This is a genomic window from Microbacterium sp. OVT16B, from assembly GCF_019969705.1.
GTDB lineage: Bacteria > Actinomycetota > Actinomycetes > Actinomycetales > Microbacteriaceae > Microbacterium > Microbacterium natoriense.
Map to the genome: position 1 here is coordinate 113,945 of NZ_JAHXZA010000001.1, position 111,450 is coordinate 225,394.

115 protein-coding genes (2 of these 115 only partly in view) are annotated in these 111,450 nt (G+C 69.6%); 68 read left to right on the top strand and 47 right to left on the bottom strand.

What is annotated here, in order from left to right:
• A protein-coding gene (locus LC438_RS00515) for a collagen binding domain-containing protein (RefSeq protein WP_223585488.1) crosses the window boundary here: on the top strand, positions 1-236 show its final stretch. 1,693 nt of this gene lie to the left of the window's left edge; only the last 236 of its 1,929 coding nucleotides appear in the window; the start codon falls outside the window, past its left edge; the stop codon is at positions 234-236.
• Between the two features lie 50 nt (positions 237-286).
• On the opposite strand, the gene LC438_RS00520 is transcribed toward LC438_RS00515, so the two are convergent.
• The 5 genes from LC438_RS00520 to LC438_RS00540 all read right to left on the bottom strand — a co-directional run bounded on the left by LC438_RS00520 (position 287) and on the right by LC438_RS00540 (position 6,149).
• Positions 287-646, bottom strand: coding sequence for a hypothetical protein (locus LC438_RS00520; protein ID WP_223585489.1), 360 nt, complete (start codon positions 644-646; stop codon positions 287-289).
• A 117-nt stretch (positions 647-763) separates the two neighbouring features.
• On the bottom strand, positions 764-1,207 hold the full coding sequence (locus LC438_RS00525) for a hypothetical protein (protein WP_105677195.1): 444 nt from the start codon (positions 1,205-1,207) through the stop codon (positions 764-766).
• Positions 1,208-1,257: 50 nt separating this feature from the next.
• The gene (locus tag LC438_RS00530) at positions 1,258-1,752 is read right to left on the bottom strand and encodes a GNAT family N-acetyltransferase (protein ID WP_223585490.1); all 495 of its coding nucleotides are present in this window, start codon (positions 1,750-1,752) and stop codon (positions 1,258-1,260) included.
• Positions 1,749-3,500, bottom strand: coding sequence for an alkaline phosphatase family protein (locus LC438_RS00535; protein ID WP_223585491.1), 1,752 nt, complete (start codon positions 3,498-3,500; stop codon positions 1,749-1,751). The genes LC438_RS00530 and LC438_RS00535 overlap by 4 nt, the downstream gene beginning before the upstream one ends.
• Positions 3,501-3,602: 102 nt before the next feature.
• Positions 3,603-6,149, bottom strand: coding sequence for a fibronectin type III domain-containing protein (locus LC438_RS00540; RefSeq protein ID WP_223585492.1), 2,547 nt, complete (start codon positions 6,147-6,149; stop codon positions 3,603-3,605).
• Between the two features lie 142 nt (positions 6,150-6,291).
• Between LC438_RS00540 and LC438_RS00545 the strand changes: the two genes are divergently transcribed.
• The 5 genes from LC438_RS00545 to LC438_RS00565 all read left to right on the top strand — a co-directional run bounded on the left by LC438_RS00545 (position 6,292) and on the right by LC438_RS00565 (position 12,096).
• Complete coding sequence (locus LC438_RS00545) at positions 6,292-6,585, top strand: hypothetical protein (RefSeq protein ID WP_223585493.1); 294 nt, start codon at positions 6,292-6,294, stop codon at positions 6,583-6,585.
• A gap of 210 nt (positions 6,586-6,795) precedes the next feature.
• On the top strand, positions 6,796-8,223 hold the full coding sequence (locus LC438_RS00550) for a CCA tRNA nucleotidyltransferase (protein ID WP_223585494.1): 1,428 nt from the start codon (positions 6,796-6,798) through the stop codon (positions 8,221-8,223).
• Between the two features lie 444 nt (positions 8,224-8,667).
• Complete coding sequence (locus LC438_RS00555; protein WP_105676737.1) at positions 8,668-9,999, top strand: GAF domain-containing protein; 1,332 nt, start codon at positions 8,668-8,670, stop codon at positions 9,997-9,999.
• A gap of 148 nt (positions 10,000-10,147) precedes the next feature.
• Entirely contained in the window at positions 10,148-11,698 is a 1,551-nt protein-coding gene (locus LC438_RS00560) for an aldehyde dehydrogenase family protein (RefSeq protein ID WP_223585495.1), read from the top strand.
• Positions 11,698-12,096, top strand: coding sequence for a DUF779 domain-containing protein (locus LC438_RS00565; RefSeq protein ID WP_223585496.1), 399 nt, complete (start codon positions 11,698-11,700; stop codon positions 12,094-12,096). The genes LC438_RS00560 and LC438_RS00565 overlap by 1 nt, the downstream gene beginning before the upstream one ends.
• A 22-nt stretch (positions 12,097-12,118) precedes the next feature.
• Here LC438_RS00565 and LC438_RS00570 read toward each other — a convergent pair whose 3' ends face one another.
• The 3 genes from LC438_RS00570 to LC438_RS00580 all read right to left on the bottom strand — a co-directional run bounded on the left by LC438_RS00570 (position 12,119) and on the right by LC438_RS00580 (position 15,304).
• Positions 12,119-12,892, bottom strand: a complete 774-nt coding sequence (locus LC438_RS00570; protein WP_223587494.1) for a hypothetical protein — start codon at positions 12,890-12,892, stop codon at positions 12,119-12,121.
• A 334-nt stretch (positions 12,893-13,226) separates the two neighbouring features.
• Entirely contained in the window at positions 13,227-14,339 is a 1,113-nt protein-coding gene (locus LC438_RS00575; RefSeq protein ID WP_223585497.1) for a hypothetical protein, read from the bottom strand.
• Positions 14,336-15,304: a hypothetical protein gene (locus LC438_RS00580; RefSeq protein ID WP_223585498.1), complete on the bottom strand. Its 969-nt coding sequence runs from the start codon at positions 15,302-15,304 to the stop codon at positions 14,336-14,338. The genes LC438_RS00575 and LC438_RS00580 overlap by 4 nt, the downstream gene beginning before the upstream one ends.
• Positions 15,305-15,368: 64 nt before the next feature.
• Here LC438_RS00580 and LC438_RS00585 point away from each other — a divergent pair, with 64 nt between their 5' ends.
• Genes LC438_RS00585 through LC438_RS00595 form a run of 3 tightly spaced genes read left to right on the top strand, consistent with a single transcriptional unit; the run spans position 15,369 to position 17,307 of the window.
• A complete protein-coding gene (locus tag LC438_RS00585) occupies positions 15,369-16,379 on the top strand; it encodes a hypothetical protein (RefSeq protein WP_223585499.1) in 1,011 nt (336 codons plus the stop codon).
• A 2-nt stretch (positions 16,380-16,381) separates the two neighbouring features.
• Positions 16,382-16,951 carry a GNAT family N-acetyltransferase gene (locus LC438_RS00590; RefSeq protein WP_223587432.1) on the top strand — a complete coding sequence of 190 codons (570 nt, stop codon included), beginning with the start codon at positions 16,382-16,384 and terminating at the stop codon, positions 16,949-16,951.
• 8 nt (positions 16,952-16,959) lie between these two features.
• Positions 16,960-17,307: a hypothetical protein gene (locus LC438_RS00595; RefSeq protein WP_223585500.1), complete on the top strand. Its 348-nt coding sequence runs from the start codon at positions 16,960-16,962 to the stop codon at positions 17,305-17,307.
• Positions 17,308-17,429: 122 nt separating this feature from the next.
• Here LC438_RS00595 and LC438_RS00600 read toward each other — a convergent pair whose 3' ends face one another.
• Positions 17,430-17,969: an Lrp/AsnC family transcriptional regulator gene (locus LC438_RS00600; RefSeq protein WP_105676746.1), complete on the bottom strand. Its 540-nt coding sequence runs from the start codon at positions 17,967-17,969 to the stop codon at positions 17,430-17,432.
• A gap of 196 nt (positions 17,970-18,165) precedes the next feature.
• Between LC438_RS00600 and LC438_RS00605 the strand changes: the two genes are divergently transcribed.
• From LC438_RS00605 to LC438_RS00640, 8 genes are all read left to right on the top strand, one after another.
• Positions 18,166-19,752, top strand: a complete 1,587-nt coding sequence (locus LC438_RS00605; RefSeq protein ID WP_105676747.1) for an ABC transporter substrate-binding protein — start codon at positions 18,166-18,168, stop codon at positions 19,750-19,752.
• A 7-nt stretch (positions 19,753-19,759) separates the two neighbouring features.
• Positions 19,760-20,821, top strand: coding sequence for an ABC transporter permease (locus tag LC438_RS00610; protein WP_105676749.1), 1,062 nt, complete (start codon positions 19,760-19,762; stop codon positions 20,819-20,821).
• Positions 20,818-21,729: an ABC transporter permease gene (locus LC438_RS00615; protein WP_105676750.1), complete on the top strand. Its 912-nt coding sequence runs from the start codon at positions 20,818-20,820 to the stop codon at positions 21,727-21,729. The genes LC438_RS00610 and LC438_RS00615 overlap by 4 nt, the downstream gene beginning before the upstream one ends.
• Complete coding sequence (locus LC438_RS00620; RefSeq protein ID WP_223585501.1) at positions 21,726-22,565, top strand: ABC transporter ATP-binding protein; 840 nt, start codon at positions 21,726-21,728, stop codon at positions 22,563-22,565. Before LC438_RS00615 ends, LC438_RS00620 begins: the two co-directional genes overlap by 4 nt.
• Positions 22,558-23,397, top strand: coding sequence for an ABC transporter ATP-binding protein (locus LC438_RS00625; protein ID WP_105676752.1), 840 nt, complete (start codon positions 22,558-22,560; stop codon positions 23,395-23,397). The genes LC438_RS00620 and LC438_RS00625 overlap by 8 nt, the downstream gene beginning before the upstream one ends.
• Before the next feature lie 313 nt (positions 23,398-23,710).
• On the top strand, positions 23,711-24,751 hold the full coding sequence (locus LC438_RS00630) for an iron-siderophore ABC transporter substrate-binding protein (RefSeq protein WP_223585502.1): 1,041 nt from the start codon (positions 23,711-23,713) through the stop codon (positions 24,749-24,751).
• Positions 24,748-25,782: an iron ABC transporter permease gene (locus tag LC438_RS00635; protein ID WP_223585503.1), complete on the top strand. Its 1,035-nt coding sequence runs from the start codon at positions 24,748-24,750 to the stop codon at positions 25,780-25,782. Before LC438_RS00630 ends, LC438_RS00635 begins: the two co-directional genes overlap by 4 nt.
• Positions 25,783-25,787: 5 nt before the next feature.
• On the top strand, positions 25,788-26,792 hold the full coding sequence (locus LC438_RS00640) for an iron chelate uptake ABC transporter family permease subunit (RefSeq protein WP_223587433.1): 1,005 nt from the start codon (positions 25,788-25,790) through the stop codon (positions 26,790-26,792).
• Positions 26,793-26,855: 63 nt separating this feature from the next.
• Here the strand turns inward: LC438_RS00640 and LC438_RS00645 are convergent, their stop codons facing one another.
• Together LC438_RS00645 and LC438_RS00650 are read right to left on the bottom strand one after the other, a co-directional pair.
• Positions 26,856-27,473, bottom strand: coding sequence for a hypothetical protein (locus LC438_RS00645; RefSeq protein WP_223585504.1), 618 nt, complete (start codon positions 27,471-27,473; stop codon positions 26,856-26,858).
• A complete protein-coding gene (locus LC438_RS00650; RefSeq protein ID WP_223585505.1) occupies positions 27,467-27,940 on the bottom strand; it encodes a hypothetical protein in 474 nt (157 codons plus the stop codon). The genes LC438_RS00645 and LC438_RS00650 overlap by 7 nt, the downstream gene beginning before the upstream one ends.
• A gap of 200 nt (positions 27,941-28,140) precedes the next feature.
• On the opposite strand from LC438_RS00650, the gene LC438_RS00655 reads away from it, so the two are divergent.
• The 11 genes from LC438_RS00655 (at position 28,141) to LC438_RS00705 (ending at position 40,257) form a co-directional block, all read left to right on the top strand.
• Positions 28,141-29,358 (top strand): CaiB/BaiF CoA-transferase family protein, encoded by a 1,218-nt coding sequence (locus tag LC438_RS00655; protein WP_223585506.1) that lies wholly within the window; start codon positions 28,141-28,143, stop codon positions 29,356-29,358.
• Positions 29,358-30,209 (top strand): CoA ester lyase, encoded by an 852-nt coding sequence (locus tag LC438_RS00660; RefSeq protein ID WP_223585507.1) that lies wholly within the window; start codon positions 29,358-29,360, stop codon positions 30,207-30,209. The genes LC438_RS00655 and LC438_RS00660 overlap by 1 nt, the downstream gene beginning before the upstream one ends.
• Positions 30,210-30,468: 259 nt before the next feature.
• Positions 30,469-31,491 (top strand): LacI family DNA-binding transcriptional regulator, encoded by a 1,023-nt coding sequence (locus LC438_RS00665; RefSeq protein WP_219844634.1) that lies wholly within the window; start codon positions 30,469-30,471, stop codon positions 31,489-31,491.
• Positions 31,488-32,429, top strand: a complete 942-nt coding sequence (locus LC438_RS00670) for a carbohydrate ABC transporter permease (protein WP_105676765.1) — start codon at positions 31,488-31,490, stop codon at positions 32,427-32,429. Before LC438_RS00665 ends, LC438_RS00670 begins: the two co-directional genes overlap by 4 nt.
• Entirely contained in the window at positions 32,426-33,334 is a 909-nt protein-coding gene (locus tag LC438_RS00675; RefSeq protein WP_223585508.1) for a carbohydrate ABC transporter permease, read from the top strand. Before LC438_RS00670 ends, LC438_RS00675 begins: the two co-directional genes overlap by 4 nt.
• 50 nt (positions 33,335-33,384) lie before the next feature.
• Positions 33,385-34,680, top strand: coding sequence for an ABC transporter substrate-binding protein (locus LC438_RS00680; RefSeq protein WP_105676766.1), 1,296 nt, complete (start codon positions 33,385-33,387; stop codon positions 34,678-34,680).
• 53 nt (positions 34,681-34,733) lie between these two features.
• The gene (locus LC438_RS00685; protein ID WP_223585509.1) at positions 34,734-35,882 is read left to right on the top strand and encodes an ADP-ribosylglycohydrolase family protein; all 1,149 of its coding nucleotides are present in this window, start codon (positions 34,734-34,736) and stop codon (positions 35,880-35,882) included.
• Complete coding sequence (locus LC438_RS00690; RefSeq protein ID WP_223585510.1) at positions 35,879-37,225, top strand: ADP-ribosylglycohydrolase family protein; 1,347 nt, start codon at positions 35,879-35,881, stop codon at positions 37,223-37,225. Before LC438_RS00685 ends, LC438_RS00690 begins: the two co-directional genes overlap by 4 nt.
• Positions 37,226-37,251: 26 nt before the next feature.
• The gene (locus LC438_RS00695; RefSeq protein ID WP_223585511.1) at positions 37,252-38,247 is read left to right on the top strand and encodes an ADP-ribosylglycohydrolase family protein; all 996 of its coding nucleotides are present in this window, start codon (positions 37,252-37,254) and stop codon (positions 38,245-38,247) included.
• On the top strand, positions 38,244-39,239 hold the full coding sequence (locus LC438_RS00700) for an ADP-ribosylglycohydrolase family protein (protein WP_223585512.1): 996 nt from the start codon (positions 38,244-38,246) through the stop codon (positions 39,237-39,239). Before LC438_RS00695 ends, LC438_RS00700 begins: the two co-directional genes overlap by 4 nt.
• Before the next feature lie 4 nt (positions 39,240-39,243).
• Positions 39,244-40,257 (top strand): ribokinase, encoded by a 1,014-nt coding sequence (locus tag LC438_RS00705; RefSeq protein WP_223585513.1) that lies wholly within the window; start codon positions 39,244-39,246, stop codon positions 40,255-40,257.
• Positions 40,258-40,509: 252 nt separating this feature from the next.
• Here LC438_RS00705 and LC438_RS00710 read toward each other — a convergent pair whose 3' ends face one another.
• Complete coding sequence (locus LC438_RS00710) at positions 40,510-41,214, bottom strand: hypothetical protein (protein ID WP_105676798.1); 705 nt, start codon at positions 41,212-41,214, stop codon at positions 40,510-40,512.
• A 223-nt stretch (positions 41,215-41,437) separates the two neighbouring features.
• Between LC438_RS00710 and rpsF the strand changes: the two genes are divergently transcribed.
• The 4 genes from rpsF to rplI are packed head-to-tail and all read left to right on the top strand — an operon-like array spanning position 41,438 to position 43,096.
• Positions 41,438-41,806: a 30S ribosomal protein S6 gene (rpsF, locus tag LC438_RS00715; protein WP_105676772.1), complete on the top strand. Its 369-nt coding sequence runs from the start codon at positions 41,438-41,440 to the stop codon at positions 41,804-41,806.
• A 5-nt stretch (positions 41,807-41,811) separates the two neighbouring features.
• Positions 41,812-42,327, top strand: a complete 516-nt coding sequence (locus LC438_RS00720) for a single-stranded DNA-binding protein (RefSeq protein ID WP_105676774.1) — start codon at positions 41,812-41,814, stop codon at positions 42,325-42,327.
• A gap of 50 nt (positions 42,328-42,377) precedes the next feature.
• Entirely contained in the window at positions 42,378-42,632 is a 255-nt protein-coding gene (gene rpsR / locus LC438_RS00725; protein WP_045257356.1) for a 30S ribosomal protein S18, read from the top strand.
• A gap of 11 nt (positions 42,633-42,643) precedes the next feature.
• Entirely contained in the window at positions 42,644-43,096 is a 453-nt protein-coding gene (rplI, locus tag LC438_RS00730) for a 50S ribosomal protein L9 (RefSeq protein WP_105676775.1), read from the top strand.
• Positions 43,097-43,379: 283 nt separating this feature from the next.
• On the opposite strand, the gene LC438_RS00735 is transcribed toward rplI, so the two are convergent.
• Positions 43,380-44,843 carry a chaplin family protein gene (locus tag LC438_RS00735; protein WP_223585514.1) on the bottom strand — a complete coding sequence of 488 codons (1,464 nt, stop codon included), beginning with the start codon at positions 44,841-44,843 and terminating at the stop codon, positions 43,380-43,382.
• A gap of 113 nt (positions 44,844-44,956) precedes the next feature.
• Entirely contained in the window at positions 44,957-45,979 is a 1,023-nt protein-coding gene (locus LC438_RS00740; RefSeq protein ID WP_223585515.1) for a hypothetical protein, read from the bottom strand.
• A 530-nt stretch (positions 45,980-46,509) separates the two neighbouring features.
• On the opposite strand from LC438_RS00740, the gene dnaB reads away from it, so the two are divergent.
• The 5 genes from dnaB to LC438_RS00765 all read left to right on the top strand — a co-directional run bounded on the left by dnaB (position 46,510) and on the right by LC438_RS00765 (position 50,126).
• Positions 46,510-47,883 carry a replicative DNA helicase gene (gene dnaB, locus LC438_RS00745; protein ID WP_105676779.1) on the top strand — a complete coding sequence of 458 codons (1,374 nt, stop codon included), beginning with the start codon at positions 46,510-46,512 and terminating at the stop codon, positions 47,881-47,883.
• Between the two features lie 14 nt (positions 47,884-47,897).
• Positions 47,898-48,248: a hypothetical protein gene (locus LC438_RS00750; protein ID WP_105676780.1), complete on the top strand. Its 351-nt coding sequence runs from the start codon at positions 47,898-47,900 to the stop codon at positions 48,246-48,248.
• Positions 48,249-48,366: 118 nt separating this feature from the next.
• Positions 48,367-48,849 carry a hypothetical protein gene (locus LC438_RS00755; RefSeq protein ID WP_105676781.1) on the top strand — a complete coding sequence of 161 codons (483 nt, stop codon included), beginning with the start codon at positions 48,367-48,369 and terminating at the stop codon, positions 48,847-48,849.
• 140 nt (positions 48,850-48,989) lie between these two features.
• Entirely contained in the window at positions 48,990-49,469 is a 480-nt protein-coding gene (locus LC438_RS00760; protein ID WP_146114363.1) for a hypothetical protein, read from the top strand.
• Positions 49,470-49,589: 120 nt separating this feature from the next.
• Positions 49,590-50,126: a putative immunity protein gene (locus LC438_RS00765; protein ID WP_105676784.1), complete on the top strand. Its 537-nt coding sequence runs from the start codon at positions 49,590-49,592 to the stop codon at positions 50,124-50,126.
• Between the two features lie 146 nt (positions 50,127-50,272).
• On the opposite strand, the gene LC438_RS00770 is transcribed toward LC438_RS00765, so the two are convergent.
• Both LC438_RS00770 and LC438_RS00775 read right to left on the bottom strand, forming a co-directional pair.
• Positions 50,273-50,920, bottom strand: a complete 648-nt coding sequence (locus tag LC438_RS00770) for a GntR family transcriptional regulator (RefSeq protein WP_105676785.1) — start codon at positions 50,918-50,920, stop codon at positions 50,273-50,275.
• A 133-nt stretch (positions 50,921-51,053) separates the two neighbouring features.
• The gene (locus LC438_RS00775) at positions 51,054-52,103 is read right to left on the bottom strand and encodes an SDR family oxidoreductase (protein ID WP_308116167.1); all 1,050 of its coding nucleotides are present in this window, start codon (positions 52,101-52,103) and stop codon (positions 51,054-51,056) included.
• Positions 52,104-52,186: 83 nt separating this feature from the next.
• On the opposite strand from LC438_RS00775, the gene LC438_RS00780 reads away from it, so the two are divergent.
• The 3 genes from LC438_RS00780 to LC438_RS00790 all read left to right on the top strand — a co-directional run bounded on the left by LC438_RS00780 (position 52,187) and on the right by LC438_RS00790 (position 54,524).
• Positions 52,187-52,504, top strand: coding sequence for a helix-turn-helix transcriptional regulator (locus LC438_RS00780; protein ID WP_105676788.1), 318 nt, complete (start codon positions 52,187-52,189; stop codon positions 52,502-52,504).
• 148 nt (positions 52,505-52,652) lie between these two features.
• A complete protein-coding gene (locus LC438_RS00785; protein ID WP_223585516.1) occupies positions 52,653-53,834 on the top strand; it encodes a serine hydrolase in 1,182 nt (393 codons plus the stop codon).
• A 231-nt stretch (positions 53,835-54,065) separates the two neighbouring features.
• Positions 54,066-54,524 (top strand): hypothetical protein, encoded by a 459-nt coding sequence (locus LC438_RS00790; protein ID WP_223585517.1) that lies wholly within the window; start codon positions 54,066-54,068, stop codon positions 54,522-54,524.
• Between the two features lie 13 nt (positions 54,525-54,537).
• On the opposite strand, the gene LC438_RS00795 is transcribed toward LC438_RS00790, so the two are convergent.
• Complete coding sequence (locus tag LC438_RS00795; RefSeq protein WP_223585518.1) at positions 54,538-55,164, bottom strand: RNA polymerase sigma factor; 627 nt, start codon at positions 55,162-55,164, stop codon at positions 54,538-54,540.
• A gap of 283 nt (positions 55,165-55,447) precedes the next feature.
• Here LC438_RS00795 and LC438_RS00800 point away from each other — a divergent pair, with 283 nt between their 5' ends.
• On the top strand, positions 55,448-56,848 hold the full coding sequence (locus LC438_RS00800) for an InlB B-repeat-containing protein (RefSeq protein WP_105675838.1): 1,401 nt from the start codon (positions 55,448-55,450) through the stop codon (positions 56,846-56,848).
• Positions 56,849-56,964: 116 nt separating this feature from the next.
• Here LC438_RS00800 and LC438_RS00805 read toward each other — a convergent pair whose 3' ends face one another.
• From LC438_RS00805 to LC438_RS00825, 5 genes are all read right to left on the bottom strand, one after another.
• On the bottom strand, positions 56,965-57,969 hold the full coding sequence (locus LC438_RS00805) for a hypothetical protein (RefSeq protein WP_223585519.1): 1,005 nt from the start codon (positions 57,967-57,969) through the stop codon (positions 56,965-56,967).
• Between the two features lie 86 nt (positions 57,970-58,055).
• A complete protein-coding gene (locus tag LC438_RS00810) occupies positions 58,056-59,834 on the bottom strand; it encodes an RNA polymerase sigma factor (protein ID WP_223585520.1) in 1,779 nt (592 codons plus the stop codon).
• Between the two features lie 79 nt (positions 59,835-59,913).
• Entirely contained in the window at positions 59,914-60,279 is a 366-nt protein-coding gene (locus LC438_RS00815; RefSeq protein WP_223585521.1) for a DUF3592 domain-containing protein, read from the bottom strand.
• A gap of 56 nt (positions 60,280-60,335) precedes the next feature.
• Positions 60,336-61,184, bottom strand: a complete 849-nt coding sequence (locus LC438_RS00820; protein ID WP_223585522.1) for a trypsin-like serine protease — start codon at positions 61,182-61,184, stop codon at positions 60,336-60,338.
• Between the two features lie 149 nt (positions 61,185-61,333).
• A complete protein-coding gene (locus LC438_RS00825) occupies positions 61,334-62,119 on the bottom strand; it encodes a DNA/RNA non-specific endonuclease (protein WP_223585523.1) in 786 nt (261 codons plus the stop codon).
• 174 nt (positions 62,120-62,293) lie between these two features.
• On the opposite strand from LC438_RS00825, the gene LC438_RS00830 reads away from it, so the two are divergent.
• Complete coding sequence (locus tag LC438_RS00830; protein WP_223585524.1) at positions 62,294-63,079, top strand: hypothetical protein; 786 nt, start codon at positions 62,294-62,296, stop codon at positions 63,077-63,079.
• A gap of 21 nt (positions 63,080-63,100) precedes the next feature.
• Here the strand turns inward: LC438_RS00830 and LC438_RS00835 are convergent, their stop codons facing one another.
• Both LC438_RS00835 and LC438_RS00840 read right to left on the bottom strand, forming a co-directional pair.
• Positions 63,101-63,757, bottom strand: coding sequence for a histidine phosphatase family protein (locus LC438_RS00835; protein WP_223585525.1), 657 nt, complete (start codon positions 63,755-63,757; stop codon positions 63,101-63,103).
• 65 nt (positions 63,758-63,822) lie between these two features.
• Positions 63,823-64,266: a MarR family winged helix-turn-helix transcriptional regulator gene (locus tag LC438_RS00840; protein ID WP_223585526.1), complete on the bottom strand. Its 444-nt coding sequence runs from the start codon at positions 64,264-64,266 to the stop codon at positions 63,823-63,825.
• 75 nt (positions 64,267-64,341) lie between these two features.
• Between LC438_RS00840 and LC438_RS00845 the strand changes: the two genes are divergently transcribed.
• The gene (locus LC438_RS00845) at positions 64,342-65,301 is read left to right on the top strand and encodes a zinc-binding alcohol dehydrogenase family protein (RefSeq protein WP_223585527.1); all 960 of its coding nucleotides are present in this window, start codon (positions 64,342-64,344) and stop codon (positions 65,299-65,301) included.
• Positions 65,302-65,384: 83 nt separating this feature from the next.
• Entirely contained in the window at positions 65,385-65,906 is a 522-nt protein-coding gene (locus LC438_RS00850) for a hypothetical protein (protein ID WP_181155933.1), read from the top strand.
• Positions 65,907-65,969: 63 nt separating this feature from the next.
• Here LC438_RS00850 and LC438_RS18710 read toward each other — a convergent pair whose 3' ends face one another.
• The 3 genes from LC438_RS18710 to LC438_RS00865 form a co-directional block, all read right to left on the bottom strand.
• Positions 65,970-67,739 carry an ATP-binding protein gene (locus tag LC438_RS18710; RefSeq protein WP_223585528.1) on the bottom strand — a complete coding sequence of 590 codons (1,770 nt, stop codon included), beginning with the start codon at positions 67,737-67,739 and terminating at the stop codon, positions 65,970-65,972.
• A gap of 138 nt (positions 67,740-67,877) precedes the next feature.
• Positions 67,878-68,099, bottom strand: coding sequence for an RNA-binding S4 domain-containing protein (locus LC438_RS00860; protein ID WP_105675951.1), 222 nt, complete (start codon positions 68,097-68,099; stop codon positions 67,878-67,880).
• A 23-nt stretch (positions 68,100-68,122) separates the two neighbouring features.
• Positions 68,123-68,329 carry a hypothetical protein gene (locus LC438_RS00865; protein WP_223585529.1) on the bottom strand — a complete coding sequence of 69 codons (207 nt, stop codon included), beginning with the start codon at positions 68,327-68,329 and terminating at the stop codon, positions 68,123-68,125.
• Between the two features lie 130 nt (positions 68,330-68,459).
• Here LC438_RS00865 and LC438_RS00870 point away from each other — a divergent pair, with 130 nt between their 5' ends.
• Genes LC438_RS00870 through LC438_RS00895 form a run of 6 tightly spaced genes read left to right on the top strand, consistent with a single transcriptional unit; the run spans position 68,460 to position 74,130 of the window.
• Complete coding sequence (locus tag LC438_RS00870) at positions 68,460-69,881, top strand: adenosylhomocysteinase (RefSeq protein WP_223585530.1); 1,422 nt, start codon at positions 68,460-68,462, stop codon at positions 69,879-69,881.
• Positions 69,878-71,224 carry an amidohydrolase family protein gene (locus tag LC438_RS00875; protein ID WP_223585531.1) on the top strand — a complete coding sequence of 449 codons (1,347 nt, stop codon included), beginning with the start codon at positions 69,878-69,880 and terminating at the stop codon, positions 71,222-71,224. Before LC438_RS00870 ends, LC438_RS00875 begins: the two co-directional genes overlap by 4 nt.
• Positions 71,221-71,679, top strand: coding sequence for a cupin domain-containing protein (locus tag LC438_RS00880; RefSeq protein ID WP_223585532.1), 459 nt, complete (start codon positions 71,221-71,223; stop codon positions 71,677-71,679). The genes LC438_RS00875 and LC438_RS00880 overlap by 4 nt, the downstream gene beginning before the upstream one ends.
• A gap of 2 nt (positions 71,680-71,681) precedes the next feature.
• The gene (locus LC438_RS00885; RefSeq protein WP_223585533.1) at positions 71,682-72,533 is read left to right on the top strand and encodes an ABC transporter substrate-binding protein; all 852 of its coding nucleotides are present in this window, start codon (positions 71,682-71,684) and stop codon (positions 72,531-72,533) included.
• On the top strand, positions 72,530-73,396 hold the full coding sequence (locus LC438_RS00890) for an amino acid ABC transporter permease (RefSeq protein ID WP_223585534.1): 867 nt from the start codon (positions 72,530-72,532) through the stop codon (positions 73,394-73,396). The genes LC438_RS00885 and LC438_RS00890 overlap by 4 nt, the downstream gene beginning before the upstream one ends.
• Positions 73,393-74,130 carry an amino acid ABC transporter ATP-binding protein gene (locus LC438_RS00895; protein ID WP_105675864.1) on the top strand — a complete coding sequence of 246 codons (738 nt, stop codon included), beginning with the start codon at positions 73,393-73,395 and terminating at the stop codon, positions 74,128-74,130. The genes LC438_RS00890 and LC438_RS00895 overlap by 4 nt, the downstream gene beginning before the upstream one ends.
• 12 nt (positions 74,131-74,142) lie before the next feature.
• On the opposite strand, the gene pnuC is transcribed toward LC438_RS00895, so the two are convergent.
• Together pnuC and LC438_RS00905 are read right to left on the bottom strand one after the other, a co-directional pair.
• Entirely contained in the window at positions 74,143-74,856 is a 714-nt protein-coding gene (gene pnuC, locus LC438_RS00900; RefSeq protein ID WP_223585535.1) for a nicotinamide riboside transporter PnuC, read from the bottom strand.
• Positions 74,853-75,365 carry a GNAT family N-acetyltransferase gene (locus LC438_RS00905; protein WP_223585536.1) on the bottom strand — a complete coding sequence of 171 codons (513 nt, stop codon included), beginning with the start codon at positions 75,363-75,365 and terminating at the stop codon, positions 74,853-74,855. The genes pnuC and LC438_RS00905 overlap by 4 nt, the downstream gene beginning before the upstream one ends.
• 285 nt (positions 75,366-75,650) lie before the next feature.
• Here LC438_RS00905 and LC438_RS00910 point away from each other — a divergent pair, with 285 nt between their 5' ends.
• From LC438_RS00910 to LC438_RS00920, 3 genes are read left to right on the top strand one after another with little or no spacing between them, the layout of a single operon-like run.
• Positions 75,651-75,860, top strand: a complete 210-nt coding sequence (locus LC438_RS00910; protein ID WP_105675871.1) for an antitoxin MazE-like protein — start codon at positions 75,651-75,653, stop codon at positions 75,858-75,860.
• Positions 75,842-76,183, top strand: coding sequence for a type II toxin-antitoxin system PemK/MazF family toxin (locus LC438_RS00915; protein WP_223585537.1), 342 nt, complete (start codon positions 75,842-75,844; stop codon positions 76,181-76,183). The genes LC438_RS00910 and LC438_RS00915 overlap by 19 nt, the downstream gene beginning before the upstream one ends.
• Positions 76,180-77,061: a serine hydrolase gene (locus LC438_RS00920; RefSeq protein WP_105675875.1), complete on the top strand. Its 882-nt coding sequence runs from the start codon at positions 76,180-76,182 to the stop codon at positions 77,059-77,061. The genes LC438_RS00915 and LC438_RS00920 overlap by 4 nt, the downstream gene beginning before the upstream one ends.
• A gap of 13 nt (positions 77,062-77,074) precedes the next feature.
• Here LC438_RS00920 and LC438_RS00925 read toward each other — a convergent pair whose 3' ends face one another.
• Both LC438_RS00925 and LC438_RS00930 read right to left on the bottom strand, forming a co-directional pair.
• Positions 77,075-77,686: a LysE family translocator gene (locus tag LC438_RS00925; RefSeq protein WP_223585538.1), complete on the bottom strand. Its 612-nt coding sequence runs from the start codon at positions 77,684-77,686 to the stop codon at positions 77,075-77,077.
• Positions 77,683-78,924: a hypothetical protein gene (locus tag LC438_RS00930; RefSeq protein WP_146114348.1), complete on the bottom strand. Its 1,242-nt coding sequence runs from the start codon at positions 78,922-78,924 to the stop codon at positions 77,683-77,685. Before LC438_RS00930 ends, LC438_RS00925 begins: the two co-directional genes overlap by 4 nt.
• Before the next feature lie 203 nt (positions 78,925-79,127).
• Between LC438_RS00930 and LC438_RS00935 the strand changes: the two genes are divergently transcribed.
• A complete protein-coding gene (locus LC438_RS00935; RefSeq protein WP_223585539.1) occupies positions 79,128-80,111 on the top strand; it encodes a Gfo/Idh/MocA family protein in 984 nt (327 codons plus the stop codon).
• Between the two features lie 103 nt (positions 80,112-80,214).
• On the opposite strand, the gene LC438_RS00940 is transcribed toward LC438_RS00935, so the two are convergent.
• Positions 80,215-81,132, bottom strand: a complete 918-nt coding sequence (locus LC438_RS00940; RefSeq protein WP_105675883.1) for a DUF808 domain-containing protein — start codon at positions 81,130-81,132, stop codon at positions 80,215-80,217.
• A 148-nt stretch (positions 81,133-81,280) separates the two neighbouring features.
• Here LC438_RS00940 and msrB point away from each other — a divergent pair, with 148 nt between their 5' ends.
• Positions 81,281-81,754, top strand: a complete 474-nt coding sequence (gene msrB / locus LC438_RS00945) for a peptide-methionine (R)-S-oxide reductase MsrB (RefSeq protein WP_223585540.1) — start codon at positions 81,281-81,283, stop codon at positions 81,752-81,754.
• On the top strand, positions 81,751-82,296 hold the full coding sequence (gene msrA / locus LC438_RS00950; RefSeq protein ID WP_223585541.1) for a peptide-methionine (S)-S-oxide reductase MsrA: 546 nt from the start codon (positions 81,751-81,753) through the stop codon (positions 82,294-82,296). The genes msrB and msrA overlap by 4 nt, the downstream gene beginning before the upstream one ends.
• A 78-nt stretch (positions 82,297-82,374) precedes the next feature.
• On the opposite strand, the gene LC438_RS00955 is transcribed toward msrA, so the two are convergent.
• Complete coding sequence (locus LC438_RS00955; protein WP_181155934.1) at positions 82,375-83,175, bottom strand: alpha/beta fold hydrolase; 801 nt, start codon at positions 83,173-83,175, stop codon at positions 82,375-82,377.
• Between the two features lie 181 nt (positions 83,176-83,356).
• On the opposite strand from LC438_RS00955, the gene LC438_RS00960 reads away from it, so the two are divergent.
• Positions 83,357-84,814, top strand: a complete 1,458-nt coding sequence (locus LC438_RS00960; RefSeq protein ID WP_223585542.1) for an amino acid permease — start codon at positions 83,357-83,359, stop codon at positions 84,812-84,814.
• Positions 84,815-84,898: 84 nt separating this feature from the next.
• Here the strand turns inward: LC438_RS00960 and LC438_RS00965 are convergent, their stop codons facing one another.
• Positions 84,899-85,264 (bottom strand): DoxX family protein, encoded by a 366-nt coding sequence (locus tag LC438_RS00965; protein ID WP_105675891.1) that lies wholly within the window; start codon positions 85,262-85,264, stop codon positions 84,899-84,901.
• 55 nt (positions 85,265-85,319) lie between these two features.
• On the opposite strand from LC438_RS00965, the gene LC438_RS00970 reads away from it, so the two are divergent.
• Positions 85,320-85,757 (top strand): helix-turn-helix domain-containing protein, encoded by a 438-nt coding sequence (locus LC438_RS00970; RefSeq protein ID WP_105675893.1) that lies wholly within the window; start codon positions 85,320-85,322, stop codon positions 85,755-85,757.
• A 194-nt stretch (positions 85,758-85,951) separates the two neighbouring features.
• Here the strand turns inward: LC438_RS00970 and LC438_RS00975 are convergent, their stop codons facing one another.
• Both LC438_RS00975 and LC438_RS00980 read right to left on the bottom strand, forming a co-directional pair.
• Positions 85,952-87,406 carry a catalase gene (locus LC438_RS00975; RefSeq protein WP_223587435.1) on the bottom strand — a complete coding sequence of 485 codons (1,455 nt, stop codon included), beginning with the start codon at positions 87,404-87,406 and terminating at the stop codon, positions 85,952-85,954.
• A gap of 142 nt (positions 87,407-87,548) precedes the next feature.
• Positions 87,549-87,971, bottom strand: coding sequence for a Fur family transcriptional regulator (locus tag LC438_RS00980; RefSeq protein WP_223585543.1), 423 nt, complete (start codon positions 87,969-87,971; stop codon positions 87,549-87,551).
• A 450-nt stretch (positions 87,972-88,421) separates the two neighbouring features.
• On the opposite strand from LC438_RS00980, the gene LC438_RS00985 reads away from it, so the two are divergent.
• Positions 88,422-88,862, top strand: a complete 441-nt coding sequence (locus LC438_RS00985) for a hypothetical protein (protein WP_223585544.1) — start codon at positions 88,422-88,424, stop codon at positions 88,860-88,862.
• Here the strand turns inward: LC438_RS00985 and LC438_RS00990 are convergent.
• From LC438_RS00990 to LC438_RS01030, 9 genes are all read right to left on the bottom strand, one after another.
• Positions 88,849-90,879, bottom strand: a complete 2,031-nt coding sequence (locus LC438_RS00990) for a hypothetical protein (RefSeq protein WP_223585545.1) — start codon at positions 90,877-90,879, stop codon at positions 88,849-88,851. The genes LC438_RS00985 and LC438_RS00990 overlap by 14 nt on opposite strands.
• Before the next feature lie 48 nt (positions 90,880-90,927).
• Positions 90,928-91,917 carry a glycoside hydrolase family 130 protein gene (locus LC438_RS00995; RefSeq protein WP_105675901.1) on the bottom strand — a complete coding sequence of 330 codons (990 nt, stop codon included), beginning with the start codon at positions 91,915-91,917 and terminating at the stop codon, positions 90,928-90,930.
• Positions 91,918-91,932: 15 nt separating this feature from the next.
• Positions 91,933-92,775 carry a carbohydrate ABC transporter permease gene (locus LC438_RS01000; protein ID WP_105675903.1) on the bottom strand — a complete coding sequence of 281 codons (843 nt, stop codon included), beginning with the start codon at positions 92,773-92,775 and terminating at the stop codon, positions 91,933-91,935.
• Complete coding sequence (locus tag LC438_RS01005) at positions 92,772-93,668, bottom strand: carbohydrate ABC transporter permease (RefSeq protein ID WP_223585546.1); 897 nt, start codon at positions 93,666-93,668, stop codon at positions 92,772-92,774. The genes LC438_RS01000 and LC438_RS01005 overlap by 4 nt, the downstream gene beginning before the upstream one ends.
• A 4-nt stretch (positions 93,669-93,672) precedes the next feature.
• Positions 93,673-94,947, bottom strand: a complete 1,275-nt coding sequence (locus LC438_RS01010) for a sugar ABC transporter substrate-binding protein (RefSeq protein ID WP_223585547.1) — start codon at positions 94,945-94,947, stop codon at positions 93,673-93,675.
• A complete protein-coding gene (locus LC438_RS01015; protein WP_105675909.1) occupies positions 94,944-95,975 on the bottom strand; it encodes a LacI family DNA-binding transcriptional regulator in 1,032 nt (343 codons plus the stop codon). The genes LC438_RS01010 and LC438_RS01015 overlap by 4 nt, the downstream gene beginning before the upstream one ends.
• A gap of 145 nt (positions 95,976-96,120) precedes the next feature.
• Positions 96,121-97,035: a J domain-containing protein gene (locus LC438_RS01020; protein WP_223585548.1), complete on the bottom strand. Its 915-nt coding sequence runs from the start codon at positions 97,033-97,035 to the stop codon at positions 96,121-96,123.
• Between the two features lie 372 nt (positions 97,036-97,407).
• Complete coding sequence (locus LC438_RS01025) at positions 97,408-98,061, bottom strand: YigZ family protein (RefSeq protein WP_223585549.1); 654 nt, start codon at positions 98,059-98,061, stop codon at positions 97,408-97,410.
• 231 nt (positions 98,062-98,292) lie between these two features.
• On the bottom strand, positions 98,293-99,273 hold the full coding sequence (locus LC438_RS01030) for an aldo/keto reductase (RefSeq protein WP_105675916.1): 981 nt from the start codon (positions 99,271-99,273) through the stop codon (positions 98,293-98,295).
• Between the two features lie 260 nt (positions 99,274-99,533).
• Between LC438_RS01030 and LC438_RS01035 the strand changes: the two genes are divergently transcribed.
• The 3 genes from LC438_RS01035 (at position 99,534) to LC438_RS01045 (ending at position 102,080) form a co-directional block, all read left to right on the top strand.
• Positions 99,534-100,784 carry a sensor histidine kinase gene (locus LC438_RS01035; protein WP_223585550.1) on the top strand — a complete coding sequence of 417 codons (1,251 nt, stop codon included), beginning with the start codon at positions 99,534-99,536 and terminating at the stop codon, positions 100,782-100,784.
• Positions 100,781-101,404, top strand: coding sequence for a response regulator transcription factor (locus LC438_RS01040; protein ID WP_223585551.1), 624 nt, complete (start codon positions 100,781-100,783; stop codon positions 101,402-101,404). The genes LC438_RS01035 and LC438_RS01040 overlap by 4 nt, the downstream gene beginning before the upstream one ends.
• 244 nt (positions 101,405-101,648) lie before the next feature.
• Positions 101,649-102,080: a DUF2871 domain-containing protein gene (locus LC438_RS01045; RefSeq protein WP_223585552.1), complete on the top strand. Its 432-nt coding sequence runs from the start codon at positions 101,649-101,651 to the stop codon at positions 102,078-102,080.
• Positions 102,081-102,237: 157 nt separating this feature from the next.
• On the opposite strand, the gene cycA is transcribed toward LC438_RS01045, so the two are convergent.
• Together cycA and LC438_RS01055 are read right to left on the bottom strand one after the other, a co-directional pair.
• Complete coding sequence (gene cycA, locus LC438_RS01050) at positions 102,238-103,686, bottom strand: D-serine/D-alanine/glycine transporter (protein WP_223585553.1); 1,449 nt, start codon at positions 103,684-103,686, stop codon at positions 102,238-102,240.
• 256 nt (positions 103,687-103,942) lie between these two features.
• A complete protein-coding gene (locus tag LC438_RS01055) occupies positions 103,943-104,704 on the bottom strand; it encodes a GntR family transcriptional regulator (protein ID WP_105675959.1) in 762 nt (253 codons plus the stop codon).
• Positions 104,705-104,865: 161 nt separating this feature from the next.
• Between LC438_RS01055 and iolC the strand changes: the two genes are divergently transcribed.
• The 6 genes in view from iolC to LC438_RS01085 are tightly spaced (at most 9 nt apart) and all read left to right on the top strand, a layout consistent with a single transcriptional unit that may run on beyond the window.
• Positions 104,866-105,837 (top strand): 5-dehydro-2-deoxygluconokinase, encoded by a 972-nt coding sequence (gene iolC, locus LC438_RS01060; RefSeq protein WP_223587436.1) that lies wholly within the window; start codon positions 104,866-104,868, stop codon positions 105,835-105,837.
• Positions 105,825-106,721 carry a class I fructose-bisphosphate aldolase gene (locus LC438_RS01065; RefSeq protein ID WP_181155935.1) on the top strand — a complete coding sequence of 299 codons (897 nt, stop codon included), beginning with the start codon at positions 105,825-105,827 and terminating at the stop codon, positions 106,719-106,721. The genes iolC and LC438_RS01065 overlap by 13 nt, the downstream gene beginning before the upstream one ends.
• A gap of 9 nt (positions 106,722-106,730) precedes the next feature.
• Complete coding sequence (locus LC438_RS01070) at positions 106,731-108,269, top strand: CoA-acylating methylmalonate-semialdehyde dehydrogenase (protein WP_105675927.1); 1,539 nt, start codon at positions 106,731-106,733, stop codon at positions 108,267-108,269.
• Positions 108,270-108,276: 7 nt separating this feature from the next.
• Entirely contained in the window at positions 108,277-109,215 is a 939-nt protein-coding gene (iolB, locus tag LC438_RS01075; RefSeq protein ID WP_223585554.1) for a 5-deoxy-glucuronate isomerase, read from the top strand.
• The gene (gene iolD, locus LC438_RS01080; RefSeq protein ID WP_223585555.1) at positions 109,212-111,137 is read left to right on the top strand and encodes a 3D-(3,5/4)-trihydroxycyclohexane-1,2-dione acylhydrolase (decyclizing); all 1,926 of its coding nucleotides are present in this window, start codon (positions 109,212-109,214) and stop codon (positions 111,135-111,137) included. The genes iolB and iolD overlap by 4 nt, the downstream gene beginning before the upstream one ends.
• Positions 111,134-111,450, top strand: partial view of a sugar phosphate isomerase/epimerase gene (locus tag LC438_RS01085; protein ID WP_223585556.1) — the beginning only. The gene runs 601 nt beyond the window's last position; 317 of the gene's 918 nt are visible here — the first part of the coding sequence; it begins with the start codon at positions 111,134-111,136; its stop codon lies off the right edge, out of view. The genes iolD and LC438_RS01085 overlap by 4 nt, the downstream gene beginning before the upstream one ends.

Below are 111,450 nucleotides of genomic sequence, written 5' to 3' on the forward strand. Positions count from 1 at the left end.
CCCGGACCGTCGTCATCACCGACGCCGGAGAGGTCGTCGTCGACCAGGACTTCACCGTCGCCGCCGCAGTCGTCACCCCGACCTCGACCCCGAGCGTCCCGTCGACCGGAGGCAACCGTCTGCCCGCGACCGGACTCGGCCCCGAGACGTTCGTGTGGGCCGGCATCGGCGCCGCGGTGCTCATCCTCGGCGGTGTGCTCGTGGTGCTCTCGCGTCGACGCTCGAAGGGCGACTGACGAGGCATCGCATCGGCGCGCCGACGACGCCAGTCCGGTGTCGGGTCGGTTCAGTCTGCGGGTGACAGCACTTCGATGCTGTCCGCCGCGCTTATGTGGATCGTGATGACCACGTCACTGGGCCAGCTGCGTGTCCCGGCCTCCACGTCCGACCTCAGCGCGGTGAGGCGCACGTCCTCCGGTGAATAGACGTCGGCCGTCGTGACCTCGATCACGCACCACGGCGTCATTCCTCCATCACCCCAGGTGCTGTCGATCGTCGGGGCGGATCCGAGGGACTCCTCGATGACCGGTGACAGTTCGCCGGCGAGATCATCGCACTCACCTGAGGCGAAGTAGTCACCCAGGCACCCCGTGAGAAGCGGCGTCAGCAGAAGCAGGACCGCAGATCCGACGAGTGCACGCTTCATGTGTCGAGAGTAGCTGTCCGAGGATTCTGCAGGCTGCGGACCGCGCCATCGCGATCGCTGACGCAGGACCGATCAGCGCATCGGCGCGCCGACGAAGGTCGCGACGGATCCTGACGCTCAGGCTGCCGGGGAGTCGGCGTCAGCGGCATCCGTCCGCAGGAGGAGTCGCACGCCGGCGCGGGCGAGGAGGAGCGCGAGGATCAGTCCCGTGACCGACCAGAAGCCGCCGAGGCTCACGCTGCTGCCGAACACGAGGGCGATCAGCTCGAGCACGACGAACTTGCTTCCGACGAGCACGAGCCACAGCGTTCCGCCGGCGAGCACCTTGCCGCCGGTCGTCGTCGCGGCCGCGAATCGGCGCTTGAGACGGTTCTTCGCCGCCAGCACGATCTCCAGGACCACCTTGAGGAGGACGGCCGTGAGGAGCGACATCGTGAACGTCTCCGTGATGACCGCCGGCACGTACTCGACGGCGAGGTTGAGCACCACCACGTACACGAACACATCGACGACGTGCTCGGGTGCGAGCAGGCGTCTGCCCGTGCTGTCGGAGTCGGCCATGCGCCTACGCTAGCGTTCCGCGGAGCGTGCCGTCAGGCGGAGGGCGCCGTTCAGAGCTCCCGCATCGTCATCAGCGAGCGCCCCCGCTCGGGGTCGATCCGGTGGGGACCGGTCTCGGCGAAGCCCAGCCGCCCCAGCACCCGGCGTGACGCGGTGTTCCACTCCCACACCGAAGCGCGAAGCCGGGGTATCCCCGCGGCGCGGGCGCCCTCCACGATCGCCTCCGCGCTCTCGGTCGCGTAGCCGCGCCCCCAGTGCCTGCGCAGGAACTCGTAGGCGATCTCGGGGTCGGGCTCGCCCTCGATCAGCCCGCAGTAGCCCAGCCGCTCGCCCGATTCGCGCAGCTCGACGACCAGGGTGCCGATCGGGCCCTCATGCGGCGAGCGGCGGATCCGCTCGGCGAGTTCCTCGACCGTCGGGTGGCCGTCGGCGTCGATCCTGCGATGCGGAGGTACCCGCGGATCGCGTTCCAGCCACAGCTCGCGGTGGAACCCGGCATCCGCCATCGTCCAGGGCCGCAGCGTCAGCCGCTCGGTGACGATCATGCGCCGTCATCCGGCGGGCCGAAGAGCTCCTCGCCGTGCTCGTGCAGCAGGCGGTAGGCGTCGGCGAACGTCTCGGGTTCGGGTTCGTCCGGGCGGCCGTATCGTGCGATGAGGAGTCCGAGGAGTCCGCGAGCCGGCGGGGTGAGAGGGCGGTCGTGGTCGGCCGCTGCGGGTGGGGCCTGCTCGGGATTCGGCGGCGTGTAGGCGGGAACCGTCACCGGCCAGTCGGACGGATGCCGCGGACGGTCGAGATTCACCACGTTCTGCAGCGTGCGGGCCGAGGCGTCGCGCTCGTTCAGGGGCTTCAGGCCGTGCAGCCGGGAGAGCGTCGCGGTGACGGATCCGTGGTGCATCTCGTCGTGGATGACGGTGCCGCGCTTCGTGTAGGCCGACACGGCGATCGCGGGCACGCGGCATCCGAGGCGGTCGAAGGTGAACCCCATCTCCCCTGGACCGCTGTCGGGCGTGGGCTTCGTGGCCGCGGGCGGGGGCACGTGGTCGTAGCATCCGCCGTGCTCGTCGAAGGTGATCAGCAGCAGAGTGTTGACCGCGTTCGAGCCCTCGGGCGACGCGCTGGTGCGCACGGCCTCGTAGACGTCGTGCACGAGCCGGTCGCCTGCGCGCACATCGGAGATCGCACTGTCGAGCACCGGGTCGCCGTCGACCTCCCCCTCCCGCAGCACGCCGAACGGCGGGTGGAAGTCGTTGTGGTCGTAGACCATGCGCGGCTCGATGAACGCGTATGCGGGGAGGGTGCCGTTCTTCGCGTCCGCGTAGAAGTCCTCCATCGTGCCGAAGCGATCGGTGCGCCAGTACTTCTCGAGGGCCGCGGCGTGCAGCATCCCCGTGAACGACACCAGCTGCAGCTTGTCGATGTAGACCTTCCAGCGCACACCGGCGTCTTCCAAGCGGTTGAAGACCGTCGGCGCCTCCGGAGCATCCAGCCACTTCCGGTACCCGCCGCCGGCGACGTTCGTGACGAAGCCGTGCGAGGTCGACGCGTGGAAGAACGAACGGTTGCAGAAGGTCTGCGACGGCACCGCCGCGTACCAGTGGTCGAAGACGGCGAACTCCGTCGCGAGCGTCGACAGCACCGGCAGCATCTCCGGTGAGAACGAGCCCATGATGTGCCTGGCCTCGTCGATGCCCGGTTCGACACCGCGGCGTAGTCGGCGGACGTTCACGAAGTAGTCCTTCAGAAACCCCGACATGTCGGCCTTCTCGCCGTGGGTCGGGGCGTTGAACGGGGCGCTCATCCCGTCGACGAAGAGGTCGGCGTTGCCCGGAGGGTCGATCGTGCCGAAGAGCTGGGTGTTGACGTGCGGGTACTCCTCGCCGGGATCCGGGTCGGGGAGGCTCATGATCCGGTCGGTGGGCCCCTGGTAGACGTGCGCCTCGACCACCGTGCCGTCCGGAGCCGTGTTGCTGTGCGTGCCGAAGGCGAGTCCGTCGAAGGTCTCTCCGGCCGGGACGCTCTCCGGCGTGTAGAGGTAGCCCAGCAGGTTGTCGAACGATCGGTTCTCGCCCATCAGGACGACGATGTGGTCGAAACCGGGCTCGCTGCGCGGACGAAGGGCCGAGAGCGGGTCGGGATCCGAGACGAATCCGTCGTCGCCTCCGCCGCCCGCGAGCGAGGCGCCGATCGCCGCGCCGCCCGCACCGCCGATCACGGCGCCCGCCAGCGCCGCACCGCCGATCTTGAGGAAGCCTCGCCGGTCGGTGCCCGCAGAGGAATCGTCTTGTGCCACGAGCCGATCCTACGACCGTGATGCCCGACGCCGGCCGAGCTGCACGCAGAGGGCGCCGCCGGGGCCGAAGCCCCGACGGCGCCCTCCGGCGTGCGCGGCGGACTACTCCGCGGACTCCGCCTGCGTCAGGCGACGACGGCGCAGCGCCACAAGGCCGAGGCCCAGAGCGAGCAGCACGACCGCCGTGACGATGTACGGCGTGCTGTCGGCGCCGGTCGTGGCGAGGTCGCCCTTCGCGGCGCCGCCGGTCGCGCCGCCGGGCGTGACGACCTCTCCGGTCGACGCGGCGGTGACGGTGATCGGTGCGGTGACCTCGGTGCCGTCGGGCAGCACGGCGACGAGCGCGTGGGCGCCCGCCGGGGTGCTCGCCGGGATCGTCACGGTGCGGGTGAACGCCCCGTTCGCATCGGCCTCGACCGTGCCCAGAGACACCGGGTCGGAGTGCAGCTCGAGCGCCAGCTTCGCATCGGCGGCGAACCCGGTGCCGGTGACCGAGACGGTGCCGCCGGCGACGACGGATGCCGCGCTCAGCTCGACCTTCGCGGGGTCCTCCGGCTCCGGCGTCACCGGGGGAGTGACACCCTTCTCGGTGACCCACTTCTCACCGGCATCCGACTTGGTCACCGTGAAGGTGTCGTAGACGGCGCCGACGGGGAGGTCGGTCGTGGAGCTCGCGGTCTTCTCGGCGACATAGGAGCGGTAGACGAGCTGGTTCTTCGACACGTCGATCACCTGATACGTCGTGACGCCCTGACCGCGCAGCACCTGCGTGGCGCCGTTGTTGGTCCAGACGTTCTTCTCCGGGGTCTCGAGGTCGTAGTACTTCGCACCCGAGTTCGACACCACGTACACCGGGCCGGTGGTGAGACCGGGGGTGTCTGTGGCATCGGCGTTCACGTAGCCGCGGGCGTAGACGTGGTCGTGGCCCATGAGCACGAGGTCGATGTCGTTGCGCTGGAAGATCGGCAGCCAGTCGGCGCGCAGCACCGGCTCGTCGCGACCCTCTGACGCCGAGAACACCGGCTGGTGGAACGTGACGACGTTCCACTTCGACGGGCTGTTCTGCAGCAGCAGGTCGACCCAGGCGCCCTGGAAGCGGGTCCATAGCACGTCGATCTGGTTCGCCGGGCACTCCGCACCGGTGCACGAAGGGAGTCCGGGCGGGGTGAGGAACGTCTTGTCGCGGGTCGCGTTCAGCGTGATGAAGCGCACGCCCTGGTAGTCCGTGTAGTACGCGGTCTCGGCGGCGAAGCTGCTCCAGTGGTCGAAGAACGCCCGGTACTGGCGCGCCACATCGGTGTCGCCCTGTGCGAGGTTCGCGAGCTCGCCGACCGAGCCGGTCGACGGGTTGTTGTGCGGGTACTCGAAGTTCGCCTTCCAGGCCGTGAGCAGCTTGTCGCCGGAGTACTCGTGGTTGCCGGGCGCGGCCATGACGTTGGTCCGCACGGCGGAGTCCTTCATGCCCTTGAACCAGTTGAGCCACTCGTTCTCGTTGCTGGACGTGTTGATGAGGTCGCCCGCGTGGACGGAGCCGATCGAGCGGGGAGCATTCGCCTCGGCCTGCTTCACGACGCTCGGCCAGGTGGTGTCGAGGCCGATCTGCGCGTCGCCGTAGTAGATGAACTGGAAGTCCGTCGCCTTCGGGTCGGCCGTCCGGAACTCGAACCAGTCGCTCCAGCTGCCGGGGAGTCCGACGCGGTAGCGGTACGAGGTCGCGGGGGTGAGCCCGGTGACGGTCGTGGAGAAGTGGTGGTTCGGATTGCCGTTCGCCACACCGGCGTCGTAGGCGTCGACCGTGCGGGTGGAGCCGCCGGATGCCGGTGCGATCTCGACCTGTCCCACGGCGTGGGAGGCGTCGCCGGCGAGCCAGGAGAACGCCTGCGAGACGTCGGGCTTCTCGGTCGGGGTGAGGATGACGCGGGTCGGCGGGGACACGACGGGCGTGCCGGGGTCGGCCTTGCCCGTCAGTGTTAGCGAGGACATGTCGAAGTAGATGTCCGAGCTCGACTCGCGGTCCTGATAGAGCGCGACCGCGATCGTGTTCGTGCCGTCGCGGAGGATGTCGCCTGCGGCGGCGAGGGTGCTGGTCGCCGGGTCGCCGGCGGAGGCGCCGGCGTACTCGAGGTTGGTGGTGTCGGTGATGCGGGCGTCGACGTAGCGGCCGACCTCGGTGCCGTTGACCCACACGACGATCGCGTCGTCGTAGGTGATCGTGCTGGAGAGGGAGGCGACCTTCTCGGCGACGCCGCTGCCGAGCTCGAAGGTCGTGCGGAAGAAGTAGGTCGGGACGGTCGGCTTCGCCTGACCGTCGATGTAGTGGTTGAGCAGGGTCTTCGGCGTGACCGGGCCGACCGGTGCGAGTGCGCCGTTCTTCGCGCCGAACGAGCCCGGCGCGGTCTTCCAGGCGGCGTCGTCGTACTCGGGGAGGGTCCAGGCGCGCAGTGCCGCGGGCTTCGGCGACGGATCGGTGCCGTCGTCGAGATAGTGCCAGGTGGTGTCGGCGGTGATCAGTGAACCGGTGGGGACGGTCGGTGCTGCGGTCGCGGCGGTCGCCGCGGGGGCGACGACGGCGCCGCCGAACAGCGCGAGGAGCGCCACGGACGCGAGCCCGTGTCGCCGCCGCCGCACCGCGGGGGTGGGGGAGGTCATGATCCAGTCCTTCGTGGGGAGGGTGGGGATTTCCGTGCTCGAGCCGCACGGGGCGTCCTCAGCCCATCGAACCCGGATGACCTCCGGCTGACCGCCAGGAGGCGCGCAGGTGAACTCGGCTGACGCGGCTACGGTTGACGGCATGAGCCCCGCTGACGACTCGTTCATCGCCGACCCCGTGGCCGCGGTGGAGAAGGACTACACCGCCCGTCTGGTCCGTACGTTCATCGTGTTCGCGGCGATCGAGGGTGGCCTTCTCGCTATCGTCGTTGTGCTCGTCTTGGTGTTCAAGATCGTCGACCGGGAATCCGGCAGAATCGTGCTCTTCAGCATTGTCCTCCTCGGCGGCTTCGCGCTCAGCATCATCCTCAACCGGCACATGCGCGCACGGACTCGCGCCGTCGCCCAGGCCCGCGCCGAGAATCCGCTGTTCTGACGGCATCCGGTTCTGACGGCATCCGCTTCTGACCGCCCGACGCACCGAGCACGGTTTCGGAGCTGTCGCACGACACGCCGCGGCCTACCGCCGCGGCGCGGCGTGTCGGAACCGGGATCCGAATCTGTGCTCGGCGGTGGACGATGACGGCGCCCGAAATCTGTGGCCGAGCCGAGGGATGCCGAACGCCCGCCCGGTACGCTGGAACCCATGCTCAACATGGCTGACGGCCTCACTCGTCTCGGTGCGCTCGCCGAGAATCCGGTCGTCCGCACCCTCGCCGAGGCGTTCGACGCCGCCGGCTTCGACCTCGCCGTCGTCGGCGGTCCGGTGCGCGACGCGCTGCTGGGGCGTGCGACGCACGACCTCGACTTCACCACGAACGCGCTGCCCGACGACATCCTCCGCATCGTGAAGCCGATCTCCACCGCGCACTGGGACATCGGCCGCGCGTTCGGGACGATCGGCGCGCGCGTGCAGGGCGAGCAGGTGGAGATCACGACCTACCGCGCCGACAGCTACGACGGCGTGACCCGCAAGCCCACGGTCGAGTTCGGCGACACCATCGACGGCGACCTGATCCGCCGCGATTTCACCGTGAACGCGATGGCCCTGCAGGTTCCCGCCGTGAAGCTCGTCGACCCGACGGGCGGTGTCGAAGACCTCGTCGCGGGTCTCCTCCGTACGCCGACCGACCCGCATGTCTCCTTCGGCGACGATCCGCTGCGGATGCTCCGCGGCGCGCGCTTCAGCGCACAGCTCGGCTTCCGCATCGAGGAGAAGACCACCGCGGCGATCACGGAGCTGCGCGAGACGCTGAAGATCGTCAGCCCCGAGCGCGTCCAGTCCGAGCTCGTTCGGCTCATGCAGACCGACGATCCGGTGCGCGGCATCCGGGTGCTCGTCGACACCGGGCTGATCGAGGAGTTCCTGCCCGAGGTGAGCGCGCTGCGCCTCGAAGCCGACGAGCACCACCACCACAAGGACGTCTACGAGCACTCCCTCACCGTGCTCACCCAGGCGATCGCGCTGGAGCACGCGCGTCACCCCGGCGCCGAGCCCGACGTCGCACTGCGCATCGCGGCGCTGCTGCACGACATCGGCAAGCCCCGCACGCGCAAGCTGGAGGACGGCGGCATCGTCACCTTCCACCACCACGACGTCGTCGGCTCTCGCATGGCGCGCAAGCGGCTGCAGGCGCTGCGGTTCGACACGGGGACGACGGATGCCGTCGCCACGCTGATCGAGCTGCACCTCCGCTTCTTCGGCTACTCCGAGGGCGCATGGACGGACTCCGCCGTGCGCCGCTACGTGCGTGACGCCGGCGACCTGCTGGAGCGCCTGCACATCCTCACCCGCGCCGACGTGACCACGCGCAACAAGCGCAAGGCCGCACGTCTCTCCGCCGCCTACGACGACATCGAGTCGCGCATCGCCGCTCTCCGCGAGCAGGAGGAGCTCGACAGCATCCGTCCGGAGATCGACGGCAACCGCATCCAGGAGATCCTCGGCATCGCCCCCGGGCGCGAGGTCGGCGAGGCCTACCGCTTCCTGCTCGACCTGCGCCTCGACGAGGGCGTCATCGGAACGGATGCCGCCGAGCAGCGCCTGCGCGACTGGTGGGCCGCGCGGGGCTGATCCTCAGTCAGCCGCTGCGCGAGTCGCCGCGCGGGGTCGGTCGCTGCGTGAGTCGTCGGGTTCGTCGGGTTCGTCGCGCTCTTCGGACGATGTCGCGGATATCGGACGATTCCCGGCATCCCGTCCGATATTCGTGCGATCGTCCGATACTCGCTGCTGCTTCAGCGCCGCGGTGATGAGGCTCTTCCGTGCCGAGGGGTCAAGAAACGCGGCATCGAGGCCACGGCATCCGACGCTTCGCGACCCCTCGACGGGATGGTCTGGCAGGACGGCGGGACGGCAGGGACGGCGGCAGCACGGCGGGATGCCGGCGCGGCGGGGCAGGACGGAAGTGCAGGGGGGATGCCGGGGCGACGGGGCACGCGGGAGCGGGGATGCTGTTCCCCCGGAGGCCTCCGGCTCGTACACTGAGAATCGCCCCGTTCACGATGATCGGAGACCGCAGTGGCAGCGTCATGGAACGCGTCACGCGACGCGCTTCCAGAGGCGTCACGTCTTCTGATCGAGCGTGCCCACGAGGAGCTCATCGCGGGCAATCTCGACGACCGCCGACTGCAGCAGGTGCGCCCGCTGGTGCGTGCGTCGTGGGAGCGGTCGTGGCGCGGCCGCGTCGGCCCCGAGGGGGCTCCGTCTCTGGAGCTCGCGGAGGAGGAGCTGGAGAGGTACCGCCTCTCGCACCCTCTCGCCTCCGCGATGGATCTGATCCGGGCGCTGCTGCTGCCCGGTGAGTCAGAGGACTCCGGTGTCATCATCGCGGTCGGCGATCAGGCCGGCCGTCTGCTCTGGGTCGAGGGCGACCGCCGCCTGAGGTCCCTCACCGGCGACATGGGCTTCGTCGCCGGCGCCAACTGGGCGGAGGATGCCGTCGGCACCGCGGCGCCCGGCACCGCGCTCGCACTGGGCGAGTCCGTGCAGATCCGCGGCGCGGAGCACTACAACCGCCTGGTGCATCCGTGGTCGTGCACGGCGGCGCCGGTGCGCGACCCGGAGACGCAGCGCGTGCTCGGCGTGATCGACATCACCGGCGGAGACGAGGTGGTCTCGCGTCAGGCGCGTCTGCTCGTCGACGCCACGGCCAGGGCCGTCGAGTCGGAGCTGATGGTGACACGGTTGCGCGAGCGCGCCGAGGCGCCGCGCCCTCCGGCGACGCCGACGAGGACGACCGGCTCCGAGACGGCGAGGGGCGTCCTGCACGTCCTCGGTCGGGACCGCGCACGCCTGGAGACCGAGACCGAGCTCGGCGAGCAGGTCATCGAGCTCAGTGCACGGCACGCGGCGATCATGCTCATGCTCGCAGTCCATCGGCACGGTCTCTCCGCCGAACGGCTGGCCGAGCTCGTCTACGGGGAGGGCGCGTCGCCCGACACGCTGCGGCCCGAGATGGTGCGGCTGCGCAAGGTGCTCGGCGGTGCGGCATCCGGGCTCATCCCCGAATCGCGGCCGTACCGGCTGCCGATGACGTTGGAGACGGATGCTCAGGACGTGCTGTCGCTCCTCGACCGCGGCGCTCACCGCGTCGCCCTCACGGCCTATCGAGGACCGGTGCTGCCGGAGTCGACGTCGCCGGGGGTGGAGGAGTTCCGCGACGCGGTCAGGGCGACTCTGCGCGAGGTGATGGTTTCGGAGGCCAGCCTCGACGTGCTGCTCGCGTACGCGGAGATCCCCGAGGGGCAGAACGACATCGAGGTGCTGCGTCTGGCGTTGGAGATGCTGCCCGCTCGTTCGCCGAAGCGGGCCGGTCTCGTCGCGCGCATCGAGCGGCTCGACGAGGGCTGAGGCCCCGCGCGCGGCTCTCGGGCACGGCCGCGTGGTGCCGGGTGCAACCGCACGCAACGGTGCGCAACCGGACCGCAACCCCGCGCGGCCTACCGTCGGAGCACAGCCGCCGAGCACCGACGCCGCGGCCCCGTCGAAGGAGACCACGATGACCATCGTCGAAGAAGACGTGTCCACCGCCTACGCCGCGCCCGGCCAGCCCGGAGCCGTCGCGAACTATCGTCACCGCTACGGCCACTACATCGGCGGGGAGTTCGTGGAACCGGCCAAGGGCCAGTACTTCGAGAACGTCAGCCCCGTCAACGGCAAGCCGTTCACGGAGGTCGGACGAGGCACCGCCGAGGACATCGACCGCGCGGTGGACGTCGCCTGGAAGGCGTTCGCCGGCTGGGGGAAGACGAGCCCGACCGAGCGCTCCGTGATCCTGAACCGGATCGCCGACCGCATGGAGCAGCACCTCGAGGAGATCGCGATCGCCGAGACCTGGGAGAACGGCAAGCCCGTGCGCGAGACGCTGGCGGCCGACATCCCCCTCGCGATCGACCACTTCCGCTACTTCGCCGGCGTGCTGCGGGCGCAGGAGGGCGGCATCAGCCAGCTCGACGAGAACACCGTGGCGTACCACTTCCACGAGCCGCTGGGTGTGGTCGGCCAGATCATCCCGTGGAACTTCCCGATCCTCATGGCGGTGTGGAAGCTGGCGCCCGCGCTCGCCGCGGGCAACTGCATCGTCATCAAGCCGGCCGAGCAGACACCGGCATCCCTCCTGTTCCTGTTCGAGATCATCGGGGACCTGCTGCCCGCGGGCGTCGTGAACATCGTGAACGGATTCGGGATCGAGGCCGGCGCCCCGCTCGCGCAGCACAAGCGCATCCGCAAGGTCGCCTTCACCGGAGAGACCACCACCGGCCGGCTGATCATGCAGTACGCCTCGCAGAACCTCATCCCCGTGACTCTCGAACTCGGAGGGAAGAGCCCGAACGTCTTCTTCGAGGATGTCGCCAGCTCCACCTCCGATCCCTTCTACGACAAGGCGCTCGAGGGCTTCACGATGTTCGCGCTGAACCAGGGCGAGGTCTGCACCTGCCCCTCGCGCGCCCTCATCCAGCGATCGATCTACGACGGCTTCCTCGCCGACGGCCTCGAGCGGGTCGGCAAGGTCATGCAGGGCAACCCGCTCGACCCCGCCACGATGATCGGCGCGCAGGCCTCGAACGACCAGCTGGAGAAGATCCTCAGCTACATCGACATCGGGAAGCAGGGCGGGGCTCGGCTGCTCGCGGGCGGTGAGCGGGTCGACCTCGGCGGCGACCTCAGCGGAGGCTTCTACGTCGCGCCGACCGTGTTCGAGGGCACGAACGACATGCGCATCTTCCAGGAGGAGATCTTCGGGCCCGTCCTGTCGGTGACCTCCTTCGACGATTTCGCCGACGCGATCTCGATCGCCAACGACACCCTCTACGGTCTCGGAGCCGGAGTCTGGAGCCGCAGCGGAGACACCGCCTACCGCGCGGGGCGGGCGATCGAGGCCGGCCGCGTCTGGACGAACACGTATCACCAGTACCCGGCGCACGCCGCGTTCGGCGGCTACAAGCAGTCGGGCGTCGGCCGCGAGAACCACAAGATGATGCTCGACCACTACCAGCAGACCAAGAACCTCCTGGTCTCGTACGCGGAAGGCCCGATGGGATTCTTCTGATGACCGTGTTCCGGCGGGTCGACGTGACGGATGCCGCGGCATCCCTCGTCCGCGACCTCACCGTGCAGCACGGACCGCTGATGTTCCATCAGTCGGGCGGATGCTGCGACGGCTCTGCACCCATGTGCTACCCGGTGGGGATGTTCATCACGGGGCCGGGGGACGTGCTGCTCGGCGCCCTCGACGTGGGGCTGGATGCTCCGGTCGAGGTGTTCATGTCGGCGTCGCAGTTCGAGTACTGGAAGTACACGCACCTGACGATCGACGTCGTGCCGGGCCGCGGCGCAGGGTTCAGCGTCGAGGGGCCGACGGGGATGCGGTTCCTCATCCGTTCGCGCATGCTCGACGCGGCGGAGCTGGAGCACTTCGGCCTCCGAGCAGCGGCAGAGGTCCGGTGATGGTCGCTGTGACGTCGGCGGGCTACGACGTCTGATCCGCACGTCGGGGGCGCCGCAGAGCGAGTGCGCTCCCGACGGCGGTCAGCAGGACCGCTCCGGCGATCAGCGGTGCGGGGATGTCGGCGCCCGTCGATGCCAGTTCGGACGCGGCGTGCCCGGTGGGGGTCGCGCTCGCCCCAGAAGCCGATACCGGCACCGTGGGAACTGCGGCCTGCGCAGCGGGAGTCGCCGGGTCGACCGGGGCGGCAGGCTCCACCGGCGCTTCGGGGACGACCGGCGTCTCGGGCTCGGTGGGCGTCTCCGGCGCCGCCGGGGTTCCGGGGTCCGCGGGAACCCCGGGGTCGACCGGCGTGACAGGGTCTACGGGCTCGGGCTCGGGCTCGGGAGCGACGACAGCACAGTCGCCGGCGAGTCCCGTGAACGACAGGCTCGCCAGGTGCCCCTCTTCGTCGCGGATGATCATCCCTCCCTCGATGGTGGCGCCGGGGATTCCCGTCACCGAGATCGTCGGGTCATCCCAGCGGAAGGCGACAGACGGCGTGATGTCGCCCCACTCGCCGCCGTCCGTGCCGTACGCCTCCTGCACGAAGAAGTCGTCGTTCAGCGGCTGCACCGCACCGCCCTGGACGGTGGGCGCCCAGGTGACCCACTGCGTGCCCGTCGTGGTGTCGCAGCCGGACGCGGTCACGGTGCTGTAGGCGGGTGCCGATGCGGACGCAGGCGCCGCGGTGCACACCCCTCCGATCACCAGCAGGCCCGTGGTCGCGGCGACGCCGCCGAATGCGCGCAGATTCATGTCTCTCCTCGATGGATCAGGTCCGTCGGGATACGATGCGCTGCCCGACGCGGGTGTGGTCATCGATGAGACGCGTCCCTACGCAGGATCTGACGTGCCTCTGCTGCAATCCCCTGGAACTAGGGGGCTGATCCGGCGATAACCGCAACCGGTTGCAACGTCGAACGGTATACCGTTAATGCATTCACGTGCAGTACGTCAGTCCCCAGCTGATCGCACGTGCGGACGGTCATGCCGTCCTGCGGAGGGAGAGTCGATCTTCTTCTGATCCCGAGGGGGGATGGGGTGGGCGGCTGGTCCCCAAACAGCACCCACCCCCACACCCGATGTCCGCTCAGCCGAGCGTTCGCATCCAGATCCAGGCGATGCCGATCACCACGGCGACCACGATCGGAACCCACGAGAACCGTCGCTTCAGCCGACGCCCCTCGTGCGCGACGCCCGGCGGCGGCGTGAGCATCCCGACCGGGGGAGCGAAGGGCAGCGCGACCGGAGTCGCAGCCTGCACCGCGCCGACGTTCTCCGCCAGCAGGCGCTCGTCCCGCCAGCGCGCCCACTGATCGAGCTTCGTGATCAGTGCGCCGACCGCGCCGAACAGCCACGCCCAGGTGGCGGGGTCGAGGGTCGACGCCTTGCGCTGCGTGTACAGGAACATCCAGTCGTCGACGATCTCCACGTCGAGCTGGGCCGCGTTGTCGATGAAGCGCGCCATGATGTCGGGCGTGAACAGGTACAGCGCGTCGCGCTCGTAGCCCTCGGGGCAGTACAGCGTGAAGTAGTCATCGAAGTCACCCTCGAGCGACAGCCGCTGCCTGCGCTCGAACACCGCGGGCAGGTTCGTGCCGAAGGCGTTGTTGCCCTTCGCGTCGAGCACGATGTTGGGCAGCGGCACGTCGAGCTTCACCGCGACGTAGCCCCAGTGGTACGTGGTCGAGTTCTTCCCCGATTGCACGGTGTACTGGTAGTTCCCGAACTCGACGAAGCGGGGAACGGAGCCTCGGACCAGATCGGTGGACATCCGCGACCGGCCGAGGCTGAAGATCATCCCCGGCAACGGAGGGTCGGCCACCCTCTCCTGGTAGCTCATGCCGTTCGCCTGCGCGAAGCGGTGCAGCCGGTAGGCGGAGACGCGCCGGTTGCGCCATCCGGCCCACGCCAGGACCGCGATCAGGATGCCGCCGCCTCCGAAGAGCACGAGCGGGAGCGCGGCGAGCAGAGATCCGTCTCCTCCCGAGAAGGCGAGGCCCGCGAAGGCCACGCCGATCATCGGGATCATGATGATGCCGGCCACCACGGCGATGACGGTGCCGATGATCGCCGAGGTCGAGCCGCCGCCTGTCGTGCGGCGGGCGCGCAGCTCGGCGGCGAAGGCCCGCACCGCCTGAGGATCGACCGGCTCCCACAGGGGGCGCGCATCGAAACCCGGCTGCGGTGCGGGCGTCGTCACCGGTTCTCCTCGTCGGCGTCCTCATGCAGGAGGGAGCCCTCGGGGATGGGGAACGCCTCGATCCGCTCGTCGGCGCAGATCGCCGCGATCAGCTCGACGGAGCCCGCGATCACGGTCGAGTCATAGTCGATCTCCGAGACCAGCACCCAGGCGCGGTCATCAGGCCACAGGATCTGCGGACTGATCGCGTTCGGAGGGAAGCCGTGCTCGTCGGCGGGCAGATCCCGCCACGGCGCGTGCAGCATCCAGTCCTGCTCCGCGAACTCGCGGGCGGATGCCGAGAACTGCACGTACGCGCGCTCGGGAAGCTCGAGCCGCGGCGCCTCGGAGATCTCCCGCGACAGGATGCCCTCCTGCCAGGTGGGCTTGCGGAACACGTTGTTGAACGGGTCGTGGGTGCTGCGATCGAGCATCGCCCGATGGTTCGGATCCTCGTCGACCGTGAAGAACAGACGGGACGGACTGTGGCCGAGGAAGCCGAGGAGACCCCCGCGTCCCTCCCAGAGCGCGGCGACACCGGCATCCGGTGTCGAGGTGCGCTCGGCGAGGTGACCGGCGACGGACGAGAGGAGCTCGGAGCTCAGCTGCCCGAGCGCCGGCCCCGAGAACTCGCGTCCGTCGGGGGCGATCCTGACGTTCCCGTCCTCACCAGGAGGCGTGCGCACGAGGTGCAGCCACTGCGCGAGCGGATGCAGGATGGTGCCGAACGCGTCGGCGGCGTCGCGCCATGTGGCGAGTTCGGTGATGAGCAGCTCCGACAGGCGCAGCCGCTCGCGATCCGGCATCCGCGTCCACTCCTCGGGCGTCGGCACCGCGCGGCCGGGCAGCGACTGCACGATCGTCGGGTGCAGCACGCGGGCGTAGGCGGGGTAGCCGCGCGGGACGACTCCGTGCATGCTGTCGAACGAGGCGTCGAGGCGGTCTCTCAACCAGGCTCCCGCGGTCGGATCGGCAATCCACTCCATGCGTCCACGGTACCCGTCGTCGTCGTGCCCGCATCGGGCGACGCCGGTGCGGCAGACTGGGCGCATGAGTCAGGTCTCCGTCGCGCCCGCAGAGCGCGTCTTCCGCCGGCATCCGCTCCGCACCGCCGGGGGATCGCTGCTCCTCACCGTCGTGTTCGCGGCCGCCGTGCTCTTCCTCCTGCCGAAGTTCCTGCCGCCGAACATGACGATCTCGACGCGCGGCACGATCGTGCTCGTCGTCGTGATCGCCATCACACTGGCCGTGTGGATCGGCGCGTTCTGGTTCCGCAACATCCGGGTGATCGTGCGGGCGGACTCCGTGGAGATCGGCCGTCCTGGCGGCACCGAGACCTACAGCCGTGCGACGACGGCCTTCCGCTCGAAGATCACCGAGCACCGCACGAACGGCTTCCGCACCGGCACCACCAGGGCCCTGATCGCCTGGACGGGCGGGCGCGAGACGGTGATCGAGCTGCCCGGCTTCACCCGGACCACCTTCAACGAGCTCATGGCGCAGCTCACGCCGATCAGCGCACCGCCCGCGGTCGACCCCGTCGAGGCGGCGCGCGCCAGGGCGAAGCTGCCGACGACGTTCACGGTCGACGCCTCGAAGGAGCGCAGCCTCGGCCGCGGCTTCCTCATCGCCGCGATCGTGTTCGCCGCGGCGACCATCGGGACGGTGCTGATGGCGTTCACGCCCGGCTTCCTGGAGGGCGAGCTGTCGGCGCTCATCCTGATCGCGCCGATGGCGGGTGTCGCCGCCATCGGATTCGGCATCGGCGCCGCACAGCGGTACCGCGTCGCCAGGACGACCCCGACCCAGATCTCCCTCAGCCACCACGGCATCCGGATCGGCGAGGTCGACCACCCGTACGCGCAGCTGACGCGCATCTGGCTGACGCCGCCCGCGTACCCGATCAGGAGGATCAGGATCGAGCGCGCGGCCGGCCGCACCATCACCCACGTGCTCGGGTCCACGCGGATCACGATGACCCCCGACTATGCAGCGTTCCTGGAGGCGGTGCGCGCTGAGACCGCGCCGTGGCCTGGGCTGCTCTCGCTGGATCTGGAGTGACGATGCTCGCACCGGAGTACCCGATCCGCACCGAGCGGCTGCTGCTGCGTCCGCTCCGTCCCTCCGACGCCGAGCAGATGGTCGTCTACAAGTCGGATGCCGACGCGGTGCGCTACGTGCCGTACGACCCGCTCACCCTCGCCGAGGTCGAGGAGCGGCTCGCGACGCGGTGGGCGACGAGCCGGTTCGAGAAGGTGGGCGACGCGATCTGCCTCGGCGTGGAGGAGCAGGAGACCGGACGCCTGGTGGGCGACATCGTGCTGTTCTGGCGCAACGAGGAGGACCGCGAGGGAGAGGTCGGCTACATCCTCGATCCGGCCTTCTCGGGGCGCGGCTATGCGACGGAGGCGGTGTCCGCCCTGCTCGATCTCGGCTTCGACGGACTCGGTCTGCACCGCATCGCTGCACGCATGGACGAGCGCAACACCGCGTCGGCCAGGGTCGCTGAACGACTGGGTCTCCGCAGGGAGGCGAGGTTCGTCGAGGGCTCCTGGTTCAAGGGCGAATGGACGACCCTGCTCGTCTACGGCATCCTCGACCGCGAATGGCGCACCCGCTCCGATCGTCCATAATCAGGAGCATGAGCATTCCCTCCCTCGACGGCCGGCGCTTCCGGATGATCTCCTCCACGACCTCTGCCGTGGACCCCGAGGCTCCGAGCGAGTTCGTGTACTGGGAGCGCGACGGCGCGATCTGGGGCGACTACTCCGGCGACACCGTGACCTTCGGACGCTTCGTCGGGACCCGCACGGGCGACACGATCTGGGTGTCGTTCGTGCACGTCCTCGTCGCCGACGGCACGGTCGTGACCGGAGACGGCGAGAGCGACCTCGAGCTCACCGACGACGGACTCATCCGCCTGGTGGAGCACTACGAGATGCACGGGGCCCCGCAGCTCAGCGTGTGCGAGGAGATCGCCGCCGCCTGAGCGGCGCCCGCCCACTGCGCGGGCATCGCGCGCTCGCTTCCGCCGAGGGGTCGTGAAGTGCGGGGTGCGGGGGTGCGGATGCCGCAGCTGTCGACCCCTCGCGCCCCCGCACGCGCGGAGCGTCAGCGCGGGGGGAGCGTGTCGCGGCCGGGGGATGCGGGAGTCCAGCGGGTCATGCCCAGGGGCACCTCGACGCTGCGTTCGGGCAGGTCGGACGGCAGCAGGTACGAGCGGCGGATCACCTCGTCGAGCACGACGACGCTGACGACCGTGCGGACCTCGGGGAGCTGCGCGATGACCCCGGTGGAGAACTCGTGCACGCCGCTGACGTCGACGGCGCGGATCAGCAGCATCGCATCGTGCTCGCCGGTCGTGATGGCGCACCACTCGACGTCGGGCATCTCCATGATCCGCTCCCGGAACGACGCCCACGCCTGGGGCATCACGGTCACGAACACGAGGGCGCCGATCGAGAGTCCGGCCTTCGCGGGGTCGACCCGTGCGCTGAACCCCGTGATGACGCCGTCGTGCACGAGCGACTCGACCCGGGTGTACGCGTTCGCCCTCGAGATGCCGACCTTTTCGGCGAGGGCGGCGATCGAGACGCGCCCGTTCTCGCGGAGCACGTCGAGAATTCTGTACGCGATGTCGTCGAGTGGCATGGCACTTCGTCCAGATTGCTTCAGGACTTCTGCGTCACTGCTGGACATATTGCACCTCTCGGCTAGGGCTGGCATCAGATTGAGCCAGCGTTACGCATTCTTGATAGACAGATCGTCGCACATCATGGGAATCTGAACACGGTCGTCCATATCGGGCGTCCTACCCGAAATGTACTCCTCGCCCTTGGAGGTCACCATGGTGTCGCGTCGCAGCACCTCACTCATCGCTCTGGGAGCCGTCGCGCTCCTCGCCCTCGCCGGATGCTCCGGCGGCAACTCCGCCAACGGCGGCGGCAACTCCGCCGGTGGCGACTCGCTCGTCATCGACACCGCCTTCTCGATCGAGACGGGCGACCCCGGTCACACCTACGACCCCACCGGCAACATGATCGCGAAGGCGCTCTACGAGACGCTGGTCGACTTCAAGGGATCCGACGTCTCGACGCCGATCCCCGGTCTCGCGTCGTGGGAGCAGAACGACACCGCCACCGAGTTCACGTTCACGCTCGAGGGCGACCGCGTCTTCTCCGACGGCACGCCGATCGAGGCCAAGGACGTCGTGTTCTCGCTGCAGCGCATCCAGGGCATGGCCGACGCCAAGCCCAACTTCCTGCTCGGCGGGCTCACCATCGCGGAGGTCGACGACAAAACCGTCACGATCACCTCCGAGACCCCGCTGCTCCAGCTCCCCGCGATCCTCGCGAACCCGGCCCTGGGCATCGTGAACTCCGACGTGGTCATCGAGAACGGCGGCTCGACCGACGGCTCCGACAGCGCGCAGAAGTTCCTCGACGGCGCATCGGCGGGCTCCGGTCCCTTCGTCCTCGATACCCTCGACCTCTCCTCGCAGGTCGTGCTGAAGAAGAACGACAAGTACAACGGCGACGAGAAGGCCGGCTACGACCGCGTCGTCGTGCGCAACGTCTCCGAGAGCGCGACGCAGCTCGCGAACCTCAAGGGCGGCGACTCGATGGTCGCGATGGACCTCAACGGCGACCAGGTCGCCGGTCTCGGCGACAGCCTGAAGGTCGAGTCGGTCCCGTCGGGTCAGACGATCTTCCTGCTGCTGAACCAGTCGCAGGCCGTCGCGGGCGACCTCGCGAACGTCAAGATCGCCGAGGCGATCCGCTACTCCCTCGATTACGACGCTCTGCTGGAGCTCGCCGGCGCCGGAGCGGTGCAGGCCACCGGTGTCATCCCGCCCGGATTCGAGGGCGCGCTCAAGACGGGTGTGAAGCCCGACAAGGCGAAGGCCGACGCCGCGCTCGCCGCCGCCGGCTACACGGGCCAGACGCTCAAGCTGCAGTTCCCGAACGACTACCCGGTCGGCGGTGTGGAGTTCACCCCGCTCGCCGAGCGCATCCAGTCGCAGCTGGCGGATGCCGGCATCACCGTGGAGCTCGCTCCGCAGCCCTTCGCGACCGAGCTCGACGCGTACGTCAACGGCACCGAGGGCTTCGGCCTGTGGTTCTGGGGCCCCGACTACGCGGACTCCGCGAACTTCCTCCCCTTCGCCCCCGGTCTGAAGGTCGGCCTGCGTGCCGGCTGGGCGGCCGACGCGAACCCGGAGATCGCGGGCATCGCCGCCGGTGCGGCCAGCGCCACGGATGCCGACACCCGTTCCGCCGCGTTCACCTCGTTCGCCGAGGCGATGCAGGAGGAGGGCCCGTTCGTGCCGCTGATCGTCCCCGGTCGCAACATCGCGACGGCGGATGCCGTCACCGGCGCCGTGTACAACTCCGTGTGGGAGATGGACATCGCCGAGATCACTCCCGCGGGCTGAGGCGCTCATGACGACAGTGGCGGTGCAGAGACAGGCGCAGCGGCGCAGGTCTCCGCTGATCGGCTACCTGCTGCGCCGGATCGGGACCTCCCTGCTCCTGCTGGTGGGAGTCACGATCGTGACCTTCGCGCTCACGAACCTGGTGCCGGGCGACCCCGTGTCGGCCGCGCTGGGTGAGGGCGCGTCGCAGAACCCGGCGACGCGAGAGGCGTTCATCCAGGCGCACGGGCTCGATCAGCCGCTGATCGTGCAGTACTTCATCTACATGGGGAATCTCCTCCGCGGAGACCTCGGCACGTCGCTGGTGACCGGACGCCCGGTCACCAGCGACCTCGCCACCGCGGTGCCCGCGACCATCGAGATCGCGATCGGCGCCATCATCCTCAGCCTCGCGGTGAGCATCGTGCTCGGCACGCTCGCCGCGTACCGCCGTGGGCTCGTCACCGACCAGGTGATCCGCGTGGTCACCCTGGTGGGGCTGAGCGTTCCGACGTTCTGGCTCGCGCTGGTCAGCTTCTACGTGTTCTTCCTGCAGCTGCACATCGCTCCCGGCTCCGGGCGCATCTCGCCGTCGATCCTGCCGCCGCCGAAGATCACCGGCATGTACACGATCGACTTCCTGCTGAACGGCGACGGCGTCGGCTACTTCGACGCGCTGGCGCATCTGGCGCTTCCGATCCTCGTGCTCTCGCTCGTGACGATCGGACTGCTCACCCGGTTCATCCGCACCTCGGTGCTGGAGGTGCTGGGCAGCGACTACGTGCGCGCGGCGAGGGCCAAGGGCCTGCCCGCGATGCGCGTGATCCTCGACTACGTGCTGCGCGGAGCATCCCTCCCCATCCTCACGGTCGTCGGCGTCGCGTTCGGCTCGCTGCTGTCGGGCACCGTGCTCGTCGAGTCGGTGTTCGCATGGCCGGGCCTCGGCACCTACGCCTACAACTCGGCCGCCAACCTCGACCTCCCCGGCATCATGGGCGTCGGTCTGGTCGTCGGCCTCATCTACCTCCTCATCAACTTCGTCGTCGACCTGCTCTACGGCGTCCTGGACCCGAGAGTGAGGATCGCATGAGCCGCATCGAAGAGGCCGGCGGGCGGTGGCGGTTCCGGTTCCGCTGGCCGCGCGCCTGGCGCACGCCGCTCGGCGTGATCGGCACGGTCATCGCACTGGCCTGGGTGATCATCGCCTTCACGGCGCAGTGGTGGGTGCCGTTCGACCCGAACGCGCAGAAGCTCCCCCGACTGCAGCCGCCGGGCATCGACACGCTCCTCGGCACCGACGGCAACGGCCGTGACATCTTCTCCCGTCTGATGACGGGCGCGACCGTGAGCCTTCCGCTCGCGCTCATGCTCGTGATCGCGGCCATGATCATCGGCACCGTGATCGGCGCCGTCGCCGGCTACTTCGGCGGCTGGGTCGACGAGACGCTGATGCGCATCACCGACCTGTTCATGGCGTTCCCGACGGTGATCCTCGCGATGGTGGTCGCGGCATCCCTCGGCCCGTCCCTGTTCAACGCGGTGATAGCGGCGATCGTGGTGTCGTGGCCGCAGTACTCGCGTGTCACCCGCAGCATCGTGCTGGGTCTCCGCGGGCAGAACTACGTGATCGCCGGGCGCCTGCTCGGCCACTCGCCGCTGCGCACCCTGTTCGTCGACATCCTGCCGAACATCGCGGGCCCCATGCTCGTGCTCGCGACGCTCGACATCGGCGCGGCGATCCTTCTGCTCTCCGGGCTCTCCTTCCTCGGTCTCGGCGCTCAGCCGCCGACCCCGGAGTGGGGGTCGATGATCTCCGCGGCGATGCAGAACTTCGACGCGTGGTGGCTCGGGGTGTTCCCTGGTCTCGCGATCCTCACGGTGGTGCTGGCGTTCAACTTCCTCGGCGACGCGATGCGCGACGTGCTCGACCCGACCGCCGAGATGGCGCACGAGAAGCAGGCCGAGCACAAGGCCGACGCGAAGGTGGTGACGGCATGACCGCGCTCAGCATCCGCGACCTCACGATCGACATCGGCCGTCCGCTGGTGCGCGGCATCTCCCTCGACCTCGAGGCGGGGCGCATCCAGGGTCTGGCCGGAGAGTCCGGTTCGGGCAAGACGCTGACCTCGCTGGCCGTGCTCGGACTCCTCCCGCGGCAGGCGCGCACGGGCGGCTCGATCACTCTCTCGGGCACCGAGCTCATCGGCATGCGACGGCGCCAGCTCAACCGGGTCCGCGGCAAGAGGGTCGCGATGGTGTTCCAGGACCCTTCGGCCTCCCTGCATCCGCAGCTGCCGGTGGGTCGCCAGCTCACCGACCACATGCGCGTGCACCTGAACCTCAAGAAGGATGCCGCGAAGGCGAGGGCGATCGAGCTGCTCGAGATCGTGCAGGTGCCGAACCCGGCCGAGGCGCTGAAGCGCTACCCGCATCAGTTCTCCGGCGGACAGCGTCAGCGCATCGCGATCGCCTGCGCGCTCGCGTGCGACCCCGAGGTGCTGTTGGCCGACGAGCCGACGACCGCACTCGACGTCACGGTGCAGGCCGGCATCCTGAGGCTGCTGCGCGACCTCGCGATCGAGCGCAACCTGGCCGTGCTCCTCGTCACGCACGACCTCGGCGTGATGAGCGCCATCGCCGACGACGTCGCGGTCATGAAGAACGGCGAGATCGTGGAGCGGGCCGACCGCGAGACGCTCTTCCTCTCGCCGCAGCACGAGTACACCCGCACGCTGCTCGCCGCGCTGCCCGGTTCGAAGATCGCCGAGGCGGATGCCGAGCACCAGGAGGTCGCGGTGGAGACACCGCGCGAGGAGGAGGCGACGAATGAGTGAGGTTGCTGTCCTCGATGCCCGCGATGTGGTGGTGCGGTACCCCGGCACCCCGCCGGTGATCGCCGTCAACGGCGTCTCGCTGAGCGTCGCCCCCGGCGAGACCGTCGCGCTGGTCGGCGAGTCCGGCAGCGGAAAGTCGAGCCTGGCCCGAGCCGCCGTGGGCATCGAGAAGCTCGCCGCGGGGACCGTGCGGTTCCGCGACGCTCCGGTGACCCCGCTCGGGATCCGCCGCCGGTCGACCGCGCTCACCGGCATCCAGATGGTGTTCCAGGATCCGTCCACCTCGCTGAACCCGCGGCGCCGCATCGGCGATCAGATCGCCGATGGCATCGCGACCGCCAAGGCGCGGGGAGCCGAGGGGTCGAGGGTCGAGGAGTGGCTGGAGAAGGTCGGCCTCCCCACCACGGTCACCTCGCGCTTCCCGCATCAGTTCTCCGGTGGCCAGAAGCAGCGCATCGCCATCGCGCGGGCGCTCGCCGCGCGGCCGTCGCTGCTCGTGGCCGATGAGCCGATCTCGGCGCTGGACGCCTCGACGCAGACCAGCGTCGCCGGTCTCATGCGCGACCTCGTCGCCGAGGCGGGGGCCGGGATGCTGTTCATCTCGCACGATCTCGCCGTGGTGCGCCGCATCGCCGACCGGACGTTCGTGCTCTACTCCGGCCGCGTGATGGAGTCGGGCCCCACGGACCGCGTGTGGTCGGACCCGCAGCATCCGTACACCCAGGCGCTGCTCGCCGCGATCCCGGAGCCGGACGGTGCAGGGCGCATTCCTGAGGCCCCCTCGACCGACGACCGCATCCTGTGGTCCGAGGTGCCGCCGGTCCTGGGCTGAGCGCCCGGAGTCGATCGACGAAGGCCCCTGCGGACGCATCCGCAGGGGCCTTTGCGCGTTCGGGCGGAGCCCACGCGCAGCTCGCAGCCTCGGCGGCGTGCGCCTCTCGGCGGCGTGCGTATCTCGGGCGTGCGCCTCTCGGGCGTGCGCCTCTTCGGGAGGAGTTCGCAGGCTCGGGCGGAGGATCTCGTCGAGATCATCCTCCCGAGCGCGCGATGTCCTCCCGAGCGTGCGACGGATGTCGTCATCGAACTCGACTCGCCCGCGGGGACCTAGGTAAGATAAGGCAACCCTAACTCGATGAAGGACTCTCATGCCCTCCACTCGCACTCGGGCGATCACCGCCCTCCTCGCCGCCGCCCTGGCTGCTGCCGCCCTCACAGCCTGCGCCCCGGCATCCGAATCCGGGGGAGCGGCGCCCGTGGGCGACCCCGACGCCTTCCCCGTCACGGTGGAGCACGCCTACGGCGAGACGACCGTGCCCGCGCAGCCGACGCGCATCGTCTCGGTCGGCATGACCGAGCAGGACACTCTGTGGGCGCTCGGTCTCGAGCCCGTCGGCGTGACCGAATGGTACGGCGGTCACGACTTCGCGTCCTGGCCGTGGGCCGACGACGCCAGGGGAGACTCCGAGCCCGAGGTGCTCACGACCAGCGACGGGCTCGACTTCGAGGCGATCGCCCTGCTCGACCCTGACCTCATCATCGGAACGAACGCCGGCCTCACGAAAGAGGACTACGAGCGACTGAGTGAGATCGCGCCCACCGTCGCCCACTCCGCCGACTACCCCATGTACTTCGAGCCGTGGGACGTGCAGACCCTGCAGATCGGCGAGGCCACCGGTCTGCTCGACGAGGCGCAGAAGCTCGTCGACGACATCGACCAGCAGTTCGCCGACGCGGCCGAGGCGCACCCGGAGTTCGCCGGCACGCCCGTCGTCTTCCTGCAGAACGCGATCTACGACGGAAGCGCCATCGCCTACCAGGACGGACTGAGCACCGACTTCCTCACCGGCCTCGGACTCGTCGTGCCGAGCGAGATCGACGCCTACGCCCCTGAGGACGAATCGGGCGGTCAGGCCTACATCCCCGTCGAGAACCTCGACGTGCTGAACGCCGCCGACGTGCTCATCTGGGGGACCGAGTCCGAAGACGACGTCTCGGCGCTGGAGGACACGGCCTTCGTGTCTGCGCTCACTCCGCAGAAGTCCGGCAAGGTGGTCTACACCGACGGGGTGACGGCCGGCGCCATCTACTTCTCGTCTCCGCTCAGCCTGCCGTACGTGCTCAAGACGCTCGTCCCCGCTCTGACCACGGCCGTCAGCGGTGGAGGCCCTGCGCGCACCGCGGAGTGACGAGCGCGACGCGGACGACGCGCGCCCCGACGGTCATCTCCGGCCGCCGGGTCGCGCTCGTCTTCGTACTCGCGGCCGCCGGACTCCTGCTGGCCGGGGTCATCGGCCTCACCGTCGGCACGCGGCTGATCGGTCTCGGCACGGTCGTCGACGCGGTCCTGCGATTCGACGGGGATGCTCTGCAGCTCGTCGTCCGCGAGTCGCGGATCCCGCGGACGGTCATCGGCATCGTGGTCGGGCTCGCGCTCGGCGCCGCGGGAGCCATCATGCAGGGGCTCACCCGCAACGCGCTCGCCGACCCCGGCATCCTCGGCGTGAACGCCGGCGCCTCGGTGGCCGTCGCGATCGCCGTGGCCGCGCTGGGACTGTCGTCGTTCCCCGTGCTGATGGCGTTCGCCCTCCTCGGTGCGCTCATCGCCACCGCGATCGTGGTGCTGCTCTCCGCCGCGGCCGGTGACGGCAGCCCGGTGACGCTCGTGCTCGCGGGCGTCGCCCTCGCCGCGGTGCTCGGCGGCGCGACGACCGCCCTCGTGCTCCTCAACCCGACGGCCTTCCTGCACATGCGCAGCTGGGAGTCCGGGGCCCTCGCCGGGCGCGACCTGTCGATCCTCGCGGTCGCCGGCCCGGTGATCGCCGTGGGTCTGGTGCTGGCGCTGCTCCTCACCAGAAGCCTCGACGTGCTCGCCCTCGGCGATGACACGGCGGCTTCGCTCGGCGTGCCGATGCGGCTCGTGCGCGCGGGTGCGGTCGTCGTCGTCACGCTCCTCGCCGGCACCGCCACGGCTGTCGCCGGACCGATCGCGTTCCTCGGACTCGCGGTGCCGCACATCGCCCGCGGGCTGGTCGGCGCCTCGCAGAAGGCGATCGTGCCGCTCTCGGCGCTGCTCGGCGCGATCGTCATCGTGCTGGGCGACGTCGTCGGACGCCTCGTCATCGCACCGCAGGAGGTGCCGGTGGGCATCGTCATGGCCTTCGTCGCGGCACCGTTCATGGTGTGGATCGGCCGTCGCAGAAGCCTGACGCAGCTGTGAGCGTCATGCATCCGGGGCGTCGGCGGCTGAGCGGGCACGCACGTCTGGGCATGTCCGCCCTCGTCGCGGTGGTCGTCGTCGCGTTCCTCGCGAGCCTGTGCATCGGCGACACCGCGATCGATCCCCTGCGTGTGCTGCAGTCTCTCTTCAGCGCCGACGGCGGCGTGCGCATGGTCGTCGTCGGATGGCGGATGCCGAGGGCTCTCGCCGCGATCGTGTTCGGCGCCGCCCTGGCGCTGGCCGGGGCGGTCTTCCAGGTGATCACGCGCAATCCGCTCGGCAGTCCCGACGTGATCGGCCTCACCACCGGCGCGTACACCGGCACCCTCGTCGTGATGACGGGAGGGCTGGCCGGCTCGGGAGCGCTGGTGACGCTCGGCGCCGTCATCGGCGGATTCGCCACCGCCGCCCTGGTCGGGGTGCTCGTCGCGGGAAGGGGAGCGCTCGGGTATCGCATCGTCATCGTGGGCATCGGCGTCGGCGCCGTCCTCGCCGCCGTGAACGCGTGGATGCTGCTGAGAGCCCGTCTCGAGGTGGCGATCTCCGCCGCGATCTGGGGCGCCGGGTCGCTCGGCGGCGTCACCTGGCAGCAGATCCGACTGCCCTTCGCTGTCATCGCCGTGCTGCTCGTCGCGCTCGCCTGCGCTCGCCGCGGGCTCTGGCTCGTGCAGCTCGGGGACGACATCGGCACCGGTCTCGGCGGCCGCATGGGGTGGAGCAAGATCGGCCTCGTGGCGATCGCCGTCGGCCTCACCGGGGTGGTCACGGCGATCGCCGGCCCCATCTCGTTCGTGGCGCTCGCGGCGCCGCACCTCGCGAAGTCCATCGTGAAGTCCGGGACGGCGCACCTCGTGGCGACGGCCCTGATGGGCGCTGCGCTGCTGTGCGTCTCCGACCTCATCGGACAGAACGTCATCCCGAAGCATGCGCTCCCCGTGGGCGTGGTCACCCTCGTGCTCGGCGGCGTGTACCTCATCTGGCTCGTGGTGCGCGGCAGCAGAAGAAGATAGTTGCGCCGCGGAGTGCCGTGAAGCGCAGCGCGGACGGGCGGGGCCGGATTCCGCGTCGACCGGTCAGGAGCTGCGCAGTGAAGGCTGCACTGCAGGTGCTCCCTCGAGTGCGTTCCCGTGCTCTCTGGCCTTCCTGTCTCGTGACGTGTACGCGAGAGACAGTCCAGCCACCGCAAGCCAGCATGCCGTCCACAACCCCTGTCCGGGGACGCCGTCGGCGCTGCCCCATTGGACCCAGGAGAACCCGGAATCTGCGATCGGGCACGCGAGGAGGACCGCAGCGATCGCTATCGCTCCCATCGGATTCAGCGGGACGACGCGTGCCACCACGAGCACGACAACGAGTGCGGCGAGGATGTACCACCACCCCAGGAGGGCCGTCATGTCGTACGACGACATCGCCTCAGAGCAGACCGCGTTCATGTTCTTCCCGGAGGCGCCGGCGCAAGGGGCCCAATACGACGAGGAATCCCATGTCACCCAGAGGGCGAACCCGATGAGGACGGCAGCGCACACCACGCGAACCGGTCCTTGGACACGTTGACGCAGCCCCATGTTCGACATGCTAGACCTGCCTGCTTCCATTGAGTAGTGATATCCATCCGCACCGAAGGTGGTGGCGGAGCCGAGCTTCTGCCAGAGCCCTGTGCGGGCCCCGGCAGAAGCGGCGAAGATCAGCACGGACGCAGCATCGTGACGTTCGCGCCGAGGTTGTTCACCTTGTACCAGACGCCGGTCGTGCCTGTGTTCCTGTAGGACGTCGGAGGTCCCAGGCCGGCGCCGACCTTCATGGCGAGACAGGACTTGGGGCCGACGTAGACGGCATCCCAGTCGTAGAAGCGGCCAGAGGAGTCCTTGAAGATGTTCGAGTTCTTGTACGAATCCAAGGTGGCGGTCACACCGGTCACGGTTCCCACGTTCGTGGTGCCCGAGAAGTTCGTACCGATCCGGATGCTCACCCCTGACGTGTTGTAGAAGATGCCACAGAGCACGCCGACCTGGTTGGCCGTGCAACGGTTGTCCGTCGCTTCTGCAGGGGCCGAGCCGAGCGCTGCGATCGTGCAGGCCACGAGCACGGCGCACACTGCGGTGAGGAGCTTCTTGACCGGTCCTCGTTGAACCCACGTGGTCGTTGTTGCATCAGACATTCCCATTCCTCCTTCTGCGCACCTCGGTGGTGCGTAGGACGAGGCAACAGCAGGGCACTTCGGTGCACCAGCGCACAGAATGCCTTGACAGGGGGCGCTCGACGCGGCATGCACATCGATCTCGAACGATGCTGTGTCGGCCCAGAATCGGCTTCGTCGAACGGACACACGGCCACCGGGCCTGTGGCTATCATGTCTCGGTGCCGGACCAGGAAGATCTGAGAACTGTTCCACCGCCGCCGCTGCAGGGGGTGCGCGTCCTCGACGTGTCCACGCTGTTCGCGGGGCCGCTGGCGGCGACCTTCCTCGGTGACTTCGGCGCCGACGTGATCAAGGTCGAGCATCCGACGAGGCCCGACGCCTCACGCGGCCACGGGCCGCAGAAGGACGGCGTCAACCTCTGGTGGAAGACGCTCGGGCGCAACAAGCGGACGGTCACGATCGACCTGAGCACGGATGCAGGAGCCGACGTGCTCCTGCGCCTGATCGCCGACGCCGACGTGATGATCGAGAACTTCCGGCCGGGGACGCTGGAGCGCTGGGGGCTCTCGCCCGAGCGTCTGCACGAGGCGAACCCGCGCCTGGTCCTGGCGAGGGTCACGGCCTTCGGCCAGTTCGGCCCGTACTCCTCGCGGCCGGGGTTCGGGAGTCTGGCCGAGGCGATGAGCGGGTTCGCCGCCCTCACCGGAGATCCGGACGGGCCTCCCACGCTGCCGCCGTTCGGCCTCGCCGACGGCATCGCGGCCCTGGCGACGTCGTACGCGGTCATGGCCGCGCTGCGCGGCGCCGAGCGCGACGGGCGGGGGCAGGTCGTCGACATGGCGATCATCGAGCCGATCCTGATGCTGCTCGGCGGGCAGATCACGGCGTGGGACCAGCTCGGCCTCGTGCAGCCCCGCACGGGAAACCGATCGGTGAACAACGCGCCCCGCAACGTGTACCGCTCGCGCGACGACGTCTGGCTCGCGGTCTCGACCAGCTCGCAGTCGATCGCGGAGAGGGTGATGCGGATCGTCGGCCGCGCGGAGCTCATCGACGAGGACTGGTTCACCTCAGGGCACGAGCGCGCACGGCATGCCGACGAGCTCGACGACGCGGTGCAGTCGTGGATCGGCGCGCACGACGCCGCCGAGGTGGTCGCGGCGTTCGAGGCGGCATCGGCCGCCGTCGCCCCGGTCTACGACGTCAGGGGAGTCGTCGACGATCCGCAGTACCGGGCGCTGGGGACGGTCGTGAGAGTGCCGGACGAGGAGCTCGGCGACATCGCGATGCAGAACGTGCTGTTCCGGATGTCGCGCACGCCCGGGTCGATCCGGTGGGCGGGCCGTCCGCACGGCGCCGACACCGACGAGGTGCTGGGCGAGGCCGGCTTCTCGGATGCCGACATCACGGCGCTGCGCGAGGCGGGTGCGGTGTGATGGACCTCTACCGGACGGGTCTTTACGTGCCGGGGGACCGCCCCGACCGCTTCGGCTCGGCGGAGTCCAGCGGCGCCGACCTCGTCGTCTTCGACCTCGAAGACGCTGTCGCGCCGGATCGCAAGGCTCTGGCTCGGGACGCGGTCGTCGACCATCTCGGTGGGCGGAAGACGAACGCCGGTGGCGTGCACGGCAGCAGGCCTGCGGCCGGTGCGCTCCGCGGTGATCCCGGAACGTCCATTGCTATCCAGGTGCGTGTGAATCCGCACGACGACGCCGATCTGCGTGCTGTTGCCGAGCTGCCGCGGCACGTCGGCATCCGTCTGCCCAAGGTCGAGAGTGTCGCCGAACTCGATCGCGCGGTCGCGCTCGCCCCCGGTCGTCCGGTGATCGCACTGCTGGAGTCGGCGCGAGGCGTGGTGAACGCGGCGGCTCTCGCCGAGCATCCCGCCGTCACCGCGCTGGCGCTCGGCGAGAGCGACCTGCGCAGCGAGGTCGGCGGAGAGCAGCCGGTGCTCGATCACGCCAGACTCACGGTGCTGTTCGCGGCACGTGCCGCAGGGCTGCCCGCTCCCATGGGCTCCGTCTATCCGGCGATCCGCGACCACGAGGGCCTGCGCGCCGACACCCTGCGGCTCGCGACCCTGGGTCTGTACGGGCGGATGGCGGTGCATCCGACCCAGTTGTCCGTGATCGGCGAGGTGTTCGCCCCGAGTGTTGCTGATGTCGCCTGGGCGGAGGAAGTGCTGGCCGCGCTCGCCACCGGTGGCGTGGCAACGCTGGCTTCGGGGGAGATGGTCGACCCCGCGATGCGCGGACGAGCGGAACGCATCCTGCACCTCCCGCGCTGAGGCCAGGCGGGGGTAGCGCGGCCTCCGCGCCCGCGTCGAGTGCACGTGATGTCGTCGAGTGCACGGCTTGCCGACGTCAGGATGCCGTTCACTCGTCGAGTGCACGTGATGTCGACGTCGGGTCACGCCCATGCCCCGCCGACGAACCCCTTGACACCGGCATCCGACAGCCCTAGATTCCCTGGAGCCCGACCAGCGCCGATTTGGAAACGTTTCCACATCGGGATGCTGGAAACGTTTCCACTCGAAGAGGAGCATCATGGGGACGAAGCCGACTCTGCACGAGGTCGCGGCCGCGGCCGGCGTCTCGCTGGCCTCGGCGTCTCGCGCTCTCACCGGCCGCTCGGCGAGCCCCGAGATGGTCCGCAAGGTCCGCACGGCGGCGAAGCGCATCGGCTACCTGCCCGACGCCACCGCGCGATCGCTGCGTCTCGGCGGTCACCGTCAGGTCGTGTTCGCGGTCGACGACATCGGCAACCCGAACTACGTGCAGATGCTGCGGGCGATCGAGGCCGAGCTGGGGGAGACCACCCGCATCAGCGTCTCGTCCACCGGCCGGCGCCCTGATCAGACCGTCGAGCTCGTCCGGATGCTGAGCATGGGAGCGGGCGACGGACTCATCATCTCGCCGCTGCGCGTGACCCCGGCGCTGCGCCAGGCGATCGCCGACACGGTCGTGCCGGTCGTCGTGATCGGCACCCTGCACTCCGACCTCGGCATCGACAACGTCTTCGTCGACTCCTCGGTCGCCGTCGGCATGGTCGTCGACCACCTCGTCGAGATCGGCCGCACGCACATCGCCGTCATCAACGGGCCGGGCAACACGAACCCCGGTGCGGCCCGTCGCGCGGGCTTCACCGCCGCCGTCGAGCGGCACGCGCTCCACCGCGCCGACGCGCTGCAGATCACCGCCGCCGACTTCACGGTGGGGGCGGGCGTCGAGGCGGCTGAGCGGCTGCTCGCGGCGACGCTCGACGACGGCATCCCCGTCGACGCGATCGTGTGCGCGAACGACCTCATCGCGATCGGCGCCATCAGCGCCGCCCGGCGCCGCGGGCTGCGCGTCCCCGAGGATCTCGCCGTCACCGGCATCGACGACACCGAGCTCGCCGCCCTCTACAGCCCGCCGCTCACCTCCGTGTCGCTGCAGTCCGAGCGTCGAGGGAGGATCGCGGCGCGGATGCTCAGCGAGAGGTTCGCCGATCCCTCCCGCCCGCCGCGGCGGGAGACCGTCGAGGCGACGCTCGTCATCAGGGCGTCGACGATCGGAGAAGCAGCATGAGCGTCGACTCCGGCATCCGGCGGCCCGCCGCCTCGCCCGCTCCGCGCACAGGCGGACTGGCCCGCTCGCGGCGCAACGAGGCGATCGGCCTGGTCATCCCCACGCTGATCCCGATCCTCGCCCTCAGCGTCGTCCCGCTCGTCATCGGCGTCGCGACGGCCTTCACCGACTCGCGTCTCGCCCGCAACCACGAGACGCAGTTCATCGGCTTCGAGAACTTCATCAAGCTCGGGTCCGACACGCAGTTCTGGCAGTCGTTCGGCATCGGCATGATCTGGGCCGTGACGGTGACCGCGCTGCAGCTGATCGGCGGGCTGTGCCTCGCGCTGCTGCTGAACACCGACCTGCGCTTCCGCGGCATCACCCGCGTGCTGGCGCTGATCCCGTGGGCCATGCCGCCCGTGGTGGTGGCGGTGATGTGGCAGATGATCTACTCGCCGACCAACGGTCCGCTGAACTGGCTCATCGAGTCGCTCGGAGGGCCCGCGAACATCAACTGGCTCGGCGACTTCGGCCTCGCCCTCCCCGCCGTGATCCTCGTGGGGGTCTGGGTCGGGATGCCGCAGAACACGGTCGTGCTGCTCGCCGGTCTGCAGCAGGTGCCGAGCGAGCTGCTCGAGGCCGCGGCGGTGGACGGCGCCGGCACCTGGCGGCGGTTCGTCAACGTCACGCTCCCCGCTCTGCGCCCCGTGATCTTCTCGATCGCCAGCCTGAGCTTCATCTGGAACTTCAACTCCTTCGGCATCGTCTACGTGATGACCGAGGGCGGCCCCGGCGGCCGAACAATGCTGCCGATGCTGTTCACCTACCTCGAGGCGTTCAAGACCCGCAACACCGGTGGGGCCGCGGCGATGGGCGACGTGATCGTCCTCTTCCTCATCGTGATCCTGGTGATCGCCCTGTGGCGCCAGTTCCGTCCTGAGAGGAGCGCACGATGAGCGACACGACCGCGACCAGGAGCATGGTCACCCAGAACGCGACGAAGACGCAGCGTCGTCGCGCCGACCGGCGCGCGAAGAAGCCGCTCGTGCGGATCCTGCAGTACCTCGCGCTCGCCGGATTCCTCGTCTTCCTCGGCTTCCCGCTGCTGTGGCTGATCTCGACCGCGTTCAAGTCCTCGGCGGAGATCAACTCCCTCGCCGTGAACCTGTTCCCGCTGCAGCCGACGATCGACAACTTCATGGTGGCGCTCGAACGCCAGGGGCTCGTCCGTGCGGCGGGCAACAGCCTCCTGGTGGCGGTCGCGACGACGATCATCGTGACCCTGCTCTCGATACCCGGCGCCTACGTGATGGCCAGGTACCAGGGCAAGCTCCGCTCGATCGGCGTCGGATACATCCTGGTGAGCCAGATCTTCCCGGTCATCCTCATCGTCATCCCGCTGTTCTTCATCCTGCGGTCGGTCGGCCTGGTCGACTCGCTGCTCGGTCTCGTCGCGGTGTACTCCGTCTACACGCTGCCCTTCTCGCTGTGGATGCTGCAGGGCTACGTGGCGGCGATCCCCTACGACGTCGAGGAGGCTGCCGCGATCGACGGCGCCAACAAGCTCCGCACCCTCCAGCGGGTCGTCTTCCCGCTGCTCATGCCGGGGCTCGTCGCGACGGCGATGTTCAGCTTCGTGTCGGCGTACAACGAGTTCTTCTTCGCGCTGGTGCTCCTGCAGTCGCCCGAGAACTACACGCTGCCGATCGCGCTGTCCACGTTCGTCGGCGGTGAGGGCAAGGTCGCGGTCGGACCCCTCGCTGCCGGCGCCCTGCTCTCCAGCATCCCCAGCATCGTGTTCTTCACCCTGCTCCAGAAGCGCCTGGCCACCGGTCTGCTGTCCGGCGCGGTCAAGGGCTAGAACCCGCAGTCTCCACGCAGTTCCCGAACACACAGAGAAAGAGGTATGAAGTGAAGAAGCTTCATCGCGCATCCATCGCGCTCGCCGCAGCGGCCGTCACGGCCCTGACCCTGGCGTCGTGCTCCCAGGGCGGAGGGGAGACGCCCGACGACTCCGGCGACGGCAAGCCGGTCTCGATCACGTTCCAGTCGTTCTCCGACCAGCCCGCCGCGATCCAGGCGACGAAGGAGATCGTCGACGCCTGGAACGAGGACAACCCCGACATCCAGGTCGAGATCGTGCAGGCCCCGACCGACAGCCTCGACGACAAGCTGACCACGCAGTTCGCCGGCGGCGTCGCCCCCGACATCATCCACTACGAGGTCCTCGGCATCGTGCCCTTCGCCCGAGACGGCTACGTCGCCGACCTGAGCGATCTGCTGAGCAAGAAGACCATCGACGACATCGACCCCGGCGTGCTGGAGTCGGTCACGGTCGACGACCAGATCATCGGCGCCCCCACGGAGCTGCAGACCTACGTCGTGTTCGCCAACAAGAAGCTGCTCGAGGCGGCGGGCGTCGAGATCCCGACCGGCGACTCGATGTCGTGGGACGAGCTGGCCGACATCGCCGCGGCCACCACGTCGGGCGACGTGCACGGCATCACGTGGGGCCTGAAGAGCCCGACGGCCGCGTTCATGAGCCTCGGCATGGGCTTCGGCTCGGAGTACTTCACCGGCAAGGGGGAGGACATGAAGGTCGCCGTCAAGGACGCCGACCTCGAGGTCCCGAACCGCGTGCGCGACATGATCGAGGCCGGCTCCGTCGACCCGATCGGCGTCACCCAGTCGGGCTCCGACGTGCTCGCCACGTTCTACGCCGGCAAGGCGGCGATGACCGTGCAGGGGTCGTACCAGGTCGCCAACATCGCCACGGATGCTCCGGCCGACATGGACTGGATCGTGCTGCCCCCGCTCGCCGGCTCCGAGGGGGCCGTCCAGGCGGCCAACCCGCAGACGCTCTCGATCAACATCGACTCGCCGCACCAGAAGCAGGCCGCGAAGTTCCTCGACTACTTCATGGAGACCGACAACCTCGTGAAGATGAACGTCGCCGACGGACTCATCCCGACCACGGTGTCGGCGCGCGAGGCGCTCGCGACGCAGACGGCCGATCAGAACGGCTGGCCCGAGATCGTGAAGTCGGCGGAGGGTCTGCAGGGGCCGGTGTTCCTGCAGGCGAACGGCTTCGTCCGCTGGAAGGACACGGTCGCGACCCCCGCGTTCCAGAAGTTCCTCGGCGGCGAGATCGACGACAAGGGCCTGGCGTCCGAGCTCGACGCCGGCTGGGCACAGGTCAACGGTTGACGACGAGCGGGGCGGATGCCGGGCATCCGCCCCGCTCCTATGAGAGGAATGGCATGAGCTGGATTCAGGAACGCACGGCGGCGGTTCTCGCAGGGTCGGCGATCGGAGACGCGCTGGGAGGAGCAGCCGAGGGCTTCAGCCCCGAGAAGATCAAGGAGCGCTACGGAGGGCGGATCGACGGGATCGTCCCGCCGTACCACCTGGACTGGCAGACCGCCCGGCCGGTGAGCCCGTACCACAAGGGCGACGGGCACATCACGGACGACACCCTCATGACGCAGGCGCTGATCCGCGTGTACGCGGAGCGCCGCGACCACATCGACGCGTTCGCCGTGGCGGAGCTGCTGGTGCCGCTGCTGCAGACCGAGATCCGCTGGATCCCCGAGCTGGAGCGGGAGTCGATCCTGCTGCAGCGCATCTTCCTCGCCGAGAAGTGGCTCGTCACCCGTCTGCAGTACGGCCATGTGGATCCGCGCGAGGCCGGCGTCGGCAACGTCGTCAACTGCGGGGCCGCGATGTACATGGCTCCGGTCGGCGTCGTCAACGCCGGCAACCCGCGGGCCGCGTACGCCGAGGCGATCGACATCGCCGGCGCCCACCAGTCCAGCTACGGCCGCGAGGCCGCGGGGGTCTTCGCGGCGGCGGTCGCGGCATCCGTCGCGGTGGGCGCGACCGTCGACTCGGTGATCGACGCCGCACTCGACGTGGCGCACGACGGCACGGCGGCGGCGATCCGCGCCGTGGTGGATGCTGCACGCTCGCTCTCCGCCGACGCCACGGATGACGAGATCGGCGCCGCGCTCCGCGACGCGATCCGCCCCTTCGACACGGTGGGCGACGCGTACCGTGAACCGCTCATGGACGCCAGAGTGCCCTCCCGCACGAAGTCGATCGAGGAGCTTCCCGTCGCCCTGGGCTTCCTCGTCGCCTACGACGGGGACTTCCTCCCCACGGTGCTCGGGGCGGTCAACTACGGTCGCGACTCCGACTCGATCGCCTCGATGGCGGGGAGCGTCGCGGCCGGCATCGGAGGGAACGCCGTCATCCCGGCCGACATGCTCGACACGATCGCGACGGCCAGCCGGGTCGACTTCGACGAGTACGCGACCCTGCTGTCGGACGTCGCGGTGGAGATCATGGAGAGGGACGTCGCTCGCGCCGAGGCCGATGTCCGCCGCGTCGCGGCACTGCGGGCGGCATGATGCGCCTGACCTGGGCTCAGCCCGAAGACCTCGTGCCGCACGAGCTGGTGCAGGCGCGCGCCGAGGGCTCGGCGGTCGACGCGATCGCCGAGCGCTGGCGCGCGGCGGGCGGCGCGCTCGACCCGGTCAGGGGAGGGGCGACCCCCGACGCGGCATCCGATGAGCTGCGCGCGCTCGCCCGCGAGCTGCTCGTGGAGCTCGACGCCCTCGTGGCGCCGGAGCCGAGCGCCTGGCCGGAGCTGCGTGCGCAGCTCGACGGCATCCCCGCGCCCATCCCGGCGCCCGACGCCGCCGTGCTCCTCGACAGGATCCACGGGGCGTGGGCGGGCAGATCGGCGGGGTGTTTGTGGGGCAAGCCCGTCGAGAAGATCCCGCGCCAGGGCATCGAGGAGATCCTGCGCTCCACCGGACGGTGGCCCCTCGTCGACTACTTCACCGCACAGGGCCTGCCGGACGAGGTCGCAGCCCGCTGGCCGTGGAACCGCCGCTCCGCCGTCAACTCCCTGGTCGAGAACATCGACGGGATGCCGGAGGACGACGACCTCAACTACCCGCTCCTCAACCTCCGGGTTCTGGAGACCGCCGGCCGGGGGTTCACGACAGACGACACCGCGCAGGCGTGGCTGGCCGACCTCCCCGCCGGACGCACCTTCACCGCCGAGCGGATCGCGTACCGCAACCTGCTCGACGGCTACCGCCCCGACGAGGCCGCGCGCGGGCGCAACCCGTTCCGCGAGTGGATCGGCGCGCTCATCCGCACCGACGTGTACGGCTGGATCAACCCGGGCGACCTCGCCGAGGCGGCGCGCATGGCCTGGACCGACGCCCGGCTCAGCCACACGCGCAACGGTCTGTGGGGGGCGATGTGGGCGGCGGCGCTCACGTCGGCATCCCTCGTCGTCTCCTCGGTCGACGAGGTCCTCGACCTGGCGGCGACCGTCGTGCCTGCAGGCTCCGACCTCGCGGAGGCCATCGCGCACGGTGCCGACCTCGGCCGGTCGGAGCTCGACGACGCCGCCGCGATCGACGCCCTGCACGCCGCCTACGGACACCTGCACTGGGTGCACACGATCAACAACGCCGCCACGATCGCCTTCGCCCTCGCCCGCAGCGGCGGCGACATCGCACGGGGCGTGCCGCTCGCGGTCGTCACCGGATGGGACACCGACTCGGCGGGGGCCACCGTCGGATCGGTCCTCGGCGGTCTCGCCGGATCCGCCCGCCTTCCCCGCCGCCTCATCGATCCTCTCCGCAACCGCATCGCGACGAGCCTCCCCGGGCTCGACGGGGTCGCGATCGACGACCTCGCCCGCCGCACCGCAGCGCTGATCCCCGCGCGCTGAGCACCCCCCAAGAGACAAGGACAGTCATGACCCCTCCCACGCCCACCCTGCAGGACCGCGCGCGCGGTTCGCTCGCCGGGCTCGCCATCGGCGATGCGATCGGGCGACCGGTCGAAGGCTTCTCCGCCGCGGAGATCCAGGCCGCCCACGGACGTGTGACCGGCTACCTCGACCCGGAGCCCGCCGGCAGCGACGACACCGAGTACGCCCTCCTCACGGCCAAGACCATCCAGCGCGTGGGCGTCACGGCGACAGCCGACGACTTCGCGCAGACCTGGATCGACGACGTGCTCCCGCAGGCCGACGACTTCAAGGGCGGCGGTTTCAGCGAGATGGCGGCGATCGACAACCTGCGCCGCGGCATCCGGCCTCCGCTCAGCGGCGACACCATGCACGGCTGGAGCGACGGACTCGCGATGCGGGTCAGCCCGCTCGGCATCGTCGCCGACGGGGATGCCGCGCTCGCGCAGCGCCTCGCCGAAGCGGACGGCGCCGTGAGCCACACCACCGAGGGCATCTGGGCGGGAGTGGTCGTCGCCGTCGCCGTGACCACCGCGCTCACGGGGGCCGACGCTGCCGCCTGCTACGAGGCCGGCCTCGCCGCGATCCCCGCCGACAGCTGGACGGCCCGCAACCTCCGAGACGCGCGTGACCTCGTGAACTCCGGTCTCGACGACGACGCGCTGGCCCTCGCCCTCCACGACCGCCTCGCCGTGGTCGACTACTTCTGGGCCGACCTCGCCCCGGAGGCCGTCGGCCTGGCGATGGCATCGGTCCTGCACGCCAGGGGGCGCGCAGCCGACAGCATCCTCTTCGCGGTCAACATGGGCCGCGACGCCGACACGACCGCGGCCATCGCCGGCTGCATCGGCGGGGCGATCTCCGGGATCGGCGATCTGCCCGACGAGTGGGTGGCGGGGCTCCGCCCTGTCGCCGGTTCGTGCATCCGCTCGATGGCGGGGATCCATCCGCTGGATGCCGCCGACACCCTGACCCGCATCGTCGAGGAGGCGCGCGCATGACCACCCCCCTGATCGACCTGTTCACCCGGGGCATCGTCGCCGGGGAGTCGGCGTCCTCCATGAACGCGGACTTCCGCGTCTACGCCCTTCCCCCCAAGCGCGTGAACCGCGTGCGGATCCTGGCGAAGCTGGGTGACGAGGATCGCACCACCACCGTGCCCCGTCCGTTCACCCACGCCGCCCCTCCGACCACGCTGCACCCCGGCGCGGGTGAGAACATCGAGTGGTTCGCGTTCTCCGCCCGTCAGCACGCCAGGGGTCTCGGCCTCACCGAGTGGCGGCATCTCGCCGAGATCGAGGAGGACCCCGCCTCCGGGTTCCGCGCTCGCATCGGCACGAAGCTCGCGCTGCAGAACCTCCGCCACGGAGCCGTTCCTCCGCAGTCCGGGCACGACAACGCGCACTACTTCGACGACATCGCCACCGTGCGCGCGCTCGCCGCGGTCGCCGTGCACCGCGGGAACGGTGCGGTCGACGCGGCGGAGGCGGATGCCGCCATCACGCACTCGCTCGACGGCGTCTGGTGCGCTCGCGCCTCCGCCGTCCTGTTCGAGTCGCTGCTCGACGGGGCCACGGCAGCGGATGCCGTCGCCCTCGCGGTTGCGGAGCTGCCCGCGGACACCTGGAGCCGGCGCATGGCCGAGACGTCGCTGCGCGTCGCGGGGGAGGCGAACGGTCCCCTCGATCGGGCGCGACGCCTGAGCACCGGGGTCGGCGACTGGGTCTACAGCTACCCGATCGCGGCGCCGGAGACCTTCGGCTTCCTGCTCGCCCACGTCGCGACCGCGACCGATGCCGACGACCTCCTGCTCGGCGCGCTCGCACAGCCGCGCAACGCCGCATCGCTCCCAGCACTGGCGGGAGCGGCGGCGGCCGTGCTGTTCGGCGAGGAGTGGATCCCCGCGGGGCTCGATGCCGACGACATCCGGCTCACGGGTCTGGGGATCCCCGACCTGGCGGGGCTCACCGTCGCGGAGGCCATCGCGCGATGACGCTGTGCTCGAGAGGATCGGGGGCGCCGACGTGGGAGTGATCGTGCTCGGCAGCGCCAACCACGACACGTCGGTGTCGATGCCGCGGATCCCCGCCCCTGGGGAGACGATCCTCGCCACCGGGGCGGCGAGCGGCCCCGGCGGCAAGGGGCTGAACCAGGCGGTCGCCGCCGCCCGCTCTGGAGCCTCGACCACGTTCGTCGGAGCCGTGGGCGACGACGAGGCCGGTGAGCGACTCCGCGGCGTTCTCATCGACGAGGGGGTGCGCGCGGGACTCGGCGTCTCCGAGCGACCAACGGGCACGGCGTTCGTCATGGTCGCCGACGACGGCGAGAACGCGATCGTGGTCGTCGCCGGGGCCAACGGCGACGGCGCCGCGATCACCGCGGAGGCGGCATCCGCTCTCGCGTCGGCGGGCTCGGGCGACCTCGTCCTCGCGCAGCTGGAGGTGCCGCTCGACGCCGTGCTGTCGGCGTTCCGCTCGGCGAAGGAGCGCGGGGCGACGACCGTTCTCAACGCCGCGCCCAGCAGGCCACTCTCAGAAGATCAGCTGGCGCTCGTGGATGTGCTGATCGTGAACCAGCACGAGTGCCTCGATCTCGCGGGCGCGCCGGTCGGCGGGGCCGCGGATGCCGCGGGGGCGCCGGTCGTAGGGGTGACTGATGACGCGGGGGCGCCGGTAGTAGGGGTGACTGATGATGCGGTCGCCGATGCCGCACGCTTCCTCGCCGCACGGGTCGGGACCGTCGTCGTGACACTCGGAGCGGCTGGCGCGCTCGTCCTCTCCGCGGGCGAGGAGACGCGGATCCCCGCGTTCTCGGTCACCGCCGTCGACACGACCGCCGCGGGCGACACGTTCTGCGGGGCGCTCGCCTCCCGCCTCGCGGCAGGAGACGCCCTCGCAGCGGCTGTGCCGTTCGCCTCGGCCGCCGCGGCCCTGTGCGTGCAGCGGCCCGGGGCCGCGGCATCCGCTCCCCGCCTCGACGAGATCACGGAACTGCTCGCGACCCGCGCCTGATGCGCCCGGCGCGGCGTTCACAACTCCTCAAGAATCGCGCGATTCCTGCTCGCTGGGGCCCGGATCGGCCCGGATCGGCCCGGATTTTGAGGAGTTGTGAACCGATGCCGCCGCCGCACGCGGCCCCGGACGATACTGCCGTCGCACGCGGCCCGAGACGCCGCCGCCGTCGCCCCAGGCCCGAGCCGCACCCGGCCCGAGACGCACGAAGGGCCGGAGCGTGCGCCCCGGCCCTTCGCTGTCGGCATCCGCTCAGAGCGGCGCGACGATGTCCTGCTTCACGTCCCACTCGGTGACGACGGTGACCGACTCGATCGACTGGCCGCTGACGTCGGCGGTGCCGGTGGTCGCCAGCGGGGCGAAGTCCTTCGTGAGCTCCAGCACGATCGACGAGGCGACGCCCTGCGTCTCGATCGTCCCGGAGACGAGGAACACCTTCTGACCCAGGCGCTCGCCCGTGCCCGTGACGGTGAAGTCGCCCGCGAGGAGCGTGGCGATGGCGGTGGGGCTCGATGCGGCGGCGGCCGTCGCGCCCATGCTGAGTCCGGCGATGATCGGGTCGCTGGACGTGGAGTCCGCGACCTGCCAGGCGCCGGTCGCCGACTTCACCCAGGCGTCGGAGCCGATCACGATGACCGAACCCATCGGCGTGGTCGACTCGAGCGCCTTCTCCGAGGGGTTGTACCTGCCGGTGGTCTCCATGCCCATGACCGTCGAGGTGGCGGCGTACCCCGCGATGGACGAGGTGGCGTCGGCGATGCAGCCGCCGAGCGCGGCGCCGTCGATCTTCGCGCCCTCCGTGAGCTCGGGGCAGCCGGTCGTCGGCGCCTCAGCCTCCTGCGAGGCGCTCGCCGACGGCTTCGCGTCGGCGGGCTTGTCCGTGGCCCCTGCGGAGCATCCGGTGAGCATGACGGCGGCGGCGAGAACCACGCCGACCCCCCACTTGTTGACGCGCATGGCGTCCCCCCTCTGGTCGCGGCCGGTGGCGTTCACCGGCACGCATCCAGCATGCCAAGTCGCCCGGAAGGGCTGTGGACGCGACTCCGAGCCGCATCAGGTAGACTGTGCAGGTTGTCTGCCCTCAGGCATCCATTCGGATGCACGGGCGGTCGACGTGCTACACACCCTCCTGCTTCCGGGAAAGTCCCGGAAGCCGTTCTAGTCCGAAGGAGGTGGGTAAGTGACGCACCAGTACGAACTCATGGTCATTCTGACCCCCGAGATCGATGAGCGCACGGTCGCCCCGACGCTCGACAAGTTCCTGAAGGTCATCACCAACGATGGTGGCTCGATTGAAAAGGTCGACATCTGGGGCAAGCGCCGTCTCGCTTACGAGATCCAGAAGAAGAACGAAGGCATCTACGCCGTCGTCAACTTCACCGCTACCAGCGAGGCCACGCAGGAGCTCGACCGTCAGCTCAAGCTGAACGAGTCGATCATGCGCACCAAGGTGCTGCGTGCCGAGGAAGCTCAGGCGATGATCGCTTCCGAGGCGAAGCTCACCGAGGAGAAGGCTGCTCGCAAGGCGGCCAAGGCTGCGAAGGCCTAAGTCTCATGGCCGGCGAAACAGTCATCACCGTGGTGGGCAACCTCACGGCCGACCCCGAGCTGCGGTACACGCAGAACGGACTGCCGGTGGCGAACTTCACCATCGCATCGACGCCTCGGAACTTCGACCGCGCCGCGAACGAGTGGAAGGACGGCGAAGCGCTGTTCCTCCGCGCGTCCGTGTGGCGTGAGTTCGCCGAGCACGTGGCGGGTTCTCTGACCAAGGGCATGCGGGTCATCGCGACCGGCCGTCTGCGTCAGCGCTCCTACCAGGACCGCGAGGGCAACCAGCGCACCGCGATCGAGCTGGAGGTCGACGAGATCGGCCCCTCGCTCCGTTACGCGACTGCGCAGGTCACCCGTGCGGCGTCGAACGGCGGCGGCCAGGGTGGCGGTCAGGGTGGCGGGCAGTCCCGCCCCGCGCAGCAGGTGTCGGAGGAGCCGTGGTCAACGCCCGGCTCGTCGACCAGCGCAGATGCGTGGAGCACCCCGGGCAGCTTCGGCGACGACACCCCGTTCTGATCAAGGATCTCCGGATGTTTCGGCATCCGTCTCATAACTAAGGAAAAACTATGGCTGGAAAGTCGAGCGGCGACCGCCGCAAGCCGCGGAAGGGTGGCAAGCCCACCGCTCCCGCGAAGTCGATCCGGGTCGGCGTCATTGACTACAAGGACGTCGCCACGCTTCGCAAGTTCATCTCGGAGCGTGGAAAGATCCGCGCCCGTCGTATCACCGGTGTCTCCGTGCAGGAGCAGCGTCTGATCGCTCGCGCGATCAAGAACGCTCGCGAGATGGCTCTCCTGCCCTACGCCGGCGCTGGCCGCTAAGGGGTACGGATATGGCAAAGCTGATTCTCACGAACGAGGTCGCCGGGCTCGGAAGCGCCGGTGACGTGGTCGAGGTCAAGAACGGGTACGCCCGCAACTACCTCATCCCCCAGGGCTTCGCTACGGCGTGGACCCGCGGTGGCGAAAAGCAGGTCGCTTCGATCCAGGCTGCTCGTCAGGCTCGCGCGATCCACGACCGCGACGAGGCCGTGGCCCTGAAGAACTCCCTCGAGGGCACCAAGGTCCGTCTCGCCGTCAAGGCGGGCGCCGAGGGTCGCCTCTTCGGTTCGGTCAAGACCGCCGATGTCGCAGACGCTGTCGCGGCTGCCGGTCTCGGTTCGATCGACAAGCGCAAGGTGCACATCACGTCGACCATCAAGTCGACCGGTGAGCACGAGGCCACGGTTCGTCTGCACGACGACGTGACCGCTGTCATCACGCTGCAGGTCGTCGCCGCCAAGTAAGGCGCGACGTCTGTCGAACGCCCCCTGTCCTCCGGGACAGGGGGCGTTCTGCGTACCGGGGAAGCCGCGCGACGGCGGGTGACGGATGCCGTCGGCATCCGTCCTGAGGGCATGGCGGATGCCCCGTGGTGAGGGCCACGGGGCATCCGCTGTATCGCGTGGGGCGCCGCAGGCTGCGGGCGAGTGAGGGGCTCCTATCCCGAAGGCTCTCGTCGGCGCACCCACGCTCCCGACGCGAGCGGCATCTCCTCCCCCGAGGATGACCGCTCCGCCGGGGGTATGGTCACGCCGTCGCGAGACGACGGCGTGAGAGTCCAGCGCCGAGGAGGAGCAGGAGAGCGGCGACCGCGGCGAGCCCGAGCGCTGGGGACCCTCCGGTGGTGGCGAGCGCGTCAGCGCCCGTCGCGGTCGCGGCGGCTCCGTGCCCGCTCGTCGCGGGGCTCGTGGCCGGAGTGGTGCCGGGGTTGGTGCCCGGGTTCGTTCCGGGGTTGGTGCCGGGGTTCGTCCCGGGGTTCGTTCCCGGGTTCGTTCCGGGGGTCGTGCCCGGGGTGGTCACCGTGCTCTCGCCGATCACGGCGATGGCGTTGCCGCCGATCGTGATCGGGAGACTGATCGGCAGCGCGAGCTGTGTCCCGCCGAGGATCGACCCCGCTCCGGTGGTCAGAACCCCGCCGAGGACCGGTGAGGTGGCGGGTGCGGGAGCGCCGGGGGTCCCGGTGACTCGGCTGGTGCCGAGGGCCGAGATGGCGTTGCCGAGCACCGACACCGGTGCGGTCACCGGGGCGACGACCTGGCTACCGCCGGCGATCGACTCGCTGCCACCGGTGGTGGGGCCGCTGCCCGCGGTGGAAGTGACGGGTGCGGGGGCGCCGGGGGTCCCGGTGACTCGGCTGGTGCCGAGGGCCGAGATGGCGTTGCCGAGCACCGACACCGGTGCGGTCACGGGGGCGACGACCTGGCTGCCGCCCAGGATCGACTCGTTGCCGGAGGTGCCGGCAGCGACGGCCGGTGCGGATGCCGCCGGCGCGGAGGCCGGTGCGCCCGTGACCGAGCTCGTGCCGAGCACGGACACCGCGTTGCCGAGCACCGACACGGGAGCGGTGACGGGTGCCACTGCTTGTGTGCCGCTGCCGAGCCCGTCGGAGCCGTTGGTGGATGCCGTGGCCGGTGCTGCGGGGGCCGGCGCCGGTGCTGCGGCGGAGGGACCCGTGACGCCGCTGGTGCCGAGCACCGAGATGGCGTTGCCCGACACGGTGATCGGGGCGTTGACCTGGAGCAGCGCTTGCGTGCCCGAGAGCACGCCGTCGTCGCCACTGGTCTGGACGGACGGCACCCCGGCCGTCGGCGGGGCCTGGGGAGCCCCTGTCTGGGGAACTGCGGCCGGGGTGCTGGTCGAGGACGTGCCGAGAACGCTGACGGCGTTGTTCTGCACGGTGACTGGGAGGTTCACGGTGACCACTGCCTGGCTGCCTGAGGCTGCGCCGGATGCGCCGCTCGTCTCCGCCGCAGGGGCGGGGGCTGGCGCAGGGGCCGCAGGGGCGGGTGCCTGGGTGGAGGAGGAACCGAGGAGGGAGATCGCGTTGCCCGCGACCGTGATCGGGGCCGAGATCGGCGCGACCACCTGGGTGCCGGAGAGGATGCCGTCGTCTCCGTCTGTCTCGGCCGCGTTGGCGACCGAGGCGCCGAGCAGGGTGATCCCGCCGGCGATCAGCGTGCCCCAGAGGGCGCGCTTCATGAATGTGCGCATGATTGAGCTCCTGACTGAGCTGGGTGTCGAAAGATGGGATGCGCGCGGGATTTGGGGTGCGCGCGCAGCACGTCATCTGCCGTCCTCACAGGGGAGGGCGGCTCGACACGGCGTCAGTCAGGGGAGACGTCGGTGTCGGCGACCGGAGACGCCGGCAGAGCGTCGTCGGGTGCGCCGGAATCCTGCTCCACAGCACGGAGCAGGGGGATGCCGTCGTCGCTGATGCGAGCGGCGGCAGCCGCTGAGCCTCCGCCGGAGCCGGCGGAGGAAGACGGGGAGACCGGCGCGCCGGGTGGCGCGGATGCCGGGTCGTTCGATGGCGACGGGGCGCCGTTCTGCGGGCCTGCGGGGGCGCCGGCCGACGAAGGGACGCCAGGGATGCCGCGGAGGCCTCCGCGGTCCTGTGCGGACGCGGGAGAGATGCCGGTCGCCGTGGCGAGGGCGGCGTCGACGGATGCCGCGGACTCACCGGGCTGGGCGGACGCACCGGCGTCCGTGCTGCCGGGGGTTCCCGGGGCACCGGGTTCGCCGGGGACCACGGGGGTCTGCGGCTCGAGAGCCTCGAGGACCGGCGGGATCGTCCCCTCGACGATCCCGCCGACGAGTCCGGTCGTGTCGTCGACGACACCCGCGACGTCATCCACGACCTGGGGCACGCCGAGGTCGTCGACCAGGTCGCCGACGATCGGAAGGCCGGTCACGGCATCCACGATCGGCTTCGTGATCGTGGAGACCGGAGCGCCCGTGAGAACGCCGGTGACGGGGGCGACGACCGCCTGCGCGGTATCGGTGACCGTCGTGACGACCGGTGCGGCGACGGGGCCGACGACCGGGACCTGAGCGACGGTCTGCGTCACGGTGCTGACCACCGCGGGGACCGCCTGCTGCACGGGGGCGACGACGGCGGTGACGACGGGGGCCACGACCTGCGTGACGACGGGAGCGACCGGGGCGGTCACGGTGCTCACCGTGTTGCTGACGAGTCCGGTGAGTCCGTCGAGCGGACCCCCGTCCTGCTCGTCGGCGTGGGCTGCGCTGCCACCGGTGAGGATCGTGAGGGCGGCCCACGCGAGCACACCGAATCCAGCCCAGATGACGCCGGCTGGTATGCCGCGTCGGGTGGCCCGAGCGTCCACGTTCCACCTCCCCCTCTGAAGGCAAACGCACCGTCGACGCGGTTGCGTCGATGCGCTGACGATACACCCGCTCCGCCCACGTGTCCACCGGCATTCCGGTGCACTGCCGGGGCCCGGCATCCTGCGACGCGCCCGAACCGCGGTCTGGCTTGACTTTCCCCAGGTTCTGCACATGTGAAGCTCTGTGACCTCAACCTTCAATGCCCGCTTGAACCCGATTCTCATCCACAGGGTGGGGAAACTGGGAATCCCAGGTCAAGGTCAAAAACTAGAGAGGGAATCTCGGTACTCCACCGGGTTATCCACATGCGTTCTGCACAGACACTCCGAGTTTCTCCGCATCCTTTCCACATAGTTATCCACAGGCTGTGTTGCACCCTGTTTCGGGCGTGAATAGCGTGGACGAGCGACCCGATGTCAGAGGGTCCTGGTTTGCTGTGCACCTGGCCCCACGGAGCCGGATCACACGTGGCACCGCCTGTCGAGACGGAGCAGCCGCACGCACGTTTCGTCGCATCGAAGGGAGCACTGTGTCGATCGCCGACATCTCGGAGGAGCGCCTCGGCGGAGGGCGTCCGCACGAGCGCACGCCCCCGCACGACCTCCTCGCCGAGCAGAGCGCGCTGGGCGGCATGCTGCTCTCGAAAGACGCCGTCGCCGATGTGATCGAGACGCTCAAGGGCGCCGACTTCTACGTGCCGAAGCACGAGCTGATCTTCGAGGCGATCCTCTCGCTCTACTCGCACGGCGAGCCGACCGACGTCGTCGCCGTCACCGACGAGCTCATCAAGACCGGTGAGCTCGGCCGCGCCGGCGGCGCCGACTACCTGCACACGCTCACCTCGATCGTGCCGACCGCGGCCAACGCCGGCTACTACGCCGGAATCGTCTCGGAGCGTGCGATCCTCCGCCGCCTCGTCGACGCGGGCACGCGCATCGTGCAGCTCGGCTACGCCGGAGAGGGCGATGCGACCGACATCGTCAACAACGCCCAGGCCGAGATCTACTCGATCACGGGCTCGGAGACGGCCGAAGACTACGTGCCGCTGCAGATCGCGGTCGACGCGGCGCTCGAGGAGATCGAGGCCGCGAGCGGTCGAGATGGATCGATGACCGGTGTGCCGACCGGGTTCAGGGAGCTCGACGAGCTCACGAACGGTCTGCACGGCGGCCAGATGATCGTCGTCGCGGCCCGACCCGCCATGGGTAAGTCGACGCTCGCGCTCGACTTCGCGCGCTCGGCATCCATCGGCCACAACCTGCCCTCCGTCTTCTTCTCCCTCGAGATGGGCAAGAGCGAGATCGCCATGCGTCTGCTCAGCGCCGAGGGGGCCATCCCGCTGCAGAACATGCGCAAGGGAAACCTCGACCCGCGCGACTGGACGACGGTCGCCGCAACCCGCGGTCGCATCAACGACGCGCCGCTCTACATCGACGACAGCCCCAACATGACCCTGGTCGAGATCCGAGCCAAGTGTCGTCGGCTCAAGCAGCGCGAGGGTCTGCGCATGGTCATCATCGACTATCTCCAGCTGATGACCTCGGGCAAGCGCGTCGAATCGCGCCAGCAGGAGGTCTCGGAGTTCTCCCGAAGCCTCAAGCTCATCGCCAAGGAGCTCCAGGTTCCCGTCATCGCCCTGTCGCAACTGAACCGTGGTCCCGAGCAGCGGCAGGACAAGAAGCCCGCCATCAGCGACCTGCGCGAGTCGGGATCGATCGAGCAGGATGCCGACATGGTGATCCTGCTGCACCGCGACTCCGTCTACGACAAGGACGTGCGCCCCGGCGAGGCCGACCTCATCGTCGCCAAGCACCGCAACGGCCCGACCGCGACGATCACCGTCGCCTTCCAGGGCCACTACTCGCGATTCGCCGACATGGCCCCCGGCGGGGACTTCAACTAGGAGATCGACGACCTATGGATCTCGCCGTCTGGGTCGTGCTCTTCGTCGTCGCCGCTGCGGCGCTGTTCGCCGTCGGGACGGTGGCGGCGCGACGAAACGAGCTCATCAGCACGGTGGCGATGCGGTGGACTCTCGGGTTCCTCATCGCCGGACCCGTTTCGGCCACCGTGGTCATCATGATCGGACTGGCCGTGGAGCAGAACGGATCGACGGTCGCCTTCGGCTTCGCCAGCCTCGGCGCTGCCGTCTCCTCGATCGTGGTGTGCGGGATCGCATCGGCGGTCATCATGCTCGTCGGACTCATCACTCAGAACGCCCGGCGACGTCGCGCGAGAAGGTCCCCTTTCAGCCTTCCGAATCGATGACTCGGGAGTGCGGACTGTGCCGGTGAGTCGGGTCGCATGCTGAGCACCTCACGCCTAGGGCGTGTCTGACGATTGGATCGATTGGTGCGCTGAGGCCGCGCTCAGCTACTGTGCTGCCATGAGCGATGCCGTGCTTCTGCATGTCGATGACGACGGATTCTTCTGCCTCGTCGCGCCCGATACGTATCGCGGCTTCGTCGATGAGGATTGGCAGCTTGAGCAGCTCCTGACCCACTTCGTCGGGCAGATGCGCGAGGGCTCCCTGTTCGTCGCCTATCCCGGCCCGGACGATGCTGACGAGGCGGTGAAGGTGGCCGACGATCGCCGTGACGCTCCGGTGTTGCGTGAAGCGGTGAGCACTGTCGATGTTGGAGCTGGCGGACTGTGGCTCACGGACTACACGCAGCTGACGATGGCCGCTCAGTTCGACGACGAAGGGCCGATAGCCTCGGGTGCGATCCGGCTTCCCGTGCAAGAAGGCACGCAACAAGTCATCCTCAGGCAGTTTGCTGACAGCCCGGGATACGTCCTCACCATCAGCCCGGTTGCGGACGACAACCACGAGCCGCTGAGCGCAGTTCCTTGGTTCTCTCTGGATTGAGCCAGCTACATGCCGTGTCCAGACGATGACCGAGGTCAACGCTGGAGACAGGCCGCGACAAGTGTCGGTTGGTTACGGTGGATATCGGGGCTTGGACCGCGGCTTCCGCGAGATGCTCCGACGAACTGATGGAGGTCATCGTGCCTGAGCCCACCGAACAGACCCGGACCACATCGATTCGGCGCCGTCGCCGGATCATCGGCGTATCGGTTGGTGCTGCGGTGCTCTTGGTCCTCCTCTTGGGCTGGCTCAGACTGACTCTCGGGCCGCCGCCCGGGTACTCCACCAACGTGTCGATCGCCCTGCGATACGTCGCGGACGACGGCCGTACCTACTCCTGCACGTACGACTACAGCACGCCTGACGACATCCCCATGCCCGCATCCGTCGCCCGGCAGATGAACGAGAAGGACTGGTCAGAGACCGGCCAACTCATGTACGAGTGGACCAGGGCCCATCCCACTGATTCCGCACAGCGTGAACTCGCGCCCGATGACCCTCGCGCGGATCCAGTGGCGTCATGGTCGGCCGCCATGGACACATTCATCGTGTTCCCTCCCTTGCCAGTGCTCAGATCCGAAGCGCGCGACGGCAGCAACTGCGAAGAAGGACTGCGGTAAGCCGTCCCTTCGGATCTCGTGCGTGGAAGCGTTCTGGAGAGCGACGTTCGGCGTGTCAGAGGAGCTCGCCGTCCTTCGCTCCACCCGCTCATCTGCCGCATCCGGTGCGAACATGGGAGCGTGCTCTCACCACAATCGCTCAGCGAGACCGACCGGCGGCTGGTTGCGGCGTGGGCCGCGGACTGCGCAGAGCGGGTTCTCTCCTCCTTCGAGAACGAAGCGCCGGGGGATGATCGCCCTCGCGATGCGATCGCGAGAGCGCGAGCGTACGCGCGAGGAGAGCTCGACTCTGCGGGCGAGATCCGCCGCCGCTTCGTTGCGGGTCGTGCGGCGGCGTCGGCGTCGGCACCCGGAGCGGTCGCCGCCGCGCGTGCAGCGGCACAGGCCTCGGGCGTTGCCCACATGGGCGCTCACGCGCTGGGGGCGGCCGCGTACGCGGTGAAGGCAGTGAGCATCGACCGCCCCGATGGCGTCGCCGCGGAGATCGACTGGCAGGTGGCGCACATGAGCGCCGACGTTCGAGCGGCACTGCTCCTCCTGCCACCGGTCGGTGAGGACTCCGCCGGTCCCCTGGTCGCCGGGGGGCTCTTGGCCCGAGGCATCCTCGGGACGACGATCCGAGCGCTGCAAGACCGGATCGCCGCGGGCCCGCCCTGAGGCGAAGCGTCTGATTGGTATACGCGAGCAGACGAGGAAGGCTGGGGACGCCGACGCGGAAGATCGGGGGTCCCCGTGTCGGCTGAGTGGGTGTCGTCTCGTTGCCTGGGGCGACGTCGCGAGTCGAACGGTCGGCACCCACCGCCCTACGGGTTGACCTGCAGAATCGCGTGCTGCTCTCTCACGAGCGACTCCGCGGTGTCGGTGCGCCGGCTGAGGATCGCCTCCCTGAGCGAGGCGCAGTTGGCGCGCAGCAGCGGCACGGCCGAGGCGTCGATCCTGGTCCGCTGAAGGTTCCTGCGGAGCGCGAATGACGTCTCGCGCATCATCGCGTGCTGCAGCGGGTTGTCGGCCTTCAGCGAGAGGAACGAATAGAGCTCTTCACGGGCCCCGGAGGACGCGATCGGATCGGGGAGGGCGGGCGGCAGACGGTCGACCAGTGCCGCGGCGAGGAGCAGGTCGTCGGCGCTCATCCGATCCACGGCGATGCGGGTCACGAGACCGGCCTGGAGTCCTGCGAACAGCAGCGACTGCTCCACGAGATCGTCGGTCACCTCGGTGACCCTGGTGAAGCGGCCCGCAGACATCTCGACCATCCCGATCCGCTCCAGGCGCTGCAGAGCCTCACGCACGGGCACGCGCGAGACGTACATGCGCGCGGCGAGTTCCATGTCGCGCAGTCGGGTGCCGGCCGCGAGCTCGCCGCTGATGATCTCCTCGGCCAGAGTGACGAAGATCGTCTCCGCGAGCAGCGGCTTCGGCGGGGGGATGCGAGGACGGGACTGGCTGATCATGCGACTACTGACGCTCTCTCATGCGGGGGTGGACGGGGAGGGCCTGTGGAACAGTGTCTCCCAGTTCTCTGAACCCCACCGCGGCGGCGTGGACGAGCGATCGACGCGCCGGCATCCGCCGGCGACCGATCCTTCACGGGATGATGCGCTGATCGCGCAGGTCCTGGAAGATGCGCAGGAACATGGCCTCGGTCTCGACGTACTCGTGGAAACCGGCACGGCGTGACTTGGAGGTATCGGCGATCACGTCGTAGTCCCAGCCGAAGACGAAGTCGCCGAACTGCCAGGACGACACGTCGCTGTACGGGGTGGGCAGCAACCCGTGGCGCTCGACCATCGAGTCCCAGAGGTCCGACTTGTCGGCCATGATCTCGCTGAGGCTCATCGGAAGAGGCGGCGCTGTGTCCAGGTCGAAGAACGCCGCGATCTTCGGCCACATGGTCGACCAGCGGTAGATGTCGCCGTTCGTGATGTTGTACGCCTGGTTCCGGCTCTCGGGGTTCGTGGCCGCCCACGTGGTCGCCTTGGCCAGAAGGTCGGCATCCGTCATCTCGATCAGGCTGGTGTACGCGCCGGGCTTGCCGGGGAACCGCAGAGGGATGCCGAGCTCTTTGCTGATCGAGGCGTAGACAGCGATCACCATCGCGAGGTTCATCGGATTCCCGAGGCCCACTCCGGCGACGACCGAGGGGCGCAGCGCCGACCACGACCACGAGGCGCCCTCCTGCCGTCGCTCGAGGAACTGCTGCTGATCGACGTTGAACTCCGGCGGCATGTGGGGAGGGTCGTCTTCCTTGGCGGGGGTCGCGAAGGGCCCGAGATGAGCGCCGTAGACCTTGTAGCCCTGCATGAGGCTGATGTGCTCGAGTCGAGGGGCTGTGGGTTCGATGGCGTCGACGACGTTCGTCAGCATCGCGAGGTTGGGCGGGACGAGCCCGGCCCAGGTCGGGCGATCCTGATACGCGGCGTAGAACACGTGCGTGACGTCGGTCAGGGTCGAGAGCTTCGAGACGGTGTCTTCGCGGTCGAGCAGGTCCACGGCGATGTGCTGCACCGCCCCGGTATCCGCGCCTCCCCTCCGTGACAGACCGATGACCCGCCACCCTCCCTCGCGTTCCAGGTGGGAGATCAGGTTCCCTCCGATCACTCCCCGCGCACCCACAACCATCGCGACCCTGTCCATGACGCTCCCATCGTTAAATCGTATTTTTACGATCTATGTCTAGCATGCATCGGTAAATCGCGATACTGCAATATACTTGGGGAATGGATGACGGAGATGCGAGCGGCGAGCTGATCGTGGCCTTCAAGGCGCTCGGGCATCCGACGCGTCTGGCGATCCTCGGTTGGCTGAAGGACCCGGGTTCGTTCCCTCCGCAGGATCAACCCGCCGAAGACGTCGGCGTGTGCCTGAAGCACATCCAGGCGCGAGCGAACGTCTCCCAGTCGACGGCCTCGCAGTTCATGGCCACCCTGCAGCGCGCGAACCTCGTCACGTGCACCAGGGTCGGCCAGTGGTCGCACTATCGGCGCAACGAGGAGCAGATCGCCCGTCTCGGCGCACTCGTGGGCACTGCGGTCTGACCCTCGACCTCGAGCACCGCGGCGGGTGTGATCCATCGCTGCCGAGACGGTCCGGTGGGACTACGAGACCGGTACTCGCGCATGATGTGCGGACGTGACGTCGCGATCGACGATGGGAGCTCACCCTTCGTACGACAGGAAGCAGATCGTGAATCTCAAGGCTCGCTCGACCCGCACCGCCGCCGCGCTCATCGCCGGCATCGCTGTCGCCTCCGTCGCCCTCGTCGGATGCTCGACCCCTGGCGCCTCGGCGCCCTCCACCAGCGCCGACGCACCCCAGCCCGACGCTTTCGACGCGGCGACCGTCAAGAAGCTCGACGCGATCATCGAGGATGCCGTGACGACGCAGAAGCTGCCGGGCGCGATCGTCGCCGTCTGGAGTCCTGAAGGCGACTACGTCACGGCCGCCGGATACGCCGACGTCGACAAGAAGACGACGCTCACGACAGACGTCAATCACCGCATCGGCAGCGTCACCAAGACGTTCACGGTCACGGCGCTGCTGCGCCTCGTCGATGCCGGTGACGCCTCACTCGACGACCCGATCTCGACATACGTCGATGGCGTCCCCGAGGGCGACCGCATCACTCTCCGCCACCTCGCCGGTATGCGATCGGGCCTGGCCGACTACTCGCAGAACGAGGAGTGGCAGATGTCACTGCTCGAGGATCCGCGTCAGCCGGTCACCCCGCAGTCGCTTCTCGACGTGGTGAAGGATGAGCCACTGCACTTCGAGCCCTGTTCGCAGGTCGAGTATGTGAACACGAACACCATCCTCATCGGACTCGCGATCGAGAAGATCACGGGTCAGCCCCTTGCGGACGTCGTGAAGACCGAGGTGACCGATCCACTGGGAATGGACCACACGTTCCTGCCGACGGGCAACGAGTTCCCGTCGCCGCATGCGGAGGGGTACACGAACCAGACGCTCGACGGCGCCGCCACCACGGCGACCGACTGGAACCCGTCCTGGGGGTGGGCTGCGGGCGCGATGATCTCGACGCTCGATGATCTGAAGATCTGGGTGCCTGCACTCGCCAAGGGCGAGCTCCTCTCGCCCGAGATCCAGAAGGAACGACTCGATGTCACGCCGATGGCGCCGGGCGCCGAGGATGCCGGGTACGGACTCGGCATCTTCAAGATCAACGGATGGATCGGACACAACGGCAGCCTGCCGGGCTACAAGACCGTCACGATCTACCTGCCCGAGAAGGAGATGACACTCGTCGTCATGGTGAACTCGGATATCGAGGATGAGAAGTCCAACCTTGTCAGCGCACTCATGACCCCGCTGACCGAACTGCTCACACCGGACAACGTGTACAGCTGACCCCGGGATCGGCGGCCGAGGGGCCGGAGGGTCGTGTGTCCTGCGGCTCTCCGGCTCGGTGGCGCGAGTCCACCCGCGGATTCTCGCTCCCCGCCTGCGGGCGCCCGACCCTCCCGCGCCTCCGGGCACGGGCGGGTCGAACCGCCTCGGCCCGCATCCGAGTGGCCTGCTATCGTGCGGATGGCCGCTCGGCGAGAGACCGCGGTGCCGTGATCCCTGAGGAGGACTTCCGTGAGCCCTGATCTGTTCCAGATCGTCCTGTGGGGAACGACCGGACTTCTGCTGGCGGGTCTGTGCACGTTCTGGTGGCGGCAGGAGGTCCGCGAGCGCCGAGACGCAGAGCTGGTGAAGCGCTGGCGGAAGGGCACGGTGTGGAGCGCCGACACCTCCGCCAGGGTCGTCCGCGTCGCTCGGGTGGAGCCCGGGCGCGCGTGGCTCGACGGAGATCATGAGATCGAAGTGATCCTGCCCGATCACGTGACGGACCTCGACACCGGGTGGTATCTCCACGTCACGGGATGGGTCCCCGCGGCGCGCGCGGTATCGAAGGGCGAATCGGTCACCCTCGATGCAGACCACGTGCTCGACGCGTTCCCTCCCCACACTCCCGCGCTCGACGACAAGCTGGCGGGCAGAGGAGAGCGCAGGCCAAGATTCTTCAGCCGGCTGCTCGGATTGCGCGGGATGTAGGCGGCATCCGCGCTCAGGCGCAGATGGCGTGCCGTGCCGCAATGGCGGATTCGCGCTCCTCCAGAAGACGGCGGAAGTTCGCCTTGGCGCGCTGCGCGAGCGACGAGATCGCGGATGCCGGTCGGTCGAGCCGCACTTCGAGATCTCTCGGCTTCGCCCCCTCGATGTGCATGGCGGTCAGGACGATGCGCTGATCGTCGGGAAGCAGGCTCAGGATCTCGTGGACGGCCGCGACGTCGCGCTCCAGATCGATCTCGGTCAGGCGGGGGTCGTTGTCGGCGGCACGCTCCCACGACGAATCCAGGTTCCAGGTGCGCGAGCGGGGGGAGCGGAGCTCATCCGTAACGCGGTTCCGCATCGCACGTGCGAGATAGGCGGCCAGATGGGTGCGCGGGCCGGTGCCGCGAACCCAGAGCGCCAGCACGGAGACGATGGCTTCCGACAGGAGGTCGTCGGCATCCATCACGTTCCCGGCGATGCGGCGCGCCATGGCGGTGAGCATCCGCAGGTTCTGGGCGAAGTACTCGCCGGCGGCGGCGCGATCTCCGTCGGCGGCCGCCGCGATGAGCGCGGCGTTGGCGTCGGTTTCGGCGGACAGGGTGGGCGCGGGCAGCGTCAGGGCGACGAGAGTCGACGGCACAGGGGTCTCCGGGGAGGCGGGCGCACGGAGGCGGCAGGGGTATGGGGGCGAGGGACGAGAGACGCGCAGGCCTTCGGGGGCGCGTGCGCAGAACGTCCTCATAAGAAGAGACGACGCAGCGCGGATTGTGTTACACGAATCCTCCGTCACGGTTGCATAACGGTGTATCGGTGGGGGTCGGATCTCGCGATCTCCGACAGATTCCACGCCTCGTCTCGTTCTCTTCTTCGGAACAATCTCTGTCTTCTGGGGGCAGAGCATCGCACGCTGGGGAGAACACACGATGATTCGCACTATTCGGCGACGCGGCATTCTGCTGCTCGCACCCGTACTCGCTCTGACGGGACTGCTGACGCTCACGGCCACGTCCGCGCAGGCGGCGACGACGACCGTCACCGACTGGACCACTCTGGATGCCGCCTTCGACGCCGCCGCCGACGGCGACGTGATCGTCCTCGGCGCCGACATCGACGCGAGCGGAACAGCCGACTATCTCGGCGTCCCGTCCGGTGCAGGCGTCACCCTCGACCTGAACGGCCACTCGCTCACCCTGGCTCCCTTGACGGGGCCGGGTCTCCACGTCGGAAGCACCTCGACGCTCACCGTCGACGACTCCGTCGGCACGGGCCGCCTCGAGGCGGTCGGCAGCGCGAACCCCGCCGACCCTTGGCCCTACTTTCCGGGGATCGGCAGCGACACGACCGACCTGACCGCCGGCGCGCTGACGATCCGCGGAGGCGACGTGATCGTCCGCGGAGGGCAGTACGCCGCCGGCTTCGGCGGGTCGCGATTCGTCGGCGGCGGAGCGCTCACCATGACGGGCGGCTCGCTGACGGCTCAGAGCGGCACGTTCGCCTCGGCGGCAGGCGCCGGCTACCTCGTGTCGAACGACTCCTACGCGGGTTCGGTCACGGTCGTCGGAGCCGAGGATGCGACGGGTCTGCCGACCCTGTCGGGCAGCGGCAGCGCCGACACCGAGCCGTCGCCGGTCATGTACACGTCGCCCACCACCGGCATCATCGTCACCGGGCATGCGAACAGCGCCGTCGCCGACCAGGGCGCCCTCGTCCTCGCCTTCCACTACCGCGTGACCTTCGCCTACGCCGACGGGACCACCGCCGACTCGACGCAGATCGTCGACTGGGGCAAGACGCCTCTCGTGCCGGCCGACCCGGTGCGCCCCGGCTACACGTTCGCGGGCTGGGCGTCGTCGGTGCCCGGCGTGACGCCCGCGGATCACGTCACCGCTCCGGTGACGTTCACGGCACAGTGGGTCGCCGCGCCCGTCGACGTGGTGTTCGACCCGGCCAACGGCGACGCGACGACGTCGCAGAGCGTCGCACCCGGCCAGGCGCCGGTCGTGCCGGCCGACCCGGTGCGCGCGGGCTACACGTTCGCCGGATGGGCGTCGTCGATCCCCGGCACGACGCCGACCGACCCCGTGACGGTCGCAGTGACCTTCACCGCGCAGTGGACGGCTGTCCCGGTGATCCCTGACACGCCCGACACGGGCGGGACGACGGGCGGGGCGACCGTCGGGAAGACGCCGAACGGGAGTGCCACTCTGGCGATCACCGGCGGTCAGGTGCCGTCGCTGTGGGCGCTGATCGGGGTGCCGCTCGTGCTGGGCGGCATCGCCCTGCTCGTCCGCACTCGTCGCCGGACGGGTTCCGCGACGTCCTGATCACCGCATCCTTCGCTGAGGTCCCGCAGACGTCCTGACGGCGTCGGCGGGACCTCTCGCTGTCACCGCCGGGTTCGCCCACGAGCTGCCGGTCGGGGCCCGGTGGGGTCGGTGCACTAACGCGGGCACGTCTCCGGTCGGGGGATGCCGTGGATCTGCGCCCACTGCGCCTGCAGCTCCCCGCCGAACTGGGGCTCCGGGCCGGTCAGCTCCGGTGTGCATCCCGAGGTGCTGAACCCGCCGATCACCTGACCGGGAACGGCGGTGAGGGCGACCGTGTAGGGCTCCTCGCCCGGTGTGGCAGCCTCGAGCACGGTGCGGATCGCAGGCCACCCCGAGGTCTCGGTGAGCGCCCGGTCGGGCGGGATGCTCGGGGCCATCCCGGTCGGGATCCGGAACCTGAGCCGCGGAGGAGACCCCGTGAAGACGTCGACGTCGAGTTCGAGCTCATGGTCGGGGTCGCTCGCGACGAAGCCGAGGTAGGACGCGTCGAGTGCGTGGAGCGTCGCACTCAGTGAGGCCGAGGCGGGGGACTCGACGGTGGAGCCGTCTCCGATCGCGAGAGTGAGCCCGTCGGTGCGGGTCTGCATCGCGAACTCATCGAGAAGATTCGCCTGCGCGGCAGGGGAGAGACCCTCGTTCGGCACGTGGATGGTGCGCCCGTCTCCTGCGGATGCCGAGATCGGCATCCCGCGCTGCGCCCGGCTGAGCCACTCCTCGACGAAGGCCACTCCCGTCGGCGGAGTCCCGGGAGCGAGCGAGAACGACGCGTCCTCATTGGTCGTGAGGGACATCCGCAGCGACGTCGCGCGCGAGCCGCTGACCTCGTACTCGTCGAATCCGCCGTCCTTCGACGACAGCCACGTGGTCATCACGTGGTGGGCCTCCTGCGCCGTCACTCCGGCCTCGAGCGTGACGCTCGTGTCTCTCGAGATGCCCGCGTCGAATCCGCCGTCGTCCACGACGCAGGATGCCGAGGCGACGCCGGGCAGCGGCTGGAGGACCTCGCAGGTCGCCGCTGCAGCGCGTTCCGCCTCGGAGACGTCCAGGGGCGAAGAGCAACCCGCGAGGGAGACGGTCACCACCGCGACGGCGAGGACCGCCCACACACGAGAATGCATACGGCGATACTTCCATGAGGTGATCGGCTCCTCGGTCCGCACCACCCGAGTCGCGCCGTTCAGGGCGCGATGGCGCCGCGCCGCGCTCAGGGATCGACGACCTCGAAGATCCCCCCGCCTCCGCGCGGCCAGGAGGGGTCGCGGGTGGGGTCGACGACGTCGACCGGTGCGGTGATCCCCGGACCGGAGTACCAGTCGGCGTCGATGACGGAGAAGGCGAACGGGTACCACCCGTCGGCGAGCATCCTGATCCGACGGGTCGCGTGGCCGGTCCCATCCAGGGTGATGGTCGCGTCGGTCTTGGGGGTGGAGGCCCAGATCGTGCCGTTCGGCGGCCCGGTGAGGGAGATGACGATCCCCGTCGTCCGGGCCTCCTCGAGTGGTATCGGCCCCTCGATCTGCTCGAACCCCTGCACCGTCGGGGTCTGCACGGTGATCGTCCCCGTCGTCGCGAGCGACTGCTCGGTGGGGGTGAAAGCCCACACGGCGTAGTCGTACGCCCCGGCGTCGAAGGCGAGAGGGCGGGTGTCGAAGGTCCACGATCCGTCCGGTGCGACATCGACCTCGTACCGTTGCGATGCGAACTCGATCGCGACGGAGTTTCCGGGGGTCGTGCGGCCGGTGATCTGGGGGGCGAGGTACGCCGTGACATCGGGTGGAGACGTGAGACCAGGGGTCAGCGTCGGCATCCCTCCGGGGTCGGTGCCGGGGCCGGGGACTTCGGGCCCGGCGGGCTGAGGCGCCGGGGGAACGTACTGCGAGACCGGCTCCGCGCGGAAGTCGACGAGCGGAACGTTCGGGTCCGAGTTCCAGCGCCCGAGCCGCGGCGGCAGCGGCACGGTCGTCACGGGCGTGGAGGTGGGTGTGGTGCCGGTCTGACCGAGCGACGCCCCATCGGGCGTCGGTGTCGTGACCGGTACCTGCACGTTCGTGTCGGCGAGGGCCGGTGCATCGATGTCCCCCGGCTGGAGGAAGAAAGAGCCGAGCAGGATGCCGCCGACGGCCAGCACGCCGACACCGCCGGCGAGCAGGCTGGCGATGCCGGTGCCGGCTCCCGTGAGGAGGATGCTGGCGGCCACCGCCGTGCCGGGAGCGAGTGCGCTCGTCGCGGGCAGCGCGACGCCGAGTGCGCCGAAGCCTGCGGCGGAGAGAGTGACGCCCTGCAGTCGCCGCGCGTCGGTGCGCAGGCTCACGAGCAGGTCGCTGCACATGTCGCACGACTCGAGGTGCGTCGTGATCTCGCGGGCGAGGAGCTGGTCGTCGGGCTCGGAGAGGTGCCGAGGGAGCAGGCGCGCGGCGTGGGTCTCATCCTCGCGCAGCACGACGGGCACCTGCCGCGTCAGCCACTGGAGTTTCAGCCCGGATCGTGCCCGGCGGTGCAGCGCTGAGACCGCGTTCGGCTTGATGCCGAGCTCGCGGGCGATCTCCGGTCTCGCGACGTCCGCGACCTCCGACAGCCAGAGCACCTTCTGCCAGCGCTCTGGCAGCTCTTGGAAGGCTCCGAGCAGCTCGTTGGCGTTGGACTCCCGCTCGACCAGGCTCAGCGCGTCGCGGAAGTCGACCGCATCCGCCTCCACGGTGTCGTCGAACCTGCTCGCCTCCTTGCGCCAGCGGATCGCGGTGTTGCGGATGACGGCCTTGAGGTAGGAGCGGAAGGCGAAGTCGGGGCCCGTGCCCGAGGTCGTGATCTGCTGGTAGATCGCGAGGAACGACTCGGAGGCGAGATCCTCGGCGCGGGAGGGGAGCATTCGACGGGCGTATCGCAGGGCCGCGCCGATGTGGCGCTCCCACAGGACCACGTAGGCGTCGCGCTCGCCGTCGCGCAGCTCTCGGAGCAGCTCGGCGTCGCTCCGGGGGTCTTCCATGCAGGCGACTCCGAACCGTCATATCGATATTTCCCACCCCATGATAGGAGAGCGCGGGGCCTCGCGGGGCGACTCGCCGCTACGCGAGTGCCAGCGCGGAGAAGACGACTCCGGCGACGGCGCAGAGCACGCCGGCCGCGATGAGCACGCCGCCGTTCCACCGGAGCTGCGCGGGTTGGGATCGAGACGGGTCGGCGGGGTCGTACGCGACGACGCAGGTGCCGCCGTGCGGCGGACGGAACATCACCTTCACCCTGGCGACGCCGGAGCGGCCGACGCCCTCGGCGGTGACGTAGTCGTACCGGGAGGGCGACCAGCGCAGCGACGGGCCGATCCACCGCCCCTCGACGCGCGTCCAGTGCGACGGCACGAGAGCGAGGACGCGGAAGCCCGCGAAGGCGACGAGGGCGCCCGTGATTACGAGCATGAAGGCGGCGATGAACACGTGCCCCCCGATCGGTCGTCCTGCACCAGTCGAGTGTAGAGGGAGCGCGCCGCCGGCTACTCGTTGGCCGCCATCGTCTGCGAGACCCAGTCGCGATACGCCGTGACGTCGGTGTAGAGCCCCGGGCCCTTCTCGCAGGAGGGCGACATGGCGCCCGGTCCGGACGTGACGCCGATCAGCTCCCAGCGTCCGTTGCTGCCGCGCTGGATCTGCGGGCCGCCGGAGTCGCCGTTGCACGCCATCGCATCGGCCTTGTGGCTCACCGTGCACAGACGCGTGACGCCGGCGAAGCCCGGATCGCACTCGGACGCGTCGCCACGGAACGTCTCCAACTGCCGCAGCTTCTTGGACATCTTCCAATTGGTCGGGTTCTGCTCGGGCGTGGTCAGGCCGAACCCGAGGATGCGCGTGGCGCTGCCGGGATCGGCTGCATGATCGGCGATCGCGATCGGTCGTTGAGAGACCGGCTTGTCGAGGCGGATCAACGCGATGTCGTTCTGATTCGGCATCCCCTGGGCGTAATCGGGATGCTGGAACACCTGCACCATGTCTCGGACGGTTCCACCCGAGGTGCGCTTGTCGCTGCCGATGCGCACCGTGCCCTCGGCGAACGATCCGATCTCCCGGTCCACGCAGTGCGCGGCGGTCACGACCCACTCCGGTGCGATCAGCGCCGCGCCGCAGCCGCCGTCGTCGAGTCCGGCGAGCGGCGCCGTGATCGGAATGCTCGCCATGAACGGGTACTTCTCGGACGCGGCGGAGCCTCCGACGATCGTCTTGACCGTGGTCGGCGCTGCGCTCGCCGCCTGTGCGGAGGCGAGCGAGAGCACGAGGCCGCAGGCCGTGACGGCGATGACGCCTGAGGCGCGGGTCAGCGTGCGACGAAGCGCGGTGTTCGAGGTCATGAGGGGTGCCTTTCCTGAGCGGTCGAGGTGACCGGACGTCATACCTCGACGTTAGAAAGGAACCCGCGGCAATCCCATACAGCGGGCTGCCGAAGCGGGGTGGAGCTGGCGCCACCCCACGGTGCCGCAGGGGAGGTGACGTGCCGGTGTCAGAGCACGATCTGGTCTGCCGTGGTCAGCTCGCGCCATCCGCCCGCGCGTGCCCCGGGGGCCGCGAGGACATCGGCATCCGTCAGCACGCCGAAGTCGACTCCGGTCACGCGGGCTATCTCCGCCACGGGCACCTGGAACGTGCGGAACGCCCCGAGCGGCGGAGCGGCGAGCAGCCCCTCGCTGGTGTCGACGAGCGCGGCTTGGTCGAGGATGAAACCCGCGCAGGAGAGACCGACTGCTCCCGACCAGGCCGCGACCTTCCAGTACCGCAGCGGGATGCGGATGCCGCGGTACGGCGGGTCGTCGTCGGCCAGCACGGGCGCGGTGAAGACCGAGATGCGCTGGGCCGTGGCCTCGGCGTAGGCGAGCACATGGTCTTCGAGTCCGAGCCAGAGCTCCTTGGACTGGTTGAAGCCGGCGGCCTGCGGTGCGGCGTTCGTGTAGAAGAACGTGGCCTCCATCGCCGCTCGCGCTTCGGCCGTCTCACCCCAGCCCGGGTCGCGGCGGCGCACGAGGTGACCGCGGTCGAGGTCGTTCCGCGCGTACACGGCGGGGCCGGTCTGCGCGGCGTCGTCGACGCGCGGGTCGAGGCGCCACTCTCCCGCGCGCGGGAGATCGAGCAGGCGGGGGCCGTCGATGTTCACCCCGGTCGCCGCCGCGAGTCGACGACCCCGGTCGAGCAGCACGGTGAAACGCGGGTAGTCGAGAGCGTGCACATCCTGGGCCGGATGCGGCAGCGCCACAGCGTTCGAGAGGAATCCGGGGTCGTAGCCGTCGGTCATGCGACCATCGTGCCCCATGCCGCCGACATGGTCTCCGGACGGCGCCCGACCGGGCGTGCCATCGGCGTGGGGGCTCCGTTCGCGACCGGTGCGGAGACGTCGGCGATGTCATAGCCTGGCGGGGTGATTCCCGCACCCCGCCGCATTCCTGCTGGACCAGAACTCGAACTCCTCATGCGACTGTACGGTTACCGTTTCACCCGCACGGGCGGTGTCGCCGGGGCCGAGGCGTCGCGAGAGGCCGCCGACGAGGCGGAGGCCGAGTCCTCGGGGTGGCCGATTCGTTCCGTCGAACGTTGCACACCTGTTGAGATCGTCGAGCGGTCGATCACCGCGGCTACGGCGCTTGACGAGGATGCCGTGCTCGGTGCGTTCATCGCAGGCCTCGGCAGCGCCTGGCACGGACGCCAGACCGTGATCTCCTTCGCGTGGGCACGGCACCTCGCGGCCGCTCCCGTGGCGGAGAACGGCGTGCCCGACTGCGGGCTGGCGGCGCGACAGGGGAGTGCGCTCGAGTTCGATGCGACCGAAGTGCTGCTCCGTCTCGCACTCGGCTGGGCCTGGAACGAGCAGCCGCATCACTACCTCCCCGATCTCGAGACCGCGGCCGCAGAGGGGCTTCCGGCTCCCACTGAAGATGACAGGGAGCGGCTGCGCACTCTGTTCGAGGTGATCTCTGCCCAGCCGGCCGGCACCCGGGCAAGCGAGCTCGAGCGAGCGATCGCCCGCGCCAAGGTGGTCGCGGGCGCGGACAAGTATCAGCGCTACGGTATCCTCATCGGACTCGCCGAGTACGGGGTGCTGCCGAGCACCCTCCCGCCCAGCTGGGACAGGTTCGTCTCCCGCGAAGAGGTCGCCGATGCGTGGTCGGGTGGGCCCCGATCTGACATCACACCGCCTCTCTCCGGATGGCGCGGCGGCATCGACGCGGATCGCGCGGCGCGACTGCTGGCGATCTGAGGCCCACCGGGCCCACGCGGGCTAGGACTCCGAGGGCTTCAGCGGCAGCTGCGGGCCGTGGTTCCAGGCGAGGATGGCGGGCTGCTCCCTGGTGTAGCCGAGAACCGACACCGAGCCGGCATCCAGTGTGATCTGCGCGCCGAACCGGGGCGCCTCGCGGAGGAACACGGCCGTGAGGATGCGCAGGTAGTGACCGTGCGCGATCAGCGCCACGTCGCCGTCGGCCATCGCCGGCAGCACCCTCGTCAGCACGCGCGACGCCCGTGCGGCGACCTCCTCGACGGTCTCGCCGGGGGTCTCACCGCGGATCACGCCGTGGTTGAACGCCGTCCAGTCGTAGCCGAGCTCGGCGCGGATGTCGGCGCTGGTCCGCCCCTCGTACCCGCCGTAGTCCCACTCGACCAGCAGCGGGTCGATCTCGGCGTCGAGTCCGGCGAGCTCCGCCGTCCGTCGTGCGCGCTGCAGCGGGGAGGTCAGGATGAGACCGAAGTCGTAGCCGCGCACCAGCCTGCCGGCCGCTGCGGCCAGCTCCTCGCCGTGGGCGGTCAGCGGTATGTCGGTGCGTCCGGTGTGGCGGCCGCTCTTCGACCACTCCGTCTCTCCGTGCCGCAGCAGCACGAGCTTGCCCTGCGGATTGTCGGGGGCGGGGCGATCGGGCAGGGCGTCAGGAGCATCCACACCGCCACCGTAACCCCTCGCGAACACCCACGGGCGATCCCGGGGGCCGCGGCCACTGACCTCGGTCACCGGATGTCGAACCCGGACTCCTCCGCCTCGGCGATGAGGAGGCGGCTGATCAGGCGCACGAGCGTCGGGCGCTCGGCCTCCGGCAGATGAGCGAGCAGGCGCGAGGCCTCCGCGTCGAACTCGGCCTCGCCCGCTGTGGCGCGTGCACGGCCCTCGTCCGTCAGGCGCACCTGCACCGCGCGACCGTCGTCGGGGGAGCGGACGCGCTCCACGAGTCCCCGCTTCTCGGCGCGGTCGACGAGCCCGCTGATGCTCGACTTGTCCAGGCCCAGGCGGGCGCCGAGCTCGCTCATGAGCGGCGTCCGGTCGCGCAGGATGCCGAGCATCCGGCCCTGCACCACCGACATCCCCTGGGCGGCCGAGCGCTCCTCGAGGATCCTCTGCACCAGGAAGGTCAGCTGTGCCAGGGCATCGGCCGGGGAGAGCGCGGCATCCGTCATGGGAACAGTCTAGCCAAATGGTTCGCGATGCGTACTATTATAGTTCGTGACACGAACCAATAAGGAGACACAGCCATGATCCACACCGATGCCGCCGTCGTCACGAGCTTCGACGAGCCACCGCACTTCCTTCCGTTCGACCTTCCCGAGCCGAAGGAGGGCGAGGTCGTCGTCGATGTGCTCGCGGCAGGCCTCCACCCGCGCGTGCGCTCCGGTGCGAGCGGAGCGCACTACACGAGCACCGGAGCGCTTCCGCTCATCCCCGGCGTCGACGGCGTCGGCCGCCGCGCCGACGGCGCACTCGTCTACTTCGCCGTCGATGACACCCGACACGGCACGATGGCGACGAAGGCCGTGATCAATCAGCGGCGCACGATCGCCCTGCCCGACGGTGCGGATGCCGTGAGGATCGCCGCGGCGATGAACCCCGCGATGTCGTCGTGGGTCGCGCTCCGTCGTCGCGTCGCGTGGACGCCCGGCGCATCGGTGCTCGTGCTCGGGGCCACCGGGAACGCCGGAGCGATGGCGGTGCAGGTCGCGAAGCTGCTGGGCGCCGGCGAGGTCGTGGCCGCCGGGAGGGATCGGGGTCGGCTCGCGCTGGTGGGCGAGTCCGGCGCCGACCGCACCATCGCCCTGGACGACGCCTCCGCGGATGCCGAGCTCGCCGACGCGGCCCGCGACGTCGATGTCGTCCTCGACTACCTCTGGGGCGCGCCCACCGAACGTGCGATCAGGGCGGTGCTGACCGCCAGGACCGACCGGAGCCGGCCGCTCGACTGGGTGGAGATCGGCTCCGTGGCGGGGCCCGACATCACGCTCCCCTCGGCGGCGCTGCGCTCGGCGCATCTGCGCCTGATCGGCAGCGGGCAGGGCTCGATCGGGCCGCGCGAGTACCTCGCCGAGCTCCCCTCCCTCGTCGAGGCGATCGGCGGCGGCCGCATCGCCGTGCAGACCCGCACCGCCCGCCTCGCGGACGTCGAGTCGGTCTGGAGCGAGCCCGAGGCGCCCGGCATCCGCACCGTGCTCGTGCCGTAGAGGCGTGATGCCGTGATCGACGTGGCCCGCGCCGTCGGGCGCCGCTCCTTCCGGGGCGCCCGACGGTGTGGTTTCATGAGCGCATGACCGATATCCGGGGGGACAGGTCGAGGGGTGGCATCGCCCTCCTCGTGTGCGCGATGACTCTGCTGTTCGCGGGATGCGCCACACCCGCGGCGCCGCAGTCGACGACGGCGACGCCCACCCCCACGCCGACCGCGGCCTGTCCGCAGATCGAGGGCGTCGAGATGCCCCCGGAGTGCGCCCCCTACGACCCGGAGAAGTCGATGGCGCAGAACGACCGCTATCGGGAGCGGATGGACCTCTCCGAGGAGGCCCGCGCGGCGGCCGAAGAGGCCATCGCGGTCGCTCGACCGGCTCTCGAGGAGCTGCGGACCTCGGGCGCGCTCTCGACCACCGCGGTGCAGGATGCGCTGGCGGATGCCGGTCTCGCCGGCGCCTACGTGCGCGACGACTACGGCACTCTGCTCTTCGGTGCGGACGCCCCTGAGGGCGGGTGCGTGTTCGGCTCGGTGACCGCCGACGCCCTGTCGATCGAGGCGGGCGGCTACATCATGGACGGCGGGTGCCTGCCCGCGCAGTGACGCCCGAGTGCGCGGGAATTCCGCGTACGCGGGTGCGCTCGCCGCTCGCCGGGAGCCGCCTCATCAACCGTTCCGGGCCCCCCTCGGGTCGGACGCTGTCCCAGGATCGACGCCGTGAGCAATGTACTTTCGGTCGCGGCTCTGGGGTGGCGCTGTCGCTTGGACCCATCCGTCTTCTATGAGACGACGGAGGCGCGCTCTGAGAGCTCCGACGGATAGATTGCTCCACTCAGAGATCTCATGGATGGTCTGGGCTCGGTTTCCAGCCAGGCCGCGGATGATTTCCGCATCGATTTCGTTGGGGAGAGGGGCTCCTTCGGAGAGGACGAATGCTTCGCCACCTGATCCACGGAGTATGCCTTCATCGCGAAGCCGGAGGAGAATCGCTCTCACTTCGTCGGAGTCGATGCGAAGGGCTTCCCGCAAGGAATCCACCGACACCCTTCCTTCACGACGCGCGATGAGCAGGGCCGCGTCCTCGTGGGGATCAAGGTCGCGATCAGTGAGTTGTCGAAGCCAGTGTCGATGCTCGGGTATCTCGGCACCGTGGCGTGCGAGTGTCAGCCTGACCTGGTCAGGGCTGACAGAGAATCTCGGACGTTCGAGGGCGTGCGCTTCCATCTCGGAGATCATCAGTCGGACTCCGCCGCCTTGCCCCTCGACAGTGAACCCGTCATGCTCTCGTGGCGCGATGTGCTGCATCAATGGGAGCAGGGTCTGGTTTCGGCAACGAGAGGTTCCGTCCCCGATGTTCTGAGGGGTGACGCCACCCCACAGCCCGCCAGGATTCGTGATCTCGATGCGGTCGGAGAAGACGTCGACAGTGATTGGTTGACCGAGAAACATCGGAGAGTACTCGCGGTGCAGGACCGCGTTGGCGATCGCCTCGCGAAGGACGGTCACGGGGATCTCCGGGACTTCTCGTCGTCCCGTGCCTTCGACGATCGAGTACGTTCTCAGGTTGCGTAGCACTGCGTTGACCGCGTCATCGACGATGTCTGGCAGCGTTCCTGTGCATTCGACTCGATCGAGGAATCGCACATCCGCTCCCGGGAGGGACTTCTCGCGACCTGGGTGGACGGCGACATCCACGAGCAGTCGGGGGAAGAACTGCTGGGGATACAAGCCGGTAGCCAGCAGGCCTGCAAGGCGAACATGGCCCTCCTTGTCCAGTACGTTCAGGCGAGCGAGCCGCTGTCGCCGGCTCGTTGCGCCATGGAGGACCTTGGCGTTGATTCGACGAGCGATGAGGGCGTCGAGCACCTCGGCGTCAAGGTCACCCTCGTCCGCGTCCTCGACGACCCTCTTGTCCGCGTCGGACGGCGTGAGCTCGTGGCGCAGTTCGAACACTTCCGTCGCGGACAGCTTGATGTCTTTGTCGTCGACTCGCTTGTACGCCCCCGCGGGTAGCCCTTTGGCGGTGACCCAGCAGGGCCGGCTTCCCGGTTGGTTGGGTGTGATCGTGATGGCGAGAACGGGGAGCCCATCGACAAACTCTCTACTCATCCCGTAAGCGGGAGGGTTAGTGACTTTGACTCCTTGGGCGCCGCCGTCACCGATACCTTCGACGAACTGGTCACGCACGACATCAATCGCAAACCTCTCAAGGGGTGTGAACCCATCGCTTTCGGAGAGTCCCAGTACGAGCAGACCCCCGTTGGTGTTCGCGAACGCGCTCACGCTGTCCCAGACGTCAGCGCTGAGTCTTCTCTCGCTCGATTTCACTTCGACGAGACCGTCGTCAGTTCCTTGGGCACGCAGGCGATCGATCGTGCTTTCGAACCCACGGTTCATCAGTGCCTCACTCCGCTCACTCTTTTGAGTGAAGCTCACTGTACGTCACTGCACGAGAGGTGGCAACAGTGAGGTTCAGTGAGGCTCAGTGAGGTTCAGTGAGGCTCAGCGACGATCGCACACGGCTGGGGGTGTGCCGGAACTGGCCGCGGAGTGGGGAGACCCTGGGAAGGGCGCTCAGGGGCGCACGCGCACCGTGCGTCCCTCGAACGAGACGAGGTCGCCGTCGTGCAGCTGGCGCCCTCGGCGGCGTTCCTCCTCGCCGTTGACGTTCACGTAGCCGTCGATGATCGCCTCCTTGGCGTCACCGCCGGTGTCGATGAGACCGGAGTACTTGAGGAACTGTCCGAGGCGGATCATCTCGCCGCCGATGGAGATGTCGTCGATCGAGGTGGCCATGAGCAAATGCTAGCCCGGGCGGGCTACGGCAGGCGCTCCTCGGCGGGCCCGACCGGCGGGGGAGCCGAGGATGCCGCACGCGCAGCCTCCTCGCGACGGGCGATCTCTGCGGGGACAGACAGCGACAGCGGCGCGAAGGGGATGAACGCTCGTTCGAAGGCGCGCGCGAAGAAGGCCCGCACCTCGGCGCGGGGGTTCCACACGCGCGTGGGGATGGTCTCGGTCTTCATGGTTTCAGTCAATCGCACCTCGGCGGGGCGGAACCAGGTTCTGCGAGGGCACCCCTCAGATGCAGGGGTCTCGTCGAGTGGCGCCGCGCACGGAGCGCTCGGCGCGCCGCCCGAGCAATACGATTGAGCGGTGACCGACCCGACCACGTCCGCCGAGCGTCTCGTGCGCCGTTTCGCCCGCGAGACCAACCTGCTCGTCGCCGGTCGCACCTTCGCGGTGGAGGGCGCGGATGCCGTCTCGCACGAGCTCCGCCGCCTGCTGGCCGCTCTGGGCGCTCACCTGGGCTCCGATGGCGTGACCTTCGCACCGGGGCAGGATCCCGACATCCTCATCCACGGGACGGCTCTGCCCGCACGGGTGACCGCGGCCGACCGCGTCGACAACGCGGGCGCGCACATGCCGGTCTCGACACTGGTCGCGGCGCGCCTGCGCGAGGAGGGCGTCGTGCGCGGCATCCGGATCGGCATCGCGATGGTGCTGGAGCCCAAGACCGCCCAGCTCGCACTGCTGCTGCGCGACGCCGGAGCCGATGTCGTCGTGTACGCCCACCCCGACGAGATCGACGTCGAGGTGGCCGATGTGCTGCGTGCCCGCGGCATCCCCGTCGACGGAGACCCTGAGCTCTCGGGTGCGGAGGAGCGCGCCGCCGCCGTGGCGTTCCTGCGGCGCGGCTTCGACCTGCTGCTCGACGACGGCTCCCACCTGATCCGCCTCGCCCACGAGGAGAGGCTCGCCGCCGGTCTGCGCGGCGCCGCGGAGGAGACCACGAGCGGACTCACCCCGCTGCGGCTGATGCAGAGCCGCGGACTGCTCGGCATCCCCGTCATCGCCGTGAACGACGCGGCCATGAAGACGTCGTTCGACAACCGCTACGGCACCGGTCAGTCGTGCGTGTTCGCGATCGCCGATGTGCTCGACGCCGCGGGCATCGGCGTGCGCGACCAGCTCGCCGTCGTGGTCGGCTACGGCCCGGTGGGCGAGGGGGTCGCCGCGCACCTGCGCGCGCTCGGCGCAGAGATCGCGGTGGCCGAGACCGACCCCGTGCGGGCGCTGCGGGCGGCGCACGACGGATTCCGCATCGGACCGCTCCGCGAGCTCGCGCCGGGTGCGCTGGTCGTCTCCTCCACCGGTGCGCCGCACACGGTCGACGCGGAGACGCTCGCCGTCGCGCGGATCGTCGCGGTGGCGGGCGGAGTGCCGGGCGAGGTCGACGTCGACGCCTCGGCGCTGCGACCGGTCGGCGCGCACCTCGACCGGGCGGGAGACGGCGCCCTCCTGATCGCCCGCGGCGGCTGTGTGAACCTCGCCGCCGCCGAAGGCAACCCGATCGAGATCATGGACCTCTCCTTCGCGGTGCAGCTCGGGGCCGTCGAGCAGCTGCTCGCACGCGAGCTCCCCGCCGGACTCCATCCGTTCCCCGCCGAGGCCGATCGCGCCATCGCGCTCGCCGCCGCCGATGCGCGGGGCGACCGTCTCGACGAGCGCAGCGCCGCACAGCGCGAGGCGCAGGACGAGTGGCGCTCCCGCCGCTACCTGGGGGTCTCGGCATGATCACCGTCTACTCCGCAGGACTCGTCGTCCCGGTCACGGCGCCGCCCATCGTCGACGGCGCCGTCGCCGTGCGCGACGGGCGCATCATGCACGTGGGGGAGCGTGCCTGGGTGCTGCGCTCGCTGTCCGAGCGCGGACTCGCCCACGACGAGGTGCACTGGCCCGGAGTCCTCACCCCTGGACTCGTCAACGCGCACACCCACCTGCAGTACACGGGCATGGCCGTCGTCGGCCGCGGGCAGTACACCGGATTCGACGACTGGGTGCAGGCGTTCGACCCGGTCTACGAGGCCGGACGGGACTGGGGGGCGGATGCCGCGGCCGGCGCCGAGATGGCGCTCCGCTCCGGAACCACGGCCGTCGCCGACGTCGTCACCGATCCGTCGGCGGCATCCGCCCTGCACGACGCACGACTGCACGGCATCACCTACTGGGAGGTGATGAGCTGGACCAACGCCGACTGGGCCCGCACCGGACGCGCACAGGTCGAGCAGGCTCTCGACGCCCTGCCCACGCCTCCGGGCACCGGGCTCTCGCCCCACGCCCCGTACTCGCTCGACATCGAACCGCTGCTGGAGATCCCCGACATCGTCCGTGAGCGCGGCGGGCGCATCCACATCCACCTCGGCGAGGCCGCCTTCGAGAGCGAGTTCGCGCACGAGCATCCGCAGGCCTGGCACACGGCAGGGCTCACGAGCTTCCAGGAGCTGCGCGAGGCGGGCTTCGGCACCAGCGCGACCGAGTTCGTCGACCAGCTCGGAGTGCTCGGGCCCGACTGCCACATCGCGCACGGCGTGTACATGAGCGCCCGCGACCGGGCGATCCTGCGCGAGCGTCGAACGACCGTGGCGCTGTGCCCGAGGTCGAACGCCGTGATCGGGCTCGAGGAGCCGCCGATCGCCGCGTATCTGCGCGAGGGCAGCCCGATCGCCGTCGGCACGGACTCGCTGTCGTCGAGCCCGTCGCTCGACGTGCTCGCGGACGTCGCCGAGCTCGCGCGCATCGCCCGCTCGCAGGGCTACACGGACCGCGATCTGCACGCCCGGCTGCTCGGAGCCGCGACCATCGGCGGAGCCCACGCCATGGGCATCGACGTCGGCCCCGATCGCACCGGCTACCTCGCGGTCGGCGCGCTCGCCGACCTCACGTTCTTCGACGTGCCGGCCGGGCCCGATTCCATCCAGGAGCTCGTCGAAGACGGCGCCGGGCGTGCCGCGGCCACCATCGTCTCGGGCGAGGTCCGATGGGCGAGCGACAGCTTCGGCGCCGCGGTCGTCGAGCGAGCGAAGCGAGACGACACGTCCGAGGATCCGCACGAACGCTCTGAAGGAGCCGTCCAGTGACCGCTGACCGACCCGCCACCGCCGAGCGCCTCGACCTCGCCCCGCACCCTGAGGGCGGCTGGTTCCGCCGCACGTGGACGAGCCCGCTCGCCGTCGAGACGCCGAACGGCCCGCGCCCGGCCGGCACCTGCATCCACTACCTTCTGCAGCCCCACGAGCGCAGCGAATGGCACGTCGTCACGAGCGACGAGCTGTGGCTGTGGCACGGACCGGGCCGGCTCGAGCTGAGCCTCGGCGGCGACGGCGAGCAGCCGGGTGCGGCGACCGCGATCGTGCTCAGCGGGACGGATGCCGCGCAGGTGCTCGTGCCCGCCGGCGTCTGGCAGGCCGCCCGACCTCTCGACGACCAGGAGGTGCTGGTCTCCTGCTTCGTTTCCCCAGGTTTCGACTTCGCCGATTGGCGACTCGCCGAGTCCCCTACTCTTAACCAAAACCCGAACACTCTTCAGGAGTAAACGTGACCGTCTCCCGCACCCTTCGCCGCGCCGCAGCGGCCGCCATCGCGGTCGCCGCCGCCGTGTCCCTCGCCGCCTGCGCGAGCGGCCCGACCACCTCGCCCACGGCCGGCGCCGACGGCGAGCTGCAGACCGTCACCGCCGGCAAGCTCACCATCGCGACCGGCGAGCCCAACTACGAGCCCTGGTTCGTCGACGACGACCCCTCCAACGGCAAGGGCTTCGAAGGAGCGGTCGCGAACGCGGTCGCGAAGGAGCTGGGCTTCGACGCCGCCGACATCGTCTGGACCCGCACCGGCTTCGACGCCGCGATCGCCCCCGGGCCGAAGGACTGGGACATCAACATCCAGCAGTTCTCCGTCACCGACGAGCGCAAGAAGGCCGTCGACTTCTCGTCGCCGTACTACACGACCACGCAGGCCGTCGTCGCGCTGAACAGCTCGCCCGCGGCATCCGCCACGACCATCGACGCCCTCAAGAAGGCGAAGGTCGGCGTCGCCGCAGGCACCACCAGCTACACCGTCGCCAAGGCGCAGCTCGGCGAGGCGAACCTCAGCGTCTTCAACACGGTCGACGACGTCGTGCTCGCGCTGCAGGCCGGTCAGATCGACGCGATGATCACCGACCTGCCCGGCGCGTTCTACGTCACCGGCGCCGTGGTCGACGACTCCTCCGTCACGGGCCAGTTCGCCAGCTCCGACGGCGGAGACGAGTTCGCCTTCGTGCTGCCGAAGGGCTCGGCCCTCACCCCCGCCGTCACCAAGGCCGTCGATGCTCTGCGCGCCGACGGCACGCTCGACGAGCTGCAGCAGAAGTGGCTCAGCGACGCGGTCGACGTCCCCGTCCTGAAGTGACGAACACCTCCGCCGAGACGGCGTGGCAGCCGAGCGAGCTCGAGCTGTCGCGCCGCGCTCTGCGGCGCAGGGCGACGACCCGGTCTGTCCTGATCGCGTTCGTCAGCAGCGTCGTGCTGATCGGCGTCGTCGCGATCATCGTCGTCAACACCCCGGGGTGGGCGGTCGTCCGGCAGACGTTCTTCGACCCCGAGATCGCGCTCAAGAGCATCGGGCCGATCTTCCAGGGTCTGCTCACCAACCTCCTCGTGCTCGTCATCGCCGCGGTCGGCGTGGCGATCCTGGGCACGCTGCTCGCCACCATGCGCTCGCTCCGAGGTCCGGTGTTCTTCCCGCTGCGCGCGCTCGCCGCGGCGTACACCGACTTCTTCCGCGGCGTCCCGCTGCTGATCGTGCTCTACCTGATCGGCTACGGCATCCCCGCGCTGATGATCTTCCCGCGCATGCCTCCGGCGTTCTGGGGAACCATCGCGATCATCGTCACGTACTCGGCCTACGTCTCCGAGGTGCTCCGCGCCGGCATGGAGGCCGTGCACCCCTCGCAGCGCGTGGCGGCGCGCTCCCTCGGACTCAGCCACGCGCAGACGCTGCGGATCGTCGTGATCCCGCAGGGCGTGCGCAAGGTCGTGCCCGCCCTCATGAACGACTTCGTGTCGATGCAGAAAGACGTCGGGCTCATCTCGGTGCTCGGCGTGATCGACGCGGTGCGCGCCGCGCAGCTGCAGGTCGCCGACACCTACAACTACACGCCCTACGTCGTCGCGGGGCTGTTCTTCATCATCCTCAGCTGGCCGATGATCCGATTCACGGATGCCGTCACGGCGCGGCTCAACAGGCGCGAGCAGGCCGGAGGCGTCGTATGACCGTTCCCGTCATCGAGGCCAGGGGCGTGCGCAAGCGCTTCGGCGATCACGACGTGCTCCGCGGGCTCGACCTCGCCGTCGAGCCGCACGAGGTGGTCGTGCTGATCGGCGCCTCGGGCTCCGGCAAGTCGACGCTGCTCAAGACGATGAACCTCATCGAGCGGGTCGACGACGGGCAGATCTTCCTCAGCGGAGACGACATCACCGATCCGCGGGTGGATGCCGACAGGGTGCGCGCGCGCATCGGCGTCGTGTTCCAGCACTTCAACCTCTTCCCGCACCTGACCGTGCTCGAGAACATCACCCTCGCGGCGCGCAAGGTGCACCGCCGTTCCGCGTCGGAGGCGCGCGCCCGGGGCCGCGAGCTGCTCCAGACCCTCGGCCTCGGCGACAAGGCCGACGAGTACCCCGACCGGCTCTCCGGCGGTCAGCAGCAGCGCGTCGCCATCGTGCGGGCGATCCTCACCGAGCCGGAGGTGCTGCTGCTCGACGAGATCACCAGCGCGCTCGACCCCATGCTCGTCGGCGAGGTGCTCGATCTCGTGCGCGAGCTCAAGCGCCGCGGCACCACGATCGTGATGGCCACGCACGAGATGTCGTTCGCTCGAGAGGTCGCCGATCGCGTCGTCTTCCTGAAGGAGGGCGTGCTGGTCGAGCAGGGTCCGCCCGAGCAGATCTTCGACGCCCCGCAGCATCCGGCGACCGCCGAGTTCCTGGCGCGCGTCCGGCACTGAGTCCCGTCGAGGCTAGGCGGTCTCCTCGGGGCGCTGCACCTGGGGTGCCGGGAGCAGCGTGTCGACCTGAGGTTTGTCGCCCTTCTGCGCCCGTGCCCAGACCACGAATCCGATCGCGGTGAACACCCCGTAGAACACGTACATGAACCCCGTGGCGTAGAAGCCCGAGCTGAACAGCAGCGGCACGCCGACCACGTCGACGGCGATCCAGATGAGCCAGAACTCGGTCCATCCCCTCGCCATGCCGTACGTCGCCATGAGCGAGCCGACGAAGGTCCAGGCATCCGCCCACACCGGCTCCCACGAGCCGAGCAGCCGGAACAGCGGCGTGAGCGCGACGGTGCCGATCACCATGATGAGCACGATGCCGATGCGCGCGCTCCACGGCGCCCACCGCGGCGTCACCTGGCCGCCGCCCGATGAGGCCTGGCGCCAGCGCACCCACCCGTAGATCGCGACCGCGATGAACATCACCTGGCGGCCGGCCTGTCCGAGCAGGCTCGGCAGCTCGTGCTCCGGGCTCAGGATCGAGCCGAGGAAGACCGTGAGCAGCAGCAGGTTCCCGATGATGCCGACCGGCCAGGCCCACACTCGACGCCGCATCCCGCCGAGCGCGCTCGCCAGTCCGAAGACGTTACCGACGACCTCGCGGATCAGGAGCGTCTGCCCGCCGGGGAGCGTCCAGTGCGAGTTGAAGACCTCGACGAGCCAGGTGAGGAGGTTCATGCGCGGGGCGCGGGGGCGTCGTCGAGGGTCAGCTGCAGGAACGTCAGATCGAGCCATCGGCCGAACTTCACGCCCACCTGCGGCATCCGCCCGGTCTCGATGAAGCCGAGCCGTTCGTGCAGCACGATGGAGCCGGTGTTCTCGCTCGCCACAGCAGCCACCATGACGTGCTTCCCGATCGCGCGGGCGCGAGCGATCAGCTCGTTCATGAGCGCCTTGCCGATGCCGCGCCCGCGCTGATCGCCGCGGACGTACACCGAGTGCTCGACCGTGTGCCGGAACCCGTCGTGCGGGCGCCAGTCGCCGAACGTCGCGTACCCGAGGACGCCGTCGTCGTCGGATGCCACGAGCACCGGGTATCCGGCGCGGAAACGGTCGGCGAGCCAGGCGGCGCGGTCGTCGACGTCGACGGTGCGCTCGTTCCAGATCGCGGTGGTGTTCTGCACGGCGTCGTTGTAGATCTCGGTGATCGTCTCGAGGTCGACGATCTCGGCGTCTCTGATGTGCACGTCGGTCTCCTCTGCGCTTTCGGGAGCGCGAGGCCGACGCTACCAGGATGCGACTGCTTCCCGACGATTCGTGTCAGCGGAGGGCGCCTGCAGGGTCGAACGGCTTCCGCTGCCGAGGTGCGGGGGACTTTCTCTCTTCACAATGGGCATCGTGCGATGAGTTCTCCACACGAGTCGAAGGACGCGGCGATCGTGGCCGCGGTGCACCGGCATGACCGCCAGAATTCAGGGACGTTCTCACCTTCGACCTTGTCCCCGCGAACGTTACATGTAACAATCTGGTGCATGACCGGAAGGGAACGGGTCGCCGAGTACCGGCGGAGGATGCGCGAGAGAGGACTGCGGCCGCTTCAGGTCTGGGTGCCAGACGTCAGAGACCCGTCGTTCGCGGTGGAGGCCTCTCGTCAGACCGCTCTCATCGCCGCGCATCCCTTCGCTCAGGCCGAGCAGGCGTACATCGAGTCGATCTCCGAGCCGTGGGGCGACTCGGAGTGATCCGCGGAGAGCTCTGGACCGTCGCAGGCGGCGTCTACTCGTCGAAACCGAGACCCGCCCTCATCGTCCAGGACGATCTGTTCGGCGGTACCGATTCGGTGACGGTGCTGCCTCTGACGACGCACGCGGTCGATGCTCCGCTGCTGAGGATCCGGATACCGTCGACCGAGCTCAACGGCCTCGAGAAGGACAGCGACGTCATGATCGACAAGCTCACCACGGTGCGGCGGGTGAACGTGAGCACGCGTATCGGTCGCCTTGCCACGGCGCAGCTCGCCGAGGTGGAACGCGCCCTGATCGTCTTCCTCGGGTTGGCGCGATGAAGAGCGCTCCGCGTGCCGATGATGTTCTCCGCCGCATCGTCGCAGAGGTGGATGCGGAGGAACTCGGGGCCTACGGCATCCACGTCTTGATCGGCGACGACACTGCCGCGCACCGGTGGCGAAGCGACGACCGTGTGAATCTGTATTCGGTGTCGAAGGGGGTCAGCGCGCTCGCCGCGGGGATCGCGGTCGATGAGGGCATCCTCTCGCTGGACTCCAGAGCCGTCGACGTTCTTCAGGTGGCGAGGCCCGGCGTCGATGCCGAGAAGGTGACTCTGCAGCACTTGCTCACGATGACCAGCGGAATCGACTTCGAATGGTTCGGCGATCACCCCGTGACGTGGCCGGATCTCGCCGTCGAGATGCTCTCCCGGCCCTCCAACGACGGCGGCCGGGCGTTCCAGTACTCCGATGCGAGCACGTACGTCGCGATGCGGATGCTCGGCGCCGTCGTCGGCGACGTCAGAGACTGGCTGATGCCGAGGCTGTTCACTCCCCTGGGTATCCACAATCCGCAATGGCATCGCTGTCCGAGGGGATGGATCGTTGGCGGCAGCGGTCTGGAACTGCGCACCGAGGAGCTCGCACGCATAGGGCGGGTGCTTCGCGATCGCGGTGCGGGGTTCGTAAGCGCAGAGTGGATCGAGCGGATGCACTCCGACTGGCTCCCGTCTGGCGCCGACGGCGACTACGCGGCGTACGGGTTCGCCACGTGGAAAGGGCCCGGTCGGTGCTGGCGTCTCGACGGACGATACGGGCAGTACGTCGTCATCGACGACGCGGCGGATGCTGTCGTCACGATCACCGCGCATGAAGAGAGCCGCGACCACCGTCTGGCGGAGATCGCCGCCGGAGCACTCTTCACCGCCTCGGCATAGGGCGTCGACCGCTCTACGCGCGCTCCACGGCCAACCGTCCGGCGAGCAGCACATAGGTCGCGGCGAAGGTGCGGCGCAGCCACGTCATCACGCGCGGCCGGGTGATGACGTGCGTGCGCATGGCCGCGGCGAAGGCGCCGTAGATGGCGAAGACCACGAAGGTCACCGCCATGAACACCAGGCTCAGCCACACCATCTGCCACGTCGCATCCGGGGCCCCCGCCGGCACGAACTGCGGCAGGAAGGCGAAGAAGAAGATCGTGAGCTTCGGGTTCAGCACGTTGATGAGCACGGCGGTGCGGATGACGCGCCACGATGACACCGGCTCGGCGCTCTGCTCGACGTCGAGCGCCGACCGGTCTCGGAGCGTCTGCCAGGCGAGGTACAGCAGGTAGGCGACGCCCAGCCACTTGATGGTCTGGAACGCGATGGCCGAGGCGTTGAGGATCGCGGCGAGACCGGTGATGGCGGCGATCATGTGCGGGATGACGCCGAGCGTGCAGCCGAACGCGGCGATGACGCCGGCTCTGGTCCCGCGCGAGAGCCCGGCGGCGATCGAGTAGACCGCTCCGGTGCCCGGCGTGGCCACCACGACCAGGGTGGTGAGGAGGAATGCGATGGTCACAGGTTCGCCTTCGTGCTCAGGGCGTCGCGCACGACGATCGCGCGGCGCAGGTCGACCATGATCGGGTCGAAGAAGCGCTCCCGGTATCGGGGTTCGCTCACCGCCGAGAAGATGAACGGCAGCGTCGCGATCAGCGAGAGCAGGGTGGCCGCCTTGATGAGGTTGACGGTGACGGTGAGCTTGGCGCCGCCGATCACGAGCGGCTCGACCGGGAGCGGCTGGGTGGCGCTGCCCGGTCCGACCCAGAGCTCGACGACGCCGAACGGGATCGCGACCGACCCGATGACGATCAGCAGGGCGCACAGCAGCGCCGCGAAGAACAGCGCCTGCAGCAGCTGCGCGAACGTCATGACGAGCAGGATGTTCATCCGCTGCGGCCACCGGAGCGGATGCCGGGAGCCGGACGCCGCGCCGATGCGCTCGGCGGGAGTGTCGAGCAGGAGTGCGGCGCGCTGCTCGGGCGTCGGGGCGTAGGTCTCGTCGTCGATCTCGCCCGCGCTCACGCGCAGCACGACGATGGTCGCGAGGGCTCCGATGACCAGGCCGACGAGGGCGAGCGAGGAGCCGTGCAGTGCGGACGCCATCTGCCAGACCTCGGCGGAGAAGAACGCGAACACCACGAGCATCAGGATCACCGGGAGGGCGATCGACGCCATGTGGCCGATGGCGGAGGCGTTGCGCACGGCGAGGCGCGAGGCCCAGGAGATGAGGGCGCCGCCGCCCATGCCGGTGATGAGCACGCACACCGCGATGATCACCAGGGTCTCGAGCACCGGGCTGACTGTGGCCTGGCGGTCGACGGCGTAGCCGCCGGCGATGAGGGCCGCGGCGCACAGCACGATGACGGATGCCGCGACCGCCGTCCCGATGCCGACGGGCAGCCGTCGCACCGCGAACCGCACGAGCGCGAAGGCGAGCCAGGCGATGGCGAGCGCGAGCAGGAGCAGCACGAGCACGAGCACGGCGATCACGGTGTCGTCTTCGTCGTCGTCGCCGTAGAGCCCGATGGCGATGCCGAGCGCGAGGGTGAGCCCGCCCGTGAGGAGGAACCCTGCGACGGTGACCCAGGTGAGCAGCGGGGCGACGCGTCGAGGCAGATCGGTGAACCAGCGGCGCAGGGGCACGAAGGTCGGCAGACCCTGCTCGCGGAACCAGCGGTCGGCGTCGCGTCTCACGGTCGCGGCGGGCACGGAGGCCGGACGTGGTCGCGATCGACGGCGACGGCGTGCGGAAGACATGGAGCCGAGGATACGGCACACGGTCGCGGGTCGCGCCCCGGCTTCGGCATGTTCGCCGGCTCCGATGTGCGGGCGCTCGGTGCGCCGCGCCTGCTCTGCGATGATCGACGTCGAGGGTCTGCCCGTCGCGGCAGCGGCCGCCGCCATCCGTGCCACCGCCAGGTGCCCTCGAGAGCCCCGCCGCAGCGCAGAAGGAGATCGCCATGACCAGGACGCGATGGGCCGTGCTCGGCCCGGGAGTGATCAGCGGGGACTTCGCCACGGGGCTCCGGAGCTCGCACCTCGGCGTGCTGCACGCCGTCGGCAGCTCCGCGCCGGAGCGGGCTGCGGCCTTCGCCGCCGAGCACGGCGCCGCGGCATCCGGCACCTACGACGAGATCCTCGCCAGAGAAGACGTGGATGCCGTCTACATCGGCACCGTGCACACGACGCACTCGGCTCTCGCGATCCGCGCGCTCGAGGCGGGCAAGGCGGTGCTGTGCGAGAAGCCGATCACCCCGACAGCCGCGGAGACCGATCTGGTGCTCGCGGCCGCGGCGCGCTCGGGGCGCCCGTTCGTCGAGGCGTTCAAGCAGCGCTTCGGTCCCTTCGCCGACCTGCTGCGCGGGATGATCGCCGACCGTGAGCTGGGGGAGCCGCTCTCGCTCGTCGCGGGCTTCGGCTACGACCAGTCCCCGCGCACCGGTCGTGCGTTCGACCCGGCGCTCGCCGGGGGAGCGATCCTCGACGTGGGCTGCTATCCGGCATCCCTCGCGATCGAGGTGGCGACCGTGTCCGGGCGCGGTGGGCTTCCGGCCGCCTTCGGCGACGTGAGCGCCGAATGGGTGAACGGGGTGGATGCCGACACCACGGCGCACCTGACGATCGGCGACCTCGCGGTCGAGCTGCGCACGGCCGTCATCCGCGAGATGCCTGGGGCCGCCGTGCTGCACTGCGCCGACGGCGACATCGTGATGCCCGATGCCTGGGGCAGCCGCACCGAGAGTCCCTCCTCGCTCATCCTGCGACGCGGTGCGGAGGAGCGTGTGGTGACCGTCCCGGTCGTGCAGCCGATGGGCGCGGAGGCGGATGCCGTGTCGCTCGCGCTCGCCGAAGGGCGGGTCGAGGCTCCGGAGATGACCTGGGCCGACAGCGCGGCGATCGCCCGACTCTGCACGGGCTGGCTGGACGCGGCGCGTCGCCCGTAAGCGCCGACGTCGTGTGCACTCGCCGAGTGCACGTGATGTCGACGTCGACAAGCCGTGCTTTCGGCGACGTCACGTGATGTCGCCGTGGAACGGCGAGCGGGCGTCAGTGGCGAACCGCGCTCGGCGACTCCTCGCCCTCGTGGAACTCGACCTTCTTGCCCAGCATCCGTCCGATGCCGAGCACGATGCCGACGATGACGAGGCCGACCGCGAGGCCGGCGATCGCCGAGAACAGGGTGTCGCCGATCCACACGATCACCGGGCCCGCGGCGTGGAGGAGCTCCTCGATGCCGTGCAGGATGTCGGCGCCGAAGTGCACGCCCACCTCGGCGAGGTTCACGAGCACGAGGTGCCCGCCGACCCAGAGCATCGCGACGGTGCCCAGGATGCTGATGAACCGGAACACCGCGGGCATCGCGTTCACCAGGCGGGTGCCGTTGCGGCTGACCCGCTTGTCCGAGCTCTCGGCCATCTTCAGGCCGATGTCGTCGATCTTCACGAGCAGGGCGACCGCTCCGTAGACGACGCCGGTCATGACCAGGGCGATCACGGCGAGGATCGCGAGCGTCATCCAGATGTCGAGCCCCTTGTCGAGGCTCGCGAGCGAGATGAGCATGATCTCGGTTGACAGGATCAGGTCGGTCCGGACGGCGCCGAACACGAGCTTCCGCTCGTCGCGGGCGCCCTCGTCCTCATGGCCGTGCTGCACGCCGAACCACTCGAGCACCTTCTCGGCGCCCTCGAAGCAGAGGTAGGCCCCGCCGAGGATCAGCAGGTACGGCAGCACCCAGGGGGCGAAGGCCGTGAGCAGCAGCGCCACCGGGATGATGATGAGGAACTTGTTCGCGAGAGATCCGAGCGCGATCTTGCCGACCACCGGCAGCTCGCGGGCGGGCGAGATGCCCTGCACGTACTGCGGTGTCACGGCGGCGTCGTCGATCACGACGCCGGCGGCCTTGGCCGAGGCCTTCATCGCCGCGCTCAGGATGTCGTCGACGACGGCGAGCAGTCCAACGGACATGGGCGTCCCCCTGTTTCGAGTGTCGGGGAGCAACTCTACCGAGTCCGCAGAAACTCACAGCGCGCTCCCAGCCCCGCGGGACCAAAACGGCGCCGGCATCCGTTCTCCCTTATGACGCTGCAGCCAGCCGCGTCAGACAAGGAGCATCATGTCGCACGACTACCGCAAGACGGCCGAGGCGGTCGGCGCCCTCACCGACGCGCAGTACAAGGTCACCCAGCGCGACGGCACCGAGCCGCCGTTCCGCAACGCCTACTGGGACAACCACGACGACGGCATCTACGTCGACGTCGTCTCGGGCCAGCCGCTGTTCTCCTCCCTCGACAAGTTCGACAGCGGAACCGGATGGCCGAGCTTCACCAAGCCGATCGACGCGGATGCCGTCACCACCCGCACCGACCGCACACTGTGGATGTCGCGCACGGAGGCGCGCTCCACCGGCGCCGACAGCCACCTCGGGCACGTCTTCGACGACGGACCCGTCGAGGGCGGAGGCCTGCGCTACTGCATGAACTCCGCGGCCCTGCGTTTCATCCCGGCATCCCGCCTGGAGGAAGAGGGCTACGGTCGATACAGCGACCTCTTCACCCACACCGACACCCCCATCGAGGAGCAGTCATGACCGACACCGGAACCATCACCCGCACCCCCGGCACCGAGACCGCCGTGCTCGCCGGCGGCTGCTTCTGGGGCATGGAGGACCTGATCCGCCGCCAGCCCGGCGTGCTCGACACCCGGGTCGGCTACACGGGCGGGTCGAACGACCACGCCACCTACCGCAACCACCCCGGTCACGCGGAGGCCGTGGAGATCGTCTTCGACCCGTCGAAGACGTCGTACCGCGACATCCTCGCGTTCTTCTTCCAGATCCACGACCCGTCGACCCTGGACCGTCAGGGCAACGACATCGGGTCGAGCTACCGGTCGGCGATCTTCCCGCTCTCCCCCGAGCAGGAGCAGGTCGCGCGCGACACGATCGCCGACGTCGACGCCTCGGGGCTGTGGCCCGGCAAGGCCGTCACCACGATCGAGCCCGAGGGCCCGTTCTGGGAGGCCGAGCCCGAGCACCAGGACTACCTGATCCGCTATCCCAACGGCTACACCTGCCACTTCCCGCGCGCGGGATGGGTGCTGCCGAAGCGCGAGGAGAGCGCCGCTCTCTGATCCGCGCACCGAGGCCGACGCTCCTCCTCGTGGAGGGCGTCGGCCTCTGTCGTGTGGCGCGGGCGCCAGGCGCCGCGGTCAGCCTTCGGCGAGGAACGCCAGCGCCGCCTCCTTGAAGGCGCGCGAACCAGGGGCGTTGAAGTGGTTGCGGTCGGGGATCTCGAAGAAGCTCCCGTGCGGGGCTGCGGCCGCCAGCGCCCTCGATCCCTCGATGATCGCGTCCTTCGACCCTGTGGCGAAGAGGATCGGGCTCGACGGGGCGTCGGCGGGGTCGGGGTCGATCGTGCGGGAGGCGCGCATGCCCTCCGCGAGCGCGATCAGGGCGCGCAGGTCGTTGCCGGGCACCCGCTCGGTGAGGGCGATGTAGTTCTGCGTCGTGGGGTCATCGACAGGGGCGCCGTCGGCGAGGAACGCACGCACCTGGTCGAGGTTCAGCCGGGCCAGGGGGATGCCGTCTGGAACGCCGCCGAGCACCCCGCGTCCGATGCGCTGCGGCAGGTCGCGGATGACCTCCCACCCCACGCGCGCGCCGAGCGAGTAGCCGAGGTAGTACGCGTCGTCGACGAGGTAGGCGTCCATCACCGTCTCGACGTCGGTGGCCAGGGTGCGGATGCCGTAGTCGCCGGGCTCGTGCGGCTTCTCGCTGAGACCGTGGCCGCGCTGGTCGAGGGCGAGCACACGGTAGCCGGCGCGGGTGAGGTCGCGGACCCACCCGGTGAGCACCCAGTTGTCGCGCGCGTTGGAGGCGAAACCGTGCACGGCGACGACGACGGGCGCGTCGAGGTCGCCCCACGTGTAGGTCGCGAGACGGGTGCCGTCGGCGGAGTACACCTGCTGCGGCTCGGGCATGCGGGTCAGGTCAGCGAGAGGAACGGCCACGCATCCATCTTGGCCCGATTGGCGGGGTGGAGGGCGTCGACCGCGGCGAGTTCCTCAGGGTGGGAGTCCCTGGGCGGTTCCCCCAGTTGTGACGGAAAGACACCCCCGTCGCTATTTCACTATTGTGTCGATCGTCACAATAGTGCAATATCATGGACGAAGCTGAACAAGGGAGTTGAGCATGTCCGCAAGTTCACCTACGGCGGCGAAAGCCGTGACGGCCAGCATCCCCGTGCTCAAGCGCGGCCTGAAGAATCGTCATATCCAGATGATCGCGCTCGGGGGCGCGATCGGGACGGGATTGTTCTACGGTTCATCCGAAGCGATCGGGATGGCGGGGCCTTCGGTGCTGCTCGCCTATATCGTCGGTGGCGCGATGATCTTCCTCATCGTGCGCGCTCTCGGGGAGATGTCGGTGGACAATCCGGTATCCGGCGCCTTCAGTCACTACGCGAACGAGAACTGGAGTCAACGCGCCGGTTTCGTCTCTGGATGGAACTACTGGTTCAACTACATCGCCGTGTCGATGGTCGAGCTCGCAGTCGTCGGATCCTTCGTGAACTACTGGCTCCCTGGAGTGCCGACGTGGGCGTCGGCGGCGGTGTTCCTGGTGCTCATTACCGGCATCAATCTCATCGGAGTGCGCACTTTCGGCGAGTTCGAGTTCTGGTTCGCGTTGGTGAAGGTCGTCGCCGTGATCGGCATGATCGTGCTGGGAGCGATCGTCATCGTCTTCCGGATCAACAACAGCGCGGATCTCCCTGACCCGAGCTTCGCTCACCTGTTCGACCAGGGGTTCTTCCCCTTCGGGCTCACCGGGACCCTGGCTGTGCTCGTCGTCGTGATGTTCTCGTTCGGCGGCACGGAGTTGATCGGAATCACGGCCGGAGAGGCGGAGAACCCGCGCAGAACCATCCCGAAGGCGATCAATCAAGTCATCCCGAGAATCCTGATCTTCTATGTCGGAGCGCTCGCCGTGGTGATGGCGGTGGTGCCCTGGGCCAGCCTCGACGGTCAGACGAGCCCGTTCGTGCAGATCTTCGATCGCATCGGGATCCCGGGCGCCGCTCACATCCTCAACCTCGTCGTGCTCACGGCGGTCATCTCGGTGTACAACTCCGGTCTCTACTCCAACGCGCGGATGCTGTACTCGCTTGCCCGCCAGGGCAACGCCCCCGCATATCTGCGCCGCATCTCGAACTCGGGGGTCCCCGTCGCAGGTGTGCTGACATCTTCCGCGGTCACGGTCATCGCCGTGATCGTGGTCTTCGTCTGGCCGGATTTCGCATTCCGCTACCTGATGTCGATCGCCACCATCGCCGCGATCATCAACTGGTCGATGATCATGATCACTCAGATGAAGTTCCGTCGGCGCATCGGGCCCGAAGGTGTCGAGAAGCTGGAGTATCGACTGCCCTGGGCCCGGGTGACTCCTTGGATCGTCCTCGCCTTCCTGGCTGCGGTGGTCGTGCTCATGGCTCTGTCGCCCGACTACCGCACCGCCGTCATCGCGGGGCCGATCTGGTTGGGCATCCTGCTCATCGGCTACGAGGTCAAGAAGAGACGCGCCCGCCCGGCAGGGGATGTCCAGGCGCAGGAAGCTCCGAGCGGCGGAGGCTGGGGGGCTGACCGCTCGTGAGGTCGCGACGCGGCCGCCCAGAAGGTGCTCCGGGCGGCCGCGTCGTGCGTGTCCTGGGCGTGTGAATCCGGCGGCGGGTGCCGCTCAGAGCACGACGAGGAAGCCGAGCACGGTGCTCGCGACGGCCAGCGCCGCGAGGACGAGGGCCGGTGTCGCGGCCTCCTTGCGACGCAGGTGCACGACGACCGCGCCGATCATGATGATCGCGATGCCCGTACCGGCGAGGGGTGTGAGGATCGGTGCGATCCCCGTCAGCAGCGGGAGGATCAGCCCGAGCGCGCCGACGACCTCGAGCGCGGCGATGGCCTTGACGGTTCCGGCGGAGAAATCCTCGGTCCAGGCCATGCCCCGCTCGGCGAGGGTCGCCTTGGGGGTGACGAGCTTCATGCCGCCTCCGCCGAGCATGGCGAGGGCGAGAAGCCCGTTGACGATCCAGAGTGCGACGAGCATCCGTGTTCCGTTCTGTGTGTTTGTTACGATCAGTAACCAAGAATGGAGCAATCGGATGACTGGTGCAAAAGGCACATCGGTGTCACCGACGCACAGCGATGGCTGCGATGCGGCGGGCTTCCCCGACTACGAGAACTCGTGCTCGATCGACGAGGGGGCGGGCCGTGCGATCCGCGAGGTGCTCGATCGGGTCGGCGACAAGTGGTCACTGCTGCTGATCGCGACGCTGCGCGGCGACCGGCTGCGCTTCAGTGAACTGCTCCGGCATATCCCCGGGATCTCCCAGCGGATGCTCACGCTCACGCTCCGTCAGCTCGAACGCGACGGGCTGGTCACCCGCACCGTGCACGCCGAGGTGCCGCCCCGTGTGGAGTACGAGCTCACGGAACGCGGCGAGACGCTCATCCCGATCGCCCGCACGATCGGCGACTGGGCCCTCGCGAACCACCCCGCGATCGAGGAGTCCCGCGCCCGCTACGACGCCCGCGCCTGACTCCGGTCGGTCAGAAGTCGGCATCCGATTTTCGGACGATCGCCGGAATTTCGGATGATCGACCCGAAACGGTCCGATTTCTTGAGATGCTTCCGAATTTCGGATGAGGGCGGATGGGTATGCGAGACATGCGACAAGGAGCCGCGGACACAGAGAAGGGGGACGGATGCCGTGGCATCCGTCCCCCTTCTGGGTCAGACGCGGGAGCGCAGCGCCTCGCCGAGTGCGGCATCCACGTTCGTCCAGTACTGGAAGAAGCGCTCGCGGATCGCGTCGATGGTGATGCCGCGGCCCTGACCCGTGAGGGTGTCCAGGAACCGGGCGCGCTGCTCGTCGTCGAAGACCGTGCGGTACAGCGTGCCGGCCTGGCCGAAGTCGTCGTCGTCCACGCGCAGCGTGGCCGCGGCGCGGATCAGCTCGCCGTCGGACTCCCAGCTCGCCTCGACGCCCGCAACCGGGTCTGCGGCGGGTCCACCGGCCGCCCCGTACGAGTTCGGCGTGTACACGCGGTGCTCGGCCTGGTTGAAGCGGTACTGCATCTGGCCCTCGTGCATGTAGTTGCGCACCTCGGCCGCGTGCGGCTGGTTGACCGGCAGCTGGTTGTAGTTCGCGCCGATGCGGTAGCGCTGCGCATCGGAGTACGCGAACACCCGCGCCATCAGCATCTTGTCGGGCGAGATGCCCGTGCCCGGAACCTGGTTGCCGGGCGAGAACGCCGCCTGCTCGATCTCGGCGAAGAAGTTCTGCGGGTTGCGGTCGAGGGTGAACGTGCCCACCTTGATGCGCGGGTAGTCCTTCTTCGACCACGTCTTGGTGAGGTCGAACGGGTTGAAGCGGTAGGTCTTGCCCTCCTCGTACGGCATGACCTGCACGAAGACGTCCCACGAGGGGTTGTCGCCGCGGGCGATCGCGTCGAACAGGTCGCGACGGTAGTAGTCGGCATCCGATCCCGCGAGCTTCTCGGCCTCGGCGGCATCCATCCGCTCCACGCCCTGCTTCGACAGGAAGTGGTACTGCACCCAGAAGCGCTCGCCCTCGGCGTTGACCCACTGGTAGGTGTGCGAGCCGTAGCCGTTCATGTGGCGCCAGGATGCCGGCAGGCCGCGGTCGCCCATGAGGTAGGTGACCTGGTGGGCGGTCTCGGGGGAGAGCGTCCAGAAGTCCCACTGCATGTCGGCGTCGCGCAGACCCGAGTCGCCGAGGCGCTTCTGCGAGTGGATGAAGTCGGGGAACTTCATCGCGTCGCGCAGGAAGAACGTCGGGGTGTTGTTGCCGACGATGTCGAGGTTGCCCTCCGTCGTGTAGAAGCGCAGCGCGAAGCCGCGCACGTCGCGCCAGGTGTCGGGGGACCCCTGCTCGCCCGCCACGGATGAGAAGCGGAGCAGCGTCTCGCTCACGGCTCCGGGCTGGAACGCGGCGGCGCGGGTGTAGGCGGACACGTCCTCGGTCACGGTGAACGTGCCGAACGCGCCGCCGCCCTTGGCGTGCGGGTTGCGCTCCGGCACGCGCTCGCGGTTGAACGAGGCGAGCTTCTCGACGAGGTAGCGGTCGTGGAGGACCGTGGGGCCGTCTGCTCCGACGGTCAGGGAGTGCGCGTCGCTGGCGACGGGCGTGCCGGTCTGGGTCGTGGTGCCGGGGAGGTCTGACATGGTCATGCGTTCACTTTCGTCTCGTATCGGTGTTCAGTGGGGTCCCCGACGCGCGTCGATGCAGCGACGCCGAGGTGAGGGGTCGTTCGATGATGCCGGGGGACGCGGCGCGCAGGGGGAGTTCTGACGAACCCGTATGGTTCTAGGGCGCGACGTCCTGGCAGCGGGGGCATACGCCCCAGAAGGTGACTTCTGCGGTCTGCACGGTGAATCCCCCCGTGTTCGACGGGGTGAGACACGGCGCCTCGCCGACGACGCAGTCCACGTCGCCGATGGCACCGCAGCGGGTGCACACGACGTGGTGGTGGTTGTCGCCGATGCGCCGTTCGTAGAGCGCCGCGGAGCCTGCCGGTTCGATCCGGCGGATGAGGCCCGCCGTCGTCAGGTCCGCGAGGATGTTGTGCACCGACTGGATCGACGTGGTCGGAAGCACGTCGGACACCGCGCGGTAGACCCGCTCGGCATCCGTGTGGGCCATGGACTCCAGCGCCTCGAGAACGGCGACGCGGCCCGCAGTCGCACGAAGACCCGCGTCGCGAAGCGCGGAGTCGAGGTCGGTGTCCATGCCTCGACTGTACACGTTGTTTTTAGTGATTCAAAAGAAGTATCGGCATGTCGGTGGGGGGCACTCGAAACCGTTCGATACAGATCGTCCTTCATCGGAGGCCGAGTGGTTCGCGAGAGAGCGTCCCATCGCGGCTCCCAGAACTCACCCACACAACTGCGGGTCAGCCTCCGTGCAGTCTTTCTGCTCGTCGACGTGGTGCTCTAATGGGAGCCAGCCCGGAGCGGGCGATTGCATCTTCGAGGGGGAAATGTGAGCTACAGCCAATGCACCGCGAAAGTTACTGGGCTGCACCGCACTGAGAGTGGGAGGCAGCGTTGCCCGATTCATAGAACTGGAGCGACGCCTTCGTCAGACTGGGCGGAGCGCACGTCCGATGCCTGGTCTGCCCCACGCAGAATCTCACCAGCGTCGCGACCGGAGGCGCGGCGCTATGACAATCAGTACCGCTTGATCGCTCAACTCAGTGAGAGTGTGGTCGACCTCATGTTGAGTCCGCCTGACGGCCGACTCCGTGACGCGACTTTCGACCTCATCGACGCGCTCACTCCCACTGGCGATGCCCGCATTCCTCGCTCAGGTCACGTATTGTGTCAGCTCTTCGAGCAGGTAGCGCTGGGCTTGCAGAGGATCATCGATGTGCCGGGCGCGGTCATCGATGAGCTTGTAGGCGAGGAAGTCGCCGGATCACGGATTCTCGCCGTGTGCGTGAAAGTTCTTCTCAAGAGAGCCGTGCAAGTCGCAATGGAGAACGCGATGGCACCGCTGGTGGTTCTGCACCTGAACGCGTGCATCTGCGCGCTCACATTCTGCCCGGCGTCGGAGAAGCATCGGTCATTGGAAGAGAACTGCACGATGCCCCTCGTCAGAGACCGTCTCAGCCGCGCGTGATCGTGAACCCCTCGCCGCGCACGCGGACCCGCCCTCCCTGGGCGGCCTGGCCGTGCTGCGATCCGTCCGCGTCGTAGGCCCGACCGCTGCCGGGCGCCAGCGGGGCGACCCGCTCGTCCGACCGGGAGCCGTTGGCGTAGAGCACCGCGGACCCCGTCGTGGTCGCGTACACCGCGCTCACGACGCGCGGCTGGATCACCAGTGCGTCGAGCCGCACGTCGCCCCGACTCGTGCAGCGCACCGTGACCTGCTCGGCAGGCAGGTCCCCGCCGAGCAGCTGCGGCACGAGCATGCCGTCTGCCTCGGTGAGTCCGCGGTCGCCGGTCCCGCCCGCTGAGGTCTTGGTCGTCCACAGGCGACGTCGTCCGCGGAACACCTCCCACACGGCATCCCCGGCATCCGCTGCCTGCCGCCAGATGAGACCGTGCAGGATGCCGCCCACCTCCGTCACGTCGAACTCCACCCACTCGCCCCGCGGGACCTGCACGTACGCCCCGCCCGACAGGTTGCCCTCGCCGGTCCAGGCCCCGCCGGCCGGTCGCACGACCGTGCTGCCGGGGGAGAGCCGGGCGGTCTCCGCGTCGATCACGCGCAGACCCGAGTGCGAGCTCAACCCCGTGATCGATGTCGCGATCTGCGCGATGTCGCGGTTCGCGTCGAGCAGCAGCATCGTCAGCAGCCCGTGGATCGTGGACTCCGCGCCGGAGTTGCGGTTCACGCGGCCGTCGGTCTCGACGCCGTCGAACGTCACGCCGGTCGCCGGGTCGTACGTCGGGATGCCGGCGGTGTTCGCGCCGAAGAACCATCCGGCGGCCAGGCCGGCGAGTACGCGGTGTCCCTCGCCGCCCGCGGCGACCGCACCGGCCACGCGTCCGTGCGCGCCGTAGGCGATCTGCGCCTCGGCGGGAAGCGGGGCCCAGGCGTTGCTCGGCCCGCCCGCCGCGAGCACCTGCGGCGTGAAGCGCCCGGCATCGGCCGCGGCCGCCGTCGTCCAGTCGCGGCGGCGCAGCACGGCGCCCGCGCGGGCGAGCGCCTCGGGAGCGGCCGAGCCCCACGCGTGCCAGAAGCCCAGCGAGCCCGTCCACGGCAGCACGGCCCCGAACGGCCAGCCCACCCGAGGGTCCGTCGCCATCGCGGCCACGCCCTCGCCATAGGTCTGGAGTGCGCTGCGACTGCGGGAGTCACCCGCTTCGGCGGCGGCGCTGAGGCCGAGCATGGCCTCAGCCGTGGCATCCGCCCCTCCCGCGATCAGCCAGGCCGGAAGCCTCCTGCCGTCGCTGCGCACCCACTGCCCGGCACGGCCGAGCGACTCGCGTCCGAGCGCGTCGAGGCACAGGTGCAGCCGCGCCAGCAGGAACTCCGCGAAAGCGGCATCCTCCCGACGGAACGCGGCATGGCCCTCGCCGAACGCCCACACCGACCGGGCGAGCCAGTACGACTCCGCCGAGTCCGACGGATCGGGCAGCTCGACCGGGATCGCGCTGGGGTTCAGCGTGCCGTCCTCCTGCTGCCACAGCACCACCCGACCCGCGTTCGGTCCGGTCGCGGTCTGCAGGAACGCGAGAGAGCGCAGCAGGTCGCGCGCCTCGTCGCGGCTCTGCGCATCGCCCGTCGCCTTCCAATCCCGCAGCAGCACGACGGCCGCTCGCGCGATGTCGTCGGCGTTGTACGCACCCTGGCTCCAGTAGCCGGTCACCGCATCGCGGTTCCCTCCTCCGACGCGGCGGAAGCCGCCGGCACCGTCGGCATCCGCGTAGGTCCACGGCGCCCGCACTGTCGGCCGGGTGTCGATGCCGAACGTGGTGTGCTCGGCGCTCGCGGTGACGGGAACGTCGGCGAGCAGGAAACGCAGGTGCGCGAGATTCGTCAGGCGCGGGCGTCGGGCGGCGTCGAGCGGCAGCGGACCGGCGAGCCCTGGAGCTGCGGTCGTCGCGCCGACGGCCGCGTCGACCGGGATCAGGGCGAGGGCGGATGCCGTCGCCGCGATGGTCAGGAAGGTGCGTCGTGAGGTGTCCATGTCATCACTTCTTCGTGCTGTCGGTGGAGCGGGGTTCGTGAGGGGCGATCAGGAGAGGTCGGCCGCGGGCTCGCGCAGCGCGCGGCCCCACGGCTCCGCCGGATCGTGGATCGCGACGGCGAGGGTGGTGTCGGACTGGCCGTAGTACGCGAACCACCTGCCGTGGAACTTCACGAGCCCCTCGATGAAGGTCACGTTCGAGATGAGTCCGTGCAGGTCCTCGAACGACTGCGGCCGCAGCCACGGCTCCTGCAGCCGGGCGATGACCTTCGTCGGCTCGTCGGGGTCGATCGCGATCTGCCCGCAGCGGTAGTCGACGTCGACCGAGCCGTCGTCGTTGATCGTGCGGGTCGCGCCGTTCGTGAGGAACACGAGCAGTCCGTTGTCGGCGAGCACGGGGGAGGCGCCGATCTCGACCAGGGCCTCGTCCCACGTGCCCGGCGTGGGGGAGTACATGGGGTCGGTGTCTGCGGTGCCCGGCGTCCAGTGGATGAGGTCGTCGCTCGTGGCCCAGTAGATCGCGCCCTCGCCGAAGTACATCCACCATTTGCCGTGCATCCGCTGCGGCACGATCACGCCGGCCTTCGACCAGTTGAAGCCGCGCGGATCCATGGTCTTGAACGTGTCGAAGTCCTCGAACAGCGGGCCGTGCTTGGTCCAGGTGCGCAGATCGGTCGAGGTCGCCAGGCACAGCTGGGCGCTGCGGCGGTCCCAGCCCGTGTAGGTGAGGTAGTAGGTGCCGTCGATCAGCGCGATGCGCGGATCCTCGCAGCCGTAGCGCTCGTAATCCTCGGACGGGGAGAGGATCGGAGCATCCTCTCGCGTGAAGGTCACCCCGTCGCGGGAGCGGGCCATGCCGATGTGCGACACGATGTCGTCGGCGTGCGCGCGGTACAGCAGCACGACCTCGTCGCCGTCGACCAGCGCGGCCGGGTTGTACAGGTTGGCCGACTCCCAGCTCTCGCCGCGGGGGCGCAGGATGGGGTTGCCCTCGTAGGGGGTGAACGGTCCGAGGGGGAAGGATGCTCCGGTGAACATGGATGCCTTTCTGGGCTAGCCCTTGACGGCGGCGCCGAGGTCGGTGGCGGTGAAGAACCGCTGGAAGACGATGAACAGGATCACGACGGGGAACGCGAGGGCGGTGGCGCCCGCGAGGATCGCGCCGTTGGGGTTGGCGGTGGACTGCGCCACGTTCGAGATGTAGTTGGCGAGGGACACGGCGAGCGGCTGAAGGCTCGAGTCCTTGGTGATGAGGAACGGCCACAGGAACTCGTTCCACGGGCCGATGAAGGTCACCAGCACGACGGTCACGAGCACCGGTCGGATCAGCGGGAGCGCCACCGAGGTCAGCAGGCGGATCTCACCTGCCCCGTCGATCCGCGCCGCCTCGAAGATCTCCACGGGCAGCGCCTTGAAGAACTGCGTGAAGATGAACACCGCGGTCGTGTTGATGAGGAACGGCAGGATCATGCCCAGATACGAGTCGCCCAGGCCGTAGCTGCGCGTGATCTGCACGTACAGCGGGATCATGAGCAGCTGGAACGGCACCATCTGCACGAGCAGCATGAGCACCCAGATCACCCCGCGACCGCGGAAGTCGAGCCGGGCGATCGCGTAGCCGGCGAGCAGCCCGAACACGACGGTGCCGAGCAGCACGCCCGCCGTGAAGACGAGCGAGTTCAGCAGGGAACCCGCCAGGTCGATGCGCGAGTCGATCGCGACGAAGTTGTCGACCGTCCACCCGCTCGTCGGGAAGAGCTCGTTCGGGGAGTTCGTGGGGTTCTTCTGGAACGCCCCCACGAGCATGAAGTAGAACGGGAAGGCGAAGCCGATCGCCGCGATCGTGAGCACGATGATGCTCAGGATGCGGGGGACTGAACGTCTGCGGGTCATCATCGCTCCCTGGTCGCGCGGTTGGCGGCGAGCGACAGCATCCCGACCAGGACCACGAGGATCATGCCGATCGCCGCTGCGGTGTCGGGGTTCTGCTGCTGGATGCCCAGCTGGTAGATGAGCAGCACGGGGGTGGACGAGGCGCCGTCGGGGCCGCCGCCGTTCGTGAGCAGGTAGGGCTCGGTGAAGAGGTTGGCGCCGGTGATGATCGAGAGGATCAGCACGAGGGTCGTCGCGCTGCGGACGCCGGGCACGGTCACGTGACGGAATCGGGAGAGGATGCCGGCGCCGTCGGTCTCGGCCGATTCGTACAGCTCCTTCGGCACGTTCTGCAGTGCTGCCAGATACAGGAGGATGTAGAAGCCCAGCTGCTTCCACGTCACGTACAGCGCGATCATCGGCATCGCGAGTCCGCTGTTGACGAGCCATGAGGGGTCGGGGGCGAGCGGGCCGAGGATCGTGTTGATCAGTCCGTTGCCCGAGAACAGCAGCATCCACACGCCCACGAGCGAGACGCTCGCCGTCAGATACGGCACGTAGAACGCCACGCGGTAGGCGGCGACCCAGCGGATGCCGGTGTTCAGCGCCGCCGCGAGGATCAGCGACAGCACCGCGGTCAGCGGCACGTTGATCACGAGGAACACGAGCGTGTTGCGGAACGAGTCGATGACCCGCGGGTCGGTGAGCACCGTGACGAAGTTGTCGAAGCCGACGAACGGGCGCTCGACCTCCGTACCGGGGGCGGTGAAGAAGTAGTCGTGGAAGGCGATGTAGACGGCGAAGGCGAGCGGATACGCGAAGATCGCGATCACGAAGACGAAGTACGGCAGCGCGAAGAGGCCGCCGATCGGCTGCGCACCCAGCCATCGGGTGCGCAGCCGCCGGTTGTCGGTCATGACGTCACTCGGCGACGAGCTTGTCGATCTTCGAGGCCGCCGTCTTCAGGAACTCGTCGATGGAGGTCTTGCCGAAGATCACGGCCGACGAGTACTCGTCGCGGAAGGCCTGCCAGGCCTCGACGGAGTTCGGGATGCTGGGCACGTCAGCCGTCGCCTCGACCTGCTTCGCGAAGGCCGTGTAGTCCGGGTTCGCGGAGAAGTAGTCGGGGTAGGTGCCGGCGAGGTCGGTGCGCATCGGCATCTGACCGGTGAGCTCCAGCAGCTGGCCGTCGCTGTCCTCGTTCGTGGAGAACTGCAGGAAGTCCCACGCGGTGCCCTGGTTCTTGCACGCCGTGAACATCGAGACGCTCTTGGAGTCGGCGAAGGTCGTCGGGTTGTCGCGACCGTCGCTGGTCGGCACCGGCATGAAGCCGACGTCGACGGTGTCGGCGTACGACGGGATGGCCCACGGTCCCGCGAGCTGCATGGCCGTGGTGCCCGCCGACATCGCGTCGTCGGTCGAGGCCTCGTTCGGGGCCAGCTTCTCGTCGTAGATCGTCTTCCAGAACTCGGCGACCTTCTTTCCGGCATCCGAGTCGAACGTGGCCTTGCCGTCTTCGACCAGCATGGTGCCGTCGGTCTCGGCGAGGTACAGCGGATAGAAGTCGAACCACGGCTGGTAGAACTCGCTCGTGGGCGCCGGCCAGATCGCGCTCTGCACACCCGAGGCCACGATCTTCTTGGACCCCTCGAGGAAGGCGTCGTAGGTGTTCATCTGCGGGTCTTCGGGGTCGATGCCTGCGGCCTGGAAGAGGGCCTTGTTGTACATGACCATCACCGGGTTGGACTTCCACGGCAGCTGGTAGAAGCCGTCGTCGGTCTTGTAGGCGGCGAGCTCTCCGCCGCGCGAGGTGATGTAGTCGTCGCCGCCGTCGAGCTTGCTGAGGTCGACGAGGCCGCCCTGCTTGACCCATCCGGAGACGGCGGCCGGGGCCACGTTGTACACGAGGCACGGTGCGGTGCCGGCGGTGATCGCCGCGGTGATCGCCTCTTCGGAGGAGGATCCGGCCGGGATCTCCTGCGCGGTCACCTTCTCGTCGGGGTGCTCCTTGTTCCAGGCGTCGACGACGGCGTGACCCCAGGCCACCTCCTGCTCGTTGTTCGACAGCCAGACCTTGATCGGGCCCTTTCCGTCGGCCGAGCCGCCGGTGGTGCCGGCTCCTGCCGAGCATCCGGTCGCGACGAGCGCGAAGGCGCTGACTGCGCCGACGAGTGCTGCTGCACGGATCTTCTTCATGGTGTCCTCCTCGACACGGTGGGTGTAGCTGCCGACGGCGCCGCTGTGCTCTCGCGGAAGTGCACGACGTTGCAGTCGACGATCTCGGTGCGCGGCTGCGCTCCGAGGATGTCTGCCCGCAGGAGGCGGGCGGCCGCGCGACCTCGCGCGGCGGGGTCCGACGAGACGCTGGTCAGCGCCGGAGAGAGGTGGGCGGAGAGGTGGTCGTCGTCGAATCCGGCGATCGCGAGGTCGTCGGGGATCGAGAGGCCCTGCGAGCGCGCGTAGGACAGGCCGGCGATCGCCATCGTGTCGTTCGCGTAGACGATCGCGGTGGGGCGCTCGGGAAGAGCGAGCAGCTCCTCGGTCAGCGCGCGTCCGCTCGCTGCGGTGAAGTCGCCCTCGCGCAGCAGCTCGTCGCTGCCGATCTCGTCGGTGTAGGCCTCGGCGCGGGCGCGGGAGTGCACGTAGGCGAGCGGGCCGGAGATGTGCGCGATGCGCTCGTGACCGGCGTCGCGCAGGTGGGTGATGATCTCGCGCACGGGGGTCGCATCGTCGGTGCGGACGCAGGAGAACGAGTGCGGCTGGTCGTAGGCGCCGACCAGGACCGTCGGCAGCTCGAGCTCGTCGAGGAAGGGCACGCGCCAGTCGTCGTCGCGGAGGTCGAGCAGAAGCGCGCCGTCGGCGCGGCCGTGGGTGAGTGAGCGGTAGGCGCGCTCCTCGGCGTCGCGGTCGGGGACCACCTGCAGGATGAGTGCCGTCTCGGTCTCGGCGAGGACGGACTCCACTCCGGCGATGAAGGCGGGGAAGAACGAGTCGTTCGCGATGACCTCGGGGTCGCGGGCGAGGACGACGGCCACGGCGTTGGCGCGGCGGTTCGCGAGGGCTCTGGCGCTCTGGCTGGGCGCCCAGTTGAGCTTCTCGGCCGCCGCGAGGACCTTCGCACGGGTCTCCTCGGAGATCGGGCGGTTGCCGCTCAGGGCGTGCGACACCGTCGCCTTCGTGACGCCGGCCTCGCGGGCGACATCGGCGATCGTCGTGCGGCTCATGCCACCTCCTCGTGGAAAGACCGGAGTGAACCGGTTTGATGAGTGTAAACCGGTTTGATTCGCTGCGTCAACGCTCGGCGCGGAACCCGTCAGTTGTGAGGGGAGTGGATGCCGCTAGGCCTTCAATCGCGGGCGAGCGCGCCGCTCAGACGAATCGCACGGTCTGCTGCAGGCGCGTGCGGACGTCGAAGAGCTCGTTGCCGCCGATCGCGCGCACTCCTGGCACGCCCTGCCGGAGCACCATGCCCAGCGCGCTCCGGCGCACCACGACGACCGGGACGCCGCGCACGGTGCCCAGCGGAGTGACGGCCTGCACGAGGTCGTCGTCCGGCAGCACGACGATGGCGCCGCCGAACCGCACCCGTGCGGCACGTGCCGTCACGCGCATGCGCCCGAGGAGCGCGGTGACGGGTGCGCGGACCCCGACGGTCGGGCCCGTGATCTCGCCGCGGCGGAATCCGACCACCCCGCCGAAGTCCTCCGACATCACGCCGTAGAGACCGGACGGGCTGAGGACGACATGGTCGAGCTTGTCGTCGGCATCCGCCCCCGTGGCCACGTCATGCCAGATCGTGAAGCCCATGCCGAGGTCGGAGACGGTCCGGGCCGTCTCCTCCTCCGCCAGCGCATCGGCGAGCAGCCGGCGAAGTTCGCGCGGCGCCTGACGGACCAGCGCGGGGTCGTAGGGATCGGGGACCTCCACGCCGACGCCCGCCCACTCGCGGATCAGCGTGATGTACCGCTCCCGGCGCCATCCGCCCGGGTGCCCGTAGGAGCGGGCGCGCGGCCGTGTGTCCGGACGGGCGGTCTGCACGCGCCATCCGCTCCACTCGCTCTCCTCGACGAAACCGTGCCCGCGGTCGTACGCGGCGCGGCCCTCGGGGGTGCCGATGAGCTCCCACGCGTACTGAACCTGGATGAACACGGCGGCGTCGCCACCCGTGTCGGGGTGCGTCTGGCGCAGGCGCAGCCGGTAGGCGCGCCGCAGCTCGTCGTGGTCGACCGTCGGGTCGACGCCGAGCACCTCGTACGCAGAGGCCGAGAGCGGGCTGTCGAACATCTCGCTCCTTCCGGCAGCTCTGATCCAGCGTATCCGCCGTGCCGGGGTGCGGACGCCCCGCACCGATCTCACCCCGTTCGCTCGGGAACCCAGAGCGTCGGATGCCCGGTGCGGCGCGGCGCCGGTCGACGCCCGCTCATCAGGGAAACCCAGAGCATCGGATGCCGGTACGGCGTGCCGCCGGTCGACACGCCGTGCCGCGTGCAGATGCTCTGGGGTTTCCCGCAGAGCCCGGCGGGATGCTGCCGTCGTGAGGCCGTGCACTCTCGGCGAGGTCACGCGAGGGCGACGGGCGATGGGCGGCGACCGCCGACGGACTCCGGTGGCGGGCGGGCGCAGGCAGAAGGGAGACGTAGACACGACGACGGGCGGTCAGTCGGGCACGTCGACGATGCGCTCGGCGCCGAAGACGGGCGTCACGGCGCCGGCGGATGCGGCGGCGAGGTCGTCGGCCAGGGAGGCGAGCGCCGCGGCGGGCGCCCAGAGCTCGAGCGTCGCCGCCGCGCCGTAGCTCGGTGCGCCCAGCGTCGCGCCGTGGTGGCCGGCCCAGTCGCGCAGCAGGTTGTCGTAGCGGCCGGCATCCGCGTGGGGCACGACCACCGTCGCCTGCGTGAGCGACTCCCGCCGCACGGGCGACGCGAGATCCAGCGCCTCCGAGACGGCGGTGGAGTAGGCGCGCACGAGTCCGCCGGCTCCGAGCTTGACGCCGCCGAAGTACCGGGTGACCACGGCCACGACATCGGTGAGGTCCCGGCGCCGCAGCACCTCGAGCATCGGGATGCCGGCTGTGCCTGACGGCTCTCCGTCATCCGATGACCGCGCCTGGTCGCCGAGCAGGCCGGTGATCATCGCGCTGCAGTTGTGCCGTGCGTCCCAGAACCGTTTGCGGATGCCGGCGATGACGGCATCCGCCTCCGGCACCGAGGAGACGGGTTCGACGTGGGCGATGAACCGCGACTTCTTGATGACGAGCTCGTGCTCCACGCCCGCGGCGATCGTCGTCGGGTAGCTGCGGTCTGTGCTCACCCCGCCACGCTAGCCCCGCCGCGTGCACGCACGCGATCTCGCCGAGCGCACGCGAAGCCCGCCTATGCAAGCGAAGCCGCCGAGTGCACGTGAAGTCGCCGACTGCACGGCCTGTCGACGTCGGGATGCCGTGCACTCGCCGAGTGCACGTGAAGTCGACGCGACCCGACGCGCCCCGACGCGACGCGACGCGACGCGACGCGACGCGACACCACCGCGGGAAGAGCGGGGTCAGCGGTCGATGAAGGACATCTGCTGGGGGTTGTAGCGGGCGCCGTGGACCCGCGTGGCCAGCTGATCGAGGGCGGACATCTCGTCGGCGGACAGCGCGACGGCGGTCGAGCCCGCGTTCTCGGCGATGCGCGCCGTGCGGCGCGTGCCGGGGATGGGCACGATCCACGGCTCGCGGGCGAGCAGCCACGCGAGGGCGATCTGTCCGGGAGAGGCGTCCTTCGCGGCGGCGAGAGCGGCGACCTGACCGACGAGCTCCTGGTTTGCGGCGCGGTTCTCCTCGCTGAAGCGCGGGATCGTTCCGCGGATGTCGCCCTCGGTGAAGGGCGTGCTCTGATCGACCGTGCCGGTCAGGAAGCCCTTGCCGAGGGGGCTGAACGGCACGAAGCCGATGCCGAGCTCGGCGAGCACGGGAAGCACGGACGCCTCGGGCTCGCGCGTCCACAGCGAGTACTCGCTCTGCAGGGCCGTCACCGGGTGCACGGCGTGCGCGCGCCGGATGGTGTCCGCCGACGCCTCGGAGAGGCCGAAGTGCCGAACCTTGCCCTCGGCGATCAGCTCGCCGACCGTCCCGGCCACGTCTTCGATCGGCACGTCCGGGTCGACGCGGTGCTGGTAGAAGAGGTCGATCGTGTCGGTGCGCAGCCGGCGCAACGAGGCTTCGGCGACCCGTCGGATCTGCTCGGGCCTGCTGTCGAGGCCGACGCTCTTGCCGTCTTCGATCTTCCAGCCGAACTTCGTCGCGATCACGACCTGGTCGCGGATCGGCGCGAGGGCCTCTCCGACGAGCTCCTCGTTCACGTAGGGACCGTAGACCTCCGCCGTGTCGAAGAAGGTGACGCCGAGGTCGAGCGCCGAGCGCAGCACCTCGATCATCTCCTCGCGTGTGCCGGGATTCGGCCCGTAGCTCTGCGACATGCCCATGCAGCCGAGTCCGACCGCCGAGACCTCGAGGCCCTGTCCGAGTGTGCGCGTGTGCATGGTGTGTCCTTCCGTCGGCATCCTGTCGTTCCGACGCTACGCCCGCCTCTCCCTCCCGAGGGAGGCCCTGCCGCACCCCCTCTTGCCAGGCCCTCCATCGCCGTCGAGTGCACATGATCTCGCCGAGGGCACGGGCTGTCGACGCGAGGATGCCGTGCACTCGCCGAGTGCAGGTGAACTCGACGGCGATAGGCAAGGGAGAAGGGGCGGTCAACCGAAAGGTGGAGGCGTGCGAGGGGGCGGGGAGGAAGAATATGAGGATGCCGTCTCCTGATCACCCCGCCGCCGAGCCCGTGCGCGTGCGCACCTGGGCGGGGCTGATCGGCTCCGTGCGGGTCGGGCAGGCGGTGATCACCGTGGTGCTCGTCGCGATCGGTTCGTGGCGGGCCGCACTCGACGGCGTGCCCCTGCCGTGGGTGCTGGCGATCAGCCTCGTCTTCCTCGGCTGGTACGGCGGGGGCCTGGTGCTGAGCGAGCGCACCGAGGACCGTCGCCTCGCCGCCGGCTGGCTGCTCGGGCTGACGCTGATCTGGCTCGGCGCCGTCGCGCTGTCGCCGGAGTACGTGTGGCTCGCCTTCGCGCTCTGGCTGCTCTCCGGATTCGTGCTGCGGATGCGGTGGGCGGCTCCGCTGAGCATCCTGATCCTCGCCGTCGTCATCGCGGCTCCCGTGCTGCACCACGGCACCACCAGCTACGCCAACGTGATCGGCCCGCTGGTCGGCGGGGTCTTCGCGCTGGGGATCTCGCGCGGATACCTGGAGCTCGTCCGCGACGCGCGCGAACGGCGTCGGCTCATCTCCTCGCTCGTCCAGGCGCACGAGGAGATGGCGGCCCTGCAGGACGAGCTCGCCCGCACGCAGCGCGAGTCCGGTGCGAGCGCCGAGCGCACCAGGGTGTCGCGCGACATCCATGACACCGTCGCGCAGAGCATGGCGTCGATCGGCATGCTGGCTCGGACCGGGACGGAGCAGGATGCCGACCCCGACCGCGCGCTCGAGCAGATCGCCGCGCTCGCCGCAGAGGGGCTGGCCGACGCCCGACGCATCGTGAACGACCTCATGCCGGCGGAGCTGGAGCAGGCCGCCCTCGGCGACGCGCTCGGACGGATGCTGCGGCGCCTGTCGGACGAGACCGGGATCGCGGCGACGCTGCAGGCCGACGACCTCCCCGCGCTCGGCCTCGACGCCGAGGTCGCCCTGCTGCGCACGGCCCAGTCGGCGCTCGCGAACGTGCGCACGCACTCCGGCGCCTCGCGGGTGGTGGTGACGCTGGCGGATGCCGGTGACACGGTGCGCCTGGACATCGTCGACGACGGACGCGGCTTCGATTCCGCACGACTCGACGCGCCGGGGCCGGACGGCGGCTACGGCCTGCGCGCGATGCGGGCGCGGCTCCGCGAGCTCGGCGGCGGACTCGACGTGGAGAGCGCCCCCGGCGACGGCACGGCGCTCTCGGCCCACGTCCCGGTCGGAGGGCGCCCGTCGCCCCGCGGCGAGGGGAGAGCGTCGTGACTGCGCTGCGCGTGCTGCTCGTCGACGACCACCCCATCGTGCGGGCTGGCGTGCGCTCGTTGTTCGACCGCCGTGACGACATCGAGGTCGTCGGGGAGGCCGCATCCGGTGAGGAGGCGGTGGCGCTGTCGCGGCACCTGCACCCCGATGTCGTGCTGTGCGATCTGCGCCTGGGCTCCGGCATGGACGGCGTCCAGACCACCGCTGCACTCCGCGCGCAGGAGCCGGCCCCCGCGGTGATCATCCTCACCACTTTCGATCGAGATGCGGAGATTCTCGGGGCGATTGAGGCAGGTGCAGCGGGATATCTGCTGAAAGACGTCGCTCCTGACGTGATCGTGCAGGCGATCCGTCACGCCGCCGCAGGAGGGCTCGTGCTCACCCCCGAGCTCAGCGAACGCGTCGTCGAGGTCATGCGGGCACCGCGGGTGCGGCTCACCGAGCGCGAGCTCGACGTGCTGCGGCTCCTCGACACCGGCTCATCGAACCGGGAGATCGCGAAGACGCTGTTCGTCACCGAGGCGACGGTCAAGACGCACCTCGTGCACGTGTTCGAGAAGCTCGGCGCCGACAGTCGCGCCAGGGCGATCGCGATCGCCCGGGACACCGGCATCCTCTGACGTCTCGGGCGTCTCGCCGGTCGCAGCTTCGCACGGCGCTGCCGTGCCGTGCGGGTGTGAGGCCGTGCCGTGCCGCGCCGCGCGGGTGCGAGGCGGTGCGGAGGCGTGCGGATGCGAGGCCGTGCGGAGGCGGGAGCTGCGAGGCCATGCCGTGCCGTGCGCTGCCGTGCATCTCAACCGAACGATGGATCCGGTGCGGGGGCCGCGGAGCGAGGCTGGAGTCAGCCTCGAAAGGACACCCCTCATGCGCAAGCTCTTCTACGCCGCGTTCGCCTACATGCTCGTCGGCGTGCTCTCCGGACTCTTCTACCGCGAGTTCACCAAGGCCAACGGCTTCCCCGAGGGGCAGTTCACCCAGCTCGGTCTCGTCCACACGCACGTCCTCGTCCTGGGCTTCGTCGTGCTGCTGATCGTGCTGCTGCTCGAGAAGGCGTTCGCACTGAGCGAGAGCCGCCTGTTCGGCTGGTTCTTCTGGATCTACAACGCCGGACTCGTGCTCACCTCGGCGATGCTCGTCTGGCACGGATGCCTCACGGTGCTCGGTCGGGAGTCGTCCGCCATGATCTCCGGCATCGCGGGGCTCGGTCACATCCTGCTCTCGGCGGGCATGGTGCTGCTGTTCCTCGCGCTCCGGAAGCGCCTGTTCGCTCCGAAGCCCGCCGTGTCGTCGGTCTGACCCGGGGCCGTCAGCCCCGTCAAGACTCCGGTCGCATCAGCATCCGTCCGACCGAATCGGCCAGAACTCCGGAGATCCGCCGGGCACGAGCCCGGCATCGCCCGATCTGGTCACCGCCGATGCGGATCTCCGGAGTTCTGGCGTTCAGGTGAACGCGTTACTCCGCGGAGTCGTCGCGCAGGTGCGCGATGTGGGCCTCGTGACGGGAGATGTGGTTCGGAGACCTGCGCACGAAGATCCATGCCACGACGAGCAGCGCGAACCAGATCGGCGTCACCGCCAGTGCGGTCAGCGTATCGGGCTGCGTGGTCAGCGCCCACAGGATGAACACGAAGAACGCGAGCACCACGTAGGGCATGAACAGACCGCCCGGCATGCGGAACACCGAGGCCGCGGCCTTCTCCTTGCGCGTGCGGCGGTAGACGATGTAGCTGATCAGGAAGATCGTCCACACGAACATGAAGCACACGGCCGAGACCGTGGTCACCATGTCGAAGGCGGTGCCGATGTCCTTGCCCGCGTACAGCAGCACGACGCCCGACAGCAGCAGGATGCAGGAGAGGAACAGCGCGTTCTGCGGCACCTTGCGCGACGACAGGCGGCCGAAGATCTGCGGGGCGTCGCCGTCCTGCGCGAGCCCGAACACCATGCGCGAGGTGGAGTAGATGCCCGAGTTCGCGCTCGACATGGCCGAGGTCAGCACGACGAGGTTCACGACCGTCGCGGCGATGCCGAGGCCGGCGAGGGCGAACATGGCGATGAAGGGGCTCTCGCCCGCGACGTACTCGGTCCAGGGGGTCACGGCCATGAGCACGATGAGCGCGCCCACGTAGAACAGCAGCACGCGGATCGGGATGGCGTTGATCGCCTTCGGCAGGTTGCGCGTCGGGTCCTTCGTCTCGGCCGCGGCCGTGCCGACGAGCTCGATGCCGACGAACGCGAAGACGGCGATCTGGAAGCCGGCGACGAAGCCCATGAAGCCGTGCGGGAACATGCCGCCGTGGTCCCACAGGTTCGCGAACGATGCGGTGCCGGCGTCGTGCTGGAAGCCGGTGAAGATCATCACGAGGCCCGTGATGATGAGCGCGACGATCGCGATGATCTTGATGAGCGCGAACCAGAACTCCATCTCGCCGAAGGCGGCGACGGTGGGCAGGTTCAGCGCGAGCAGGATGATGATGACGAGCAGGCCGGGGATCCACAGCGGGATGCCGGGGATGAGCGCATCCGTGTACCCGGCGATCGCGATGACGTCGGCGACGCCGGTGACCACCCAGCAGAACCAGTAGGTCCACCCGGTGAAGAAGCCGGCCCAGGGGCCGAGGAGGTCGCTGGCGAAGTCGCTGAACGACTTGTACTTGAGGTTCGACAGCAGCAGCTCGCCCATCGCCCGCATGACGAAGAACAGCATGAAGCCGATGATCATGTAGACGAAGATGACCGACGGGCCGGCGACCGAGATGGTCTTGCCGCTGCCCATGAACAGGCCGGTGCCGATCGCCCCACCGATCGCGAGCAGCTGGATGTGGCGGTTGCTCAGCGCCCTCCGCAGGTGCTCCTCCTCGCCGGCGCCCTTCGTGGTGCCCCCTGAGTGCTGATTCGTCACTGTGATCCTCCGGTCGTCGTCGACTGCGCCCGCGCGCGGGCACGGTGTGCAGGCTAATACACGCGGATGCCGTCGCCCGGACGATCCGCGGAGGGTCAGCCGGATCGGCGTCGGGGCCGAGGCCTCGCGTGAGGCCGTCCACAACTCCGGAGATCCGCCGACCGTCGGACGGGCCAGACCCGATTCGGCGGGCGTCGACGCGGGCGCCGACCGAGATCTCCGGAGTTCTGGACGCGCGGAGGGTCAGCCGGATCGGCTACTTCGCGACGAGCGTGGTCTCGAAGCTGTACATGTCGGGGCGGTAGCAGTGGTGGCCGTACTCGATGGCCCTGCCGGAGTCGTCGAAGGCGATGCGCTCCATCGTGAGCACGGGGCCGCCGTCGTCGATGTCGAGCAGTGCGCTCTCGTCTCCTTCGGCGCGCCGGGCGCCGATCTTCTGCTTGGCGATCCGGATCGTCACGCCCCGGGCGCGGAGGATCTGGTAGAGCCCGCGGGTGCCGAGGTCGTCGGTGGTGATGTCGCGGAACTCGCGGGGGAGGTAGTTCTCCAGCACGGCCACCGGCATCCCGTCGGTGCTGCGCTGGCGGCGGATGTAGACGACGTCCTCGCCGACCGGCACGCCGAGTCCCACGGCGACGGCGTCGGTCGCGGGGACGACCTCGTGTGCGAGCACGCGGGTGCCGGGCTCGTGGTGGGAGCCCTGCAGGTCTTCGTAGAGGCTGGTCAGCTCGACCTGGCGGGTGACCTGTCCCTGCACGACCTGCGTGCCGATGCCGCGGCGGCGGACGAGCAGTCCCTTGTCGACGACCTCCTGGATCGCGCGACGCACGGTGGGGCGGGAGAGGCCGAGTCGCTGGGCGATCGCGATCTCGTTCTCCAGGCGGGCGCCGGCGGGGATGGCGCCGGAGTGGATGGCCCCTTCGAGGCGGCTGGAGACCTGGTAGTACAGCGGCACGGGGCCGGTGCGGTCGAGGTCGGCGAACAGCTCGTCCGGCCAATGGGGCTCGTCGCCGGCCATCGTTCCCTCCCCGGCCCGCGTGGTCGCGGGGTCCATGTTCCGACAATCTTACGTCCGCAACTTCAGCGGGCGGGATCTCTTGCGCGAACACACCTATGTGCTATTGTTAGGACATTCGAGCATCGAAGCGGATGCCGACGTACAGAGAGGTGTTCGCGCGCATGACCGAGACGCAGGACGCACCCGAGATCATCGCCTTCGGACGCCTCGGAGTGGACCTCTATCCGCTGCAGAGCGGGGTCGGCCTCGAAGACGTGACGAGCTTCGGCAAGTACCTCGGCGGCAGCGCGGCCAACGTGAGCGTCGCCGCGGCGCGGCACGGGCGCCGCTCGGCCCTCGTCTCGCGCGTGGGCGACGATCCCTTCGGCCGCTATCTGCTCCGTGAGCTCGACCGCCTCGGCGTCGACCCCTCCGGCGTGGCCGTCGATCCGCTGCTGAAGACGCCCCTGACGTTCTGCGAGATCTTCCCGCCCGACGACTTCCCGCTGTACTTCTACCGCGACCCGAAGGCGCCCGATCTGAATCTCGACGCCGACCAGATCGACCTCGACGCCGTGCGTGCGACCGATCTCCTCTGGCTCACGGTCACCGGCCTCAGCCAGGAGCCCAGCCGCTCCGCTCATCTTGCGGCGCTCGCTGCCAGGGGGCGCGCACGGCACACGGTGCTTGACCTCGACTACCGCCCGATGTTCTGGAGCGATCCGGCCGCGGCGTCCGCGCAGGTGGATGCCGTGCTCGACGCCGTGACCGTGGCCGTGGGCAACCGCGAGGAGTGCGAGATCGCCGTCGGCGAGACCGACCCGCACCGCGCAGCCGACGCGCTGCTCGACCGCGGCATCGAGCTCGCGATCGTGAAGCAGGGGCCCAAGGGCGTGCTCGCCAAGACCCGAGACGAGACCGTCGAGGTGCCCCCGCTGGTCATCGACGTCGTCAACGGCCTCGGCGCCGGCGACGCGTTCGGCGGCGCCCTGTGCCACGGCCTGCTGAGCGGGTGGGAGCTCGAGCGGATCATCCGCTTCGCGAACGCGGCGGGGGCGATCGTCGCCTCGCGCCTGGAGTGCTCGACGGCCATGCCCACGACGGCGGAGGTCGACGAGGCGATGGGCAGGGGGGAACTGACATGGGCATCCTGACGGCATCCGACTTCGCGCGGCTGCGGGAGATCCGCTCGCGGCGTCCGCACGAGATCACCGAGGCGCTGCGGGCGCGCACGCGGCGCGAGATCCTGGGAGCCGACGACCGCATGTTCATCGTCGCCGCCGACCACCCGGCCAGGGGCGCGCTCGCGGTGGGACCGGACGCGACGGCCATGGCCGACAGATACGACCTGCTCGACCGGCTCGCCACGGCTCTCTCTCGACCGGGCGTCGACGGCGTGCTCGGGACCCCCGACATCATCGACGACCTCGCCGCTCTCGGCCTGCTCGACGGAAAGGTCGTGGTGGGCTCGATGAACCGCGGCGGCCTCCGCTCGGCGACCTTCGAGATGGACGACCGCTTCACGGCCTACGACGTGCCGAGCCTCGTCGACTCCGGGCTCGACTTCGCGAAGACGCTCATGCGCATCAACTTCGACGACGAGGGCACCTCGGCGACGCTCGAGGCGACCGCCCACGCCGTCACGCAGGCCGCCGCCGCTCGACTGCCCATCATGCTGGAGCCGTTCGTGAGCCAGTGGAAGGACGGGCACGTCGTCAACGACCTGACGCCGGATGCCGTCATCCGCTCGATCGCGATCGCCGCTGGTCTCGGCGGCAGCAGCGCGTACACGTGGATGAAGCTGCCCGTCGTGGCCGACATGGAGCGAGTGATGGCGGCGACGACCATGCCGACCGTGCTGCTCGGCGGCGACTCTCCCGACGACCCCGACGAGACCTTCGCCGCCTGGGAGGACGCGATGTCGCTCCCCGGCGTGCGGGGCCTCACCGCCGGTCGCACCCTGCTCTACCCGCCCGACGGCGATGTCGCCGCGGCCGTCGACATCGCGGCCCGACTCGTCCACCCCACGCTGATCTGAGGAGCCCGCATGACCATCGACACGACAGCCGCCCTCACGGGTGTGCAGGAGATCGGCCACTGGATCGACGGGGCGCCGCGCCCCTCGACGAGCGGTCGCACCGCCGACGTCTTCAACCCCGCGACCGGAGCCGTGATCGGCCGGGTGGCGCTCGCCGACGAGACGGAGATCGCCGAGGCGATCGCGTCGGCAGAGCGTGCGCAGAAGGCCTGGGGCGCCACGTCGATCGCGAAGCGTCAAGCGGTGCTGTTCGCATTCCGCGAGCTGCTGAACGCCCGCAAGGGCGAGCTCGCCGAGATCGTCACGCGTGAGCACGGCAAAGTGCTCTCCGACGCGATGGGGGAGATCCTCCGCGGACAGGAGGTGGTGGAGCTCGCCACCGGGTTCCCGCACCTGATCAAGGGCGCCTACTCGGAGAACGTCTCGACCGGCATCGACGTGTACTCGATCAAGCAGCCGCTCGGCGTGATCGGCATCGTCAGCCCCTTCAACTTCCCGGTCATGGTGCCGATGTGGTTCTTCCCGATCGCGATCGCCGCCGGCAACGCCGTGGTGCTCAAGCCCAGCGAGAAGGATCCGTCCGCCGCTCTCTGGATGGCCGAGCTGTGGCGCGAGGCCGGGCTCCCCGACGGCGTCTTCACGGTGCTGCAGGGTGACAAGCTCGCGGTCGACGGCCTCCTCACGAGCCCTGTCGTGCAGTCGATCTCGTTCGTCGGCTCGACCCCCATCGCGCAGTACATCTACGAGACGGCATCCCGTCACGGCAAGAGGGTGCAGGCGCTCGGCGGTGCGAAGAACCACATGCTGGTGCTCCCCGACGCCGACCTCGACCTCGTCGCCGACCAGGCGATCAACGCGGGCTACGGCGCCGCGGGCGAGCGGTGCATGGCGATCTCCGTCCTGATCGCGGTGGAGCCGGTGGCGGACCGGCTCATCGAGAAGATCACCGAGCGGATCTCCCGGCTGCGCGTGGGCAACGGCGCGGGGGATGCCGACGGCGAGCCCGACCTCGGCCCGCTGATCAGCGGCGCGCACCGCGAGAAGGTGTCGGGCTACGTCGACATCGCCGCCGCCGATGGGGCGCGCATCGTGGTGGACGGCCGCGGCTTCGTCGTCGACGGGCACGAGGACGGCTTCTTCTTCGGACCGACGCTGATCGACGAGATCCCGCTCACGTCGCGGGCGTACCGCGAGGAGATCTTCGGCCCGGTGCTGTCGATCGTGCGCGTCGAGACGTTCCAGGAGGGGCTCGACCTCATCAACTCCGGCGAGTTCGGCAACGGCACGGCGATCTTCACGAACGACGGCGGCGCCGCGCGGCGCTTCCAGACCGAGGTGCAGGTCGGCATGATCGGCATCAACGTCCCGATCCCCGTCCCCGTCGCGTACCACTCCTTCGGCGGCTGGAAGGCCTCGCTGTTCGGCGACGCGAAGGCGTACGGTGTGCACGGGTTCGAGTTCTTCACGCGGGAGAAGGCGGTCACCAGCCGCTGGCTCGACCCGGCGACGCACGAGGGCATCAACCTCGGATTCCCGCAGAACCGCTGAGGCGCGCATGAACGACGAGACCGGATGGTTCCATCGCCGCGGCGCGCTCGCCGGCGAGGGGTGGGAGAGCGTCGTCGGCGACGGCATCCCCGGCTGGCAGCACACGGGTCTGCGCGTGGGCGTGCTGACCGAGGGCGAGTCCCTCGCGCTGGACGGCGGCGGGCAGGAGCGCATCGTCGTGCCGCTCGCCGGGAGCTTCACGGTGGAGGTCGTCGAGCGGGGGTCCGCGTCGACCGTGGAGCTCGCGGGCCGCGCGTCGGTCTTCGACGGTCCGACCGACGTGCTCTACCTCTCCACCGATGCGACGGCGATCGTGCGGGGGAGCGGCAGGGTCGCCGTCGCCTCGTCGCCGACGACCGAGGTCCGGCCGACCAGGCGGATCGCGGCGGCAGAGACCCCCGTCGAGCTCCGCGGTGCGGGTGCGTCGAGCCGCCAGGTGCACAACTTCGGCACCCCGCAGGCGCTGGATGCCGCCCGGCTCATCGTGTGCGAGGTCATCACGCCGGCAGGCAACTGGTCGTCGTACCCTCCGCACAAGCACGACGAGCACGTGCCCGGTCACGAGTCGCGGCTCGAGGAGATCTACTACTTCGAGGCGGCTCGCGCCGACCGGTCGACGCAGGGGGCGGATGCCGCGTTCGGGCTGTTCAGCACCTACTCCTCTCCCGCCGGCGACATCGAGATCGACGCGATGGTCCGCACGGGCGACATCGCCCTCGTGCCGTTCGGCTACCACGGCCCTGCGGTCGCCGCCCCCGGCTATGACCTGTACTACCTGAACGTGATGGCGGGGCCGGACCCCGAGCGCGAGTGGCTGATCAGCGACGACCCCGCGCACGCGTGGGTGCGCGACGGGTGGGCCTCGCAGCCGATCGACCCGCGCCTGCCCTTCCCCGAGGGCGCATCGGCGCACGACGACGAGCACGACGAAGGAGGGCCGCGATGACGGCGACCAGGAGGATGTCGGTCAGCCAGGCGCTGGTCGGGTTCCTTGCGAACCAGTGGACGGTCGACGGGGAGATCCGCGAACGGACGATCCCCGGCGTGTTCGGCATCTTCGGACACGGCAACGTCGCCGGCATCGGCCAGGCGCTGCGCCAGTTCGACGTCGAGAGCCCCGGCCTCATGCCGTACCACCAGGCCCGCAACGAGCAGGCGATGGTGCACCAGTCCGTCGGCTTCGCGCGGATGCACCGCCGCAGGGCGACGTTCGCCTCCGCGGCATCCGTCGGCCCCGGCGCGACCAACATGCTCACCGGCGCCGCGCTCGCCACGACGAACCGGCTGCCGGCGCTGCTGCTGCCGAGCGACACCTTCGCGACGCGCGTGGCCGACCCGGTGCTGCAGCAGCTGGAGCAGCCGTGGGACATCGGGCTCACCGTCAACGACGCGTTCCGTCCGCTCTCGCGCTTCTTCGACCGCGTGCAGCGGCCGGAGCAGCTGTTCTCCATCGCGCTGAACGCCCTCCGCGTGCTCGTCGACCCCGCCGAGACCGGCGCCGTCACGATCGCGCTGCCGGAGGACGTGCAGGCCGAGAGCATCGACGTGCCGCTGTCGTTCCTCGCCGAGCGCGAGTGGCACGTGCGCCGGCCCGTCCCCGAACGCGGTGCGCTGGAGCGGGCCGTGCGGGCGATCCGCGCCGCGAAGCGCCCGTTCATCGTCGCGGGCGGCGGCGTGATCTACTCGGGCGCAGAGGAGCAGTTGCGCGCCTTCGTCGAGGCCACCGGCATCCCCGTCGGCACGACGCAGGCCGGCGGCGGCAGCCTCGCCTGGGACCACCCGCAGTACCTCGGCGGAGTCGGGGCCACGGGCTCGACCGCAGCGAACCGGTTCGCCGCCGAGGCCGACGTCGTGATCGGCATCGGCACGCGCTACAGCGACTTCACCACGGGGTCGCGCACGGCGTTCCAGCATCCGGGTGTCGAGTTCGTCAACATCAACGTCGCCGCGTTCGACGCGTACAAGCACGGCACGCAGCTGCCGGTGATCGCTGACGCCCGCGAGACGCTGGTCGCGCTCGCAGAGGCGCTGCCCGTCCGGATCGTGAGCGATGAGCACGCCACCCGCATCGCGGGGGAGAAGGCGGAGTGGGATGCCGCGGTCGACGCCGCCTTCACGCCATCGGGGCTGGAGCGGCCCGGCCAGCCGGAGATCATCGGCGCCGTCCAGGCGGCTACCGACCCGGAGGACGTGATCGTCCAGGCCGCGGGTTCCCTGCCCGGCGACCTGCACAAGCTCTGGCGCGTGCGCGACCCGCTCGGCTATCACGTCGAGTACGCGTTCTCGTGCATGGGGTACGAGATCGCCGGCGGACTCGGCGCCAAGCGCGGCGCCCTCGCATCCGGCTCCGACCGCGACGTGGTCGTGATGGTGGGAGACGGCTCGTACCTGATGCTGAGCTCCGAGCTCGCCACGGTCGTCGCCGAGGGCATCAAGCTCATCATCGTGATCGTGCAGAACCACGGCTATGCCTCGATCGGCCACCTGTCGGAGACCGTCGGCTCGGAACGGTTCGGCACGCGCTACCGGATGCAGGACGATCCGGCGCACGCCGAGCGGCTGCTGCCGGTCGACCTCGCCATGAACGCTCGCAGCTACGGGCTGCACGTCGTGGAGATCCCGGCGACGGCATCCGCGATCGACGACCTGTCGGCCGCGCTCGCCGCAGCGAAGGCCTCGCCGCGGTCGACCGTGATCCACATCGAGAGCGACCCGCTGCTCTACGCCCCCGACGGGGAGGGCTGGTGGGATGTGCCGGTGCCGGAGGAGGCGTCGCTGCCGACGACCCGTCGCGCGCGCCGCGAGTACGAACAGCGCCGGACGGCGCAGCGCCCGCTGCTGGGCGCGGAAGACGGAGGAGAGGCATGAAGGCGACGGTGGCCGGCGCCCCGGTGAGCTTCGGCGTGTTCGAGCTGACCCCGGAGGGCGCCGAGACGATCAGCCCCGACGATCTGCTGGCGACGCTCGCCGAGTCGGGCTACCGCGGCGTGGACCTGGGCCCGTCCGGCTTCTTCGGGCAGGGCGCGCGGCTGCGGGAGCGGCTGCGGAGCCACGGGCTGGAGCTCGCCGGAGGCTGGGTGCAGCTGCCCTTCTCCGACGACGACGCGTTCGAGGCGGCGCTGCCGGAGCTGCACGAGGCACTGCGGGCGTTCTCCGACGCCGCGGAGGACGGTCCCGAGCG

What these genes read in the sequence shown, in the direction of transcription:
- LC438_RS00780 (WP_105676788.1), top strand. Translation starts at nt 52,187, where the DNA reads ATGGATGACGGAGATGCGAGCGGCGAGCTGATCGTGGCCTTCAAGGCG.
- LC438_RS00640 (WP_223587433.1), top strand. Translation starts at nt 25,788, where the DNA reads ATGCATCCGGGGCGTCGGCGGCTGAGCGGGCACGCACGTCTGGGCATG.
- msrA (WP_223585541.1), top strand. Translation starts at nt 81,751, where the DNA reads ATGACCGACACCGGAACCATCACCCGCACCCCCGGCACCGAGACCGCC.
- LC438_RS00970 (WP_105675893.1), top strand. Translation starts at nt 85,320, where the DNA reads ATGACTGGTGCAAAAGGCACATCGGTGTCACCGACGCACAGCGATGGC.
- LC438_RS00675 (WP_223585508.1), top strand. Translation starts at nt 32,426, where the DNA reads ATGAGCGACACGACCGCGACCAGGAGCATGGTCACCCAGAACGCGACG.
- LC438_RS00720 (WP_105676774.1), top strand. Translation starts at nt 41,812, where the DNA reads ATGGCCGGCGAAACAGTCATCACCGTGGTGGGCAACCTCACGGCCGAC.
- LC438_RS00825 (WP_223585523.1), bottom strand. Translation starts at nt 62,119, where the DNA reads ATGACCGACGGCTACGACCCCGGATTCCTCTCGAACGCTGTGGCGCTG.
- LC438_RS00995 (WP_105675901.1), bottom strand. Translation starts at nt 91,917, where the DNA reads ATGTTCACCGGAGCATCCTTCCCCCTCGGACCGTTCACCCCCTACGAG.
- LC438_RS00990 (WP_223585545.1), bottom strand. Translation starts at nt 90,879, where the DNA reads ATGGACACCTCACGACGCACCTTCCTGACCATCGCGGCGACGGCATCC.
- LC438_RS01005 (WP_223585546.1), bottom strand. Translation starts at nt 93,668, where the DNA reads ATGACCGACAACCGGCGGCTGCGCACCCGATGGCTGGGTGCGCAGCCG.
- LC438_RS00670 (WP_105676765.1), top strand. Translation starts at nt 31,488, where the DNA reads ATGAGCGTCGACTCCGGCATCCGGCGGCCCGCCGCCTCGCCCGCTCCG.
- LC438_RS00805 (WP_223585519.1), bottom strand. Translation starts at nt 57,969, where the DNA reads ATGCATTCTCGTGTGTGGGCGGTCCTCGCCGTCGCGGTGGTGACCGTC.
- LC438_RS00910 (WP_105675871.1), top strand. Translation starts at nt 75,651, where the DNA reads ATGACCGGAAGGGAACGGGTCGCCGAGTACCGGCGGAGGATGCGCGAG.
- LC438_RS00920 (WP_105675875.1), top strand. Translation starts at nt 76,180, where the DNA reads ATGAAGAGCGCTCCGCGTGCCGATGATGTTCTCCGCCGCATCGTCGCA.
- LC438_RS01055 (WP_105675959.1), bottom strand. Translation starts at nt 104,704, where the DNA reads ATGGCCGGCGACGAGCCCCATTGGCCGGACGAGCTGTTCGCCGACCTC.
- LC438_RS00830 (WP_223585524.1), top strand. Translation starts at nt 62,294, where the DNA reads ATGCGACTGTACGGTTACCGTTTCACCCGCACGGGCGGTGTCGCCGGG.
- LC438_RS00580 (WP_223585498.1), bottom strand. Translation starts at nt 15,304, where the DNA reads ATGGAGTGGATTGCCGATCCGACCGCGGGAGCCTGGTTGAGAGACCGC.
- LC438_RS00810 (WP_223585520.1), bottom strand. Translation starts at nt 59,834, where the DNA reads ATGGAAGACCCCCGGAGCGACGCCGAGCTGCTCCGAGAGCTGCGCGAC.
- LC438_RS00775 (WP_308116167.1), bottom strand. Translation starts at nt 52,103, where the DNA reads ATGGACAGGGTCGCGATGGTTGTGGGTGCGCGGGGAGTGATCGGAGGG.
- LC438_RS00695 (WP_223585511.1), top strand. Translation starts at nt 37,252, where the DNA reads ATGACCCCTCCCACGCCCACCCTGCAGGACCGCGCGCGCGGTTCGCTC.
- LC438_RS00685 (WP_223585509.1), top strand. Translation starts at nt 34,734, where the DNA reads ATGAGCTGGATTCAGGAACGCACGGCGGCGGTTCTCGCAGGGTCGGCG.
- LC438_RS00875 (WP_223585531.1), top strand. Translation starts at nt 69,878, where the DNA reads ATGATCACCGTCTACTCCGCAGGACTCGTCGTCCCGGTCACGGCGCCG.
- LC438_RS00865 (WP_223585529.1), bottom strand. Translation starts at nt 68,329, where the DNA reads ATGAAGACCGAGACCATCCCCACGCGCGTGTGGAACCCCCGCGCCGAG.
- LC438_RS00755 (WP_105676781.1), top strand. Translation starts at nt 48,367, where the DNA reads ATGAGCGATGCCGTGCTTCTGCATGTCGATGACGACGGATTCTTCTGC.
- pnuC (WP_223585535.1), bottom strand. Translation starts at nt 74,856, where the DNA reads ATGAACCTCCTCACCTGGCTCGTCGAGGTCTTCAACTCGCACTGGACG.
- LC438_RS00665 (WP_219844634.1), top strand. Translation starts at nt 30,469, where the DNA reads ATGGGGACGAAGCCGACTCTGCACGAGGTCGCGGCCGCGGCCGGCGTC.
- LC438_RS00940 (WP_105675883.1), bottom strand. Translation starts at nt 81,132, where the DNA reads ATGTCCGTTGGACTGCTCGCCGTCGTCGACGACATCCTGAGCGCGGCG.
- LC438_RS01015 (WP_105675909.1), bottom strand. Translation starts at nt 95,975, where the DNA reads ATGAGCCGCACGACGATCGCCGATGTCGCCCGCGAGGCCGGCGTCACG.
- LC438_RS00600 (WP_105676746.1), bottom strand. Translation starts at nt 17,969, where the DNA reads ATGCCACTCGACGACATCGCGTACAGAATTCTCGACGTGCTCCGCGAG.
- LC438_RS00585 (WP_223585499.1), top strand. Translation starts at nt 15,369, where the DNA reads ATGAGTCAGGTCTCCGTCGCGCCCGCAGAGCGCGTCTTCCGCCGGCAT.
- LC438_RS01030 (WP_105675916.1), bottom strand. Translation starts at nt 99,273, where the DNA reads ATGCACACGCGCACACTCGGACAGGGCCTCGAGGTCTCGGCGGTCGGA.
- LC438_RS00545 (WP_223585493.1), top strand. Translation starts at nt 6,292, where the DNA reads ATGAGCCCCGCTGACGACTCGTTCATCGCCGACCCCGTGGCCGCGGTG.
- LC438_RS00595 (WP_223585500.1), top strand. Translation starts at nt 16,960, where the DNA reads ATGAGCATTCCCTCCCTCGACGGCCGGCGCTTCCGGATGATCTCCTCC.
- LC438_RS00630 (WP_223585502.1), top strand. Translation starts at nt 23,711, where the DNA reads ATGCCCTCCACTCGCACTCGGGCGATCACCGCCCTCCTCGCCGCCGCC.
- iolB (WP_223585554.1), top strand. Translation starts at nt 108,277, where the DNA reads ATGAACGACGAGACCGGATGGTTCCATCGCCGCGGCGCGCTCGCCGGC.
- LC438_RS00540 (WP_223585492.1), bottom strand. Translation starts at nt 6,149, where the DNA reads ATGACCTCCCCCACCCCCGCGGTGCGGCGGCGGCGACACGGGCTCGCG.
- rplI (WP_105676775.1), top strand. Translation starts at nt 42,644, where the DNA reads ATGGCAAAGCTGATTCTCACGAACGAGGTCGCCGGGCTCGGAAGCGCC.
- LC438_RS00845 (WP_223585527.1), top strand. Translation starts at nt 64,342, where the DNA reads ATGATCCACACCGATGCCGCCGTCGTCACGAGCTTCGACGAGCCACCG.
- LC438_RS00820 (WP_223585522.1), bottom strand. Translation starts at nt 61,184, where the DNA reads ATGACCTCGAACACCGCGCTTCGTCGCACGCTGACCCGCGCCTCAGGC.
- LC438_RS01020 (WP_223585548.1), bottom strand. Translation starts at nt 97,035, where the DNA reads ATGTTCGACAGCCCGCTCTCGGCCTCTGCGTACGAGGTGCTCGGCGTC.
- rpsR (WP_045257356.1), top strand. Translation starts at nt 42,378, where the DNA reads ATGGCTGGAAAGTCGAGCGGCGACCGCCGCAAGCCGCGGAAGGGTGGC.
- LC438_RS00560 (WP_223585495.1), top strand. Translation starts at nt 10,148, where the DNA reads ATGACCATCGTCGAAGAAGACGTGTCCACCGCCTACGCCGCGCCCGGC.
- LC438_RS00525 (WP_105677195.1), bottom strand. Translation starts at nt 1,207, where the DNA reads ATGGCCGACTCCGACAGCACGGGCAGACGCCTGCTCGCACCCGAGCAC.
- LC438_RS00735 (WP_223585514.1), bottom strand. Translation starts at nt 44,843, where the DNA reads ATGCGCACATTCATGAAGCGCGCCCTCTGGGGCACGCTGATCGCCGGC.
- LC438_RS00620 (WP_223585501.1), top strand. Translation starts at nt 21,726, where the DNA reads ATGACCGCGCTCAGCATCCGCGACCTCACGATCGACATCGGCCGTCCG.
- LC438_RS00565 (WP_223585496.1), top strand. Translation starts at nt 11,698, where the DNA reads ATGACCGTGTTCCGGCGGGTCGACGTGACGGATGCCGCGGCATCCCTC.
- LC438_RS01070 (WP_105675927.1), top strand. Translation starts at nt 106,731, where the DNA reads ATGACCATCGACACGACAGCCGCCCTCACGGGTGTGCAGGAGATCGGC.
- LC438_RS00690 (WP_223585510.1), top strand. Translation starts at nt 35,879, where the DNA reads ATGATGCGCCTGACCTGGGCTCAGCCCGAAGACCTCGTGCCGCACGAG.
- iolC (WP_223587436.1), top strand. Translation starts at nt 104,866, where the DNA reads ATGACCGAGACGCAGGACGCACCCGAGATCATCGCCTTCGGACGCCTC.
- LC438_RS00930 (WP_146114348.1), bottom strand. Translation starts at nt 78,924, where the DNA reads ATGTCTTCCGCACGCCGTCGCCGTCGATCGCGACCACGTCCGGCCTCC.
- LC438_RS01045 (WP_223585552.1), top strand. Translation starts at nt 101,649, where the DNA reads ATGCGCAAGCTCTTCTACGCCGCGTTCGCCTACATGCTCGTCGGCGTG.
- LC438_RS00800 (WP_105675838.1), top strand. Translation starts at nt 55,448, where the DNA reads ATGATTCGCACTATTCGGCGACGCGGCATTCTGCTGCTCGCACCCGTA.
- msrB (WP_223585540.1), top strand. Translation starts at nt 81,281, where the DNA reads ATGTCGCACGACTACCGCAAGACGGCCGAGGCGGTCGGCGCCCTCACC.
- LC438_RS00975 (WP_223587435.1), bottom strand. Translation starts at nt 87,406, where the DNA reads ATGTCAGACCTCCCCGGCACCACGACCCAGACCGGCACGCCCGTCGCC.
- LC438_RS01035 (WP_223585550.1), top strand. Translation starts at nt 99,534, where the DNA reads ATGCCGTCTCCTGATCACCCCGCCGCCGAGCCCGTGCGCGTGCGCACC.
- LC438_RS00520 (WP_223585489.1), bottom strand. Translation starts at nt 646, where the DNA reads ATGAAGCGTGCACTCGTCGGATCTGCGGTCCTGCTTCTGCTGACGCCG.
- LC438_RS00590 (WP_223587432.1), top strand. Translation starts at nt 16,382, where the DNA reads ATGCTCGCACCGGAGTACCCGATCCGCACCGAGCGGCTGCTGCTGCGT.
- LC438_RS00710 (WP_105676798.1), bottom strand. Translation starts at nt 41,214, where the DNA reads ATGCGCGTCAACAAGTGGGGGGTCGGCGTGGTTCTCGCCGCCGCCGTC.
- LC438_RS00615 (WP_105676750.1), top strand. Translation starts at nt 20,818, where the DNA reads ATGAGCCGCATCGAAGAGGCCGGCGGGCGGTGGCGGTTCCGGTTCCGC.
- LC438_RS00770 (WP_105676785.1), bottom strand. Translation starts at nt 50,920, where the DNA reads ATGATCAGCCAGTCCCGTCCTCGCATCCCCCCGCCGAAGCCGCTGCTC.
- LC438_RS00860 (WP_105675951.1), bottom strand. Translation starts at nt 68,099, where the DNA reads ATGGCCACCTCGATCGACGACATCTCCATCGGCGGCGAGATGATCCGC.
- LC438_RS00570 (WP_223587494.1), bottom strand. Translation starts at nt 12,892, where the DNA reads ATGAATCTGCGCGCATTCGGCGGCGTCGCCGCGACCACGGGCCTGCTG.
- LC438_RS00960 (WP_223585542.1), top strand. Translation starts at nt 83,357, where the DNA reads ATGTCCGCAAGTTCACCTACGGCGGCGAAAGCCGTGACGGCCAGCATC.
- iolD (WP_223585555.1), top strand. Translation starts at nt 109,212, where the DNA reads ATGACGGCGACCAGGAGGATGTCGGTCAGCCAGGCGCTGGTCGGGTTC.
- LC438_RS00610 (WP_105676749.1), top strand. Translation starts at nt 19,760, where the DNA reads ATGACGACAGTGGCGGTGCAGAGACAGGCGCAGCGGCGCAGGTCTCCG.
- LC438_RS00965 (WP_105675891.1), bottom strand. Translation starts at nt 85,264, where the DNA reads ATGCTCGTCGCACTCTGGATCGTCAACGGGCTTCTCGCCCTCGCCATG.
- LC438_RS00550 (WP_223585494.1), top strand. Translation starts at nt 6,796, where the DNA reads ATGCTCAACATGGCTGACGGCCTCACTCGTCTCGGTGCGCTCGCCGAG.
- LC438_RS00935 (WP_223585539.1), top strand. Translation starts at nt 79,128, where the DNA reads ATGACCAGGACGCGATGGGCCGTGCTCGGCCCGGGAGTGATCAGCGGG.
- LC438_RS00895 (WP_105675864.1), top strand. Translation starts at nt 73,393, where the DNA reads ATGACCGTTCCCGTCATCGAGGCCAGGGGCGTGCGCAAGCGCTTCGGC.
- LC438_RS01065 (WP_181155935.1), top strand. Translation starts at nt 105,825, where the DNA reads ATGGGCATCCTGACGGCATCCGACTTCGCGCGGCTGCGGGAGATCCGC.
- LC438_RS01000 (WP_105675903.1), bottom strand. Translation starts at nt 92,775, where the DNA reads ATGATGACCCGCAGACGTTCAGTCCCCCGCATCCTGAGCATCATCGTG.
- LC438_RS00700 (WP_223585512.1), top strand. Translation starts at nt 38,244, where the DNA reads ATGACCACCCCCCTGATCGACCTGTTCACCCGGGGCATCGTCGCCGGG.
- LC438_RS00750 (WP_105676780.1), top strand. Translation starts at nt 47,898, where the DNA reads ATGGATCTCGCCGTCTGGGTCGTGCTCTTCGTCGTCGCCGCTGCGGCG.
- LC438_RS00660 (WP_223585507.1), top strand. Translation starts at nt 29,358, where the DNA reads ATGGACCTCTACCGGACGGGTCTTTACGTGCCGGGGGACCGCCCCGAC.
- LC438_RS00625 (WP_105676752.1), top strand. Translation starts at nt 22,558, where the DNA reads ATGAGTGAGGTTGCTGTCCTCGATGCCCGCGATGTGGTGGTGCGGTAC.
- LC438_RS00850 (WP_181155933.1), top strand. Translation starts at nt 65,385, where the DNA reads ATGACCGATATCCGGGGGGACAGGTCGAGGGGTGGCATCGCCCTCCTC.
- LC438_RS00605 (WP_105676747.1), top strand. Translation starts at nt 18,166, where the DNA reads ATGGTGTCGCGTCGCAGCACCTCACTCATCGCTCTGGGAGCCGTCGCG.
- LC438_RS00650 (WP_223585505.1), bottom strand. Translation starts at nt 27,940, where the DNA reads ATGTCTGATGCAACAACGACCACGTGGGTTCAACGAGGACCGGTCAAG.
- LC438_RS00530 (WP_223585490.1), bottom strand. Translation starts at nt 1,752, where the DNA reads ATGATCGTCACCGAGCGGCTGACGCTGCGGCCCTGGACGATGGCGGAT.
- LC438_RS01010 (WP_223585547.1), bottom strand. Translation starts at nt 94,947, where the DNA reads ATGAAGAAGATCCGTGCAGCAGCACTCGTCGGCGCAGTCAGCGCCTTC.
- LC438_RS00840 (WP_223585526.1), bottom strand. Translation starts at nt 64,266, where the DNA reads ATGACGGATGCCGCGCTCTCCCCGGCCGATGCCCTGGCACAGCTGACC.
- LC438_RS00980 (WP_223585543.1), bottom strand. Translation starts at nt 87,971, where the DNA reads ATGGACACCGACCTCGACTCCGCGCTTCGCGACGCGGGTCTTCGTGCG.